The organism is Pontibacter sp. LHS1, assembly GCF_058932855.1.
Genome location: NZ_JBZYWF010000010.1, coordinates 57672 through 157716, shown reverse-complemented (window position 1 = coordinate 157716; position 100045 = coordinate 57672). Strand labels below are relative to the sequence as shown.

Below are 100045 nucleotides of genomic sequence, written 5' to 3'. Positions count from 1 at the left end.
TTTTATTCAAAAGAGCCCGTACTTTAACAAGTGCGGGCTCTTTGTTTTTATAATACAATTTAAGATATTGCGTGAAATTCTGAAATACGCTGAATTGCTTGATATATAGTGATTTGGTGCTAGGCCTGAATTTAAACTTTTAGCCATTTTACAATTTTCATGCATTTCTTATTCAGGCACCTACTTACAGCTGCCGTCCTGTTGCTTATTGCCTCCTCTTGTGAGGTAGAGACAACCGCCATCACGGAAGCTGATTCTCCTATTCTGGAGCCGCCAGTTACCACTTATACTATAAAGAAAGGGGAGCACGCCACCAACAGCCAGTTCAGGTTTGTTCAAACCTCTGTCATCCGTTTTGAAGCGGCTTTTGACAGCTCAGCCATTTACACCACGACTATACCCAACAACCAAGCTGACATTAATAAACTGTATGGCCTCTCTGATTGCGATACAGATCATCACACTAACAGTGCACGTTTTGGCTGGCGCTGGTACAACAACCGTCTGGAGATACATGCCTATACCTATAGCAACAAGAAGCGTAACACAGCCTATATTGCTTCAGTACAACCCGGCCAGACGAACAGGTATGAATTAGAAATGGGAGAGAAGGAGTACACCTTTAAAGTAAACGACACACAAATTAAATTACCGCGTTACTGCGCTACAGCAAGCAGCCACTACCAGTTGTACCCATACTTCGGAGGAGATGAAGCTGCACCACATGATGTCACGATTAAGATCAGGGAATTGTAGGTATACCTAATGCCTCAACCTTTTTAAAACACAAAGCCCCGGACCAAAAGGCCCGGGGCTTTGTTATTATCAGACTATGGGAGTTGATTACATCATGCCGCCCATTCCGCCCATGCCACCTGGCATGCCGGCTGGCGCTCCACCTTCTTCAGAAGGCTCTTCAGATACTACGCATTCTGTAGTAAGCAGCAGACCAGCGATAGAAGCAGCGTTCTCAAGCGCAAGACGAGTTACTTTAGTTGGGTCGATGATACCGGCCGCAAACATGTTCTCGTACTTGTCGTCGCGGGCGTTGTAGCCGTAGTCAGCTTTGCCTTCACGCACAGCCTGTACCACTACAGAACCTTCGCCACCAGCGTTCGCTACGATCGTGCGAAGCGGAGCCTCCAGTGCAGTCTTGATGATGCTTACACCTGTCTGCTCATCTGCGTTATATACGTCTACGTTGTTCAGGGCATCCAGCGCACGGATCAGGGCAACGCCACCACCTGCTACGATACCTTCTTCAACGGCAGCTCTGGTCGCGTGCAATGCATCGTCTACGCGGTCTTTCTTCTCTTTCATCTCTACTTCAGTAGAAGCACCGATGTAAAGGATGGCAACACCACCAGAAAGCTTGGCAAGACGCTCCTGCAGTTTCTCCTTGTCGTAGTCAGATGTAGTAGTTTCCATCTGCGCTTTGATCTGGTTTACGCGAGCAACGATATCGTCTTTCTGACCTGCACCGTTTACAAGTGTGGTGTTGTCTTTATCAATGATTACCTTCTCGGCAGTGCCCAGGTAGTCAAGTGTCGCGTTTTCCAGTTTATAACCGCGCTCTTCAGAGATTACGGTACCGCCTGTCAGAATTGCGATATCTTCCAACATGGCTTTTCTGCGGTCACCGAAGCCTGGAGCCTTTACAGCGGCGATCTTCAGGGAACCACGCAGTTTGTTAACTACAAGCGTTGCAAGAGCTTCGCCATCCACATCTTCAGAAATGATCACAAGGCCTTTACCAGTCTGAACTACCTGCTCCAATACTGGAAGCAGCTCCTTCATGGTAGAAACTTTCTTGTCGTAGATCAGGATGTAAGGGTTGTCGAACTCCGCTTCCATCTTCTCCGGGTTGGTCACGAAATAAGGTGACAGGTAACCACGGTCAAACTGCATACCTTCTACAGTCTTCACCTCAGTTTCTGTACCTTTTGCCTCTTCTACAGTGATCACACCGTCTTTACCAACCTTGTCCATCGCATCGGCGATCATCTTACCGATCTCGGCGTCGTTGTTGGCAGAGATAGTACCCACCTGAGCGATCTCAGAAGAGTTTTCGATTTTCTTAGACTGAGAACGCAAGTTGGCAACTACAGCATGCACCGCCTTGTCGATACCACGCTTCAGGTCCATTGGGTTGGCACCAGCCGCTACGTTTTTGATACCGGCCGTGTAGATAGCCTGAGCCAGTACAGTAGCAGTAGTAGTACCGTCACCAGCCTGGTCAGCTGTTTTAGAGGCAACCTCTTTTACCAGCTGTGCGCCCATGTTCTCGATCGCGTCTTTCAGCTCAATTTCTTTCGCTACTGAAACTCCGTCTTTTGTGATCGTAGGGGCACCAAATTTCTTATCGATGATTACGTTGCGACCTTTAGGGCCCAAGGTAACTTTTACAGCATTTGCCAGTTTGTCAACGCCAGTCTTGATCTTGTGGCGAGCGTCAGCATCAAATGTGATGTTCTTAGCCATAGTTATATTGCTTTGGTTTTGGTTAAATGGAATAGATTAAAGGATAGCCAGGATATCTGACTCACGCATGATCAGGTAATCGTTGCCGTCAACAGAAATCTCTGTACCTGCATACTTGCCATACAACACCTGGTCGCCAACGGCAACCTGTGGCTTCATCAGAGCGCCTTGCTCAGATACTTTGCCCTCGCCTACAGCTACGATCTCGCCGCGCTGTGGCTTCTCTTTAGCAGTGTCCGGGATGATGATACCAGACTTCGTTTTTTCCTCTGCTGCAGCAGGAGCTACAATCACTCTGTCTGCTAATGGTTTAATGCTGATTGACATAGTTTGTTATGTTTTTAGTTTTTGTGGTTAATGATTTAACGTTGAAACCATACTGTCCCTATCATTTCCTGTGCCAAGGCCGTTTTCCTGCCAATTTGGGTCATTTTTGCAGTTCAAAATAGTTCCCTGCCTGACAAATTTGTCAGTTACTGTCAGTCAACAGCTATTTGTCAGCCTGCCTTGGTAGGGGATAGGGCAAAATAAAAAAGCCGGCTTTTAAAGCCGGCTTTCAATTTGTCAGTTCTTTATTACTGAGCAGTGTCTACCATTTCAGGTATCTCACCCGTTCCCGGGATTGACATGTCTTCTTCACCTTCAGCACCTGGCAGGGCTGGAACTGCCGGAGTACCCATCTGGCGGGCACGCTCCTCGTTCACGCTGCGGATAGTAGATTCAGGATTAGTATCGATCATCATGTGCGTACCAAGTGTCAGTACAACCAGTGCGATCGCGAAGCCCCAGGTCAGTTTCTCCAACAGGTCGCCTGTGCGCTTTACGCCCATCAGCTGGCTGGCACCGCCGCCGCCGAACTGGCTTGAAAGTCCACCTCCTTTAGGATTCTGGGCTAGTACTACTAAAATAAGAAGTACGCAAATGAAAAGAATGATACTGATTAGGGCGATATACATTTTATGTTATGTTTTGTAATTTCTCGATCTGTTCGGCAAAGTAAGACTTTTTTTCCGGATATTTCAAAATAAGCTGTTCATAAATTTTAACAGCCTTTTTAGGCTTTCCTTGTTTTACAAAGATGTTGGCCAGGCTTTCAGAAGCCATGCCCTTCTTTATTTTAGAGCTCTTGAGCGACAAATCCTCCTGTGGTTCAGGCTTTAGCTTCAGGTTGGCCATGGTCTTGAGCTTCGGGTTCAGCTTGAGGAACTGGTCAATAATGTCTAGCTGTTTGCTGAGCACGTGGGCAGTAGGCTGTATCGCTTTTTCGAGCTCGTGTGTTTTGCTATACTCTAAAATCAGCTCCGGGTGGAAACTTTGAGGTCGGGAACGTGTATAGTCATCCTTCAGCTGCAGGACCTCGCCCATGCGGCTCGAGCCCATCCAATAGCCCAGCGCATCCTCCGCGTACAGGCGGTCTATCTCGTCAAAAGAATAGTTGATCTCGGCATCTTCGGCACTTGCCAGCGCAGGTTCATCTGCTTCTTCAGCAAATATGTCACTGTCAGATTCTGTAGTTTCCGCTATTGATGTCTCGGTAATGAGCGAATCAGCCTGGTATGTTTCTGCCTGGGGAACAGGTATAGCCTCTTCCTCCGTTTCATTTTCAGTTTCAACATGCTGATCTTCCGCATCGGAAGCCACCAGGTCTGTCTGCTGCTTTTCTTCCAGTTCATGCAGCACTTCAGCAGCTTCTGTCAGGTAGGCATGCTCGGTTTCCTGCTCTGCTGCTTCAAGGCTTTCTTCTTCCCGCTGGCTCAGCAGGTCGGTGGAAGAGGAGCTGATGCTGTTAAAGGTGAACAGCAAGGCCAGCTCAGAGTCTATTTCTGCATCGGGCGATTCTGTTTCTGGTTCAGCTTCTTCATATAGGCTTTCCCCGACAGGAGCAGGGGCGTATACTTCTTCCAGCGTTTCTTCAGGATATGAAGCTTCTGGCTCAGGTACAGCTTCTGATGTTTCAGCATCTTCTGTTGCGGCCTGTTCAGCTACAGCCACTGCTGTGTCGTTTTCCTGATCAGTTACTGTATCAGAAGTTATCATCTCCGCTTCATCTGCCAGTGCTGTTTCTGCTGTCTCTTCGGCATAAGCTGGCTCCAGGACAGGAGAGGTATAAATGATGCGCTTCAGGAGCTGGCGGTCTGTTGCATAGGCGGAGGCCCGGCGCAGACGCTGCGTGGAGAGCATGCTGCCTTTGTCATAAGCTGACTTTGCCAGCAGCAGATGGGCCGTCTGGCAATAGGGGAAGGTAGCCGCCACCTGCTCCAGCTCGCTTTGCTGCTGGTCAGAAATGTCAGATACCTGCTTGATCAGTTTAAGAAAGGCAGATTTGTTCATGTAAAGGTGATGATGCTATGTTATGACTACCAGTTGGCAACCGTCTTGTTAAACACATCAGCCACAAGTCGATCGGTCATGCGGTCGATGGCCGCAGGCGGTATGCTTGTGATGTCCACGTTTTGAGGAAAGTCCTCTGTGATTGTGAACTGCTGATCAAAGTCCTGCTCCGGATCCTTTGCGTTTGTAAAGCGAACCTGGATGCCCATGGTGAGGCGGTTCAGCGTTGCCTGGTCAATGTTGCCGTCCCGTTGCACCGCGGCTGGAGTCAGTGTAAAACTAACAATCTGTCCTTCCAATTGCAAGTCGCCGTCGCGCTGTAGTACGGTTAGGTTGGTGTTACGCTGATAATAGTTTCGGAAACTGTTGGTCACCACCTGTGTCAGGTTAGAAGGACCTTCGCCGGCACTGTTCTCAAAGTTCTGAATCGAGATGGTCCGGATGTCAGGCGATATGGAGGTGCCCGTAAATGAGTACACCCCGCAGGCGGTGCAGAAGAGTGCCAAAAGAAGGCTCAGGCATAAAATAAGGCCCTTAGTTCTCGATATCATATTGCTTTAGTTTTCGGTAGAGGGTTCTTTCGGAAATGCCCAGGTCATTGGCCGCGTATTTCCGTTTGTTGTTGTGCTTTTTGAGCGCTTTCAGGATCATTTCCTTTTCCATCGACTCCAGCGAAAGGCCTTCGTCCTCGGTTTCATGGGAGATGTCTTCCACTCTTTCGTCGTACTCTTCCTCGTGGCGAGGCTGCTGCACGGGCAGGTAATAGGGTTCTGGCTGCTCTGTGCCCTTGTAAGGACGCACATGGTTTGCCTTGTCTATGTTTTCAAACAGGTGGCTGTGCTCTTTGAGCAGTTCGTTATCACCAGGCTGACGCGTCATCAGCTCAAATACCAGTTTTTTAAGCTCCGATACATCGCGCCGCATGTCAAAAAGTACTTTGTACAGCAGGTCACGCTCCGAGAAGGATTGGTCAGCACCAGGCTCCTTTGCCAGAAGTGCGGGTACCTGGCTGCCTCCCTGTTCACGGGGCAGGTAGTGCCGCAATTTGTTGGCATCCAGTTCACGGTCGTACTCCAGCACCGAGATCTGCTCTACAATATTCTTCAGCTGACGGATGTTGCCCGGAAAGCGAAAGCTCAAAAGCTCCTCCACCGCATCCTGCGTCAAGGTTATGGGCTTGACACGATAGCGCTCAGCGAAATCTGATGCAAACTTTCTGAATAACAGGTAAATATCCTCGCCACGTTCACGTAAAGGTGGAACTGTGATCGGCACCGTGTTCAGGCGGTAATACAAGTCTTCCCGGAAGCGGCCTCTCTCCACGGCATTGATCAGGTTCACGTTGGTAGCGGCGACCACCCGCACATCCGTCTTCTGCACTTTGGAAGAACCTACCTTGATAAACTCCCCGTTCTCGAGTACTCGCAGCAGGCGGGCCTGTGTACCCAATGGCATTTCACCGATTTCGTCGAGGAAGATCGTGCCGCCGTCTGTTACTTCAAAGTAGCCCTTGCGGGTGTCAGTAGCGCCTGTGAACGAACCTTTCTCGTGACCGAAAAGCTCCGAATCTATCGTGCCTTCAGGTATAGCGCCGCAGTTGATGGCGATAAACTGCCCATGTTTGCGCGGGCTCAGGTGGTGTATGATCTTGGAGAACGACTCTTTGCCGCTGCCGCTCTCACCCGTGATCAGCACAGTCATATCGGTTGGGGCCACCTGGGCCGCCACCTGTATGGCGTAGTTAAGCAAGGGTGAGTTGCCGATGATGCCAAAGCGCTGTTTTATACTCTGTATATCGATGTTGCGCATGTATTTTTTGATTTGAAGATTAGACGAGCTGGAAAAATTCCAAACCTAATCTACCGCTTCGCCGAAGAGGGTGCCTACGGAGCAGTCGTTGACGAACACATTCACATAATCGCCCTTCTTGTAATGCTTCTTGTCGAAGATCACGACTTTGTTCTGGTCATTGCGGCCGCTCAGCTGTTGATCTGACTTTTTGGAAAAGCCCTCCACCAGCACACGGTGCATGCGGCCTACATCACGCTTGTTGCGGTTCAGGGAACATTCGCGCTGCTTTTCGATGATCTCAGCCAGACGACGCTTCTTCACTTCCAGCGGAATATCGTCTTCCAGTTTGCGGGCAGCCAGTGTGCCTGGACGCTCGGAGTAGAAGAACATGTAAGAGTAGTCGTACTGCACGTAGTCCATCAGCGACAGTGTATCCTGATGCTCCTCCTCAGTTTCGGTGCAGAAGCCCGCGATCATGTCGGAGGAGATGCCGCAGTCTTCGCCCAGTATAGCACGGATGGCATCTACGCGGTTCATGTACCAGGCACGGTCGTAAGTACGGTTCATCAGTTCCAGCACACGGGAGTTGCCGCTCTGCGCAGGTAGGTGTATGTATTTGCAGATGTTGTCGTACTTTTTCATGGTATACAACACCTCGTCTGTAATGTCTTTCGGGTGGGAGGTAGAGAAGCGCACACGCAACTGCGGACTGAGCTTCGCCACCATCTCCAGCAGCTGCGCAAAGTTTACATGCTCGGTGCCGTCTTCTGAAGCCCATTTATAAGAGTCCACATTCTGTCCCAGCAGCGTCACTTCCTTGTAGCCCTGTGCAACAAGTGCCTCGGCTTCCCGCACAATGGAGTGCGCATCGCGTGAGCGTTCACGTCCGCGGGTAAATGGCACCACGCAGAAAGAGCACATGTTGTCGCAGCCGCGCATGATGGAGATGAAAGCACTTACCCCGTTGCTGTTCAGGCGTATCGGGTTGATGTCGGCATAGGTTTCCTCACGGGAGAGCAGTACGTTAACTGCTTTCTGGCCTCCATCCACTTCGTTGATCAGATTTGGCAGGTCGCGGTAAGCATCTGGGCCTACTACCAGGTCCACGATTTTCTCTTCTTCCAGCAGCGATTTTTTCAGACGCTCGGCCATGCAGCCCAGGATACCGATCACCATTTCAGGCTTCTTCTTCTTGAAGTAGTTGATCTGGCCTAAACGGTTGCGCACGGTTGTTTCCGCTTTTTCACGGATAGAGCAGGTGTTAAGGAACACCACGTCCGCCTGCTCGATCTGAGCCGTGGTGTCGAAGCCCTGCTCAAACATGATTGACGACACAATCTCACTGTCTGAGAAGTTCATCTGGCAGCCGTAGCTCTCGATATACAGTTTGCGGGTCTTACCGGTATTGGTTTCAGCCGTCACTTTGGTATCACAAGAAGCTGCTGCGGTAGCCTGCTCAGGTGTGCGGTTATCTATAAAATCTAAATCAACGATTGGGTCCATGCTTCAAAAAATCTCTTAGGAGCTGCAAATATACTATAATCCGCTGTAAAACGTGACAGAATGGCAGAGGATTTCTTTAAATCTAATGTGCTTATTCGAGCCCTAAGGCTTTCCGTATACCTTGTGCTTTGAGCAGACACTCTTCATACTCCTGCTCAGGCATAGAGTCATAGGTGATGGCGCTGCCCACCATGAACGACAAATAGCCTGTTGCGGCATTGTATTGCAGACTCCTGATCACGACATTGAAGTCAAAATCCTGATCAGGCTTCAGGTAGCCGAAAGCGCCTGAGTAGAGTCCACGTTTGGTTACTTCAAGCTCTTCGATCAGCTCCATGGCCCGGATCTTGGGAGCGCCCGTCATACTCCCCATCGGAAATGCCCCTTTCAGCGCATCGGCAATGCTGCATTCAGGCCGCAATTCACCTGATATGGTCGAGATCATTTGCGAAACCTGCCGGAAGCCGTAAATGCCGAACATTTCTTCGACCTGAATGGTGCCCGTAGCGCAGGAGCGGCGCAGGTCGTTGCGCACCAGGTCCACAATCATCATGTTCTCGGCCAGTTCTTTTTCGTCATGCCGCAGTTGCTGCTGCAACTGTTGATCCTCCTCAGGGGTGGTGCCGCGACGGATTGTGCCTTTGATGGGTTGTGAGATCAGTTTGTGGCCTTCTTTCCTAAGAAAACGCTCCGGAGAGGCACATAGCAGGTATAGATCGCCATACTTCAGGAAGCCCGAAAACGGAGTAGGGGAAAGGGCGTTGAGCTGCAGGTATAGCGGTAAGGGTGATAGCTTCACTTCCTCAGCATAAAACTCCATGCAATAGTTAAGCTCGTATACCTCGCCGTCCCGGATATAGTCCCGCACCCGCTCTACATTACGAATGTAGTCTTCCTTCTGCACTCGTTGCCGCAGTTGAATCGGGGGGTTAGAGAAGTCCTCAGGTATAGAGGCTGCAAGAATTTGCTGTAAAATACTATGTATATTATCGACTTTGCTGCTGATGATTATGCTGCTTTTGCTAAAGTAAAGGTATAGCTCTGGCTCAAAAAAGAATATGTCCGGAAACCCTACAGCATCCGCATTCTGGCTGCTTAGTTTCTCTACCTGATTTTTGAGGTCATAGCCCAGGTAGCCGCACCAGAGCGTTTGCTTACCCTTAAGTTTATCCTGCAGCTCCTCGAACGCATTTTCCCGCTCCCACTTAATTGGTTCCCCGTTTGAGACCGCAATCAAATCATCAAAGCCATGGTAGGGGTAGGGGATGTCGTTGGAGGTATAGCTGGCCACTAAGCTAAACTGCTGCGACCAGGCGAGAGCTTTTCTGTGAAAGGTGTCAAGCGAGTAAGATATACCTGCTAGTTGAATCGTTTGAGTATAAGCCATGGTACTATAGCTTTTTAAGCGTTTGGAGAGCCAGCTTGGCTTTGCCGTCAATGCTATTCTTGTAATCATGCCCTTTGTAGGCCAGGGCCCGGTTGAACCATTGTCTGGCCTGTTCCGGTTTTTGTTCGTCCTGATAAATGTAGCCCAGTTGCAGGGCCGAATAAGGAGCAAAATAAAGCGTAGTTTGCCGGCTCGCCTCAATGGCCCGTTCATAGTGCTGTTTGGCCTGCGGCAACTTTTCCAAGCCGTGGTAGATACGAGCTTTGCGATAATAATACTCAGCTCGTTCAGTAGGCACTGTCTCCTTCTTCAGCGGCATTTGGTTGAGTACGCCAAGGGCTTCCTGGTAATAGCCTCCATCGGATTGCAGACGGGCCAGCATCAGGTAGCGGTTGGGCCTTACCTGCTCTTTGGCAAAGCGGGCGGCGTAAGCATCTTCTTCCATGTCGGTTCGCCCCTGAAGCCCAATCTGTGCCAAATGTTTCTCTGCCTGCTGTGGCTGACCGCCCAGCCAGTGGGCCAGGTATAGCTTGTAATTCGCTGCCTTCAGGAAGTTTTCTCCTTTATGCTGTTCCAGAAACAATTGGTTTGATTTGATGGAGCTGTTGAAATCGCTTTTGTACAGGTGTAGGTCTGCCGCCATGTGATGCAGGTATGGGAAGGAAATGTAGCCTGCCTGGTGTGGCCTTCGCAGGTATACCTGCAAAGCAAGCTCACTCTTTTTGGTCTTTTTGAGCACATGCATCGCTGCGAAAGTAAAAAGAAGATTGTCTGGATGTTGGCGGCTTAGCTGAAGCATTGAGTTACCGGCCGCTTCATCTGCCTCAGGGTCAATTAGATGTAGCAGCAGGATCTGCAAGAGCTGCGCCTCTTCCCGAAAAGGATTGTCTTTGGTGGCGGCTGCCTTCAGGTTTGCCATGCCTGTTTCGATACTGCCCTGCATCCCGATAATGTTAAGTAATACACGGTAAGAATCAGGCACGGAGCCGATCAGGACCTGCAGGGCGCCCAGTGTTTTGCGGTTTGGCAGAAAATCGGGGTATTGCCGGACGTTGGCGCTGTATTGCAGGTAGGCCTGGCGTAAATCCCAGGCGGCGCCCAGTTTATTGCCTTGAAGCAGTTTGCTCAGGGCGATCTGCAGGCGCACTTCGGCCATGGCGTAGCCAACCCAAACAGAATTCTCCTGCAGGTTGCCTAGCTGCTGCAGGCGCTTTTCCTGACGGGCCAGTATACCTGCATATACCTCCGGATTTTGCTGAATGGCCCATGTTAGAAAGTCCTGCTGGTTGGCGATCAGGATGGCGGCGGCATTGTCAGAATTAAGCTGGAGCTCCTGCAGGATCAGGCGTCGGCCTTCCGGTAGGCGGAGGCTGATGGATGCCTCATAGGCCTGCCGCACAGTAGGGCCGTAGACAGACGCCGCCTGAGCAGGGAGGGAAAAGAGCAGGTATAGCAACAAAAAAAAAGGATGGGCAAACGCCATCCTTTTTCTATATGTATGCAAGCGCATAACGCTCAGCATGCTGTCATTTAGTAGATTCGCTGCTCAACACCAGCCATAATACGGCCGCAGTGCTCGCAAACGATTACCTTCTTCTGAGCTGCGATATCAGCCTGGCGCTGAGGAGGCACTGTGTTAAAGCAGCCACCGCAGGCATCACGCTTCACCATTACCACGGCAAGGCCGTTGCGCACGTTCTTACGGATACGGGTATAGGCGCTAAGCAGACGGTCTTCGATCTGCTGTGCAGCATTGTCACGGTCTTTCTCCAGGTTCTTTTCCTCTTCTTCGCTCTCGGCAACGATCTGGTCAAGCTCGTGCTTCTTGTTATCAAGGTCTTTGCGACGCTCTTCCAGACGGTTTTTCGTGCCTTCGATCTCGTTGATCTTTTGCTCGATCTGGTAGTGTGCCTCTTTGATTTTCTTCTCTGCGATCTGGATTTCCAGTTTCTGCAGCTCGATCTCTTTCGTGATGGCGTCGTACTCGCGGTTGTTGCGGACGTTTGTCTGCTGATCTTCGTACTTGCGGATCAGACCTTCGGCGTCTTTGATAGACTGCTTGCGTTGGGCAATGCTGTCGTTGAGTGCGGCCACTTCATCGTCAAACTTACGAACCCTTACCTCATAGCCCTCAATTTCATCTTCCAGGTCCTGAACCTCTTCAGGGAGGTCGCCTCTTACGCGTCTAATTTCATCAAGCTGCGAATCGATACTCTGAAGCTTTAGCAGTGCTTCTAATTTGCTGGCTACCGTACTTTCCATGTAGTTAATAGGTGTATCTGATAGGGTTTGTGTTTACTTCCGATAAATAGACTGCAAAATTAGTAAAGTTTTTGGAAATTGTATCATAAAAAATCTCCTTTGTAAATACCTCACTTTCATAGTGTCCGATGTCGGCTATGAGCAGGCGACCCTCTGCGTCGAAGAATTCGTGGTATTTCACGTCGGCCGTCACGTAGGCGTCGGCACCCCGGCGCAGGGCGTCTTTTATCAGGAAACTGCCTGAGCCACCGCAAACCGCTACCCGTTTGATTTTTTTGTTACCCACCGGGGTATAGCGAACGCCCGGCAGCTGCATGTGGCTTTTCAGGTAATCCAGAAAATCCTGCTCCGCCATAGGCGTTTCCAGCTCTCCGATCATCCCGATGCCAACTTCCTGGTTGCTGTTTTCCAACAGGGTCAGAAAATGCGCCACTTCTTCGTAGGGGTGCGCTTCCAACAGGGCCTGCATGACACGCTGCTGTTTGAAGGCTGGAAAAACCACCTCCACCCGGTTTTCCTGTACCTGCTCCGGTTTGCCTTTCTCACCAATAGTTGGATCTGCTTGCTCAGAAGGAAGGAAGCGGCCGGTGCCCTGAACCTGAAAACTGCAGTCGCTGTACTCGCCGATCTGTCCGGCGCCGGCTTTATGTATAGCGGCCAACACTTCATCAGTATTTTCAACGGGCACAAAAAAGACCAGCTGCATCAGGGTATGGGGCTTGGAACTGAGCATGCGCATGTTCTGCAACTTCAGCTTTTCCGCGATCTTGGCATTAACGCCGTTGTGCACACTGTCCAGGTTGGTGTGGCAGGCATAGATGGCGATGTTGTTCTGAATCGCTTTGATAATGGTGCGCTCCACATAGCTGCGTCCGGTCAGACTCTTGAGGCCTTTGAAGATGACCGGGTGGTGTGCCACGATCAGGTTGCAGCCTTTGGCAACAGCCTCGTCTATGACCGCCTCGGTGCAGTCCAGTGTCAGCAGCACGCCTTTTACTTCGTCGCTGGCGCTGCCGGTCTGCAAGCCGGAGTTGTCGTAGCTTTCCTGGTAAGGGATAGGGGCGTACTGCTCTAGTACCTTTATAATATCGCCAATGGTGTTTTTATCTTTCATAGTTTAGTCTGCTTTTAAAACACCAAATTACTAAGTTCGGCACAGCCCTGAAAATTTAAAGCACCTGGAGTTGCAGATAGCCTGTTTCGGGCTGCAGCTTGAGTTCTTTGCCATTGAAGTAAAAAGCGGAGTAGGTATAGTCAGTATAGCACTTGCCACGGTTCACGGTATAGGCGATGTCCAGCGTATCGGTATTGAGACTGTTGAGACGCAGCAGCATGCGCACCCTCGATTTGGTATACATGACCGGGTAGGTCTCAAAAATCAGGTTGTTAACCTTTTCATCTGTACCTGTAAACAGGTAGTTAAAGGGCTCACCATCAAGTATCAGTTGAATAGAATCCGGATGAATGCCGGCGTCCGGGTTATTGAATGGGCTCCTGCCTGATGCGTCCACCAGGTAAAACGAAACAGGGGCTGGCGGATCGGAGCGCATCGTGGCACAGGGCGTGCAGGCGGCGGAGCCGAGCAGCAGAAAAAGTGCAAAAAGGGTAAGGGTACGGCTTGTTTTCATGTGAAGAAAATGAGGTCGGATATAGTAAGTATTAAATATAGTGCATTCAGGGTATACAAATCAAGTGCAGACTACAGGCTTTGATCATATTTCTATACCTTTGCAAGGTATAGCTGCCCCATATGACTGTTCTACGCTACCTGTTATGGCCATTTTCAATCCTCTACGGCGTCATTATGCTGCTGCGGAATCTGCTCTATGACAAGGGGTGGATTGCCTCGGTGCGATTTGATCTGCCAGTCATATCCGTAGGCAACCTGACGGTGGGCGGTACCGGTAAAACCCCGCACGTGGAATACCTGCTGCGCCTGGTGTCGGACAAAAGAACAGCTGTGCTGAGCAGGGGCTACCGACGTAAAACCAAAGGCTTTGTATTGGCCGATGATCAAGCTACTCCGCAAAGTCTGGGGGACGAGCCCTTTCAGTATTATCGCGATTTTCCGGACGTGACGGTTGCTGTATGTGAGAGCAGACCCGTAGGTATAGCGCAGCTGCTGCAACTTAAGCCTGCTCCTGAGGTCGTGCTACTGGATGATGCCCTGCAGCACCGCCCCGTCAGTCCGTCATTCAACCTGATGTTAACCGACTATGGCCGTCTATTTTATAAAGACCATGTGCTGCCAACCGGACTGCTGCGTGAGCCCCGGCAGGGTGCCAGACGTGCCGATGCTATCATCGTGACAAAATGCCCTGCATCGCTTACAGCGGAGGAGATGGCACATATTAGAAAGCGCATCCGCAGGTATAGCCGGCCTGATGCACCCGTGTTCTTCAGCGCATTTCGCTATGGCAACCCGGTAGGTATAGGCAATGCTACACAGCTGTCGAATCGTGTTGTGCTGCTCACAGGTATAGCCAATGCCAAACCACTGCTGCACTATTTAGCTGAGAAAGACTTTGAAGTTGTGCAGCACCTGGAGTATCCGGATCACTATAGTTATACCTTGGCAGATATGGAAAAGCTAAAAGGGATACTGGAAGGAAGTAGTAGTAAAACTTTGATTATCATTACAACACGTAAAGATGCCGTGAAGCTGACAGATGGCACAGTAGCAGCTGCGACACGGGAACTGCCCATCTACTATCTGCCGATCGAAGTATACTTTCTGCAGCAGGCTGCAGAGTCATTTGATGATCTGGTAAGGCAGCATATAAGCTCTTTCAGAGCGTCTGTACCCGTCGGTGGGGATAAAAATTAAACGAAAACACCTTATACTTAATAGCAGTACGTATATGGGTTGCACGAAAATCACTAATTTTGGCTTGTGAAAAGTAAGCTCTTAGCAGTAATATGGCTCCTGGTGGGTCTGGCGGGTGCCCCGCAGGCACAGTCCCAGATCGTTGACGACACAACAAAAGTGCTCTACAGCCCCAGAACAACACTTCAGTTGTTTGAAAACGATGTTTTGGAAGGTCGGTATCTGCTGCAGCGCATTGATACCAGCATTAACAACATGCATAATGAGCGCTTCTGGTACCATGACACAGCGCATTATCAGCACCTGGGCAATGTGGGCACCGCATCCAAGCCTATTCTCTTTAGAACCCCAAACAAGATTGGCGCACGACTTGGCAAAAACGTTTTTGACCGTTATGCATACGATCCGCACCGCGTCAATTACTACAACACGCGTTCGCCTTACTCTCACATTTTCTATGTGCAGGGGCAGCGGGGAGAACAGGTCTTTGAGGCGACCCATACCCGCAACATCACACCCGGCTGGAATGCAGGAGTAGCTTATCAGATCATTTCCGGCAACCGGCAGATAGGTGTATCCAACCTGCGTCGCGATGGCTATCTGAGTAGCCAGGCGGTGAAGGCCTTTACGCATTACCACTCCGAAAACGAGAAGTATGACCTCTTTGCCAATTTTACGCACCTCAATCACGAGCAGATCGAATTTGGTGGTATTCTACCTGGAGAGGCCAACCGATTTCTGTTTCAGCAGGCGCTCACCTACCTGAACCAGGCTTCCACGCGGGAGTTCCGCAGCAACTATCACCTAATGCACATCTACAAACTGGCAGGTGAGGATTTGAAGCTCTTCCACAGTTTTGACTGGGGTCGCCAACGCGACATTTTCCAGGATGATGCTATTCAGCGTCAGAACAACGGTGAGCCTGTGTTTTACCCAAGAGTTCTCACACCGCTCACCCGAACCGATGACCGCACTGCTTACCGCGAAATGGAAAACATCGCTGGTGTAACCGGAAACAACAAACTGTCCTTCTACAAGGCCTACGCCAAGTTCCGTAATTCCAAGCTCGACTACAGGGTGCTCAGCATAGCACAGCAGGACAGCTCGGAGCGTTACAATGAAAGCGCTGAAAGCCTGAATCAGCTGTTTGTGGGGGGCGAATTGCGCCTGATGTACGGTCAGGCATTACTGTCTTTTGACGGAGAGTTCCAGATGACAAACGACTACAGAGTTGGGGCTACTGCTAAACTGGGGCCATTGCAGGGGCGTGTCAGCCGTGTGCTACGTTCTCCTTCGCTTGTAGAGCAGCGTATGATCAGCAACCACTTTGAGTGGATCAACAACTTCAGCAATTCTGTGACTGATCGCCTGGAGGCAACATTTGCCAGCAAACTGGGTGAGCGTCAGTTTGTTCGTCTAACCGGTCACTTTAACCACATCAAGCGCCACATTTACTTCGATACGGTTGCTGTACCTAGGCAGTATGCTGATAATCAACAAGTGTTTGGAGTTGAACTTCAGCATCACATTCGTTTCGGCAAGATTCATTTCGAAAACTTTATAGCCTATACGAATACGAATGAAGCACCTGTCATCCGCATACCGGAATGGTTGTTTGACTCTAAGCTGTACTTTGAGGGTGCACTGTTCAGAAACGCACTTGTAGGTCAGTTTGGTGTGCAGGTGTATTCTCCAACTGCCTACATGGCCGACGCTTACATGCCTGTGACACAGCAGTTCCATTTGCAAAACAGCTTCACCATACAGCCTTACCCCGTAACTGATGTGTTTATTACAGCTGATATCAAGAACCTGAACGTGTTCCTTAAAATGGCAAACATCGCTTCCGATCTGACAGCGCCTGGTTATTTCACTACGCCTTACTATCCGGGCATGCGGACCAGCTTTGTTTTCGGCATTAAGTGGATGTTCTTCGATTAATTTATCTTACCTCGTATGTCTTCCCAATTTACCAAAACGATACTGCGCCTTCAACTCCCGACCGACCCGCGTTGGGTGAACATTGCAGAGAAAAACATAGAAGAAATATTAGTAGATCACGCCTACTGCGAGCAGAAAGCGGCAACCTCGGGTATATCTCTTATTGTGAAGTACCCTGACAAGACTCGGCTTGTGGAAGAGATGACGGACCTGGTAGCAGAGGAGTGGAGTCACTTTGAGCGCGTGCTGGCAGAGCTGAAAAAACGTGGCTGGGGCCTGGGACGCAACCGGCCTGACGAGTATGTAGTGGAATTGACCAAACACATCCGGAAAGGAGGCCAGCGGGAGCGACAGCTGATGGACCACTTACTGGTGAATGCTCTGATCGAAGCCCGCAGCTGCGAACGCTTCAAATTACTCTGGAAAAACATACAGGATGAAGAGCTCCAGAAGTTCTACTACGAACTCATGGTATCAGAAGCGGGTCACTACGTAAGCTTTGTGAAGCTTGCCAAAGAGTACATGCCAGCCGACGTAGTAGACGCCCGTTTGAACGAATTACTCGAAATAGAAGCCGAGATCATCCGAAATCTGGAACCCCGACCAGACAGAATGCATTAGATTGCTATTGATATGCATTTATCTTTGTTTGACCACCAAATCACATCTCTTTACTTAATTTATTTTAATTTATTATAGTTTAGTTCATACTTATTGATTGAGCAGGAGTATACTTTATCTATGTATAACCTCTCAAATTGATTAATTATGAAACAAGCTTACTGTATTTTGTTTGCTCTGCTTATTGTATACCTAAGTGGAGGACAAGCCTTAGCTCAAAGTAAAAGCCGGGTTGGAAAGGCTGCAGAGATTTCCCAACTCTACAAAAGCAAAGCAAACATAAAACAATCTCAGCGATCCATTTCTCCTGAGGTACGCCATCAGCTACCTGGCAATAAATCCATTTCTCTATCTATCCGCAAGAGTAAAACCGAAAAGAGCGGTGAGGTTTATTACGGAGAAGTTTCTAATGCTCGCAATAGTAAATTCTTCCTGAAAGTGTCAGGCAATCGGGTGACAGGTGACGTTATGATGCCTGACCAGAAGCGCTATTATCGATTTACGACAGAGTCGAACGGTGATGTATACCTGCAGGAAGAGGATATTGACAAGGTGCTTTGTGTTGACTACATGCAGCATCATGAAGCTGAGTCAGGACGTAGCGAAAACACATTAGGCGCGACTACACTCAATGTACCAGCTCTGGAAAGTCTGCCCGGAGCCACAGCCGTTGTGCTACTTGATTATGATGGCCACTATTTAAACGGTACACTTTGGAACGAGATGTTCAATGGCGGCAATCCCATTGATGCACAGCCTATGAACTACAGCGAGTCAGAGATAGAAGCTATGTGGGCGCTTATTAGTGCAGACTTCAGCGCATTTGATGTTAATATCACAACCAGTGAGGAGGTTTTCAATCGGGCCCCTGTCAATAAACGTGGCAGAGTCATTTTCACGCCGACAGATTATTTTTCCCCTGGTGATGGTGGTCGTGCTTACATCGGCTCTTTTACCTTTGGCGGTGATATTTGGGGAGAAACACCCAGTTTCGTTTGGAATACAGGTGTGGTGAACGGTGGCAATACGGCGTCACATGAGATCGGGCACATGCTACACTTGGGTCACGATGGAAGAACTTCGCCCGCAGAAGAATACTACTACGGAAACGGAAGTTGGGCACCTATTATGGGAGCAGCCTTCATTCCGTTTGCTCAATGGAGTAATGGGGATTATCCGTTTGCCAATAACAAGGAAGATGATTTGGCTATAATTGCCACTCGTAATGGTTTCGGGTATCGAACTGATGATCATGGCGACCATCATAACGGGGCTACTGCTTTAGTGACAGATGAGGTGGGTGTGGTCTCTCCGGGTTCAAATAAGGGAAATATCAGCAGGTCCAATGATGTAGATGTATTTTCATTTGAAACCTCAGGTGGCATAGTTAGTCTGCGAGTACAGCCAACTGATGAGTACTCCAACCTGAATCCTCTGCTCACACTACGGAGTGAGAGCGGACAGGTGATCCAGGTGCATGATGTGGGGCAACCTTATGTAACAATAGAGGAGGAGTTACAGTCTGGCAGGTATTTTCTGTCGATTGAGGGGGGCACTTCTGTTTATGGCGCCTACTCAAACTACGGTTCTCTCGGCGAATATGCTATCAGTGGTGTCATACCAGTTGTTTCTCCGGTTGTAACAGTTAATTTAGTATCTCCGGCAAGTGGCACTTATTTTAAAGCTAACGCATCTGTGGATCTCGTTGTAGCACTAGACATCCCTGACAATACCTCAATCCAAAAGGTTGTCTACTACCACGGAAATAAGATACTGGGCTCTACCAGCAAAGCTCCTTATACCTTCCATTGGAAAGGTATAGGAAAAGGAGCTTATGAAGTATACGCTGTGGCAGTCAATCATCAAGGAGAAACATATGCCTCGGATCCTATCAGTATAACAGTTGTAAACGGTTACGGCGGTGGGAACAGGAACAGCTGTGAGCTTCCTGATTGGCGACCGGATTTTACGTATGTTGCTGGAGCACTCGCCTCCTTGAATGGAAATGCTTACGAAGCGCAGCGCACCTCAACAGGAAGCAATCCATCGCATAACAAACATGCAAAAGGTGACTGGAAATACAGAGGCCCATGCCGTGGAGCAATTGCTGCAAACAAGCCATCTTCTAAAGCTACAGCGGCTTTTTCATCGGACGATATTCTGATCTATCCAAACCCGGCCACAAATAGAGGCGTTTTGCAGGTTGAGCTGCCTGAAGTACTGACCACGGCACAGGTCACGCTCCAGGAAGTAGGTACTGGAGCCAGGTTAATGGAGAGCAATTACCGCCACGTATCTAAAATACCGATTCAACTCAATAAGCTTCCTCATGGTTACTATGTGCTCAGAATTGTATCAGACAATCAGGTATGGACCAGAAAAGTTATCATTAATCCCTAGACTGGCATTTTAAGTTAGCTCTAGAGTAATTGGAGACCCTACATTTGCAGGTTGGAATATGCCTGCACGTGTAGGGTCTTATGTTCTTGACTATTTCAGGTCTTCTGCTTTTTCTTTTTAGCTGCCGGGAACAGGATATTGTTCAGGATAAGTCTATACCCAGGTGAGTTAGGGTGCAGGGCCAGATCGGTGGGGTCTTCGCCCACCAGGTGCTGGTAGTCTTCTGGGTCATGGCCGCCATAGAAGGTCCAGGTGCCACGGGCAAAGGTGCCGTGCATGTAGCGGATCTCACCCACTTCCTTGTTTTCACCCATCACCACTACCTCAGGTTTCACCAGACTTTTGCGGAAGGCCGTGGTCTGTCCCATAAACCCTTTGATGGTTTTGGCGTGGTTTTGCGTCAGCATGGTAGGGATAGGATCCCACTTGGCTGAAAAGGTGAAGAGTTGAAAGAAGTCGTTAGGCTCTGTCAGGCCGCGCTCCTGTGGCTGCATGTCTATGTTGGAGTACTCGTATTCAAGCGGATTGCGTACCAGCGAGAAATCTTTGAACGCAAAGGTTTTACTAAAATCCAGCTTGCTCTGCGCATTGGGATCAGCACCGTCGCCGTCGTACATCGACTCAATAAAGTCCACGCCTTCTGCCGCCAGCGCTATGTCGTAAGTATCGGTGGCAGAGCACATGGCAAACAAAAAGCCGCCTCCTGCACAGAAATCACGGATGGTGCGGACTACCACGCCTTTCAGTTCAGATACCTTTTTAAAGCCAAGCGATTTGGCAGAAGCCTCTGCTTCGCGCTGCTGTTCCTGATACCAGGGGTAGTGGCGGTAGCTAGAGTAAAACTTGCCGTACTGGCCTGTAAAGTCCTCGTGGTGAAGGTGTAACCAGTCATACTTGGGGAGGTCACCGCGCATGATCTCTTCGTCGTATATTTTATCGTAAGGTATTTCGGCATAAGTCAGCACAAGCGTTACGGCATCGTCCCATGGCATTTTAGACTTAGGGGTATACACGGCTATCTTGGGTACCTTCTCCAGCTTCATGACATCCATGTTGGCCTCCGGATCGCTGATCTGGGTGAGGATGGTATTGTATTGTGCATCTGAAATAACCTGGTAGCTGATCCCGCGCACGACAAGCTCGTTTTCAAGCTGCGGGGCATGCTGAAAAGCAAAACTACCACCCCGGTAATTGAGGAGCCAGTCTACCGACACGCTTTTGGAGAGCACCCAATAAGCCGCTCCATAGGACTTCAGATGGTCTTTTTGGGTGTCATCCATCGGGATGAGCACCGTCGAGCTGAATGCATGGAAGGGGAGTACCAGGTATGCGATGAGCAGTATAAGATGGCGGAATGACTTCATGGGCTTAACATATGGTAACAAATGTATTGAAATTGGTTCTTTTTTCAGATATTGGAGGTAAATTAGAAACCAGAGGTTCTTCCTTATACTTAACGCAGGGGGGAACGTTTCGCATATAAGACCTAAGCTATGGACCTGTTCGAAAATATACGGGAAAGTATTCGAGCCATCAAAAGTAACCTGCTACGCACTGTTCTCACCGGCCTGATCATTTCCATCGGCATTATGTCACTGGTAGGTATACTCACAGCTGTAGATGGCATGAAGAACTCCCTTAACCAGACTTTTTCGAGCCTTGGCGCCAACTCTTTTGATATCCGAAAGAAATACAACAGTGGCAGGGGAAACAATGGACAGGGCAGGACTGACAAGGTATATCCGGATATCACCTACGACCAGGCTGTGAAGTATAAGGAGCTGATGGAGGCGAAGTCGCAGGTGAGCCTATCCGCCAATATTTCGGGCGCTACGGTAGTAAAAAGTGTCACGGACAAGACGAATCCGAATATAAACGTAATAGCCGGAGATGAATTTTATCTGTCTGGCCAGAACCTGAACCTGGAAAGGGGGCGGGCTTTCTCCAGCTATGAGCTGGAACTTGGGTCCAACGTTGCCATTATCGGTAAAGAAATATCTGATAAGCTTTTCCCAAAGACAGACCCGATTAACCAGTACATCTCCTTTTTAGGGCGCCGCTTTAAAGTAGTAGGAGAACTGGAGAAGCGTGGAAGCAGCATGGGCGGCAGCGGAGGCGACCGCATGATCCTGATTCCGCTTGAAACGGGGCGCCAGATTCCGCAGCAGGGCAATGGTACCCTGACTTACAACATCAAAACCTCCATTTCTAAGCCTGAGGAACTTACCTATGTCATGGGCGAAGCAACAGGCGTGATGCGCAATGTTCGCCAGGATAAGCTGGGGCAGGAGGAATCCTTTGAGATTAGAAGAAGTGACTCGCTGATTCAGAGCCTGAACGAAATCACGGGTTATCTGAAAGTGGGTGGCTTCATCATCGGCTTTATTACCTTGCTGGGTGCCTCCGTCGGGCTGATGAACATCATGATGGTATCTGTGAATGAGCGTACGCGTGAAATTGGCGTTCGCAAGGCCTTGGGCGCCACTGCCAAGCAAATACAGCAGCAGTTCCTGATCGAAGCGATCGTGATCTGTATCCTGGGAGGGATGGTCGGCATTTTCCTGGGTATACTGATGGGTAATGGCATTGCCTCCCTGATCGGGGAAGGTGGCTTCATTGTGCCATGGATCTGGGTGTTTGTTGGATTAACGATCTGTGTACTCGTTGGTGTGATTTCGGGGTACTATCCTGCTCACCGTGCTTCCAGACTCGATCCAATCGAATCACTTCGCTACGAATAGTGTATGGTAAAGTCATTTAATGTATTGGGCCGTATTTTAGACGAAAAGCGTTTAGTCCCAATCATGAATAACACGAAATGGCGGGAGTTGATTGCGGCCATGACTAATCTTCCTCAGATTGAGCCGTATGTGCGCATTAAATATCTGCATGAAGATTCTGCGCCGGTGCATTATGCCCCGATCTGGTGGGAGCAATTGGAGCAGACGGGCCTGGCAAATATTGAATGGCTGGAGATAAAAGCGATGAAAGAAACCAGCACCGGGCTCTTAGCGCCAACGCTGCAGGCAGACTATACAGATCTGTTTCAGGAGGTGTTAGACAAGTATGGTATACCACATGTAGTAGAGGGGGAGGTGTTCAGGATAATGGGTTACCAGCAGCTTCAATAAGATTTTAAAATAAAGAAGGCGAGCTTAATAGCTCGCCTTCTTTATTTACTATACCTGTTGTCAGGTTACTTCTTTTTAGCTGCAGTCTCTTTTGTCTTGGCTGTCTCTTTCTCCTGATCATATTCGCTGTTCAGTCCAGCCAATACCTCTTGTGTTATGTCCAGAGAGTTGTCGCCGTACAAGATGGCGCTTTGGCCTCTGGAGTAGGTCAACACCATTTTATAGCCTCTTTCCTGGCTGAGCTTCTGAAGGTATGCCTCAACGCGGTCGTAGATTTTTTTCATCTCTTCAGCTTCTTCAGTAGCCAATTGGTTGCCCGTGGTCTGGCTCTGCTGCTGCAACTGCTGCTGACGCTGTGCGAGTTTCTGCTCTGTAGAAGCACGCTGCTCAACCGTCATGTTGCCGCCCGTGCGCTGGTAGTTCTGCACATCTTTCTCAAAGGCAGCTGCTTTAGCCTGAAAATCTTTCTCAGCTTTCTGCGTTTTGGACTGGAAACGTGTACGAGCATCTTTGAAATACTCATAATTACTCAGCAGAGAGTCTGAGTTGATGTACACAATATCTGCTACGGCAGCGGTAGCCAGGGTGTCAGAGCTGTTAGCTGATGTAGTAGAAGTAACGGTTGCCTGTGGCTTTTGATCTGTGTTACAAGCAGTTACTAGGGCGCCCAAAGCAACTCCCAAAACGATTCTAGATAGGTTCACAATTAGATAATTAAGCTGTTATTGATTGTTTCAGACTGAAAATATAGGGCTAATTTTTAAAAATTCAGAATTTTTAATGTTTCAGCACCTCTATATAAGTTTCTTCGGCCTCCATTAAGCCCTGCTCGTTGATGCCTGTCAGTCGTACATGCTTTGTTTCGTTCACCAATACGGGGTCGTATTTGGCTGCTACTCGCACATAATTCTCAGTCCAGCCTTCCATCATACCGTCTTTCACATCGTCTTCGAACAGCACCGTAAACTCCCGGCCTATGTTCTGCTCATAGAAGAACCGTTTTTTCTTTTCAGAAAGGATGCGCAGCATGTCAGCTCTGCGGTTACGGTCCTTGATGCTTACCTTGCCTGGCATATCAGGAGCCATCGTGTTTTCACGTTCGGAGTAAGGGAACACGTGCAGGTAGCTCACATCAAGGCCATTGATGAAGTTATAGGTCTCCAGGAAGTTTTCTTCTGTTTCACCCGGGAAGCCTACGATCACATCCACCCCAATACAGCAATGCGGCATCAGCGATTTAATTGTGGCAACACGGTCAGCATACAGCTCACGCAGGTAGCGGCGGCGCATCAGCTTCAGTATCTTGTTAGAGCCTGATTGCAGCGGCACATGGAAGTGCGGCATAAAGCGCTTGCTCTTGCTTACAAACTCGATGATCTCGTCTTTTAGCAGATTCGGCTCGATAGAAGAGATGCGGAAGCGATCTATACCTTCTACTTTGTCAAGTTCCTGCACCAGTCCGAAAAACGTCTCTACACGCTCCCCGTCCTGCAAGCCGAAGTCACCGGTATTTACACCTGTGAGCACGATCTCTTTCACACCCGACTCGGCTATTTCATTGGCAGAGCGCACTACATTGGCGATGCTGTCGGAGCGACTGTTGCCTCGTGCCAGTGGTATGGTGCAGAAGGTGCAGGAGTAGTCGCAGCCGTCCTGCACTTTGAGGAAGGTGCGGGTGCGGTCGCCGAAAGAGTATGAGTTATGGAAAGTATTGGCTTCGCTGATGGCACTGGCGTATACCTGAGGCTGCTCTTTCTTTTCGAAGGTCTCCAGGATGTCTACCAGCTGAAACTTCTCAGCGGCACCCAACACGGCGTCAACACCAGGTATTTCGCTGATCTCTTTTGGCTTAAGCTGCGCATAGCAGCCGACAATGGTTATAAATGCGTTAGGAGAGTACTTTTGTGCCTCCTTCACGATCTTACGGCACTTCTTATCTGCATTGTCGGTGACAGAGCAGGTATTGATCACGTATATGTCAGGCGTATCAGTAAACTCCACCTTCTCAAAACCGCGCTCCTGGAAAATTCTTCCGATCGTGCTGGTTTCAGAGTAGTTCAGCTTACAGCCCAGTGTATAAAATGCTACCTTTTTCATAATCAGGGTGCAAAGATACGAATTTAAATTTTGAATGAGTCAGTAGGGGCCTATGTAACCAGTGTGGTTAATCAGCATTATAGCTGGCCAACCTATTTTTTTATACGCAACACCTTCGTTTAAACCCAGCGCGTTTTCTACTTTCTGACAAAGTCTTCGAAGGAGTATTGCATATAGGCTTTCCCCAGCTCGATCTGCACGGGTGTTACACCCTTGCCCTTAATGATAGGCTTTTTGGCCACATTATCGTAGGACAGCACTTTGCCGGGTGTGATAAAAGTGAAACCGTCCCTGAAAACATAAAACGCAAAAGGATAGTCACTTGGAGCCAGCATGTTGCGTCCCCACTTGAAATCCTGGTGTGGCAGGTCCAGCTGGTAAAGCAGGGTAGTGGCAATGTCTGTCTGACTGCCAATCGTGGAAACGGTGCGCCCTTTTTCCGCCAATGCGCCTCCTGTCAGAATGAAAGGTATGCGAAACTTGGTGCTTCTATAGTTCGGATCATCATAAGGCAGCGGATGGCCATGGTCGGCTACCAGCACAACAAGGGTCGAGTCCCACCAGGGTTGCTGTCGCGCCTGCTCAATAAACTGCCCCAGCGCCCAATCGGTGTAGTAAACCGAATTCTTGAATTTGTCGCTGATTTTGTCTCCTTTAAACTTAGCAGGTATAGGAATCTCAAAAGGCTCGTGACTGCTCAAGGTATAGACGGTGCTAAAGAAAGGCTCCTGCTCTTGTGCAAGGTCCTTCAGCACACGCTCAAACAACACGTGGTCGTGCGCCCCCCACTTGGAGTTGTAGCTCTCGGCCGGGAAGTCATGCTTGTCGATCAGTCGGTCATATTTACCGTTTTGCAGGTATGAGCGGATGTTAGCAAACTCCAGCTCTCCCCCATAATAAAAGGAAGTGCCATAGCCAGCCTGTTTGAACACCTGACTCAGGTGCGGCAGTTTCTCTGTCTTTTTGGGGTTCTTAATTATTGAAGTGGTAGTCTGTACCGGATAGCCACTCAGAAGTGCCACCATGCCTTTCTCGCTGCGGTCGCCACTTGAATAAAGCTTCGTGAAGCTGACACCTTCCGACGCCAGCTTATCCAGATTGGGCGTGACACCCGGCTCACCACCCAGACTCCCGACATACTTAGCCGTGTAACTCTCCAGAATGATAAAAAGCACGTTCGGCCGCTCTATCCTTAGGATTTTCTCTGAAGAATCTGCCGTGGCGGCATAAAGCTCTGCCACTTTGGCTTCGGCCTCTTCATGTTCCATGTACTGGTAAGGGTTGCGTGTCTCCTCGTTATACTTCAGCATGGTGTCCATCAGGTTCCAGGGCATGTTGAGACCGGCGTGGTTAGCATAAGGGTTATCCGAGAAATACACCACACTCTGGTTGATCGGAATCTGCTGCCAGCCACCCCGCATTGGCAGTATCAGAACAGCGGCAAAAAGCAGCGCTATACCTGCATACTTCAGCTTCGAGAAGTTGAGGTGGTAGTTTTTATAATCAAAGGTATAGCGGAAGAGTAGCGCAAAGACCAAACTGGTTGCCAGCGCAATGATGCTCAGCAGCAGAATAGGTGCCGCAGCCGCAGAAGCAGCCATCTCGCCAGGTGTGTTCAGGTATAGCATCGGCGTGGAGTCGAGCCGGAAACCCCAGTAGGTATAGAGCTCCAGGTCCACCGCCATCAACACCGACAGCAGCACGAGTAGGGTATAGGTATAGTAGCGGATAAACTTTCGCACCCGCAGTCCCGGGAAAAGGGCAGTAGCCAGAATAGCCAGAAAGGGGATAGCACTTATATAGGAGCTGAAAGAAAGGTCCAGGCGAAGTCCCTTCGTAAAGATGGTCAGAAGATCTGTCTGCGATAATTCCTCCGTGCGGTTATCGTGGTAAAGCAGAAAGGTGGCTCTGGCTGCAACAAAGTACAGCACCCAAAACAGAAAGTAGAGTGGCTGATATAAAAGGCTTCGTATCACGGCTGCAAATATACAACTTATGTATCCTCACTTAAACGTCAGGTGTTCTATTAAAATTCAGCCCACTGAGATTATACCGCTATTTATTTATATAGTAGAATCACAATTATGGTGCTATGATGAATACACCCTATTAAAATCAGGGGGTGTAGTAAGTTTTTATATTAAATATCAGGAGTACCCCCTAAAAAATAATACCCTATTTGATACAAGATATCTGTTTACTACATACCTTTGATGAAAATTTATACCCTAACCTCTTTAACCCATGGCAATTCTTCGTTTTAAAGCGCTTGAACTGGTAAGTCAGCGCAAACCGGCAGAGGTCGTGCTGCCATCCAGCAAAATTTCAGAGTACTTTGGTGAAAACGTGTTTGGCTTTTCGGCCCTACGTGCCACTATGTCTACTGAGAATTTCAAAAGACTTTGCGCTACAATTGATGCAGGCGAAAAGGTAGACCGAAATCTGGCTGATGCCGTGGCTGCCGCCATGAAGACTTGGGCGATGAGCAAGGGCGCTACGCACTACACGCACTGGTTCCAGCCACTGACTGGTGCTACAGCCGAGAAACATGACTCTTTCTTTGATTTGACCGGAGAAGGCGACCCGATCGAAAGCTTTAAAGGCAGCGCCCTGGTACAGCAGGAGCCGGATGCTTCTTCTTTCCCAAGCGGCGGTATCCGTAATACCTTCGAGGCCCGTGGCTACAGCGCCTGGGATCCGTCGTCGCCAGCGTTCCTGATCGAGAATGCCGGCACCCGCACGCTTTGTATCCCGACTATTTTCGTTTCCTATACCGGTGAGGCGCTCGACTACAAGACGCCTTTGCTGAAATCCCTGCACCTGCTCAACCAGGCAGCTGTTCCGGTTTGCCAGTATTTCGACAAGGATGTGGTGAAAGTGAATACTACTTTAGGTATAGAGCAGGAGTATTTCCTCGTGGACCGCGCTCTCTATGAGGCACGTCCTGACCTGGTCATGACAGGCCGTACCCTTTTCGGACATGCGCCTGCGAAGGGCCAGCAGCTGGAAGATCACTACTTTGGTTCTATTCCTAGCCGTGTGCACTCTTTCATGGTAGACTTCGAGAAGTCGGCCCTGAAGCTGGGTATACCTTTGCGCACCCGCCACAACGAGGTGGCACCAAACCAGTTTGAGTGCGCCCCTACCTTTGAAGATGCCAACCTGGCCGTAGATCACAACCAGCTGCTGATGGACATCATGGACCGTGTGGCAGAGCGCCATGGCTTTAAAGTATTACTTCACGAAAAACCTTATAAAGGCGTAAACGGCAGTGGTAAGCACAACAACTGGGCCATGAGCACCAACACTGGTGTGAACCTGCTCTCGCCTGGTAAAAAGCCGAAGGAAAACCTGCAGTTCCTGACTTTCTTTATTAACACGGTGATGGCAGTGCACAAGCACGCTGACCTGCTGCGTGCCAGCATCGCCTCTGCCAGCAACGACCACCGTTTGGGTGCCAACGAAGCACCGCCGGCTATCATGTCGGTATTTGTGGGCCAGCAACTGACGGCGGTACTGGAAGAGTTGGAGCGCACTGCGAAAGTGCCGATGGAGAAAGGCGATAACATGTACCTGAAGCTAGGTATAGACAAGATACCGGAAATTCTTCGCGATAACACGGACCGTAACCGTACCTCTCCATTCGCCTTCACGGGCAATAAGTTCGAGTTCCGTGCCGTAGGCTCTTCAGCCAACAGCTCTTCTTCCATGACGGTGCTGAACACCATTGTGTCTGATCAGTTGATCGATTTCCGTGTAGCCGTGGACGATTTGATCGATAATAAAGGCATGAAGAAGGAGCTGGCCATTATTCAGGTGCTTCGTGAGTATGTGGCTGCTTCCAAAGCGATCCGTTTCGAAGGGAACGGCTACTCCAAAGAGTGGGAGGAAGAGGCTGCTAAGCGTGGGCTGTCTAACATTAAATCTACACCACGTGCACTGGATGTATATCACCGCGAGGAAGTGCAAGACCTGTTTACCCGTCATGGCATCTTTACCAGAGTGGAGATTGCCGCAAGACACGAAATCTTGTTGGAAGATTATATCAAGAAGATTCAGATCGAATCGCGTGTAATGGGCGACCTTGCCTTCAACCACGTGATTCCGACAGCTGTTGCTTACCAGAACAAGCTGATTCAGAATATCCGCGGTTTGAAAGACCTCGGCCTGGAAGATGAGTACACAGAATCCACTCTGGATTCTATTAAGCGTATATCACGTCATATCAAGACAATCCAGACCAATGCGGTGGACATGATCCAGCAGCGGAAGGTTGCCAACAAAATAGAGGATGTGCGTGAGAAGGCGATTTTCTATAACGAAAAAGTAATGCCTTATTTTGAAGCGATTCGCACCAGTGTAGATAAACTGGAACTGATGGTAGACGATGAGGATTGGCCACTGGTAAAATACCGCGAGCTGATGTTCAGACGCTAGTCCATGAACCCTATAATAAAAAAGAGCACCTGACTAAGGTGCTCTTTTTTATTTAACGTCTGTTTCTGATCCAGCTGATGACTTCCCCTGTTACTTTGGCCAGAATGATCGGCAATAGTACAATAACCAGTGCAGTGGCGATCACAGGCCGCAGCCCCATCCGCATAATCAGTTTTCGGACCACTTTGCTGCGGAGTTCGCCTAACATATACCTGCCAGCCTTGGTCATCGGTTTCCCTTTGAGCACCTCCAGCACGCCGCGCCAGTTACCGTGCTCGATCTGCCGCTTCAGAAAGCCCAGCACGGTGTCTTTGGTGATCAGGTAGACCTCGCTCAGCTGTTCCTGTCGCAATCTGCCCCAATGTAGGAGGGAGCGGAGCTTCTCATCTGCATTTTTTGGTATATAGGCGTTCATGTGTATCATTTCTGTCAAGCTGGTTTAATTTATTATGTACTGGCAACATGCGGCTGCATCATCTTTAACGTTTATCCGGATGTTTTCTATTCAAGATACAGATAATTTCTATTTGTTCCATACCTGAACAAGGTTTGCGGGTTCACACTACATTCAAATACCACTACAAAACTTGCCCCACTTAGCTCTCTTTAAAATAATGATGCTAAATTTACGTCTTATGCCTGTTGAACAAAGCAGGCCCGATTTAAGTTAAGAGAACGTAGCTTTAGGGAAGGCCCACTTATATATGAACAAGAACTATTGCCCCAGCCTGACGGAGTATAAACGCAGAGAAACCATTGAGGTAAACATTGGCGAAGTGCTAATGGGTGCCCACCACCCGATCAGGGTGCAATCCATGACCACCGTGGACACCATGGACACGCTGGGCTCTGTTGAGCAGTGTATCCGGATGATCGAGGCGGGATGCGAGTATATCCGCATCACAGCACCAAGCATCAAGGAAGCCGAGAACCTGCGTCACATCAAGGCTGAACTTCGCCGACGCGGGTATAACACGCCTTTGGTAGCCGATATTCACTTTACACCAAACGCCGCTGAAGTGGCCGCCCGTATTGTCGAGAAAGTGCGCATCAACCCGGGTAACTATGCTGATAAGAAGAAGTTCGAGGTAATTGAGTACAACGATGAAACGTACCAGGCTGAGCTGGATCGTATCCGCGAACGTTTTGTGCCGCTGGTACGCATCTGCAAAGAGCATGGCACGGCTATGCGCATTGGCACCAACCACGGTTCCCTGTCTGACCGCATTCTGAGCCGCTATGGTGACACGCCGCTGGGCATGGTGGAAAGTGCGCTGGAGTTTTTGCGGATCTGTGAGGACGAGCAGTACTATAACATCGTCATCTCCATGAAGGCATCGAATACTCAGGTGATGGTGCAGGCCTACCGACTGCTCGTTCAGAAACTCGAAGAGGAGGGGCTGAAGCCATACCCACTGCACCTAGGTGTAACAGAGGCCGGAGAGGCGGAGGATGGCCGTATCAAATCGGCCGTAGGTATAGGCACTTTGCTCGAAGACGGTCTGGGAGATACGGTGCGTGTTTCCCTGACAGAAGCGCCGGAGGCTGAGGCACCAGTAGCCAAAGCCCTTATTGACCGCTATACCCACCGGGCAGAAAAATCTCAGTCCATCAAGCCGCTCTGCAACATCCCGATCGATCCGTTCCAGTACCACCGTCGTGAAACTGCAGAGGTAGAGAATGTGGGCGGACAAAATGTGCCCCGTGTTATCGCTGACTTAAGCCGCTTGCGTGAAATACAGTATGCCGACCTGAAAAGCGTAGGCCACCTGTATTCTATGCTATTGGATAAGTTCAACATGAATGATCTGGGTGCAGACTATATCTACACAGGTGACAACCCGATCAACTTCATGTTGCCAAACGGTCTGAAGGAGATCATTAATTATGTTCCCTGGCAGTTAGTTGAGGACCAGGAGCATCGGCATCCTCTTCTCACTGTGAAGCAATACCTGGAGGCGGTTCAGCTGCATCCGAAGTTGAACTATATAGAAGCTACCATTAGTGAGCTAAGCTCTGAACTGCTTGAGCGGCTAAAGACAGACAATACTGTTGTCCTGATGCTGCACACCTCTAACGAGCATGCTATGCCGGAGCTTCGCAAGTGCTTTTTCCGATTGATGAATAATGGCGTTCATACACCCGCCATCATTAAGCGCACTTATGGCGACCTGACCCCAGATCAGGTACAGCTGTATGCTTCGACTGATGTAGGCGGATTGTTAATCGACGGCCTTGGGGACGGCATTATGCTGGGCACTGAACTGTTGCCTGAGCAGGAAAAGTTCGAATGGCTGCAGACCATCGAGAAGCTAAATAACCTGAGCTTTGGCATATTGCAGGCTGCCCGTACCCGCATGAGCAAAACCGAATACATCAGCTGCCCAAGCTGTGGCCGTACTCTGTTCGACCTGCAGGAGACCACTGCCATGATTCGCAAACGCACGGACCACCTGAAAGGGGTGAAAATTGGTATTATGGGCTGCATCGTGAACGGTCCCGGTGAAATGGCTGACGCTGACTATGGCTATGTAGGAGTAGGGAAAGATAAGATCGCCCTATATCGCGGCCAAACAGTTGTCAAAAAGTCGGTACCAGCAGACAGAGCGGTGGATGAACTGATCGAGTTGATACGGGAAGATGAGAAATGGATTGAACCCCTCGTGCTTGAAGAGTAGAGAAAGCAACTGAATCCATCTTGCAATTATTCAGCTGCAGTAGTTGTTATACCTTAGCCGGATGTGTCTATACCTGTAGCCACATCCATTATATAAAATACAGAAGCCGCACAATGAAAGGATTATTTGATTTTACGGAAGTAGCTACTTACTTCTTCCGCAAAAAAGACCCGAAACGTAAGACTAATTTTAACCTCCGGGCCATGCACACCATTAACAAGATCTCAATTCTGATGTTTTTGGCTGCCATGGTGTATTTTGTGATCAAACACTGGTAACCGTACAGCATTGAACATCGAGGACTTCAGAGAATACTGCCTGGACAAGCCCGGTGCTACCGAGGAGATGCCTTTTGATGAAGACACGCTTGTATTTAAGGTATGCGGCAAAATGTTTGCCCTGTGCAGTCTGTCTGATTATGCAAACGGCATAATCCTGAAATGTGATCCTGAGCAGGCCATCTTATTGCGTGAACAGTATGCCCAAGTTTTACCTGGGTATCACATGAATAAAAAGCATTGGAATACTGTGCTGCCTGAGGCAGGCTTAACACCCGATCTTATTAAATCTTTGATCAATCAGTCCTACAGTCTGGTGGTTTCAAAATTACCGAGGAATAAAAGCCTTCCTGAGCAATAAATTTCAAAAAAAATCGTTTGGCTTTAATATTTTTTTAATCCCATTATTTGCCAATCAATTGGAAAATCCCGCATAAACCTGCATTGGATTGTAACATAAGATATACTTTAATGCCTGTTTTTGAGTGTTTGGTTATAAAACGCATTCAAAACATTTTAAATGTACATTTTAGAGTACAGCTATTGCTGCGAACATTGTAACACATATAAAAGATTATATGTATATTAAGAACAATTTCGCAACTAATCACCCTGTCTCACTATGCAATCTCAACGCGGTGTAAGCATATTCGCTTACAGAAACGAATGGCAGAAAGCCAGCCTTAACATCATCCTAACAAACAGTTTACTGCTGAACAGCTACGAAGAGTTTTTTAAAAAATTCGATGTGACAGGGCAGCAGTACAATATCCTGCGGATATTGCGTGAACACTATCCTAAACCTGTGTCAACGTCTGTTTTGCGCAACCATATGCTAGACAAGATGTCGGATACCTCCCGACTCGTCGGCCGACTCAAAACCAAAGGTCTGGTGGACGTGGAGCGCAATATATCAGACAAGCGGCTGGTCAACATTGTTATCTCAGACAAAGGCTTCAACCTGTTGGATCAGATCAGCAACGATCTTTACAAGCTTGACAACCTGATACAGGGATTGACAGAAGAGGAAGCTACGACACTTGCTGGTTTACTCGAAAAAGTACGGGATTCAATTAACTCTTCGGAGGAGCGCCTCAAAGGTGCACTCACGCTCAACGAAGCTGTGTAAGTGAATCGAGCTGCATGACAACAAGGATAGCCTGATGGCTATCCTTTTATTTTTTCAGCCATGTGCAGGCGTGCAGGAATAGTTTCTGCTGCATCGACAAATGGTGATAATATTATGTCAGCCTCTGAGGCATGCAGACGTTCAGCGTCTGGCTGGCGGTGTGCTGTGACGGCTATGACCCCTTTATAACCGCCAGACCGCAACTGTTTGACAAGCGCCATATTGGCATTGACATCTGATAGGCTGCTGATCACATACTTTGCCGTGTTCAGGGGAAGCCTGTCAGGTAACTCCGGATCCTCTACATCTCCGTATAACGCTGTCAATCCCTGCTTCTGCCAGTAACGCACCTGCTGCGGATCAAAATCAATGCATAGCAGGTGAATGTTATCCTTTAAAAGCGTAATCGCTATGTTACCACCATACCGCCCCAATCCGAACAAGATCACATCTACTTGTTGTGGCATGTTTTGCTCGGCTTCACTTTCACGGTAGGGTGTCTTACGTTCGAATATGCATAAAACTGGTGCCAGCACATCATAGAGCCTGTGCGAATAGATGATCATGTAGGTAGACAGCCCGATCGTGATCAGTCCGACTAATGTGATCAGGCCGACGGTGCTTTCCTGGATATGGCCCATCGTCAGACCAAGTGCGGCAAAGATAAGCGAGAACTCACTGATCTGGGCGACTGTCAGACCTGCCAGGAAACTGGTGCGCTTTCGGTAGCCCATCAGGCCCATGATGGCTACAACGATAAGCGGATTGCCAACCAGCACAAAAATTGAGAAGAGGATTGAGGGCCCTATCTGCTCGCCCAGCAAACCCAGGTTTAATTGCGCCCCCAGATTGATGAAGAAGAACAACAGCAGAAAATCCCGCAGGCTGACCAATCGGCCACTGATCATTTCGCGGTATGGGGTAGAGGCAAGCGAGACCCCGGCCAGGAACGCACCCACCTCCCGGCTAAAGTTGAGGTAATCGCAGGCGGATGCTACGATCACTGCCCATGCGATGGAGAAAAGCACCAGCAATTCCTGAGATCGCGCCAGGTAATGAACCAGTGAGGGAATGACAAAGCGCATCAGCAAACCTATGACGGCGACAATGGCACTGCCCGTTATCACTACCTGTATGATACCCAGTACAGGATGGGCACCGGTCTTCGCATTCATGGCTGAGAGCATAATCATAAGCAGTACCACCACAATATCCTGCACAATCAGGAAGCCTATCGCGATCTGCCCATGCAGGGAGTCAATCTCTTTCTTGTCTGAAAGTAACTTCACAATAATGATGGTGCTCGAAAAGGTCAGGGCAATCGCAATGTAGAGTGCTGTGATGGCATCATAGCCCAACGCTATTCCTATCAGATACCCGAAAACAGAAGTGAATATGACTTGCCCCAGGCCGGTCATCAGGGCAATCATACCTGTGGAGCGTATGAGGGAGAGATCCAGCTTTAGACCAACGACAAACAGAAGTAAAGCAATGCCCAGTTCGGCCAGCAGGTGCACCATTTCCGATGATGACACCAGGTTGAAAAAAGAAGGGCCAACCAGTATACCCAGCGCAATGAACATAACTATGAGCGGTTGCCTGAGCATGAGTCCGATGGCACCCAGCACAGCGGCGATGGCCAGTATGACTGACAGCTCAAAAAACGGATTGCTCAAGACGTCCTGCATAAGGCTAAACTTTATAGGGAAGTACCAACAATGGCATATGGGCTCTGGCGGCTAGTTCTTCACTCAAGTTTTTGGAGAACAAGGCCTCCCATATACTTTGCTTTTCAGGCATCAGCACGACTAAACTGGAATTGGTAGCTGCAATGTGGGCTCCCATACCTGTTGGCGCTTCAGCGTCAGCCAGCAAGCTGGTGGTATGTGGCCTTTGCAACACATACTGCCAGGAGGAGTATTGCCCTTGCAGTTCAGATACATCCCGCACCTGTTGCCCATCTTTCGTAAGTATCAGAAAATGCAGCATGGCATCATAGGTCTGCGCAATGCGATCGATCATCTCTATTCCTGCCCGCTCTGGAAGTTGCATTTGCTCTAGTAAGATCGTTATATTTTCGAATCCGTTAAACACGACATAGCTGGGTATAACCAGTAGCGGCACAGGACTTAAACGCATCAGTTCCAGTGTGTTGCTGCCGATCAGGATTTGTTTCAACTGACTGCTGCCGCGACTTCCCATGACTACCAGGTCTATATCTTCGCTTGCGATTACCTGTATCATCGCGTCAGCAAACGGTGTTGGGACAACCAAGGTCTTATACCTCACTTCGGCGTGACGCAAATCAAGAATATCAAAAAGATGCTGTGCCTCGTCCAGGAGTCTAACCTGCGTCTTCCGCTCTTCTTCCAGGTAAACGCTTTGGAAGAGTGATTCAGGAGAAGTTGCCGGAACAGGCGGTCTTGCCATGGCGTGTACAAATACTACTTCTGCAGTCAGGGCTTTGGCTAATTGCATGGCAACCAGCGTAGCATTGTAACCATCGGTCGAGAAGTCGGTAGGAGCAAGTATACGCAGCATAGCAAAGGGGTTTACTTGTCTATACGGTATACAATCAGCTTTTTGTTAGGTATAGAAAACCAAAAGCCGCCAGATTTGGGGTCTGAGCGGCTTTTGGAAAAGTTAGTGGTAAGATGGAAATCCTTATACCACCACGTTGATGATTTTGTTAGGGACGATAATAATTTTCTTTGGTGTTTTTCCTTCCATGAATTTAGTAATCGTTTCGTCAGCCAATACTGCCTTTTCCATCTCTTCGCGTGGTGTGTCAGTAGCGAAGGCGATCTTGCCGCGCGTCTTCCCATTTACCGATACAGGATACTCAAAGGTATTCTCCACCAAATACTTTTCATCCCAGGCCGGGAACGAAGCGAAAGAGATGCTCTCGCTATGGCCCAGCTTCTCCCAAAGCTCCTCGGCAATGTGCGGCGCATAAGGTGCCAGCGCAATTGTCAGCGGCTCCAGAATGGCCCGCTTGTTTGTCTTTAGGGCTGTGAGTTCGTTCACACAGATCATGAAGGTCGATACGGAGGTGTTGAAAGAGAAGCGCTCAATGTCTTCCTCTACCTTCTTTACCGTCTTGTGCAGCGACTTCAGTTCAGCGGCCGTTGGCTCGTCGTCAGAGACAGCAAAGTTGCCCTCGTTGTCGTGGAAGAGCTTCCAGAAGCGCTTCAGGAATTTGGAAACACCGTCCATGCCATTAGTATTCCAGGGCTTGAACTGCTCCAGTGGACCCAGGAACATCTCGTACATGCGCAGGGTATCAGCTCCGTTACGCTCTACAATGATGTCCGGATTCACGACATTGTACTTCGACTTCGACATCTTTTCAATCTCGACGCCGCAGATGTACTTGCCATCTTCCAGCACAAATTCGGCGTTGGCGTTCTCTGGTCGCCATGCTTTGAAAGCCTCCAGATCCAGCTCATCATTCTCTACAATGTTCACATCCACATGCAATGGCGTTGTTTCGTAATCCTTGCGCAATCCATAAGACACGTAGGTGTTGCTGTCCTTGACGCGGTACACGAAGTTCGAGCGACCCTGAATCATTCCCTGGTTGATCAGCTTTTTGAACGGCTCCTGTTCTACTACCAATCCCAGGTCGCACAGGAACTTGTTCCAGAAGCGGGAGTAGAGGAGGTGACCTGTGGCGTGCTCGGCTCCACCCATGTACAGGTCTACGTTGCGCCAGTATTCTACTTTGGCTTTGTCTGCAAAGGCCTGCTCGTTTTGCGGATCCATGTAGCGGTACCAGTACCAGCTGGAGCCAGCCCAACCCGGCATGGTGCTTAGTTCGTATTCGTATTGATCCTGATATTTCCAATCCACAGCGCGGCCAAGCGGCGGCTCACCTGTCTCAGTAGGCAGGTAGGCGTCAATCTTTGGTAACTCCAGTGGCAATTCGTTTTCTTCCAGCAAGTGCGGAATACCATCTTTGAAGTATACCGGCACCGGCTCGCCCCAGTAACGCTGACGGCTGAACACGGCGTCGCGCATGCGGAATTGTGTGCGGCCTTTGCCCACACCCAGTTCTTCAGCTTTGGCTATACCTGTATTTATGGCCTCTTTCACCTCCAGCCCGTTCAGGAAACCGGAGTTGATGATCTTGCCTTCTTTACCGGCATAGGCTTCTTCTTCCAGATTGCCTCCGGCTACCACTTCTTTGATCGGCAGGTTAAAGTGCCTGGCAAAAGCATAGTCGCGGGAGTCGTGACCCGGAACAGCCATGACAGCGCCTGTACCATAACTGGCCAATACGTAATCCGCAATCCAGATCGGCACACGCTCTTCAGAGATTGGATTAATGGCGTAGGCTCCGGTAAATACACCGCTCACCGTCTTTACGTCTGTCATACGCTCACGCTCTGAGCGGTTTTTGGCCACGTTCACATAAGATTCTACTTCAGCGCGCTGCGCCTCCGTCGTGATTTCGTTTACCAGTTCATGCTCTGGCGCCAATACCACGAAGGTTGCTCCGTAAATCGTATCGATACGGGTCGTGAACACTTTGATTTTTTCAGAAGCACCACCTTCTACGGCAAAGTCCAGTTCAGCACCCACGGATTTGCCGATCCAGTTACGCTGCATTTCCTTTACCGGCTCGGGCCAGTCGATGGTATCGAGGCCTTGCAACAGGCGCTCGGCATAGGCAGTGATGCGCATCATCCACTGGCGCATTTTTTTACGCTCCACAGGGTAACCTCCACGCTCAGATACACCGCCCACTACTTCATCGTTGGCCAGTACTGTACCCAAGGCAGGGCACCAGTTCACCACCGCATCAGCCACGTAGGTGAGTCTATACCTGAGTAGCATCTCCGCCTTCTCCTGCTCGTTCATAGCTTTCCATTCCTCGGCCGTGAAAGCAGGGGTGTCTTCGTCGCAGGCAGCTTTGATCTTGGAATTGCCACTTTCTTCAAACTCGGCAATCAGCTTGTCAATGGACTCGGCTTTGTCGGATGTATAATCATAGTAGCTGTTGAACAGCTGCATGAAGATCCACTGCGTCCATTTGTAATAGCTCGGGTCGGAGGTGCGCACTTCGCGCTCCCACTCGTAAGAGAAGCCAATGTTTTTGAGCTGCTCGATATAACGGCCAATATTCTGCTCGGTCGTGATAGCAGGGTGTTGCCCTGTCTGAATAGCGTACTGTTCGGCTGGCAGACCAAAGGCGTCGAAGCCCATCGGGTGCAGCACGTTGAATCCTTTGGATCGTTTGTAACGGCTCACGATATCAGAGGCGATGTAACCGAGTGGGTGCCCCACGTGCAGACCCGCACCAGAAGGGTAGGGGAACATATCCAGCACATAGTACTTCGGTTTATCGGTGTTTTCAGTGGCTTTAAATGTCTGGTTCTCTTCCCAGTAGCGCTGCCACTTCTTCTCAATCTGATTGAAATTATACTCTGACATAGTTTATCGTGAATTCGCTTGATCTAAACAAGCTGCTAAGATACTTTAAATGGTTGAATTGTTGAATTGTTGATGGATGATTGTTGACAGTTAATTGATGTTTTCCAGTATTCTCCCGAAAGTTGAAATGTCAATTGAATCCTTCTGTTTATAGGGTTGGTATAGCGCTTATCTTTCTGAACTTTTTGGGACGTACTTCAAACTATTCTATTCGTTATAATCATACAGCATCTTGAACACTATACCCAATAAACAATCAGCAACCAACAATTAACAATCAATAACTACCTTTGCACTTTGAAGCGAAAAAGAATAAAATGGAAAAATACGATCTGCTGGATGTGCCGCACATTATATACGTGATGGACCCAATGTGTTCGTGGTGCTATGGATTTGCTCCGGTGCTGCACCAGCTCAAAAAGGAAAAGGAAGGCAAGCTGAATTTTAAGCTGGTACTGGGCGGTTTGCGTCCGGGTACGACTGAGCCGATGGGTGACGAGATGAAAGCCGCTGTGCAGCAACACTGGCAGGAAGTGGAGAAAGCTACAGGACAGGCTTTTGACTTTGGATTCTTTGACCGGGTGAGTTTCGTATATGATACGGAACCTGCATGCCGCGCTGTCGTAACCATGCGCTACCTGCAGCCTGAAAAGGAGTTGGAGATGGCCGAAGAAGTGCAGCGCGCCTTTTATGCCCGCAACAACGACGTGACCAAAGCCGAAGTGCTGGCTGAGATTGCACTGGGGCTAGGTATAGCGGAAGACGCATTTCTGGAGAAGTTTCAGTCTGATGAAATGAAAGAGAAGACGCAGCAGGATTTCCTGATCGCACGCCACCTGCAGGCCAATGCTTTCCCGAGCGTATACCTGCTCGTTGGCCACAACCTAAGTCTTTTGAGCCGTGGATATCGCCTATACGATGCCCTGAAAGCCAAATTGGAAGAAGCACTAAAAGGGGCACAGCTTTAAAATGAAAACCGCCGTCTGCCACCTTACCAAAAGGCAACTCCCCTTAAACCAATTGGTGCTGGGAGCCACCATCCGGCGTCCTATTTTTAAGCTGATTCAAGCCGACTACCCCGACTTTACAGATGCATCCTATGTGGCGATCGGGAATCTGAATAAATACCGGAAAAAATATCTGGAGCAATTGCTCGAGAAAGAACTAGGGGAGATCTCGGAGCTTGAAAAGGAGGTGCTCGACAGCATTCAGGAAAACGAGCTTCTCTCTACGAACATTGAGGAAGAGTTGCAGGAAAACCTGCCACTTGGTGACCGAATGGCCGACAGGATTGCTACATTCGGTGGTAGCTGGACCTTCATCATGGCTTTCTTTGGCTTTATTTTGCTCTGGATGATGGTGAACGTATACCTGCTCTCCACTCGTCCTTTCGATCCCTACCCGTTCATTTTGCTTAACCTGATCCTGTCCTGCCTCGCTGCCATACAGGCACCCATCATTATGATGAGCCAGAACCGCAAAGAGGCAAAGGATAGACAGCGATCAGAGTATGACTACAAAGTGAACCTGAAGGCAGAGCTGGAAATTCGCCTGCTGCATGAAAAGATCGACCACCTGATCGTGCACCAGAACCAGCGCCTGCTGGAAATACAGCAGATCCAGGTCGACCTGATGGAGGACATTCTCAATCGCTCCAGAAAGTAAAATTAAGTTAAGGTATTGCTGATCACCTTGGCTAAAGGATCAATCCCATTCCACAGTCCATGACTTTCGATAGGTATAAAGCGGGCAAAGAGCTCTTCGCTGTACCACTTTTCAGCACGGGTGCGTTTGACCACTTCCTTATGCAGCGATCCCTGGTAAGCATAGGCCTTCATGGCTTCCATTGACTCCCATACACTGAAAGTAGCCTGTCGGATCAGGGGCAATTCGCCAAGTCCGATCGAGCATACCAGGCCTTTGGCCTCTTCGAGCGCCTTGCTCACCTTAGGGGTAAAACGCCAGAACTGAGGCAAAGACAACCAGTTAATGGAGGCCCGCGTGAGCACCGCTACCGGACCGTCATATTGCTTTTCAACTAGCTGCGGGGTAAATGGTTGCAGGCCATCCCAGAGCCCATGCGCCTGCATAGGCAGTAGCTTCACTGTCCAGATCTCAGATGCATGCAACCTGTACTCCAGCATCAATTCAGATCGCTCCAGAAACTCGTCGGCGGCTTCTTCGCTCTCCCAGGTGCACATCAGGCCATACCTTCTGAAGTTCGGTTTGATGCTGAAGCCTTTGCCTTGGCCGCTGCCGAGCAATTTGTGAAACAGTAAGCCAGGTACCTGATTTAATTCGGCGCCTTTGGTGCCCATTTGGGCCAAACCCCAACGGATATGGCCTTTCCGAAAACCGAAAAGCGTCAGGGTGGTTAGTCGATCAGACTGGGTGGTAATGTGTCGCAAGGGATTCGGTATTAAATGGTAAGTATAAATGCAATTTACAAAACGAATAAACCAAAAACACCTGCCGCACAGAAATGTTTGGCAGGTGTCTCAAGATATTTATTGAGTTATACCTACAGGTTCATTTTATCATGGTCGCCCGTTTTGTAAGTTTCGCCTGTAATGGCCGCTTTTGCCATACTGTAAAGGTGTACCATGGCGCTGTTCGGCGCATCCCAGTACTCGGCTTTGTCGATGGTTACTTTGATCAGGCCAATGTTCGGATCGTCCTTGCCCTCCGGGAACCACGCCTTCATGGCAGGTGTCCAAAGCTCGTCTATCTTTGCTTTGTCTTTCGTGAGTGTGGCTTTGCCCGAGACCGACACATACAGATTATCCGATGGCTTGGCATAGCTCAGGTTCACATGCGAGTCGTTCTTGATCTCGTGTGACTTACCGGACTCGTAGCCCGTGAAGAACCAGATAGCCCCGTCGTCCTTGATCTGCTGGTTACGCATCGGGCGGCTACGGATGCTGCCGTCCTCGTCCACCGTCGACATCATGGCGGTGTCGACGTCCTTTATTTTGTCTATTAGTGTCTGAAGTTTTTCAGTTCTGTCGTTGTTCATAGTTTTTAGGTTGTATGTGTTTAAGTGGTACGGGCTAATGTGCTAAAGTGTTTATGCCCGTTTTGGCTATACCTTTACAACCGAATCAGGTATAAGATGTTTATATTGCAACTGAACAAAACCCCGAACCTTTGAACTATCTGGCCCATATTTTCCTCTCAGGCGACGACGAAGAGCTTTTGCTGGGCAACTTTATTGCCGATGCCGTGAAAGGGAAACAGCTGGAGCTATACCCAACGGGCATTGCCCGTGGCATCAAACTGCACCGCCTGATCGATACCTATACCGATACTCACCCTGTTGTGAGCGAGACCAAAGCCCGCCTGCGGCCCCACTTTCGCAAGTATGCCCCGGTGGTAGCTGACTTATATTTTGACCATTTTCTTGCCAGTCGTTTTGATGAATTCTCCAATGAATCTTTGGGGCCGTACACCTCCCGCGTCTATACCCTGATCAACCAGCACCTTCAGAATCTGCCGGAGCGGGTGCAGTATTTTTTCCCATACATGATGCGGCAGAACTGGCTTCTCTCTTATGCTGAGGTGTCAGGTATAGCGCAGGCACTTGGGGGATTGAGCCGGAGAACTTCTTTTGAGTCAGGTATGGAGCGGGCGGGAGAGGAGTTACTCCAAAACTATACCTTGTATGGGGAGGACTTCTCGTTATTTTTTCCGGAACTGATCGCCTATGTGGAGGAGGTGCTGCCGGAGTTGAGAAAGGTAGTATAGCCCTCACTCGGTACAAACAAAAAAGGAGCCGCTATACCTGCGACTCCTTTTTTTGTGATAAAGTTAATGGCTCTTAGTGGTGATGCACACCGCCTTCTCCGTGTACGTGACCGTGGTCGAGCTCTTCGGATGTTGCTTCACGAACTTTTTCAACCTTGCCTTTGAAGTATAGCTCTTTGCCAGCCAGCGGGTGGTTAAAGTCCATTACCACTACGTCGTCTTTCAGTTCAGCTACACGTCCTTGCAGTTGGTTGCCTTCGCTGTCCGCCATTGGGATGAAGTTGCCAACTTCCAGCATGTTCTCCGGAATGCCGCCTTCTACTTCAAACACGCTCATCGGCAACTCAACCACCGCGTTCTGGTCAAACTCACCATAACCGGCATTCGAGTCCAGTTTAAAGTCAAACTCGTCACCAGCGCTCTTGCCGTCAAGGTTCTCTTCGAACTGGTCTGGCAGGCCGCTCATGCCGTATATGAATACCATTGGATTTTCGTTATTGGCAGTTTCAACGAGGGTTTGCTCACCGCTTTCGTTCTGAATACGGAGCTCGTAAGAGAGCGTCACCACTCTGTTTTTCTCAATTTTCATAATTGTGTGTTTTGGTTTGGTATCAGAAAGGTAAAAAGATTAACCGGAGAAGCATAACCCACCCGTGTTTATTTGAACGACTTCCTGAAGATGAATAAAATAAATCCTTACATATACCTACGCTAAGGCAGGCTCTCAGTTAGCTCCCAGGCGCTTTTATAGGCTCCGATGCTTTCTACATAAGCGATCAATTCCGCAAAAAACGGATTAGTCGAAAGTGTGGCGCTGTCACCCACGATGATAAGTTTACGTCGGGCACGTGTCATGGCCACGTTCATGCGTCTTTCATCCGCCAAAAAACCGATCTCGCCGCGCTCGTTGCTGCGTACCAGGCTCATGCAGATGATGTCTCGCTCCTGCCCCTGAAAGCTATCCACGGTACCGATGCTCAGTTGACGCTTCTGATGCAGTTCATGCAGTCGCGGCGTGTGCTCCACTTTGTCCTGCAGGTAATTGATCTGGGCCCGGTAAGGCGCAATTACCCCGATCTTAAGCGGTGCTACTTCCTCCTCCTCGTTATAGTCTTTCAGGAGGTTGGAGAGGTGATTGATCAGAAGATCTCCCTCTTCCGGATTGGCAGAGCTTTGTGTATCCGGCATCTCGGCTTCGTTATACCCGCAGCCAGCCGTGTCGATAAATTCCACCGCCATATCCGGTGAGAAGATTGTGTTGTATCCGTGCAGCTCGGCACTGTGCACGCTTTCGTGTGCTATCAGCTCGCCGCCATAAAATTGCTGGTTCGAGAACTGCATAATGTGGTGGTGCATGCGGTACTGCGTTTTCAGCATCACCGATACCTCCGGCTGACGATTGATGCACTTTTCAAACAGTGTCACGCTCAAGCCACCTTTATCTGCATCCAGCGATTTGATGGTAGGAGGCAATTGGCAGTGGTCACCGGCCAGCACCACGCGGTTCGTCCGGCTGATCGGAATCCAGCAAGCTGGCTCTAGCGCCTGCGCCGCTTCGTCGATGAAAACCGTATCATACGTCAGGTGGCGAATGGCTTTGTTGGCCGCGCCTACCAAGGTACAGGTAATCACCTGCACATTATCGAGCAAGTCATCCGTGATGTAATGCTCCACGTTGTCTGCCTCGTCGAGCAAGCGGTGACTTTCGGATTTATAAAACTGACGCTGTGCTCGCTCCTGGTGTCCAAACTTGCGCTTGAACTGGTAGGCCATGCGCTTGTACTCCTCGGCTGTCTTTCGCAGATTCTTGAGGTCTTTGTAAGCCCGGTGCGCCATTACCTGCGCATCCAAAGTATGCTCCAGCAGCACATCCGAAACCCGCGATGGATTACCAATGCGGATCACGTTCACGCCTTCGTTCGCCAACTTCTCAGTTAGGAGGTCAACGGCCGTATTGGAAGGAGCCGTCACCAGCAGGCGCTTCTGCGATTTCAAGGTATGGAGGATGGCCTGAACCAGTGTGGTGGTTTTGCCTGTGCCCGGAGGTCCGTGGATGATCGCCACATCCTTAGCCTGCGCAATTTTCTGCACGGCTTCGTTCTGCGACTCGTTCAGCACCTGAATCTCCTCCAGTTTCTCGTCTGAGAAAGTGGCGGGTTTTATACCCAGCATGATGTCGCGGAGCTCGGCCAGACGCGTACCTTTCGCTTCCTGCACCTTCTTCATGGCAATTTCCATCTCGCGGTAGCTGATCTCGTCGAAAGTCAACTCAACCCCCATGCGCCCGGTCCCTACCCAGTCAGGAAGGTCTTCCTTGTTGGTGGCCAGAATCACTTTGTTGCGCTTAACACCCAGTACCACGCCGCTCAAACTGGCTTTTTCACCGCTGTTCGTAAAAAGAGAGGCTGTCTTGCCGGGCTGGAAAAGGTGCAGTTGGTCACGGTCGGAGGTACGCTCCAACTCAATGACTACCTTGTTGCCAAACCCGATCTCTTCCTTGGAGATCACGACAGGATACCAGCAAAGACCCATTTCCTTGCGCTCCGTAATCGTGCTCTTCATTGCCTTCAGCTTGTATTGCTGCCGGTCTTCTTCCTGTTCTATTTTCAGCAGGTCCTTTACCTGCCGTAGTTCTTCAAAAATATCGATCATGCTTATCTAAAAAAGAAAGGCTGGGTACAAAGCGCCAGCCTTTTCCAATGCTTTTGTTCTATTGTCTATACCTGTAGAGGCATCATTTTATAACAAAAAGCGTGCGTTAAATAATTCCGCTGCATCAGGTTGTTTCTTATACCTGTGGCAGCTATACGGCCTTAGGCCTTCTTCCGTTTTTTAGGAGCCTTTTTAGTGCTCAGCCTGATCTGCAGGAACACGGCGTAAAGGAACATAATGAAGGCGGCGCCACCGAGAATGGCGATCACACGGTCTTTGCCGTAGCGCACCTCGTCGGTTGCTTTCAGTTGCTCTTTCAGGTCCAGAATGGCACGCTCACGTTTTTTGGCCTGACTCTCGAGGGTGCTGATCTGTCCTTTGAGGTCCGAGATCTGGTTGTTAATCAGGCGCTCGTCCTGTTGGATCATCTTTCCGGCACGCTGACTCTCTACGGTGCTCTCGGCGATCTTGCGCACGCTTGCCTCTTTCACAGCCGCGATCAGCTCAGAATCTTTGCGGATGATCTCTTTGAGTGTATCGATAATGTTGAGGAGGTCTTTTTTCGATTGCTTGCCCCAGAAGTTGCTGTTTTGTCCGCTGTAATACTGGTACTCCAGAATCAGCTGTTCACGCTCGCCCATCAGACGGCTGAGCTTGTCTTCTTGCGGTGGTGCTTGTTCCTGTGCCTGCGCGCCCACAAACCAAAGGCAGCAAATGCAAATAGCCAGTAGTTTCTTCATCATCATAAAAAGGAATGCTTTACTCTATCACGCAAATATGGCCATCCTTATTGGATTCGGCACAAATTATTTTTGATCCGGCCTGTAAAAATAAAGGATCAGCACGGGCAAAAGCAAGAGGTCAGCCACCACGGCAAAGACCAGCGTGAGACTCACAAAAACACCCACATAAAAGGTGGCATCGAATGTAGAAAGCACCAGCGTCATGAATCCGGCCACCAGTATGCAGGAGGTGATGATGATGGCCTTGCCGGCCGAGATCATCGTCGTTTTGATGGCATAAGGCAGTGACTTGCCTTTGCGCAGCTCCACTTTTAGCTTGCCCAGGAAGTGGATCGTGTCGTCCACGGCTATACCGAAGGCTATGGTGAAAATGATAGAAACCGACACCGTCATATTAATGCCCAGGAAGCCCATAATGCCGCCTATCATCAGCAAAGGGATGATGTTGGGCACCAGCGAGATTACGACCATTCTGAGTGATCGGAAGATAAAACCTACCAGCACAGCCACCACCAGAAAAGCGATCAGCAGGCCCTGCAGCATATTGCTGACCACGTAGTCGTTATTTTTGTCAAGCATGACGGCACTGCCGGTGATGCGTGTTTGCAATAGCTCAGGGTTGATGTGCTGATCTATGAAAGCCCGCAGCGAGTCATTAAGTTCGGCAGCCCGCACACTTCCCACATCGGTCATTTTGCCTGCCAATCGCCCTTCCTGCTGGTCGGCTGTCACTACAGCTCGCAATTCGCTCCGTTTGCTGAAAGCCGCCAGCCGCCGCTGGACCTGTTGCATCTCTCGTCCGTTGGCGGGCAAGGTATAGTAGTCCGGTAAACCGCCGTTCTGTGCCCGGTGTATAGAACGGACAACTGTGGCAGGAGAGGTAATGAAGTTGAGGCCGTAGGTCTGGTAAAGGTAGGTCTCCAGTTGGTCGATCTCCTGCAGCACCTCGAGGTCGTACATACTTTTGTCAGAACCTGCGATCAGGTGCAGCTCAAAGGGGCGCACGCCTGAGAATTTTTCTTCGAAATACTGGAAGTCCTTGATGATCGGGTCGTCATCGCCGAGGTCTTCAAGTAAGGTCGTATCAACCTTGATCATACTGATACCGATCAGGGAGACTAATACAATTCCCATGCTCGCATATAAGATCGGGTATGGCCTGCGCAGCACAAAGGTATAGACACGCCGCAATAGCATCGGCCATGACAGATCCGTACGTCGGGCACGCCGTGGGTTGGGCTTTTTGTTCAGGAGTAGAATAGCCGGCAGCATGGTAAAAGCCAGCACAAAGGCAAGCGCAATACCAATGGCCGTATATACACCGAACTCCCGGATTGGAACGATGGATGTGGTCAGCAAGGTTAGAAAGCCGACAGAGGTGGTAAGCGAAGTCAGCAAGGTGGCCATACCTACTTCCCGTATTGTGACCCGCAGCGCCTGTAGTTTAGTGGTTCCCTGCCCAATCTCGGTGATGTAGCGCGACATGATGTGTATCACATCTGACATGCCTACCACGAACATGATGGTCGGCAATAGCACGGTCATCACATCGATGGGTTTGTTGAACAGCCCCATCACCCCAAGGCTCCAGAGAACAGATAGGAGCACGACCACCAAAGGCACCAGCACACCCCAAACCGTTCGGAAGGCGATCCAAAGAAACAGAATGACCAAAAGGATAGAGGCCGACATAAAGATCGCCAGCTCAATCTTCATCTTCTCGATAAAAACCGACTGCGCCAGCACCTTTCCCGCCACATGGTGCTCCTGCAAACCCAATCGTTCGATCTCGCCATATAGAGCCGCGATCAGCGAATCGCCGGGTTCCTTGCCAAGGTCGTCCGAGGTTTGTACGAAAAGCGAAACAGCCGTGGCATCTTCTGAAAACAGCGTGCCTACCAACTCCCGACTTTGGTAGATAAGGGTAGAGTCCTGGGGATAGCGCTCGGGTTCGTCGGGGTGCAGGTAAGGGATCTCAAAGTAGCCGAACTGCTCGATGATCGGACTCTTGACTGTGGTGGGAGAGAGCACCGACTCCACATGCGGCTGTTGCTGCATAAAGCGGGTCAGGGTATCGACCTTCTGCAGAAACTGCTGGTCGAACAAGCTGCCGCCGTTGTCGAGGCCGATAAGTAAGTAGTCGTTATCGTTGCCGAACTTATCGCGGTAGCTGAAGTAGTAGGCCAGATCCGGGTCACCCTTTGGAAAGAAGTTATCGAAGTTGTAATCGAAGCGCAAACGGGAGGCGTAGAAAACGCTCAGTGCCGTCAGGATCGCGATGACGGTCAGGACAAGTAAACTGCTGGTTTTGTGGCTCAAGGGATTAAAAAATGATGCTTATCATTTTGGTGATTTGGTAGAACGTGTATATTTACTCACTCAACAACAAAGGGTTGATTTCTGTTTAAACATTCGATAAACCAAGAGATATGAAGAAGATAGTTTTAGCGCTCGCACTGGCAGGATTTGTAAGTGCCGGCGTAGCCTCCCCAGCCCTCGCCTGCGAAGGCGGCAAGTGCAAAGTGGAGCATACGGACAAAGATGGCAAAACGAAGAAAGCCAAAAAAGGCGAAAAAGCAGAGTCCTGCCATATGACAGCTGCCTCTTCTACGGCAAAAGATGATAAAGCCACTGCCGCTGCGCCTATGTCATGCTGCGCCAAAAAAGATGCGCCTAAAGCTGAAGCTGCGAAGGAAACAAAGAACCAGCGCTAGGCTCGTTTGATATTTAGAAAAGGGGGACTTGCTGAGAACTCAGTAAGTCCCCCTTTTCTATTTTGGGTATAGCCCGTGATCGATTCGACGATCATGTCTTTTCGACCATCGGGAGAAATCTGGATCATAAGTATCCTTCTACACTAATCCAGATCTCTCACTAGCGTTCGAGATGACATTTGAATTTACTTCACCAATCCCACCCTGAACTTCCTGCCCTTTATTTTACCCGTAGTTAGCGCCTCCACAATCTCTTGTGCCCGATCGGCAGGTATAGCCACATAGCTGGCTTTGTCCTGCACCTCGATGCGACCGATCTGGTCGGCTTTCAATCCGACGGCGGCAATAAGTGCGCCCACAATATCGCGAGGACTCAGCTTGTCTTTTCTACCGGCGTTGATGTGAAGTGTTGCAAAAGCTTCTGTGGATTCTGGTTCAGATTTCTCAACGTGTGCAGCGAGTTCAGCGGTGTTCAGCCATTCATCCATGCGCACCAGTCCCCAATCGCGCAGTGTCTTTTCGTCACGCGTGGTGGCGAAGGTATAGACCTCACCGCTTCGCCCGGCGCGACCGGTACGTCCGCTTCGGTGCAGGTAGGCGGCTTCGTCGTCGGGCAGTTCGTAGTGGATGATGTTTTTGAGCGCGGCAATATCGAGTCCGCGGGCTGCGAGATCGGTAGCGACCAATACCTGCGTGGTGCCGTTGCGGAAAAGCGTCATGGCCTTGTCGCGGTCCTGCTGCTCCATGCCGCCATGCAAGGAGCGAGCCCCGAAGCCGTGCCTGGCCAGCATAGCCGCCACATCGTCGGAGGCACCGCGGGTATTGCAGAACACCACTGTACCAGCGGGGTTGATGCTTTGCAGGAGGTGGAGCAAAGCCTGCTGCTTATCAGGCTGTGCGACTTTTATACCTGTAAGCCGCACCTGATCAGGTATAGCGTTGGGCGATACCTGCACAAACTGCGGATTTTTAAGCGAATCCGTTATCAGCTGCTTTACTTCATCGGGCATGGTAGCCGAAAAAAGCACCGCTTGTCGCTTCTTAGGTATAGTTTCCAGTATCTGATCAATTTCATCGGCAAAACCCATTTCGAGGAGTTTGTCTGCCTCGTCGAGCACCAGCATGCGCACCTGGCTAAAGTCTACAGTTTGGCGATAAAGGTGATCGGTCAGGCGGCCGGGAGTACCAACGAGCACCTGCGGTGGGAATGCCAGCGATGCCCGTTCCTGCGAAAAAGAGTGTCCGCCGTAAAAAGCGCTGATCTTGAGGTTATCGATCTTCTGGGCTAGCTGCTTTAGTTCGTGGCGCACCTGCACGGCCAGTTCGCGGGTAGGAACCAGCACCAGTGCCTGTACAACCTGCTTGTCTGTATCGATCTGCTGCAAAAGCGGCAAACCGAAAGCTGCTGTTTTTCCACTACCCGTCTCGGCCTGTCCGGCAACATCCTGTCCTTTCAGGAGCGGAGGTATAGCGGCAAGCTGTATAGGAGTAGGAGTGTGAAATTCTAACTCAGCAAGGCGCTCTAACAGCGCAGGGGAGAGTCCCAGTTGATCAAAAGAAACCATAGGAATGCGTACGTGAAGCGCAAAGGTACGGATTCCAATATATCCCATCTCCTATTTTTTCAGTAAGAAGAGTATGGCAAACGATTACAAGCGGATAAGGAAGCTGACGTATTGGTTACTTTTTCTAGTGCTACTGGTCTATGTTCTGGTAGAGGCACGAGAGTTTCTATACCCTTTGGTTATGGCCTTGCTGTTTGCTTACTTGCTATACCCAGTCGTAAAGCGACTGGAAAAATGGGGTGTTCCCCGACTGTTGGCCAACTTTGCAACCATTATTACAGCCATGGCCCTTTTTGCCGGGCTGATGGTGCTACTCTACAAGCAGCTTTCGGTATTCCTGACCGATTTTCCTGAATTGAAAGAAAAGGCCCTGCTCAACATCGATCAGTTGCAGGCACACATTGACCGAAAGTTTGGCGACGACAGTCAGTCGAACGAGCGCTGGCTTCGGTTGCAGGTGAACAATGCGCTTGATCTGAGCGGTTCAGCCATCGCTGAGATATTGCTGGCTACTACTAGTACTATTACCAAATTTGCCTTGATGCCGGTGTATATTTTCCTGATGCTTTACTACCGCAATAAGTTCGAGAACTTTTTGTTTAAAGCACTGCCTTCGCATCGGCACGGCAAAGTCAAAGTGATGATCGATGAGATATCAGATGTAACGAAGCATTATATGGGAGGAGTGGTGATCGTTATCCTGATCCTCTGCGTTATCAACTCGACTGGCCTGCTTATCATCGGCGTGGAATATGCCATTTTGCTGGGCATAGTGTCTGCCTTCATCAACTTCATTCCTTATTTTGGCACGCTGATCGGTGGCGCCATTCCGCTGCTTTATACTTTGGTCGTACAGGGGGATCCGCAGAAAACCCTTGCCGTACTTCTCTTCTTTCTGGCTGTGCAGTTCACTGAGAACAATATTCTGACACCCAATATCACGGGTAGTCGTGTGAACATCAATCCGCTGTTTACGATCCTGAGTATTATTATCGGAGGGATGCTATGGGGGCTACCGGGTATGTTTGTGGCGGTGCCAATTGTAGGTATGTTCAAAATATACTTTGATCACACCCCCGAGCTGCAAGCCTTTTCGTTTTTGCTGGGAACAGATGGCACAGAAGAACATTCGCTTACGATAGACAAAATTCTCCGTTTCCTGCATCTCAGGAAGTAAATACTGACTGCTTTAGTGCTCTTCTTTTATGTTTAAAATAAGTAAAACAAAGAAGGCTTCAGGAGGTTACTTTTGCAAGTACTCCTGTATTAATCTTTGAAAAGATTCAGGCATAATTTATGCTACTGCACATGCAACTCTTTTCAGGTATAGGGCGTCTTCTCTATAGTTCTGTTATCCAACTTCGTTTTAATTTAGCCAAGGTTTGTATACCTCCATCATCACCGGATTTTTTAAACGCCGCATTGCACAGCCTGTGCTCAACCTGCTCCGTCAGGGCATGACGCCGCATAAGCTGGCTGTTACGGTTGCGATTGGTTCGGTGGTGGGTATTCTTCCGGCCCTGGGCGTTACGACAGTGATGGGTACTGCCCTGGCTGCCCGATTCAGGTTAAATATCGCTGCCACAGTGCTTGTAAGTTATCTCGTGCACCCGCTGCAGCTCTTGCTCATTATCCCTTTTATTAAGATGGGTATCTTCATGTTTGGGCTTGACGACCTCAAGCTTACGCTGGATGAAATGATAGCGATGTTCAAAATGGACTGGCTGGCTGCGCTGAATAAACTTTGGATAGCCAACTTAGCGGCTGTTTCGGCCTGGGCTATACTAGCTATACCTGTGGGGGCTTTGCTCTATCTGATGTTGCTTCCCTTACTTAAGCGGGTTATGCCCAAACCTTCCACCACAGTTTTTGAGGTTCCTGAAGTTGTAGAAGCTGTAGCAGAGCATCAAGTCTAGTTATTTGCGGACGAGCGACGGTGGATAGCCAAAGTGTTTTCGGAATGCAGTCGAAAAATGGTTCGCATGACTGTACCCGAGCAGTTCAGCCACTTCTGTCACGTTTTTCTCACCTGAAGCCAGTAATTCCAGCCCATGCACAAGCCTGAGCTCTTGCGCATAAGTAAATACCCCTTTCCCAAACCGCTCCCGAAACACCTTCTTCATCTTGTATTCATTTGTGCCGAATATTTTGGCCAGCTGCTGCAAACTGGCTAACTCCAGATAGTGCTGCTCGAGGTACAGGCGAATCTCTTCCGCCAGGACTGCGTCCTTTGACAATAGTCTGGCTTCTTTCTCTTTCGTGCTGTTCAAGTTCTCGAATTGCAAAGCCAATAGCTCCAGTACCTTTCCCTCCAGATAAAGTTTTTGCATTGCTCCCTCAAAAGGACATTCCAAAATGCCTTTGATCGTCTGCAACATGTGGCTGTTAATGGTGCCATGATGTGCCGATGCCAGGATAGGAGATTGCCGTTCAATGCTGTTAAGCAATAGATCAGAAAGCCGGAATCCTTCTGTGCAAATGCTTTTAAAATAATCCGTTGACAGGCGTACATGTAGGTTATGCAGCAAGGTGCCTGCCGGGAAAAGGTGTGTGCCGGTAGAGTCGCAGGTATAGAGTAAATTATGTTCCATCGGCTTCAGGCGGAGAGGCTGTGGCAAGGTCTCAAAATCTGAGTAGATGCCGCCGCTCAGCATGAAGTTCATGTTAATACCTGCCTCCAGTTGATCTGTCTGCAATTCTAGTTCCTGGTCCAGTTTCCAGCAAAGCTGCGCAATATTGAAATGTTCAAATTGAAGAAACCGCTGAAGGAATTTACCCAGCAGAGGATCATGTGCATATTGAGGTGCAGCAACGGCAGGTGTATGCTGGCTGGCTGCAAGCAGATTTTGGTACAGCAGCAGATCATTTAAATTTCTATCAGTAATCTTTATCCGCATAGTCCGGAAAACTCTAACGACTCTTCAATCATAGCATTATATTCCTTTTTTCGTAGATGTTGCTCCCTATTGCGTAGCTGGCAGTTTGCGTGAGTACAATACTTTTGTAATACGAATATATCCATAATATTTATTGTATTACTATGAAAGAATTATCAAGAGAGTTAAAAAGTACATTGGGAGGCTATGATGTAACCATTATAAAGAGTGCCGCTGATACGGATGGTGCGTATCTGTTAGTTCAGGTGGAGATGCAACCTAAAGGTGGGAACGATTTGCATTACCACACCACTTTTGAGGAGGAGTTTGAAGTACTGGAGGGAACGCTAAGTATTCAGTTGGGTAAGCAGCGTCTCCAACTTCAGCCAGGTGACAAAGCGGTGGCGCCAAAGCATATCCTGCATCGCTTTTATAATGAAGATACCTGCCGGAAATGTGTATTCCTTGTCACAGTGAAGCCTGCCCGACAGTTTGAAGCAACTTTACGCATAGCCTATGGCTTGGTGCAGGATGGACTCACAAGGGCAAATGGTATTCCGAAGAGTTTCTGGCATACAGCACTTTTATTTCATATGGGTGAATCCTATATGGCAGGTTTGCCACACGGATTCCAAATATGGTTAGCAGCCTTGCTGGCCAAAGAAGCCCGTCGACGGGGGAAACACAAAGACCTTGAAAAGTATTATATGCCACAAACTAAAGAGCAGGTAGTGCAGTAGGGAAGGCGGCTGAAGTAACAATCTCAATCGACTATGAGCACAAAAGCCAGCTCCGTAATGAAACTGGCTTTTGTGGTTAAGGTATAGCTAGGATCAGGCTGACTCCAGTATCTGGAACAGTTCGTCTAGTTTAGGCGTGAGGATGATCTCAGTACGGCGGTTTTTCTGACGGGCCTCTTTTGTTTTTGCATTGTCGAGTGGTACGTACAGGCTGCGGCCAGAAGGTGTAACGCGGTCAGGCTGTACACCGGCCTGGGTCAGGATGCGGGTGATTTCAGTGGCACGAAGTACACTCAGGTCCCAGTTGTCCTGCATACCTACAGTACCACGAGCGATCGGCACATCATCGGTGTGTCCTTCCACCACCACGTTCACGTCCTGCTGCTCTTTCAAAACAGCGGCGAGTTTTTTCAGTGCCTCTACACCTTTCGGATCTACCTTGGTAGACCCGGAGTTAAAGAGCAGTTGCTCAGCCAGCGACACGTATACCTTACCATTGCGGATGTTCACAGTCAGGTCTTTGTCATTGAAGCCAAGCAGGGCATTGCTTACTTTAGAGCGCAGGGCATTTACAGCCTTGTCTTTCTCGTCCAGGATGCGCTGCAGTTCGGCCAGTCGCTGCTCACGGGCTTTCAGGTCAGCATTCAGTTTGTCTATCTGTGACTTGTTCATGTTCAGCGTTTCACCCAGTGCCTTACCCTCTTTCAGGGCCTGCTGCAGGCTCTGCTGATACTCTGCCTTTTGGCGTTCCAGTTCGGCACGTTCCTGCTCCAGTTGGGCTTTCTCAGTTTCCAGTGCAGTTTTCTGTTGCTCCAGGGTACTTTTTTGCTGCTCCAGATCTGATTTATCCAGCTCCAGGGCATTTTTGCGGGCCATCAGGTCCTCGTATTTCTTTTTGGAAACAACGCAGGATGAAAGCGAAAGACTTCCGACCAAAAGGAGGGCGGAGACTTTGTAAAGGTTCTTTTTCATGTCAATCAATTAAGGTTGGATGGTGCTTCGGTATTGTTCCTTGATTATTTAGCAGCTTCGGTCTCGATGCGGAACATGCCCTTCGGGTCTGGCATGCGTGCCATTAACTCTGACAGGTAGGTATAGTCTAGCGACATCATGTTCAGGTCACGGCCGCGGTGCAGGTAATCCCAGGCTTCGGCATATTTCTTTTTATGGAAATATACCTGCGAAAGGTTTGCCAGGGCAAATGCGTTATTCTGGTCAGCCTTCAACGAGCGATCAAGAAAGGCCGCTGCCTGCTTCAGGTTTTTCTTCTTTTTGTCGGAAATATACTGTTGCAGATAGACTGATCCCATATCAGACAGCAACAGCGAATTGTTAGGCTGGTACTTGAGCGCACGATCAAACATTCCAATCGCATCGCGTGTATTTCCCCGGCTGTTTTCTACCAGACCGAAAGCCCAGTAAGTATTATAATTATCGGGGTTCAGGAGCCAGGCCAGGTTAAAGCGATAAACGGCCGTATCTAACTGCCCTTCATTCAGGAACTCCCAGCCACGGTCCATAAAGAAATTACTGGCCTCTGTGCGGCTCTCGAAGTTCTTATCGCAACTGGTAAGGAATTTTTCATCGGCCTTCTGCTGGGCATCCGTCTTGGCTACCTGACCAAACATAGGGAGCACTTTCGGGTGCAAAGCAGGTTGTTGCTCCTGCGCAAAGGCCATGGAGGCGCTCAATAAAATAGTGGCCGCAGCCAGGAAAATTCTTTTCATGTGATGGTATCAACTAGGTGAGGTAAATCCTTCTTGGTTTAAAAATACGCCACCTGTCTTGAAATAACAAATGCTGCCCTTTCATTTACTCGTATTTGCCGGCAGGATCCTGCTGCTTTTCCAATAGGGCCGCAATGAAAGTGGCATCTGCCATGGCTTTGTCCTTACTGATACTCTTGTGCAGATAATCCCATGCCTTGCCGTACTCCTGCAGGTAGTAGTGACTGATTGCAAGTTTATAATAGGCGTCTGCCGCGTCAGGGGAGTAACGTACGGCACTTTCCAGCAACTTCCGGCTCTGCATCAGGTCCTCGGGATTGCTTTCTGCATAAAAGCGGCCCAGGTGGCTGGTGGCCAGGTCGGTCAGCAAGCGTGGATTGTGCTGGTCTTTCTCCAGTGCATGGTATAGCACAAAGAGTGCCTTGTCATATACTTTCTGCTGTCCGTAAACGAGACCGTAAGCCCAGTATACCTCGTTGTTAGTGCTATCCATCAGCCAGGCTTTATTCAGTAGCAGACTGGCTGAATCTATTTTTTCTTCATTGAAATTGCGCTTAGCCTGAAACACATAATAGGCCGATGCTGCTTTGCGGTTCTTGAAGCGCTTCGCATCCATTTCCAGAGTTTTCTTCTGCTTCTGCTTATCCTCAGGTGTCAGGGTTCTTTTTGCAGGAATGACATCGGTCAGGGTGAGTGCAGGCTTGGGTGATTGCCTGTTTTCTGTAATGGCATTTTGGGAGGTACAGGCAGCCATTGTGCCTGTTATAAATAGTCCGAAAGCGATCAGGTGGCTTCGCATGCGTAGTAGGGGTTGGTTCTGGCTTCAAACGATACATACCCCGAAATAGTGCCTCTCCAACGGCATCGCTGCTGATATTGGTCTTATTATCCAGTTCGACAGCGGTATAGACCAATTCCATACCTGCACCTGGCCTGTGGAATGTGATTATTCAGGAATAGCTTAAAATATTATACGCAACTTGTCGTATATTTTGCGACAGATTGCGTATATTTGAGAAAAGGAAACGACCATGGGCAAAGCACTTAAAATAAACAGCGGCATCAACTACAGCCTGATCGATGACCGGGATGTTTTCATGCTGATCACGACCGTGCGTGAAGGTATAAAGTACGCCACCTTCCAGAACATTGCTAACAAAATTCCCTTTAGCATAGGGGAGTGGTCTGAGTTCCTGCACTTGTCTGAGCGCACCTTTCAGCGCTACAAAAAAGAACAGCGCAAGTTCGATCCGCTGCACTCCGAGAAAATCCTGGAGATCACCTTAGTGTATAACAAAGGGATGGAAGTATTCGGAGAGAAAGAAGACTTTGATGCCTGGCTGGAAGCCAAAAATGTAGCTTTGGGAGGTATACGCCCGAAAGAACTGCTTGACAGCACATTTGGCATTGGTCTGCTTCGCGATGAACTGACCCGTATTGAGCATGGTGTGCTGGCATGATCGTATACCGCCTCAGCAGAAAACTGTATTGCAATGACTTGTCTGGCAAAGGCGCTGAACTGGCAGGAGGCCGCTGGAACAGCAAAGGTACGGCTGTGCTTTACACCAGTGAATCCATTGCCCTATGTACGGTGGAGATAGCCGTGCATATGCCATTGGGTATTGTACCCAAAAACTACCACCTCGTTACAATTGAACTACCTGACGATGCGCCTTTAGGTGAGGTGCACGAAAAAGATCTTGCCGCTTCCTGGAAATCATTCCCGCACAGCAATGCCACCCAGAAGATAGGAGATCGTTACGTAGCGGACGGTACGAACCTTATTCTAAAGGTACCCTCCGCCACTGTGCAAGGCACCTTTAATTACCTTGTTAACCCACGTCACCCTGATTTCCATAAAGTTCGCATCATCAAAACAGAGCCTTTTGCATTTGACAAGCGCCTTTTTATCAAATAATCAGCTTTTAGTGCAAGTCATAGGTCTTACCCATCTCAGCGATCGTGCAGCTCCAGCCAAGTGTGTCTGTTATTTTTAGCCGAAGTGCCTCCAGCGCCTGGGCTTCCCCGTGGTTGAGGTATACCTGTAAGGGAGCGTCTTTCAGATGGCCAATCCACCAAATCAAGTCGTCCTGGTCGCCGTGCGCTGAAAGGGAGGAGATCTGCTGGATCTCGGCATGCACCGGATAGTAATTACCCTGCATTTTGATTTCAGTGGCCCCGCTCAGTAACAGGCTGCCACGGGTACCTGGTGCCTGGTAACCTACTAATAGTACTGTGTTTTTAGCATCATCCAGCAGTCGCTGCAGGTAGTAAAGCACCCGTCCGCCGGTTACCATACCACTGCCGGCAATGACAATCTTCGGCCCTGGCTTATCGAGTACCCGCAGCGTTTGCTCAAAGTCACGGATTACGTGCACATTGTGCATCATGGTGCGGCACTCGGCATCACTCAGACTGTGCCAATCACGGTGGTGCAGGTATAGCTCCGTCACATCAATCCCCATCGGCGTGTCAAGGTAGATCGGTATAGGCGGTATGCTGCGGTCTTCCCGTAGTGTGTTCAATATAAGCAGCAGTTCCTGTGCCCGCTCCACAGCAAAACTTGGGATTACCAACACACCACCTTTTTCAATGGTATGGTTCACGTATGCCTGCAGCTCATCGTAAGCAGAAGCCTGTTCGTGCAGCCTGTCGCCATAGGTTGATTCCAGCACGAGATAATCCGTCTCCCGGATAAAAGTGGGAGGGTCCATCAGAAGCGGCTGACGTCTACCGATATCACCCGAAAAAACGATTTTGCGTCCTTTGCACTTGAGTTCTATAAAGGCAGAACCCAGTATGTGACCGCTTTTCCGAAAACAGAACTTGAAGTCTTCGTTGATGATCACCCACTCATTGTCGTCGTGTGTTTCGAAGAGCGGCATTGTAATATCTACATCAGCGGAGGTATACAGCGGCTTGGCTGGGGTATGCTTTGAATAGCCTCTGCGGTTGGCTTCGGCAGCGTCCTCTTCCTGTATCCTGGCACTGTCGCGGAGTATTATTTCTGTTACGTCACGGGTGGGAGTAGTGGCATAAATAGGGCCATTATAACCGTTCTTTGTCAGTACAGGCAGATAGCCGCAATGGTCCAGGTGACCGTGTGTCAGAATGATGGCATCCAACTCTTCTACATTCAACTGCAGGTCCTGCCAGTTGAGCAGGCGCAATTGTTTGAGCCCCTGAAACAGACCACAGTCAATTAACACCTGGTGCTTATCTGTTTTGAGCAGCATTTTAGAGCCGGTAACCGTACCTGCGCCGCCCAGGAAGGTCAGTGTAAAAGGAGGGGTTTCGTGTAGCATCTGTTTTGTCTTTGCGATGAGGCAAGGTATACAATCCTTAGCTGCTGAATAATGACAAATGTCTCTTTTTAATAATATATGTATAGCAACTTTACAGGTGTAGATAGACGACTAAACATTAAAATAAAGCTCTTCATCTGTTTGCTACGCATGTTTTAGCGTATCTTCGCCCCATGAAACAGATTCCCGTATTGCTGGTTTGCCTGCTCTGGCATGGACTGGCATTCGCACAAGTAGACACGGTGCAGCGTGTCATCCATGACAGGTATAACAGCCCGGCGCAACAGGAAAAACCTTACGTCATTCTGATCTCGGCCGACGGTTTCAGGTATGATTACGCAGATAAGTTTGACGCTAAATTCCTGAAGGCGAAGCGGTCAGAAGGAGTGGAGGCTGCCTCCATGCTTCCGGCTTTTCCTTCCAAAACTTTCCCAAACCACTATTCTATTGTGACAGGGCTATACCCGGCCAGCCACGGACTGATCAACAATTACTTTTACGACCCGCAGCGCAAGGAGCATTACAGCATGCGCGACCGCAGCAAAGTGGAAGATGGCAGCTGGTATGGAGGTACCCCACTTTGGGTACTGGCCGAACAGCAGCAAATGGTAGCGGCCAGTTTTTTCTGGGTAGGCTCTGAGGCGCCGGTACAAGGTATACTGCCTACGTATCATTACCAGTACAGTGAGGTGATGCCCATTGAGCGCCGCATTCAAACGGTGGTAGACTGGCTCAGTTTGCCAGCTGAGAAGCGTCCGCATCTCATCACGTTTTACCTGCCGGAGGTAGACCATGCCGGGCACCGCTATGGTCCTGATGCGCCACAAACAAAACAGGCTGTTCTGGAACTGGACAAACACATGCAGATGCTGACTGAGGCCGTGGCCAAAACAGGGCTGCCGGTGAATTACGTATTCGTGTCAGACCATGGTATGCTCAAAGTGGATACCCAAAATACGCTGCCTATGCCAGCGGCTATTGATACGGCTAAGTTTTTGGTGTCAGGTGGCGGCATGGTCGTGGAGTTGCATGCCAAGGATAAGAAAGCCGTGAAGCCAACTTACCGGAAGTTGAAGAAAGAGGCAAAGGAGTATCTGGTATATAAGAAATCAAACATGCCAAAACACCTGCACTACGGAGCAAAGGACGACAGGTATGGCCGTGTGGGCGATATCCTGCTGCTGTCCGATGCACCAAAGGTATTTCACTTTTCGTCACGACCGCCTTCACCTGGCCAGCATGGTTATGATGCCACCCAAGTGAAAGAAATGCACGCTACCTTTTATGCCTGGGGGCCCGCTTTTAAGCAAGGCGTTAAAGTAAATACTTTCGAAAACGTGGATGTATACCCGCTTATTTCTGAAATACTGGGTTTGCCATACAAGCATAAAATTGATGGCAGCAGACATTTGGTTGAGAAAGTACTGCAATGAATATAAGTCATGTCAGACTTAAAAAGTAAAGCCTGCTCCAGTTCTCTGGGGCAGGCTTTACTTTAAATATAGCGACTTAATTACCTGCAGGCAGATAAATCTGCAGGCCAAGACTAATGGAAAGACCAGTAGCTGATCCTCCAAAATCTACGTTAGCATTGCTGCGGATCAGGTTAAGCATACCTTCTAGCGCCACGTTTCTTGCTACAAAGTATGCATAGCCACCGCTAACACCATATACGCGGGAAAAAACTGAATCGCCTTCACTATCTTCTTCAGAACTACCAGCTAAACCTACAATGGCTTCACCAAAAAATCTGCCGGTAGGAGAGGCTCCCTCAGGGAAATAGTAGCGTACAAATGGCGTCACACCGTATCGGAACGATTCGCCACCACTGTAGATAGACAAACCTAGCTGCGCCTGAGCACCAATCACTGCATTATCACTGATAAAATAGCCTGCTCTAGGAGTTAAATCCAGGCTGAAGGTTTTGGACTTGAAGTTATGACCAACATTTGCAACACTGGCGCCAACAATCCAATTTCCCTGTTGTATAGCATCACTAGCTACCGGGGCTGATGTTTGAGGCCGGGGAAGGTCTTCAACATCCTGCGCAAAAACATTAGTTGACAAAAAAATAATTAAAGCTGATAGTAAATAAATTCGTTTCATAGTAGTCATGTTTATAGTGTTAAATTGTACTTAATTAACTAGTAGTGTGTTATAAATATAAACGGAGGAGATGGCCTTTTGTTTGTTTGTCAGCTTTTTAGCCATTTTACAGCTGTTTAAAGCGAGATGACACCAACAATAAAATTGTACTAAAGTTCATCTATTCATTAGCGAATGAAGCAATATTTTGAGTGAAGGTGTTTTGGCACAGTGTAGAAACAGCCATGTCAGCTACTGCACAAAGCGGTAGCTGACATGGCTGTTTCTAATAGAAGGAAAATTGCAAGTTTAGATTCGCCTGATATTGCTGATGATCACGCCGCTTTGCGGGTAGGTCGGCATACGGTCAATCTTGTAATGTAAGTTCTGATGGGGCACCTCGTAAGTAATGTGATTCACCAGAAAGCCAAGTGCCTGTTTCATCACCCCAATCGTGATCCATTCGCCGGCGCAGCGATGCCCGAGTTCAAACTCGCCGCCTCCCTGCGGAATAAAATCAAAAGGACTGCCTTGCCAGTTAGCGAAGCGCTCCGGTATAAAAAGCTCAGGCTTTTCCCAAAGTCGGGGATCATGGAGCATACCGTAAACGTCGAGCAGTACCAGCTTTCCTTTTTTGAAATGATGGCCTCCCCAATCAAACTCGTTCCGGACACGGGCACCCAGAAATGGTGCAAAAGGGTAGAATCGTCGTACCTCCTGCACAAACATTTCCCGGAACCGGCCGTCTGGCTGTCGGAGCCGCTCCAAATACTCCGGGTGCTTGTGCAAAGCCAGGGCGGAGAAGGCTACATAATAGGCAATGGCTACAATCGGGCGCAGCAGATTGATCAGTTCAACGGCTGCCATCTTTTTGCTCAGCAGTTTACCGGCTGTGTCGTGGTGCCAGGCTACTGTGAAGAGCGGAGAGTTTTCATCGGGGTGCAGTTTCTCTTTCCGTACCTGCTCTATGATGCTCTCGATCCATTTCTCAGCTCTGCTTCGGGCTTTGCGGCCGCGGTAATGCCGCATATCAGCCGCTCCGAAGGCATCCACCATGGCTGTAAAATCCTGTGCCCGCTGCCGCACTTCAACTGGCTTGAGCGGCACTCCTGCCCAGGCGCAGGCGCCCAGGCACATGATCTCCTGCACGTCCTCAAACAGCACAACTTCCGGCATAGTCACCCACTTGGTGATATAGGCTCGCCAGGCCCTGTCACACTGTGCCAGCAGGTGGTTTATACTTGCCTTCGACATCAGGGACATGAACATAGCTTTGCGATGACGATGTGCGGCATCGTCCATCGTCTGCACGCCGTCTTCGCCTAGCAAGGTTTTCTGTACTGGTTTGGGTATAGCGCCCTTCCGCTGAAACTTGCTTGTATCATAGAAAACCTGAGCAGCCTCCGGCCCATGTATACAGATCACTCCTTCACCCAGGAGCCTGGTCTTAAAGATATCAGTGTTAAACTGCTGCATGCGCTTATGCAGAAAAGGAAAGCCTTCCTGCAATAATTTGATGGAACTGTCGAGCGTCTTCTCTTCCGGAATGTTTGTCATAGCTTTATTTATTTCAGAACATACAATAGTACTAAGGGATACGACGCGACTGCTCACTGGTTCACAAGCAGGCTATGATGAAGCCCAGCTATACCTGTACCTAATCAGCAGCAGACCTTGCGTGATGACGGTAGCTAATTTGCTGATTGGTTCGAATACAAAACTAAAGCATCAGCACGTCGTAGCTAAATAATATAACATTCGTCTAAGTTTAAATTATATAAATATATGCATAGCTACGTCATTCTATATCGTTTCCAGAAAGAAGACTTGAACCGGAATTTTAAGGAGAAAGTGCTGGCAGCCTTTCCGAGGCACCAGGATGTAACCGATGCGGGTTTCGAATACATCGGGGTGGCAGGAGGTGAGGAGCCCGCTGTTGTTGATACGCTCAATGGGATCCTCAACGAAATGGGCATAGGCGACCATGGCTTTTTTGGCCAGAACGACTATGTGGCGCTGTACTTTAGCCGGGACAAGGATGATGATGAAGTGAAGCGGCAATTGCTGATCGGAACGCAGGATATGGTAGACAAAGACGCTGAAACCATGTCGGCGGATGCGCATCGCAATGCGATCCTGAACCTGCTGAAAGTAGATTACGCGAAGGCACAGCCAAATAAATAGGTTTAGCAAAAAAAGAGGGGCAGCCGTAATTTGCGGCTGCCCCTTGTATGTTTTATTGGGTGGTGTAGTCGCTCAGCAGGCCTTCGTAAATCCAGTTGGCAAGGGCCTGTCGGTTATCCGGAATCACAAAGCGACGCTGATCTTTCACATTGCGGATGTTTCCGAGTTCGATAAATACGGTGGGTGGATGGCTGTACTTAATCACATACAGGCTGCTCCGCTGCGTCACATTGCCGGAGTAGTCGCGGTTGGGCTGGTAACGTCTGTACTTGTTCGTGAAAGTCTGGTGGATGTTCTTGGCTAGCAGCTCCCCATCCTTGCTGTTTTCGTGGTGGTAGAAGAACACATCGATGTTCTGGCTTTCACTGCGGCTGTCGACGTGTATGGCCAGCATGCGCTGGTAGGCACCCTTGTGTTTCAGGTATAAGCTGTTTACCGCCTCGGTACGCTGACGCAGTCGCGCACTGTGGTTGAGCGGAATCGGTTTGTTTGGGTAAACCACTTCATTCCGGTCCATTTTCAGAATTCCCTCGTCACGTATTCCGTTCACCGGGTCCTGTACGATCATGTACACGGTAGCGCCATGCTCCATCAGCACACGAGCCAGGCGTATGGTAACGTCGTAGGCATATTCATCTTCTGCGAGATCGTGATTGCCATACTTGCCCACCGCACCCGGGTCAGGACCGCCATGCCCGGAGCTTAGGTAATACACAGCTCCCTGTAGTTTACTTGACTTTACTTCCACTCGCGAATACTTCTCCCCGAACAAAGGCATTTCGAGCACCCGTGCGGCTACCTTGGCAGGGCCGGCAGATACGTCGCTTCGTGTTTTACTGTCCACAGCGGCGACGCGTGTGTTGTCGCTAGCAACAGTAGCATTATCGGCTGAGGCTGCGCCCTCAGGCAAGGTATACTCTTTTCCGGCAATCAAGCCGTTATCCTTGCCAAATCGCTCCTTATTCATTTCCACGAATTTTTGGAGATGTTCGGAAGGGTTTAGACCGTGGCGGCGCAATAAGGTATAGATTCCGTCACCGGGCATCGCTACTACCTGCAGGTTAGAGCTCTGACCGAAAACGGCTAATGATGATAACAATAATAGAAGGGTGATAATAGAAGTACGCAATGCAATCAAATTTATCGGCATGTGTTAAGAATCCGATATTACTAAAAATGTATGAAGTATAAAAGACCCGTTACAAGTTCAACGCATAATATCGGAGGCTCTATATACGGGACTTTGTATTTTTTAATTCACTATTTTTGAGTGATTGCAAAACGCGCACCCGCAAATCTTTATTTCACACGGTAACTCTTAAGTTCATAGCGCCGCATCAACTTGTCCGAATCGGCATAGTACCAGTCTGTTCGGATCATGCCAATTTCAGGAGTTACGTATTCTTTAACCCAGGTCGTGCTTAAAGAAGAAGAGGCTTTCTGGGAGGTCTGCCTTTCGAAACTGAACTCAATTGCCTGGTTCGCATGCGGTGAATCCGGTACAGGTACAAGGCCTGATGTTCTTCTGTGGAAGATCCACAAGGTATAGTTCGGGTACTCGTACCCATAAGCGATGCCAGACATAGCAGGGCTAGGGTAAGTGATGTACTGTTCCCTGGCGTCCTTTCTATAATATACATAGCCATCCTTGTCATTCCGGACAATCGAGCCATTACTTAAAATATACCAGGTGGTTTTATTGATCAGGGTGTCTTTGACCACTTGGCGTCTGAACGAACTTGTTGACAGCACATCGCCATCTGTATTGTAATCTATCAGGTCGTATACCCATTCATTGCCTACCTGCAATGGCATAATGGCTTCAATGGGCTCTATATCTTCTTCTTTCTCACAGGAAAAGAAGCATAGGGATAGGCACAAAAGAGTGATGACTTTGAATAAGGGCTGCTGTTTCATAGAATTATGGGCTTTCTTATAATTGTAAGATGCTAATAATCAGTGAACCGTTGCAAGCTTTGCTAAAAATAATATTATTAAAATCATATGTAATTTCTCTACCACGACTTAATGCCCCTGCGAGGGCTTCGCTGGCCTATCTACAGCTCCTTCGCTTTCCTGCTGACAGAATTTTTATTCTGGATGGTAGCGCAAGCCAAGGGGAAACTTCAGAGAGCAGAACAGACACTGAGATTATCTTTCTACCTCTGTCAGAATTCGCCTTAGGTCCGTGAGAATACTGCCTACATCCCGTTGCATCTCAGGCGATTTAATGTCCTTAAGGTAATCAAGGCAACGGTCCTGCTCCAGGCGAGCCTGTCGCATCAGTTTTTTTAGCTGGACGATGTTTTCTTCCGAAGAATCAATCACACTTTTTCCAAATGCGGGGATGCATTTGGCGGTTGCCTCCATGGCGAGTTGCAACTGCTCCTTGCCTGCAAATGCCGATCGGAAGGGCTTAACTCTCTGCAGATCGGCCAGACTTCTGCGGATACCTCTGATCTGGATGGTAATGCTTTCGAGGTTATTTATGTGAACAGCCAGGCGATTGAGGGCCATACGTTTGTGTGTGAGCAAGAGGTTGTACTTCAGGCTTTGCTCAGCCAGGTCAAGTGTTTTCCGGCTTTCAGCTGCTTCCTTGATAAGCGCATCAACCTCGTTTCGCCCAAACTGTTTGCGCTTGCTGGATGTATCGATCAGTCTGCTTAGGCTTACCAAAGTATCGGCTGACAGGTTGCTATACCTGATCACACTTCGCTCCACATCGGGAATAGCGTTCTGCGGCACGATCAGGGCATTGATGATAACAGCTATACCTGAGCCCAGCACCGTCTCCACTATCCGTTCGAAAGCGTAGCCTTCTTCTGTATGTCCGAAAGCCAGCACCAACAGCGAGCTGATGGCTACCTGCGAAATGATCTGCGGGTTCATGCGCAGGGCCTTGGAAATGCCCATACCCAACAGAATAACCAGAAAAATGGAGATGGCATTAATGCTCAGCCAATGCCCAAGTAACATGCTCAGTAAAACGCCGCCAATAATACCCACTATACGCTGCGTCGCTTTATTCACCGAGTCGAGCACCGTCACCTGCACCGTGATGATAGCGGCAATGGGCGCAAAATAGGGATACTCCGATTGCAGCAGGGTAGAGGCGATGAACCAGGAAAGCGAAGCGGCAAAGGCGGTCTTCACAATCTGCAGGGTCAACCCCAACTTCTCCAGTATATTAATGACTCTGACCATTCCAGTCTATATATGCACCACTAGAATTAAGCTAAACTAGTTATTAATCTGCACGTGACAGCTACTGATGTGCAAGAAGAAGCCATCATCCTATTATTTTGCTGCTTGCTTTTTCCGTTGCGGGAGGCTCAGATTGATGGGAACGTCGTAAGCAACATCCACAGCTCTTCCATTTTGGTAGCCCGGCACCCATTCGGGCATGCGCGAGATGATGCGAACTATCTCCTGGTCCAGGTCCCATCTTACACCTTGTTTCACTTGAATGTTTCCTACCTTACCGCCATTATCCACTACAAAAGTTATAATTATTTTTCCCTCCACTTTGTCACGCAGTGCTGTGACCGGATAGCTGAAGTTTCGGATGATAAATGCAAGCATCTGTCTATCACCTCCGGGGAATACGGGAACGCTTTCAGTATAAGTATAGGCATCGTTGAAGTTGGTAACAGAGACTCTTGCAGGAAAATCAGGGCTGGGCGTTGACACATACGGTTCGTGTAGGCTGTACAAGTCTGCCTCTATACTGAAGCAACCCCTACCATTGGTTGGGGGCTTGATGGACGTGATATAAATGGCATTGGCACCTTTTTCGACCGCCTGTTCTTTTGCCAGTGCCAGTAAATCATGTATATCGCAAGGGGTATTACGGCCTTTTGTGAAATTTATTTCACCCAATTTCTCTCCAGTGGCTGGCAGACTTTCCTGATTGTAAATTATCTCCACCTCATGGAGCGCCGTGGGCAGATTTGCAAGGCTGCCACTTTGTTGTGCCAGCGTCTGATAGCCTGTCAATAGAAAGACAAGACAGATAAGCGGGACCGCGCTTTTCAATTGAACGTGAGAATTTAGGGTGTGAGAATGATATTAAGTATTCTTTGAGTCAGTAGGGGTTACCGCGCACAAATTCCCCGGTACGGACAATACTGGCAGATCTCCAGCTCCTTCGTTTTACGGATCAACTCATTCGGGTCGAGCAGTTCCTGCACGAAGCGGGTGATCAGCTTTTCGGAAGAAGTGATGAAGTCCTCTCCGGTCGCCTGCTCAAATGGGAAGTCGGCAGTCAGTACGCCGGCGTCGAGGTTGCGGAACGAGAGTATACCTGACTTCGGCACAATGCGGGCCGGGTCTATGTGGCTGGCATTGCGGAGCAGTAGCTCAGGTTTTTGTTCCAGGTTACGTTGCAGGATGTACTCGTAAAGCCACAACTGCCGGGCCTTGTCATACTTAGGCGACGTGATAAAATGCAGTTCCACGTCATCCGCCTTCACGCTCACCTGGTTGCGTTCTACTTTGCCTGTCTTATAGTCGATCACGCGGAGTTCTGCGCCTTTCAGGTCGATGCGGTCGGCTTTGCCGGCCACTTTCACAGGTATAAGCTCGTCACCCACCTGCACCTGCAGCGTTGTTTCCAATTGCTCTTCCAGGCGCAGTACGTAGAGCGGCAGTTCGTCGTCAGATTTCAGCAGACTCTCCAGATACTTTTCGAGCACCTGCACGGCCACTTTAAAAAGCAGGAAGTTCATGCCGCGCTCTGGTGTGGCTCCGCGTGTCACTTTCTTGAATTCGGCTTCCACCTTAGCTGGCAGATCTTGGAGCATCTGTTCTACATGCGGCTTCTCAATTGGCTTGCCATTCTGCTCAAAAGGCCGGAAAAAGTCTTCGAGCACCTGGTGCACAATGGTACCAAACTGGTCAGCGCCCAGCTGTTCTTCCACTTCGTCAATTTCCCTGATCCTGGCGATGCGGCTGAAATAGTACTGCAGCGAACAGTTGATGTACATGTTCAGGTGCGATGGGTAGAGGCCACGCTTCAGCTCCTGCCGCAGCTGCTCCAGTGTCTGGGCGTCCTTATGAATAACAATGTCCTCGTCGTACTTTTTCTGGTCGCGCAGCTCCACCGTGGCGGTCAGGTCGCGGAATTTTATCTTGGGATTGCGCAGTGCCAGGTCGTTTTGCAGCTGTAGTATGAAGCGGCTTTTTTCACCGGAACCATAGGTGTCGGACGGCAGTACGTAAAGCAGGTTCACGTTTTTGGCACGCTGCAACAGACGGTAAAAGTTATAGGCCATGGCGCCTTCGGTTTCGGCGTAGGTAGGCAGACCGAACTGCTTGAGCACATCAAAAGGCATCAGTGACTCGTGCCGTTTCGGAGCGGGCAGGGTGTTCTCGTTCACCGACAGAATGATCAGGTTCTCAAAGTCGAGCGCACGGGTTTCGAGCATACCCATGATCTGCAGATCCGAAATGGGCTCACCACTGAAAGGCAGGCGTTGGCGGGCGATCAACTCATTGAGGAACTTACGGAAACTGCGCACCGATATCTTCTGTTCCCGACAGTCGAAAATGGTGTCAAGGCGCTTGACGATGGTATAGAAAATATAGAGGTATTCGGTCTCGATGGTGCTGGGTTGGTGACTGTACATTTTGTGCAGCAGATCGATCAGCTTGTAAAGCGAGGCAATGATGTCATCGCAGTCACGCCAGGATGTGAACAGCACTTCAAACAACGGCTCGTGCTTGCCCATCTTCAGCAGGTCGTTTGCTGTGATTAGCACGCGGTTATCCTGCACGATCTGGTCCAGCACACGCTGCACAAAACCGTGTAGTTCCTGCTTGTCGGGTTGCTCGTTCAGGTATAGCTCATACCTGCGAATGAAAGGGTGGGAGAGCAGTTTGGTCACCGTGAGGTGGTGGTACTGGTATACCTTGTAGCCCGACTCCTGCAGCTGCGTTACACCAGTCAGGTGCACATCAAAGAGCAGGTCTATCAGGTTGTAGAGCGGCGTGCCTTTGAAACTGAGACCCATGGTCACATTATAGTTCGGCACCTCGTTGGGTATAGAGTGCAGCACAGGGAGCAGGAGCGTCTCGTCGGGCATGACCACCGCCACCTGCGCATGTTTGTCGCGTGTGCGAATCTCTTGTATCAGCTGCCCTGCCAGTTTGCCCTGCATGCTGGCGTTAGCTACCCCGATCACATTAATCTCTTTCTCGTCGGTAAGCAGCAGGTTTTGTTGCCAGCGCCATTCCGGCAGGTTCCAGGTGCTCTTATACCTGCGCAGGAAGCTGCCCGCCCGGTTTGGCGTGCCCTCCTCCATATAAAAGTCGTCGGAGTCGAACAGCACCTCAGCCTTATTGTGCTTGAGCAGCGTGCGGATGATCTTCTCCTCGGAATTCGTAAGGGCATTGAGACCGATAAAAAGGTACTGTGCGCAGTCAGGTGACTTGGCCAACTGCTCAATGTTATCAGATACTTTCTTGAAAGCCATACCTGAATAAGCCTGCTTACGCTCCTCCAGGTGGTCTTTCAGGTTGTGGTAGGTCTTCTCAATGTTGTCCCAGAGGCTGAAGTATTTCCTGACAGCTGGCGTGAGCTCTTTGCCCAGGTGTGCCGGATCCCAGCGCTCCAGTGCTTTGGCTTCGCTTACGTAGTCGAAAAGCTTCCCAGTGTCGACCAGGTTCTGGTCGATGCGGCTAAAGTCGTCGAGCAAGGTGCCACCCCAGGTGATGAACTGGTCAAAGTCAAGGTTGGGATCCTGTTCGCGCATCAGATCATAAAGCTCGAGCTGCAGGTTGATCGGCTCCAGCACATCCACTCCAGACAGTTTGGTGATGAAATCCTCCATACCCGACACCTCAGGTGACCAGATCGGCTCAGGGGCAGCCTGCGCCAGTGCGTTCTTGAAAAAGAAACTTGCACGGCGTGACGGCAGCACGATGCACAGTTCGCTGATGTTCTCTTTGTACTTCTCGTAAACGTATTTAGCCGCTAGCTCAAGAAAGGTCTGCACAGGTTGAGTGAGTTCTGATTGATAATAGTTGATTGTTAAAAGGTTAAGTTGTTTATCGTGCACGACTCGGACAGGTCACGACCAGTCCCTACATGATATACAACTTTCTACTTTCTAAACTTTCTAACTTAAAACGTTTCCCTTTTCATCCATAGGCAGGAAGGGGTTATAGGCGATCTCCCAGAGGTTGTCGTCCGGGTCAGCAACGTAGCTGCTGTAGCCTCCCCAGAATACTTTTTCCGGTTGCTTAAGTACGCGAACACCTTTGCCTGCCAGTTCAGCTACCAGGTCGTCCACCTCTTTTTCGGAGCGCACATTGTAAGCCAGCGAAAAACTTTTAAATCCCTTGCCATCAGCCTCCAGACCGGCATCATCTGCTAGCGACTCTTGCGGGAACAGGGCTAGCTGCAGGCCATTCAGCTGAAAGAAAATGATGCTTTCTGTGCTGCTCCCCAGCGGCTGCCAGCCAAAGATGTTCTGGTAAAACTCCCTTGAGCGCTGCAGGTTCCTGACGCCTAGCGTAATGAGTGTAATTCTCTGTTCCATAAATTCCCTCTTATCTTTTAATATCTCTTTCAAAGCTAAAGCTATACCTTACCTGGCATCTTCATAGGCGGCTTTTAACCAGCCGATCAGTTCTGCGTCGACTTCTTCTGCATTCTGAAGTCGCACACGATGCGAGCACATGGCATTGAAGCTTCCTGACTTTTCCAGCCTACCTTCCGGCTCCCGGTCTTTCAGGTTGATGCCGACGTCCAGCCTGGTTTTGGTGGAAGGCTGGATCAGTGCAAACTGTTTTTTGCTGCGCACGCTTACATAGGCGTTTTTAGGAGCCAGTTCTACGTCATCACCGAACTGCTTCAGCTGGCTAACAAGCGTTTCGTACATGGGCAGGAGCTGCTCTTTCCCTTTGTACTGCTGCTCAACCAGGTCTTCCGGGTTCTCAGCTGAACCGGCATCTGCACCTCTTGCTTTGAGTGCTACCATGTTGGCAAACCCATGGGTAAATCCATGATCGTTTTTCAGATACTTCACAATCTCTCCGTGCTTCTGCAAACCGGTGCTTTGTACGATCTGTATCCATTCTTCTAGTTTCTTACCTGTGTTCTTCTCCAGGTTGACGATCATGGTTTGTGCTGCTTTGTCCATTTGAATAGTTAATGATTATTGGCTGAAGATTTATGATGCGTACTTATTCATTAAACATTGCTCATTATACATTCTCAAAGCGCCAGGCCCATCTGCAGACTCTTGCCGCCGTAGGACCATTCGTACAACTCTTCCGTATCGAAGTAGTAGAGCAGGCATTTTACTTTTTCGTAACCCAGTTGCTTGAAGCGCACAGCATAGTGGTCCAGCTTGTTGCGGTGCTCTTCCTGTGGAGGTGGCAGTTTGAACTCCAGCAGCACTACCTGGTCACCATCAAATACCACCCTGTCAGGTTTGTAAAGGTAGGCGCGGGCATCGAGCAGTTCTTTCTCGTGCTCCACGATCACCTTTTCCGAAAAGTAATGGCTGATCTTTGGGTGATTCACCACTTCGAGCAGGCGCTCTTTCAGGGTGTTCTTTTCCCGGTCGCTGATGATGCCCTGGTATACCATCTGCCGCAGCACATCGTCGAGCTGCGCAGCGGTCAGAATACGGGAGAGGGCATAATGCAGCTTCTTGTTCTGGATGCGCTGCTCGGTTTGCGTCTCGAAGTCGAACACGTTGTTGGCGTGTTGCTTGAGCTGAAGTCGCTGAGCCCAGTCGTTTGTTTGCAGGTAATCCAGGGTATAGGCCGGACCGATCTCACGGCTGCCGCTATCCTGTTTTCGATCCTGGCCAGCGTATACCTGGTAACACAGTTTTCCTGGCTCCCATAGACCCTCCGCCACCAGGTAGCGGTAAAGCAGGTGACTCACATTTTTAGCTGTTCCTTCCAGTGCCTTCTGTGCCTTTCGCTCTTCGAGCAGGTCTTTTCCGTTGCCGATCAGGTATAGCCTGTCTTTGGGGCGGGTAAGGGCCACATACAGCATGTTCAGGTTTTCGATAAAAGTCTTCTCTATCTCAGTATTGTATTGCTCGGCCAGCTCGGTATGCTCCAGGCGTGAACTGATGTTCACAGCCACACTGCGCAGTTTGCCCATCACCTTGTTCTCATCTGACAATCGGCTCCACATCAAAGCTCTTGTCTGTGGTTCCGTGCTCCAATCTGCGAACGGGATGATCACGATCGGGTAGGCGAGGCCTTTGGCTTTGTGGATACTGGTGATCGTGATGGCGTTGCGGTCCTTCGGCGTGTTAATGCTCAGCTTCTCTTTCTGCACATCCCAGTAAGCCAGGAAATTGTTCAGGTTATTGCTGTTCTTGAGGCTATACTCCAGCACCAGGTCCAGGAAGCGGAACAAGTACTCACACTCGTTGTTGTGACCCAGCAGTTTGAAAATGCGTATCAGCTGTTCGGTGAGTTCGTAGATCGACAGGTTGCCTGTTTCGCGCTCCTTTACATCAAAATCGAGTTCACGCAGGTAATCGAAGAAAAGCTGCGGATCCTGTTGGTTAGCGATATGTGCTATCTTTTGAGCTAGTCCCGTAGTGGGCACTTTGCCACTGGTTACAGTATGGATCAGGTATAGCGCTTCGGATTTTGCCAGCGTGTCGTTCGGTCGGTTAAATACCCGGAACATGGCGATGATCACGTTGATCACTTCGGCAAACTGGAGCGAAAGCGAATCCTGCGAAATGATATCGTATTGCTTCTCCTTCAGAAAATTCGCAATCAGTTTACTCTTGGCATTGGTACGGCAGAGTATCGCCATATCCTTCAGGGTATAGCCATCCGCCAGGCCCTGTCGCACGAGCTCGAGCACCATGTTCAGGGTACTGGCATCGTAACTCAGTTCCTGCTCGTGGGTATAGTCTTCGTAGAGCTCTTCAGTGCGGCCACAGTTGCTCAGATCGTATTTGTAGTTCAGGTCGTCGGGGTAGGTGAACATGATCTGTACCTTGCCACCAGTCTTACCTGATGCAGGCGCCTCCTGCACAAACTTATCGTCATAGATCGAAGTGAAGGTGCCATATACCTTATGTTGCTCGCTGAAGAAGGTAAAGAGCTTGTTATTGAACTCGATGATCTCGCGTCGGCTCCGGAAGTTCTGCTGCAGGACATCAGGGGCGAGGTTCTCGCGTACCGATTCGTAGCGCTCCCGGATCATGTGGCCATGGCGCCGGTTTTCGTATAGCAGGTGCGTGTTGTTTTTGTAAAGGTGCAGGATCTGTTCCATTTCACCGCCACGCCAGCGGTAGATCGCCTGCTTGGCATCACCCACCACCATGCTAAAATGACCAGAAGCAAGCGCATTGTCGACAAGCGGCAGCAGGTTGTTCCACTGCAGCACCGAAGTATCCTGAAACTCGTCAATCAGGATGTGATTATACTTCTCACCGAGACGCTCGTAGATAAAAGGCACCGGCTCCTGTAGCACAATGTCGATAATACGCTTGTTGAACTCTGAAATATGCACCGTGTTACGGTCAAGCTTGATCTCCTGCAGGCATTTTTCCAGCTCGTTCAGCACCGACACCTTATATAAGTGCGGTACCACTGCCGAGATCAGGGTGAAGGTGCCCGCATACTGTTCTTTGATGGACTCAATATTATAGTAGAGGTCCGTGAGCAGCTGGCGTATCCCGTCAATTTGATTCTTTGTGGCCGTTGAAGCCTTGCCAGCATACCACTTGTCTTCCTCCACCGTCTGGCGGGCGTAGTTGTTGCCGTATGTCAGATCAGCTTCGCGGTTAAATTTACTGAAATAACCATACAGACCGCGATTGCCCTGGTAAAAGTCAGCAGGGGAGAGGCCCGCCTGCTCAATGGCAAGTAGTGCCTTGCCGGCGTCTTCCTGCAAAGCGTCCAGTATACCTTCCTGCAAGGTTTTGAGCTGATTTCTGATCTCTCTGAAGTCCTCCAAAGTAAGTCCCTGCAGGTCTGTCACCGCTTCGTATACCTGTTCGTTCAGCAGGTTTTTGGCAAAATCAGCCAGGTCGTCGGCCAGGGTGTTCCAGCTGCGACCTTCACGGGCTTTCTCCAGGGCGTACTGCTCGAGCGTTTCCGAGAGCAGGTCGTCTTTTCGGTTGCTAACTTTATCCAGGAGCAGCTGCACGGCGGTACTCACCAGCGTCTGCGAGTCCAGGTCGACTTCAAAATTATAAGGTATGTTAAGCTCCTTCGTAAAAGCCTGCACGATCTTGTTGACGAAGCTGTCGATTGTGCTGACAGAGAAATCGCTGTAATTGTAGAGAATCTGTGTAAACAAGAGCCCGGCACGCTGGCGTAGTTGCTCTTTGTCAAAGTGTTCATCCGGGAAGCGCTTCTGCAATTCCTCTGTGATCTTATCGAGCAGGTCCTCGCTCTTCTGCAGTTCGCCTTCACTCAGATTCGGGTTGTTGAAATTACGCAAGGCCCCCAGGATGCGCTCCTTCATTTCAGCGGCCGCATCGTTTGTAAAAGTGATTGCCAGGATAGACCGGTAATAATCCGGGTCAGAGGTATGCAGCGCCAGCTTCAGGTATTCTTTGGTCAGGGTATAGGTTTTGCCGGAACCTGCTGAGGAAGAGAGTATCTTAAAATTTGGCGACATAGCGGAAGGCTTTTTAAGGGATTCTAAAGATACACCTACGACATGGCTTATGCCAGTGCACAACCTTAAAATTATAGCCTGTTTACAGCAAATGTTTGGAGCTCAGGGTATAAAATACAAAAAGCTCCCCCGCTTGCGCGAAGGAGCCTGTTGCCTTTCTATGTTAGAGTAAAAGGCTATGCGTATACGACCTGGCCTTTCTTTTCTTCTTTTTCTTTGGCAGGGGCATGCTCACCTACGCATACATTGCGCATGATGCGTGCCATGGAGATAGAGTAATCCGTAATAATGCAGTGTTGCTGTTCGGTGCTCATCAGCGCCTTGCCGCCACCCAGCGTTAATTTGTTCAGTTCAATCACTTCATCAAAATTCTGACGCAGCATCTTGAGAGCCTTGAAAGATGGCTCATTGTAATACATTGGTATCACCTGGCATACCGCATAGCTTCCCTTTGCGCGTTCCTTTGCTATCATGCTACACAGGTTAGAAGCATTCATCTTATCAAGATCAGAGATGATCACAAAGAACACCTTTGCCTCACTTTTGTCTGATTTAATAATCGCATTGCTTTGCAGCAGATTGCGTGATACTTTGGCACCCTTCATGAAATCTTCGTCCTTCAGGATCTTGTTATGGATCTTGAAAGCCAGTGCACCTGATGCGATTAGATGAAAGTCCTTGCTTTTAGCTGTGATTTTGGAGAAGTGTAACATAATTAGAAAGGATTAAAGGGTTAAAGATCTAAGGTATTTTTATGATACAGATTATATTCTGCACAGTTATTTCTAAAAGTATTGCTTTCAATTGAATGGGTAAGGTGGTGGCAGTAAAGCCTATGGCAAATCGATCACAAAGGCAATCGAATTTTAATAGGATTAGGTTTAGGCTGTTAAAATTAAACTTGATTTGATCCTGTAATACACTAAACTACGTGCAATATTTTGGATATACCAATGAAAAAATTCTAATAATAGCTAACAGCTTGATTTTAAGGGTGAATGTAATCTATTTACGGGTAAATGAATTAAGTGTTTCTTATTTCAATAATTATTTGGAATATTTTTACGCAAAATAAAAAAGATTTTGAAATAAATATAATCGTTCACCATTTTCTCAGAACAATTTTATAACCAAATAATACACACGCACTTATGTTGACTTATTTGATAATATGTTTGAACGCATGACGATGATGTCATTTATTATGCGTACCTTTGCAGCCGATTTGGGATCAGTCTGATTTAAGTAAAACTGGCTACACCGCCTTTAAAGCAAAACCTGGTTGATTTTTTTTCTTGTCGTACTTCTTTTTCGTAAAGAAGGGTTTATGGACAGGCTGTCTCCAGATGAAGTGTAAAAAGTTATTATTATCAGAATGAACAAAATCAGATTTGACGAGCTTCCGCTTTCGCCGGAAGTCCAGCGTGCTATCGCTGACATGGGCTTCGAAGAAGCATCTCCCATCCAAACAGAAGCAATCCCTGTAGTATTAGAAGGACGCGACATTATTGGCCAGGCCCAGACGGGTACGGGCAAGACGGCCGCCTTCGGTATACCTACCATTGAGAGCATCGACGAGAACGATCGCAGTGTGCAGGCGCTTATCCTGTGCCCGACGCGTGAACTGGCTATTCAGGTAGCAGGAGAGATCCAGAAACTTATTAAGTATAAGCCAGGCATCAGCATCGTGCCTATCTATGGTGGTCAGGCTTATGACCGTCAGCTGCGTGCCCTTAAGCAGGGTGTGCAGATTGTGATCGGTACGCCGGGCCGTGTGATGGACCACATCGAGCGCGGCACCCTTAAATTGGATAAGATCAAAAAGATCATCCTGGATGAAGCCGACGAAATGCTCGACATGGGCTTCCGTGACGATATTGAATTCGTGCTGAGCAAAATGCCGGAAGAGCGCCAGACAATCTTCTTCTCGGCTACTATGTCCAAGCCAATCATGGACCTGACCAAGCGTTACCAGAAAGATCCGGTGATCGTAAAGGTGGTGCATAAGGAACTGACGGTAACCAACATTGACCAGGTATACTTCGAGGTGCGTAACTCTATGAAGCAGGAAGTTCTTTCCCGCATCCTGGACATGCACAATATGAAGTCGGTTATCATCTTCTGCAATACCAAGCGTATGGTAGACGAACTGGTAACTAACCTGCAGGCACGTGGCTATTTCGCTGATGCGCTTCACGGTGACCTGAACCAGAACCAGCGTTCTAACGTGATGGGCAAGTTCCGTAACGGCACACTGGAGATACTGGTAGCAACTGATGTGGCTGCCCGTGGTCTTGACGTAGACAATGTAGAGGCTGTATTCAACTACGACCTGCCGCAGGACGAAGAGTCTTATGTACACCGTATTGGCCGTACAGGGCGTGCCGGTAAGTCAGGCAAGGCTTTCTCTTTCGTGGCAGGCCGTTCTGACATGTACAAGCTGAAAGACATCATGCGATATACCAAAGCGAATGTGCAGCTGCAGCAGGTACCAACTTACGAAGACGTAAACGAGATCCGTACCAACCTGTTCCTTGACAAAGTGCGTGAAGTGCTGGAGAAGGGCAACCTGACCAAGCATGTCAACACCATCGAGAAACTGGTGAACGAAGACTATACCTCCCTTGAAGTGGCAGCCGCTCTGCTCAAAATGAGCCTGAAGGAAGCAAAAACGAAAGAGGCTGGCAAAGAAGCCGAAAAAGGACTTGGTGGACCGAAAGCCGGTTTTGACCGTCTGTTCATCACGATCGGTAAAAAAGACCGTGTACACCCGAAAGACCTGATCGACCTGCTGAGCCAGAACGCCGATATTCCTGCTTCTAAAGTAGGCGACATCGACCTGTATGACAAGTTCAGCTTTGTAGAGGTGCCTAGCGAATATACTGCTGACATCCTTCAGAAAGTTGGCCGCATCGAGGTAGATGGTCGTATGGTGATCGTAGAGAAATCACAGAAGAAAGAAGGCGGTGCCGCCGGTGGTGGCAGAGAAGATTTCGGCTTCAGCGATCGCGGTGCAGACCGTGGTGGTGATCGTGGTGGCAAGCGCTTCGGCGGTGGTGACCGTGGTGGCTTCGGCGGAGATCGTGGAGGCGACAGAGGTGGTCGTCGTGAAGGCGGATACGGAGGCGGTGGAAGCCGTTTCGGTGGACGTGGCGACCGCGACTCTTTCAGAGGCGGTGACCGTCGCAGCAGCGGTGGCGATCGTGGCGGATTCCGCAAAAAAAGATTCTAATTGACCGAACCTGCCTGCGGGTAGTTCGTATAAAAGGATATACAAAGCTTGAAGTGTAAAAAGCTTCAAATTGTTAGAAAAGGCTGACTTGAAACGTCAGCCTTTTTGTTTTCAAAATATTTTTTCTGAATCCGTAACCTTGGCCTTAACCTTCCGTTAAAGAAGGTATCATAAAAAGGTTGGAAGATTATTCTACTGTTTTACGCAGTTAGAACTGATAAGCCTGACATCAGACGGATGTCAGGCTTATTACTTTTATACCTGTCTATTATGCAGCTGAAGCAAAGCGCACAAAAAAAGGAGCCCCAAAAGCTCCTTTCTGTTTTATCTGTCATTTACAAAAGATCAGGCACTGTCACGCAGCGAACGGATGTGGTCATGTGCATTTTTCACGTCGCGGTATTGTTGCTCCACGATCGGCTTCAACTCACCTGGCAAGTTTTTCTCCATGGCTTCTTCATAGGCCTTCACGGCATAGTCTTCACCACGCTCACACTCCTCCAATATACGCTTTCTGTCCTTTGAAGAAAGAGCCGCTTTGATATCGATCCAGGCGCGGTGCAGTGTGCCTTCAATCGAGCTGGACTCGTCGTCTGTCTTACCCATTTTGTGCAGTTGGTCCTGCAGTTCAGTGATCATGCTGTCGCGCTGCACGGCATACTTGCGGAACAGTTCTTTCAGGTCCTGGTCCTCTACGTCTTCGGCAGCAGTTTTATAACCCTTTACACCGTCTTTGCATCTTTCGATGAGATGGTGTACGGTTGAGTAAACTTCTTTATTAATTTCCATAGTGATATTTTTATTAGGTTTTGTATGCTGATGTACTGCATTCCCTAATTTTTTGTTTCCAAAATGGATATATCGCTATGCTAGGATATGGGAGTGGCCATAGCTATACCTGCCAGGTACCCCGTTGTCCAGGCAGCCTGGAAGTTAAAGCCACCGGTTATGCCATCCATATCAAGCACTTCGCCGGCAAAGTGTAGGCCCGGATGGAGACGGCTCTCCATCGTTTTCATATTGATCTGGCTGAGGTCCACACCGCCACAAGTCACAAACTCTTCCTTGAAAGTGGTTTTGCCATCGACCTCCACCGGCATCCGGAGCAATGCCTCTACCAGTTTGTTTGTATTCTTAGCGGGCAGTTCGGCCCACTTTACTTCGTCATTTATACCTGCTATACCTGTCAGCGCTTTCCAGAGTCGCTGCGGAAGCCCGAAGAGGGGATTGGTCGTCACCACTTTTTTGGGGTGTGCCTGTCTGAACTGTTGCAGCTGCTCCCGCAGACTCTCTTCGGTCTGGTCGTGTACCCAGCTCACCAAAGCCGTAAAGCGGTAGTTCATGCCATGGAACAAGCGGGCACCCCAGGCGGATAGCTTCAGCACCGCCGGCCCACTGTAGCCCCAGTGCGTGATCAGCAGCGGTCCTTCATACTCCAGTTTCTGACCAGCGATGCGCACCCTGGCTTGTGGCACGGCTATACCCTGCAGTTCTTTAAGCGGCGAACCCGGCACATTAAACGTGAACAGGGAAGGAACCGGCTCCTGAATGGGATGACCAAGTGCCCGCAGCCAGTCATAGTTCTGACTCTTCGGATTGCCACCTGAGCTAACCAGCACCCGGTCAGCCCGGATTTCCTGCTTATTACTCAGGTATAAGGTATAACCTCCTTTATCAGGCTCAGGCACAATGCGCCCCACGGCTATACCTGTTTTCACTACCACACCAGCCTTAGCAGCTTCGCGCTGCAGGCAGTCAATGATGGTCTGGGAGTTATCAGTCACCGGAAACATGCGACCGTCGGCTTCAGCCTTTAACTTAACGCCCCGGCTCTCAAACCAGGCTACTGTTTCAGTTGCCCCGAAAGACTTGAAAGCTTCCTTCAACTGTTTGGAGCCACGGGGATAATGCTGCGCAAATACGGAAGGTATAAAACAGTGATGTGTCACATTGCAGCGCCCGCCACCCGATACCTTCACCTTCGACAGCAGCTTATTACTCTTTTCCAGGATGGTAACCTGTGCCTCTGGATTGGCCTGTGCACACGCTATTGCCCCAAAGTATCCGGCCGCTCCGCCACCTATGACTATAACTTTTATCAAAATGACTAACTATTGATTGTTTATTGTTGATTGTTTGCACTTTGAGGAATAACAAGTAGTATTGAGCAATCAGCAATTCTCTCACAAAGATACTAAAAGAATGTCATGGGATCCGGGTGGGAGAAGACGTAGGCCAGGTCGTCTTTCAGCTTCTGGCTGCTGATCAGCTTAAAGCTGGTTTCTTCCATGTTTCTGAACCTCGGGGCTTCAAGATCAAGTGCCTTTGCGGCGGCAACATAAAAATCCCTGCGACTGGGGTGCTCGTCGGCACAGGCATTGTATACCTGGCCCCATTTTTCCTCTGCGATGATGCGCTCCAGAATGTTCAGGCAGTCTTCCAGGTGTATCATGTTCACGGGTGCATCACCGTTTGGCAGCTCATGCTTGCCCGCCAGGAAGCGCCCCGGCTGCCGGTCACTGCCCACCAGTCCACCAAATCGAACCACTGTGCATACCCAGTTTTCACTGTTCCGGAACATCCGTTCAGACTGGAGCAGCGTGTTATCCGGGTCAATTTCATCTGTAAAGCTGGTGTCTTCTTCGGTCACGATGCGGTTCAGGTCAGGGTATACAGAAGTAGAGGACACAAAAAGCACCCGATTGACAGGCGATTGCAGCAGGGCTTTACGCAGTGCCGTCATCTGTTGCAGGTAGCTCTCGCCGCCATCTGACCGAAGTTTGGGTGGGATGTTGAGTACCAGCACATCCGCCTGCAGAAAATCTGAAAGGGCCTCCTGGTTTAAGTCCGGGTCGGTCAGATTGATCAGAAAGGGGTTTATACCTGCCTGTTTCAGGACATCCAGCTTCTGCTCAGACGTCGTAGAGCCGTTTACCCGCAGGCCAGCACGTATAAGGGCTTCAGCCAGCGGGAGACCAAGCCAGCCACAGCCCATAATACTTATGTCAACTTTCTTTTGCATCGCCTTAGAGTTTTGGTCTTAACATTCCGTAAGCTCACTTGTTATCGCTTGCGACAAAGGTAAGCCTAAATTTATACTTACATGCAGTACGACGTCCTCCTGATCGGTTCCGGATTTGGTTCACTCACAGCCGCTGCCTTGCTTGCCCACCGTGGGCTGAAAGTAGCCGTGCTGGAACAAGCCAAATACCCCGGTGGCTGCGCTTCATCCTATAAGCGCAAAGGCTACTGGTTCGAGACGGGGGCGACCACACTGGTGGGTTTGGACGAGCACATGCCCCTGCGCCATCTGCTCGACGTGACAGGTATAGAACTCCCGCTATGGCAGCTTGATACCCCCATGCAGGTATACCTGCCGGATGGGCAAACCCTGACCCGCTATGCACAACTTGACGATTGGATAGATGAAGCGGAGCGGGTGTTTGGGCCAGAGGGCCAGCGTCCTTTCTGGGAACACTGCTATCGGGTCAGTCAGCAGGTATGGCGGACTTCGCTGGAGCAACAGTCATTTCCGTTTTCGAACCTGCGGGACCTCTGGCAGGCTGTACGGCATGTGCGGCCACATCAGCTGTCCTTGTTGCCAGGCGCATTCCGGACAATGGAAGACCTGCTGAAAAAGTATGGACTAGACAAGAACAGGCTCTTCGTTGACTTTGTAAACGAGCAACTGCTGATCACCGCGCAAAACCGCCTGGAGCAGGTAAACGAACTTTTCGGCGCAACCGCCCTGTGCTATACCTTGTTTGGCAACTACTATGTGGAAGGGGGTATGATTGGATTGGCTCGTGTGCTTGAGCAGTATCTACACGGCAAGGGCAGCACCATTCTGTACCGGCGTCACGTGAACAAAATTACCCCTAAGTCTGATGGGTATGAAGTCAGCTGCATGGCAGGGACTTACCATGCCCGCTTTGTTATCAGTGGCATTCCGCTGAATGATACTTTTGAGCTGTTTCAGGATGAAAAGGCAAAACAGAAACTGAAGCCCTACCTGCTGCCATCCGAAAAACTGAACGGTGCTTTTACCATGGCCATTGCCCTCCGTCAGGGGCCCGCCATACCTGTGCTGCACCACCAGGTGCATGTGCCGGGAGGTTTGCCGGTTATCGGCAGCAAGAGCTTTTTTGTGAGTTACAGTCACCCGGCAGACAAAATCCGGACCCAGGAGGGGGAGCGGGTCGTGGCGATCAGCACCCATGTGCCCAACCCGGCTGCACTTCGGATCAACGACAAGCGAATGCTGCAGGAAGCGATCATTGCCAGACTGGAAGCCTTGGATTTGCTTGACCGTACAGACATCCTGCACCTGGACTCGGCTACACCGGGAGCGTGGATCTTCTGGACGCAAAGAGCCTACGGCATGGTAGGCGGCTACCCCCAGTACCGCGACATCAAACCCTGGCAAATGAAAGACGCCCGCCTCGACCACAAAGGCGCCTATGTCTGCGGTGACTCTGTCTACCCGGGGCAGGGGATAGTGGGTGTGTGCCTGAGCGGAATCATTGCAGCCAACAAGCTGCTACAGGACCATTACTGAAAATATGTTGTGACTCGTGTTATTAGAGCTACCTAAAAGAATTCCCGGCTGTTCAAGTCGGGGATTCTTCATTTTATGTGGTTTCGACCATGATGGTTTTCAGCCCGGCAATTTCACCGCCCGGTGTACGGCCAAGTATGAACACCAGTTTCTGGTATTCGCCGACACGGTATACCTTGACATCTTGTAAGAGCTCCTGCAGCTTCTTTTCCAGGTTCTGGAAACGCTTGGCCTGTTGCAAGCCTTCTTCGCCTGTTTCCGGCCTGGCATGTGTCATGTTGCGCAGGAAATAGCCAAGCTCCAATTCTTCAAATGGGTAATGCGCGGGCATGCCCGACAGCTTCAGCACCGTCTCTTCGTCCAGCTTTTCGCCTTTGAAGTCTTCCGCCTGGTAGAATTCGAAGGGGGCATCGGTTTCACTCATCATTAGCAGCCCGTCTATCGCTTCCTTCAGTTCTTTTTCAATAGTTTTTAGATCCATAGTATTATATGCTTCAGCAAAAGAATGGTTCTTTTACTCTTATTTTCGCCTTAGGTTCTTATCTTTAGCTAGTCAGCCCTGACATTTATACGTTAGCTTTTTAAAACAAACAAAATAAGACGATGAAGGCAGAACCTATGCTGAAAGAAGGCGCCCTGAAAGGCAAAACCATAGTGATAACCGGAGGCGGCACTGGCCTTGGCCGCTCCATGACAAAATACTTTCTGGAGCTCGGCGCCAACGCCGTGATCTGTAGCCGCAAGCAGGATGTGCTTGACAAGGCCGCCGAAGAACTGATGCAAGAAACCGGCGGACAGGTACTGCCAATCGCCTGTGACGTGCGCAAATACAACGAAATTGAAGCCATGCTCCAGGCTGCGCTCGATAAGTTCGGCAGAGTGGATGTGCTGATCAACAATGCGGCCGGCAACTTCGTGAGTCCAACTGAGCGCCTCAGCCACAAAGCTTTTGATGTGATCACCGACATCGTGCTCAAGGGGAGCTACAATTGTACGCTGGCCTTGGGCAAACATTGGATCGAGCAGAAGCAGGAGGGGACCATCCTCAATATCGTGACCACCTACGCCTGGACCGGCTCTGGCTATGTAGTGCCTTCTGCCTGCGCCAAAGCCGGGGTGCTGGCCATGACACGTTCCCTGGCGTCAGAGTGGGCCAAGTATGGCATTCGTTCTAATGCCATCGCTCCCGGACCTTTCCCAACCGAGGGGGCCTGGACAAGGCTGTTCCCGAAACAACTTGCCGACAAGCTCGATCCGGTGAAACGTATACCTGTTGGCCGCTTTGGCGAACACCAGGAACTGGCCAACCTGGCCGCCTACCTGGTATCAGACTACGCTGCCTTTGTAAACGGCGAAGTGGTGACCATAGACGGAGGAGAGTGGCTGTACGGAGCCGGGGAATTTAACTCCTTTGATCAGATACCGCAGGAAATGTGGGACGCGATGGAGAAGCAAATGAGAGGGAAGGGGTAATTTATTGAGTTAATTGTTATTTACTGATTGCCGGAGGCACGATTGGATAGGGCATAAATCAATCCCGCCTAACTGAGGTTTTTATTTGTCATTTCGACACTTGTGAGAAATCTGAAGTAACAGCCTCCCAAACAAAAAATCCCTGGACTGCTCTGTTAAGACTGGCCCAGGGATTTTTGTTTGATCGCAATACCTTAAATTTTCTGCAGCAAACCTTTAATGGCGTTGACGGTTTCATCAGGCTCTACGCCGAGGCCTTCTGCCTGGTGGATGATCTCACCGTTTTCATTTAGCACCGAGATAATATTGGAGTGAGAGATTTCCCCATCCAGTTCTGTCTTGTATTTCATGTTCAACAGGGCGGCCAGTTCCCGGATATTATCCTGCTCGCTGGTCAGCAGCGTCCAGCGCCTGGTGTCAAGGTTGTTGGATCTGGCGAAGTCCAGGAGGCGTTCCGGTGTATCACGGGCTGGGTCCATAGTCAGGAGCACGATCCCGATGTCTTCCCGCTTGTACTGTTCCAGGCCCATCTCGATGCGCTTCAGGTCCGCGATGATGCGCGGGCAGGCATAGCTGCAATGGGTATAGATCATAGCTACCAGCTGCACTTTCCCTTGCAATTCCTGCAGCTGCAGCTCCTCGCCATTTTGGTTTAGCCACTCGGATTCAAGTTGGTAGAGCGACATATCTGTCAAAGCTGCCGTAGGTATACCGAGTGTGCCGGTACCGTCCGGAAGTTCATTAGCAGCGACTGGTTTGGCACAGCAGCTGTCTTCTTCCTGCGGCACTTCCTGCTGACAGGCCGTGAAGCCAAGAGTGATCAACGTGAACAGGTATAAGGTATAGCGTTTCATAATAATCAGGTTATTTTTTTGCTGTGGTTTGTGCGGGTACGTCCTGCACGCATCTGAAGCCCAGGTTAGCTACGGTGTAGTTGGCTTTCAGGCTGGAGCGGAAGGCGTAGCGCATAAAGGCCACATAATTTTTCACATCACTCGCTCCGGTCGAACCGGCTCCGCAGAACAGCTGCCTGTCCAGGCTGGCGTTTTGTCTGGACTCCCCCACAATCAGGGCAGAATTGAAATCAGAGGTCCATTCCCATACCAGCCCGATCATCCCGTACAGTCCATAATAGTTTTTAAAGGCATCCTGCACAGGTGGCAGGTACCTCGGATTAGGCTGACTGTACCAGTCGAGGCTGCGCTGATAAAAGCTGGGCTCGCTGGAGGCATCTTTTTTCGTTTCGCTGGCCAGTGCGGCAAACTCCCATTCGTTCACGGTAGGCAGGCGCTTGCCCTGGCACTCACAGTAGGCTTTGGCGGCAAACCAAGACACGTTGATCACGGGACTGTCTTTGAGCTTATCGGCAGCAGAGCCCACGCCCAGCGGGCTGGCCCAGTGCTTTAGGTACCCGGCATCTGCAAAAAGCGCTTTTACCTCAGACTTCCGCCATTTAGGGTTTTCGGCTACAAAGGTCTCGTACTGGGCATTGGTTACCGGGTACTTATCCATGATAAAGCCCTGCACCGTCACTGCCTGGTTGTTGCTGCCGTAAAGCGGCACAAAAGTGCCTCCTTTGACATGAACCATGTCGGCAGGAGTGCCCTTTTGTGCTTGTGCTATACTACAGGCTCCGAGCATCAGCAGGACTGTCAGAAGTCGTCGCATGATTGAAAGGTATTAGTAATCAGTGTTTGTACTTGTCTTTGGCCTTCTTCACCTGCTCTGGTGTGATCTCACCACCTTTGTTGCCCCAGTTGTTCATCACAAAGGTCATCACGTTGGCGATCTCCTCATCTGATAGTTTTAGCTTCGGCATGGTGCTGTTGTATACTTCTCCGTTCACTTTGATCTGTCCTTCCAGACCGTGGGCTACCACCCCGATAGAACGATCCACGTCGGCATTCAGGTAATCAGACTTGGCAAGCGGAGGGAAGGCGCCTTTGATGCCCTGGCCTTCTGCCTGGTGACAGGCCTGGCAGTTCTGCGCGTAAAGAGTTTTGCCAAGCTCCATGCGCATCTCCTTGTTAGAGGCAAAAGCCGCTTTCGGTGTATTTGTCTTCGGCATCTCCTGCACAGTAGAGCCCTCTGGCAGATAGATCTTCTGCTCTGTTTGTCCTGAGAAGATGGCCAGGTTATCCGGACCTTCTACTTTCAGCATACCCAGCGCACCTTTATTGAAGGTTCTGAAGATAGAGTGGTCAACGAGCACATAATTGCCCGGTACGTCTACCTTAAACTCTGTGATGGCGGAGCCACCGGCAGGTACAAGCGTGGTTTGCACGTTCTTGTTCAGGTTGGTGCCACCTTCAGGGTATACCGTGTCGAATATCTCACCGATCACATGGAAAGAAGAAACCAGGTTAGGACCGCCGTTACCCACGAAGAGACGCACTTTGTCACCCACTTTGGCAGTGATAGCATTGTCACCGGTCATAGAGCCTACAGAGCCGTTAAACACCACGTAAGAAGGTTTCTCGTCCAGGGCCTTCTCCATATCAAATGGCTGCAGACCAGGCGCTCCGAAGGCTCCTTTGGTGTAGAAGTCACCCTGCATCACGTAGTACTCCTTGTCAACCGGCTCCATACCTTCTTCAGGCTCCACCATGATCAGACCATACATACCGTTGGCGATATGCATACCTACCGGTGCCGTAGCGCAGTGGTACACGTAAAGACCTGGGTTCAGGGCTTTGAAATTGAAGACCGTTTCCTGTCCGGGAGCTGTGAAAGTAGCGGCTGCACCACCACCTGGGCCGGTCACGGCGTGCAGGTCTATGTTGTGGGGGTTCTTACTGTCGGGGTGGTTCATGAGGTGAAACTCCACCTCATCGTTCTGGCGAACGCGGATAAATTTACCTGGTACCGAACCACCAAATGTCCAGAAGGTATAGTCTACGCCATCGGCTAGCTTCTTCACTACTTCTGTTACCTCCAGGCGCACCACCACTTTGGCCGGGTGCTTACGGGTAATAGGAGCCGGCACAAGCGGGGCATCCGTGAGCTCCGCTTCGATCACGGGCATCTCAGCAGGAGCAGCCGTTTCATTCAAGGAGTTGAGTATCTCGGCATTTGTGGTCTTGGTGCCACAGGAAGAGGCGATGCCGAGGCAGAAAATGGCCACCATGGCCAGCCGTATTGCTTTTGGTAAATGTGACCGTTTCATAAGAATTGCTGTTAGAGTGTCTTTATGATTACAAAAGAACACCCCAAACTCTTCTATTCTTATGACAGTGGTCAGTCGCAGAAGTGACTTATATCATCTCAGTATAGAGTTATTGAAATATGTTATAACACCTTTCTTTAGTAACTGCCATTTAATGGATTCACTTCCATTCCGTATGGAAATACTCCCCGGCAGGTTTGTCCTTGCGCTGGTAGGTATGCGCCCCAAAATAGTCCCGCTGTGCCTGTATCAGGTTGGCCGCTGAGTCCGCTGTGCTATACCCCAGGAAGTAGTTCAGGGCAGCGGAGAGTACCGGCAGCGGTATACCGTACTGCAGACCAAGCGCTACCACTGAGGCGAAGCCCTGCCGTGCACGTCGGATGCGATCGACAATAGGAGGGGCCAGGAGCAGACGCTGTTCCTGTTGGTAAGTCTCCACCAGTTCCTCCATCAGTTCGGAGCGAATGATGCACCCATTGGTCCAGATGCGGGCTATTTCGCTGAAGTTGAGTTCCCAATTCAACTGCTCTGACACTTCACGCATCAGGTTAAAGCCGATCTCGTGATTGATGATGCGGGTTGCCTGATACGCTTGTTTCAGACTGGAAACAAAGCTTTTTTCATCGATTGTGACATTCGGGTTTTGTTTCTGGTAATGTGCAGCCGCTTTTACTCTTTCATTTTTCATGGCGGATAGAGCCCGGGCCATCACGGCGGCAGAGAGAGTGTCGTAGGGCACGCCGAACTCCAGGGCCACAGCGGCTGACCAGCCCCCGGTGCCTTTCTGCTCTGCCTGGTCCAGTATCTTGTCGAGTAGCAGTTCGTCGCCTTCTTTCTTTTGCAGAATGTCAATGGTGATCTCCAGCAGGTAACTGCCCAGTCCGCTCTGCTGCCATTCCGATAATATGGCGGCAATATCAGCGGGTGCTATACCTAGCATATGGCGCAAAAGTGAATAAACCTCTGCCAGCGCCTGCATCTCGGCATACTCTATGCCGTTGTGCACCATCTTCACAAAGTGCCCCGCTCCGTCAGGGCCAATGTAGGTGGTGCATGGTTTGCCATTGCGATCCCTGGCCGCAATCAACTCCAGGTACCTGGCCACCTGTTCGTAACCTTCGCGCGGACCACCGGGCATGATAGAGGGTCCCTTGCGGGCGCCTTCCTCACCACCCGATATGCCGGTACCCACAAAGTGCAGCCCCTTCTCAGTGAGCAGTGCAGTTCTCCTTTCCGTATCCTTATAATAGGAGTTGCCGCCGTCTACCACCACATCACCGGGCTCGAGCAGTGGGATGAGTGCTTCCAGCTGCGCGTCAATAGCGCCTGCATAGATCATCAGCAGTACTTTGCGCGGTTTCTCCAGTGACTGCACAAACTCTTCCAGCTGATCAAAGCCCTTGATATTGGTGAAAGAAGGATTCTCGGCAATCACCTGCTCGGCTATACCTTCTTCTTTACCCGGCAGGTGGCGGTTGTACATCGCGACGCGCACGCCATGACCTGCCAGATTTAGCGCCAGGCTTTTGCCCATCACGCCAAGCCCAATCACACCAAATTCTGAATGTGGGTTCATATGTTCTAGTTTAGAGATTACTTCCTGAACGATCTGCTCAGGACTTAAGGAAACATCAACGTGTATACCGTAGGCCGGCTTCTCCAGCGCTTGCAGCTGCGACTCCAGCATGACCGGGGGCATGAAATGCGCATGCCTTGCCTGCAGCCGCTTCAGGATTGTTTCGCGGGAGCCATCCAGGTAAATCCAGCTGATGTCCGGAACAGTTTGCAGCGTCTTCCGGTATTCTTCTTTCAGGGCGGAGCAGGCCAGCACGGCACCTCCATTCGCTTCCCATGCGGGCATCAGGCTCGCTAACTCCACAAGCCAGGGTGCCCGGTCGCCATCGCTCAGGGGTATACCTTGCCGCATTTTGTCAACACTTTGCCGGGGGTGGTAATCATCCGCATCATAAAAAGGGAGCCGGAGCCTGGCAGCAAGTTTCTGCCCGACCGTGGTCTTGCCACTTCCCGAAATTCCCATCACGATGTATATCATATTTGCTGGTTTTAAAGGTGCGCTGCCCGGTGCTGTCAGAACTTCTATACACTGTTGGGTTTTGTACGGAATTAGAGAGAGTAGTTTGCAAATATCCGGTTGCTTATAACATTAAAGTGATTGCCAGGGTAAACACCCTCTATGAATGTCTTCGTCACCGGGGCGACGGGCTACATTGGCCACAGCCTGGTAAAAGAATTGGTTTCCCGAAAGTATGAAGTTTCTGCTTTGGTCCGGTCCAAAGAAAAGGCGGCTGACCTGGCATCAATTGGCGTACAATTATATGTAGGCGACTTGCAGGATGTGGAGGTCATCGAGCAGGCTATGGCAGGTGCAGATGCCGTCTTTCACCTGGCGGCCTATGCTAAACTCTGGCCCGACGACGAGCGCATTTACCGGCAGGTAAATGTGGAGGGAACAGATCATGTGCTGGCAACTGCACACAAACAGCAGGTAAAGAAAGTGGTATTTACATCAACAGCCAGTGTGTTCGGTCCTTCGGAGTCGACAGGAAAACCGGTTGATGAAACTACCCGGCGAAGCAAGCCTTTCACGAACTGGTATGAAAGCACGAAGGCAGAAGCGGAACAGCTGGCCCTGGCATACACGTCCAAAGGGCTTCAAGTGGTGGTCGTGAACCCCACACGGGTATATGGACCAGGGCCTGAGACGGAGAGTAACGGCATCGCTGTGCTGATGCGGCTATACCTGGCGGGCAAGTGGCGCTTTATACCTGGTGACGGCAGCAGTGTCGGCAACTACTGTTTTATTGATGATGTTGTGCGGGGACATATCCTGGCCATGGAGCAGGGCAGGAGCGGGGAGCGCTACCTGCTGGGTGGGGAGGACGCTACGTACGTACAACTTTTCGATCTCATAAAACAGGTAACAGGTATAAACAAGCGGCTCATAAAGATACCCTCGGGTTTATTGCTTTTGGCGAGCAAAGGTATGGAGACCTGGGCCAGATTGACAGGCACAAAGCCCCTGATCACACCCGACTGGGCAAAGAAGTATCTGCTCAACTGGAGCGTGTCGAGCCGGAAAGCTGATAAAGAATTGGGCTATACCATTACACCACTAAAAGAAGGACTATCCAGAACACTACAAGCACTCTAACAGAAATGAAACTTGAAAAGACTTATACCTTAATTACCGGTGCCAGCGCAGGCATCGGACTGGCCATGGCGACGGAATGTGCCCGGCGCGGTCAGCACATGATCCTGGTTGCCCTGCAGGATTCGGGGCTCGTGGAAGCCGCCGCCAACTTGCGGGAGCAGTTCGGGGTGGAGGTTAAAACCATCGAACTGAACCTGATCGCCCCGAACGCCATTCAATACCTCTATGACTGGTGCCACGGGCAGGGTCTCCGCATCAATGTGCTGATCAACAATGCTGGAGTAGGCAACTACAGCTATTTCCAGGAGTCTTCGCTGGAGGACTACCAGCAGATGATACAGCTCAATGTTGGGGCCGTGGTGTCGCTGACGCACCTGTTTATACCTAAACTCAGAGAGCACGAAATGGCTTACATCTTAAACGTTGGCAGTTTTGCTTCGCTTATGCCGCTTCCTTACAAGAGCGTCTATGCAGCTACCAAAAGCTTTGTCCTCACCTTTTCGCGCTCGCTGCAAATGGAGCTGAAGCCTTACAATATTTATGTAAGCTGTCTCTGCCCCGGACCTACCAGCACCAAAACCATGCGCAAGCGCAATCAGCACATCAAGAAGGGCAAGGGTATCCTGACTAAAACACCCGAGGAAGTAGCGCGACGGGCGATCGATGGTATGTACAGGAAAGAGGGCTTGATTATACCTGGCTGGAAAAACAGGTTTATGATCCGGCTGGGTCGCATCCTGCCGTTTTCAGTCAAGAGCTACATTCTGAAAAGGATCTTCAGGCAAGGGGTGGAAGAGGATTTAGTAGACGCTACACCGCCTGCCACCCAGCCCAGTAAGAAAGGAAGTGTGACACTGTAGACGGCCTCTCACAATACTGGTAGACTTATTGCCCTATATCAATCAGGAGCCATACCATAGGGGTCAGACACCTTCTGGTGGGGCGCAGAAAGTAGGGTAGAGGTTGTTTTCATAAAGAGGGTGGGGTCGGTAAGGTAAGAGAGGAGCGGATTCGTCATAACCTGCCAATGAATGTTTTACTCTGCTTTTAAAACATTTACAGGTTCAACATGCGCTGCTCGAATGGTTTGGGATAGGACAGTCAGTAGCCCGACAATGGCAACCAAACCAAAACCTATGCTCACATTTGTAAAACTTAAATCAACAAGTCTACTGCCTAAATCTTGTCTAATTAAATCTCCGCCAAACAAGCCTGCCGGAACACCAATAAGTCCGGAAATCAGGATAAGAATGCCAAAATTACGGGTAACTGCCCACACCAGTTCTTTGTTGCTTGCGCCCAATACTTTTCTTATACCCAATTCTTTAGTGCGTGTTTCTACGGAGTAACTGGCTATGCCTAAAATGCCCAAGCCAGCGATTATCATGACAATAAGGGCTAAGCCTCCAATAGAACCTAATCTATCTCCAATTCTTAGATAACCATCTTTTAAATTCTGAAGATTTGCTGTTTTTTCAGGAAAATGGTTTTCCCATATGGATTGAATAGCTTTTGTTGCTTCCAATTCTGTATTTGGATTTATCTTTATGGTCAAGGTGGCTATTTCATTTGGCAAATACCTATATAGTAGAGGAGCTGTTTCGCCAATAATTTCATTGGGCATGATGCCAATGACTTGTACATAGGCAGAGTCCAGTAAGAGCGTTTGCCCTACTAAAGTCTCCGATTTAGGTTCCAGTAATTTTGCCGCAGCTTCATTCACCAACACATACTGCTCAGTATTTTGGGGTATATCTTTAGGGAAATTTTGTCCCGATTTTAAGCTGATGCCTTCTGTTTCAATTGTTTTTGGGTCAATACTTACGTAATACATTTCCAAAATTTTATCATTTAATGTTACAGAAGATTTGCCCTTTTTCATCGGCTTATAGTACCAGTTTGTCGCCAAAGTCGTTTCTACCTGGCTTAACTGGCTTATTTCGTTTTGCAGGTTTCCATATTTTTCACCTTTCAAATCAAGTGTCAGGACATTAGGCGACACGGTTGAGTTTATGATTGCATGATTTTTTATTTCATAATCGGCTACTATGACAACCACTATCATCAGCATAATGGTCACTGAAAATTGTACGACAATCAAAGCTTTGTAAACAGCAATACTCCGGAACAACTTAACATTCTTCATTTTACGCAAAACCTGTATAGGCTGAAACGCTGACAACAGCCATGACGGAAGTGCCCCAGCGACTAAGCCTGTGATAACTGCGTAGGTCAACAAGCCTAAAATTAAGGTTGTGTCATAGGAAAACGCCGTATCCATTTCGGGTATATAGTGCGTTAAAATTTCAACGCACGGCATTGTAAACAACAAAGCAAACAGGGCAACAAGGGTAGATTCCATTAAGAACTGACCGATAATTTGTCCTCTTGTGGCGCCTAGCGTTTTGCGAATTCCTACTTCCCGCGCTCGAGAGAAGGCACGCGCCAATGTCAAACTGATGTAGTTGAAAGCAGATAAAAGAGTTAAGGCTAGAATTAAAAACAGCTGTATTTTTATGCCCGTCCAATCGGTGCCCGCATTGGAGTCATTCTTAATGTCAATGTTTCGAGGAGTAATAGCCTCTATGGGTTGTGCCAGAAATTGAAGATGGCTCTTATCCAATTGCCGACTATAGTTTTGGAGCGCTGTATTGAGCTGTGGTAAATTATCTTCTGATTTTAAACGTGCGTAAATTGCTGAACTCTTGAAGTCTCCCCAATTTTGTGAACTAGTAGTGATGGCTCCTTTTTTTTCAAGCATTTCGACAGCATTGATAGAAAGCATTGCCTCAATGGGTAGATGTGTTTCTAAAGGTGGGTCTTGGATAATTCCTCCAACAGTATAAGAACCTAACTTTTCAAATTGAACAGTTTGCCCTAAAGCATTGGCGTTGCCAAATATCTTTTCTGCTGTTTTTTCAGTTAAAAAAAGGGAAGTGGGATTATTGGCAAGGCTTTGTGCATTGCCTGACAGCAGTTTAAAGCCAAAAACATCAAAAAAAGAGGGCTCTGAAAATTTTATGTCAATAGGCACATCACCTCCGTCGGTTTGCAAGTTATGTTTTCCTGCCAGACGCACTTTCACCGTTTTTTCAACAAAGGAGGTACTTTCCAATTGAGGCGCCAACGGCAAAGGAGCTGTTGCCCATTTGGTTTGTTCCACTTCATTTGTTTCTTGCGTGAGTATCCGAACTATCTGATTTAATTCTGGATGGAAATGGTCTGTATCGTAAGTGGCTTTCAGGCCTGTAAAAAGAACAACACCAACCGCCATACTCAGTGACAAGCTCAGTACATTGACTAATGAAAAAAGTTTGTTTTTCCAGAGTATCCGTATCGCGATTTTTAGATTGTTCTTTATCATGACTTAAAGTCTTGATTTTTAATGAAAAATAGGCCAATTACTGAAGGGGGATCCCTGTAAACTCCATTGCCAAAGTTAGTGCCAAAATACAACTGCTTGATCTTCATTATTTTGCATAACTGTTTGTTTAAATTTCAGGTAACTTTTTATCAAATCTTGTTCGATTTCGGACACTTAACTGTATCAATTTGATACAGTTAAGTGTCCGAAATATTTGGCACCCAAATGAGACTGCGGCACTTAATTTATCTCAGTAAGCGTTTGCCGCGGAGAAGCTTATCGGTAGGATTGTCAAAGGGTGTTAGTTTTCTGGGAACATTTGTCGGGTTACAAGGAAGGGAATTGTTGGTAACTACCTCGAAAGCGTGAACATACGGTTATTGGTACTATGTGCGAAGGGGGAATTCGCCTTTTTTGGCATCTTTATCCATCCTTTACGACCGTCTATCACCTCTTGCATCGTCTAATATTTTCTTCAGCTAATATACACTAATTCTACAGACAGATGTATATATCCTTGCTGTACTGGAAGGAGAGCTGAATGAGCGTCCTGCCCTCGTGCTCCAACTGGCTGGCTTCGACTTCCGCCACTTCACCCAACTTTACGGCACCCGCCAGGACAACACCTACCACTTCTGCTACGACTATGGCTACCTGCTGCTCGAGGACGAGAAGGTGCTGGTCATGAACTGGTAGCCTTACATGGAGCAAAGCAAGGTATAGTTCAACCTACACTCAGGTATAGCCAAATAAAAAGCCCCGCCTGATTAACCAGACGGGGCTTTGAAAAAGGAGAGAGTGCTTGCTTAGTTCACTACCTCAGCAGCTTCTTTTTCTTTCTTTCTAGCTGCTTTTCTAGCAGCTTTCTCGGCTTTGCGCTGCTCCCTTTTAGAGAGTTGCGGAGCCTCTGCCGGTGTTTCCGTTTTGCGACGGGCATCTACCTGTGGCAAACCGGATGTGTTGTCGTTTACCAGCGTCATCTCCTTCACCAGGTGACCGGCACCGGCAAATTTGTCTACAATAAACAGCATGTAGCGTACATCCACCGATATGTTGCGTACCTGGTCCGGGTTGTAGGTCAGGTCGCTCATAGTGCCTTCCCAGTTGCGGTCGAAGTTCGTGCCGATCAGCTGTCCGTTGGCATTAATCACCGGCGAGCCGGAGTTACCACCTGTTGTGTGGTTAGAGGCGATAAAGGCAACCGGCAGTTGGCCGTTTACACCATAAGGGCCGTAGTCTTTCTTGTCGTACAGTTCCTGCAGTCGTGCAGGTATAGCGTAGTCTTCAGCTGCACCGGAGGCCGCTTTTTCGATGATACCTTCCAGGGTAGTGAAGTACTTATACTTCACGCCGTCCACTGGCTCGTAAGGCTCTACTTTGCCATAGGCTACCCGCAGTGTAGAGTTGGCGTCCGGGTAGAACTTTCGGTCCTGCTGCATGGCTCGCAAGCCGGTCATATAAGTTCTGTAAAGTAGGTTCAGGTTGTCGTTTACCTTGGTGTAGGTCGGCAGCACGTTGGTACGGTAATAGTCATTGATGCTGCTGGCCAGTTGGAAGCCCGGATCGTTCTTCAACGGATTGGCTTTGCCCGCTCTGATATCAGCAATCGCTTTGCGAACACCAGCTTCTGAAGTGAAGAGCGACTTACTGTATACCTCATCGGCATATTTGCTGAAGTCTCCTTTATACTTCTGGCGTACCACCGCAAAGGCAGAAGGATGCAGTTTCTGATCCAGATTCTCGTAGTACATACTCAGCAGAGCGGCAAATACCTTCTTGTCGGTAGGGGCGTTGTAGTTCTTAAAGTAGCCCGCTGCACCTTTCTCCAGACGGTCGAGCTGCGCATTGATCTCCTGCTGCGGCGCCTTGGCTTCGATCAGCTCGTTCAGCTTAATGAAGTCATTGGCATAGCGCACCAGCTCCACACCCCAGGCAGCTTCCATGATGTAGTCGCGGGCGATCGTGATGCCCTCCAGCTGCTTGTAGTTCTTTTCAAATTCTGCGATCAGGTTGCCATACGTCTGCTTGCGGCTGGCATCAGCATTGGCCCAGGCCGTGAACTGCTTCTCGAGCTCCTGCTTGCGGGCAATGGTGTTGGCCTTGCGCAGACCACGGTTCTCACCAATCCATTTTTTCCAGGCATTGGCTACGCTGGCATATTTGGCGGCATACTGTATACGCACGGCGTCCGAGGCTTTCATGTCTTTGTCCAGCACGGCCAGCTTCGTTTCGCGGATCTTGATCTTGTGCGGGTTAGAAGTTTCGTAGATCTCCTCGATAGCATGGGAAGTCAGGTACTCGTTCGTACGACCCGGGAAACCAAACACCATCGTGAAGTCATTCTCCTGCACACCGCTCAGCGAAATAGGCAGGTGGTGCTTTGGCTTGTAAGGCTTGTTGTTTGGAGAATACTCGGCTGGATTGTTATTTTCGTCAGCGTAAATGCGGAAGATGGCAAAGTCGCCTGTATGGCGTGGCCACATCCAGTTGTCGGTGTCGCCACCAAACTTACCGATAGACGATGGGGGAGCACCTACCAGGCGGATGTCACGGAAGGTCTCGGTCACATACATGTAGTACTCGTTGCCATAGAAGAACGGACGGATGATGGCATCGTAGTGTGTGCCGGCAATGGCCTGCTGGCGCACCTTGGCAATATTTTGTTGCACCATTTTCTCGCGTTCAGCCTCTGTTACGTTGGCCGGTATACCAGCCAGAATCTGCTGCGTCACGTCTTCCATACGCACGATAAAGGTGGCAAACAGACCCGGGTTCGGAAGCTCCTGCTCACGGTTCATGGCCCAGAAGCCTTCGGTCAGGTAGTCTTTTTCTACGGAGCTGTGGCTCTGAATCTGGCCGTAGCCGCAGTGGTGGTTGGTCAACAGAAGTCCCTCAGAAGAGATCATCTCCCCGGTACAAAAGCCACCAAACGATACAATGGCATCTTTTAGGCTCGACTGGTTGATGCTGTAAATGTCTTCGGCAGAGAGCTTCATGCCCTTTTTCTGCATTTCTGCTTCGTTGAGCTGCTTGAGGAGCATAGGCAGCCACATGCCTTCATCAGGCTTGGCCGTGCTTATACCCAAACTCAGACAGGCTGCAGCAAAAAATGCTATAATGCGCTTACTGATCATGGTTTTTTATAAGAGTTGGTTTTGAACCCCCAAGATAAGGAAGAAATATGAGTTTAGGAGTTTGGGAGTTGGAGAGTTGGGAGTTCGTGAGGGAAACTGATAGGGACAGGTGGCGACCCAATATCTTTTACGTGAGAATTTTAGTGTCATTTCGAACAAGCCTGAGACGTGAGTAGTAGGGGCGAGCGTAGCTCAGAGAAATCTGGATTAGTACGAATACACTGAAATAACCCAGATCTTTCTATTATGCCGAGATGACAATGCAGGTTATTCAAATACCTGTGCACGATTCGGACAGGTCGCGACCTGTCCCTACAGCATTACAGCTTTCAAATCCTCAACTCCCAAACTCTTAAACTTTAAAGCGTTCCCATCGTCGGCTCAAAATTCCTGTTGCTTTCCCAGGTTTTGAAATTGGTGATCTCTTTCTGAAACGAATCGATGAACCAGGCCATCAGGCTGATGTCGTCGAGGAAACCGATCACAGGTATAAAGTCGGGAATCACGTCGAGTGGCGTGACGAGGTATAGCAGCACGGCCACACCTGCGAGCAGCGACTTGTTTGAAACCTTCCGGTATGAGCCGTTGATGTAGGCTTTCACCAGTCGGATGAATGTCTGCATCACTTCCTTCACCTGATCAAAGCCGCTTTTATTGCTCTCCACATCCACCAGCTTGCCATAGGCCGTGGTGAGCAGCATGCCCAGCTTCACCGGCTTCGACACCAGTGCACCGGCCTTTCCCATAAAACCCTTGAAAATAGTGTGCTGCGATAGTTTTAGTCCTTTATTAATAAGATCCTGAATCATGTTTATGTCATTTGTTTGGCACTTATACGGCATCAGGCAGCTAATTGGTATAAACAGTGGCAACAGGCAAAACAGGGCAACTTTCTGAAGAAAAAATATTCTTGTCAACTTGCTTGTCAGTCTTGTTTTTTCTCCTTTAAATTGGTGTACCTTTAGCATCAAATTATCCCATACACCTACAGGCATGTCGCATTGTATATGAAAGCGCCACTTATCGTGCTGGTGTCGTTGCTGGTAGCTTCGGCCGCAGTTTATTTCGGTTCTTTTCTGCTTCCTGACTCCTACGAGGTCAGACGTACCATTGTGGTCAATGCCAGGCCAGAGCAGGTCTTTCCATACCTGAACAACCCAACAGAATGGGAAAAGTGGAATGCCTGGAACAAAGCCTATGACCCCACCATGATTCGCCTTTATGGTGGCCCCCTCACCGGCAAAGGGGCTTACCAGGAGTGGAACGGCGACAAAGTAGGTATGGTGAAAGTACACTTTACAGACAGCACACCACCATCCGAGCTTTACTACAAACAACTCACGAAAGGAGAGGAGTTTGAGACCATCGGCATCTTCAGCCTTGAGCCGCTCGAAGATGGTACGCGGATCGTATGGCAGCAGCGGACAAGAGTAGCAGACGACCCCTACAATAAGTATAGAGGCTTCTTCAGGAAACTAAAAATCGAACAGGAAGCAGAGCAAAGCCTGCTATCACTTAAAGCTTTGTTCGACCCCATAGCAAAAGCAGAAAGTAAAGCACAGTTAGCGAACAGAAAAGGCCGCAGCTAGGTATAGCAGCGGCCTTTTGCCTTTATTCAGGTATAGCTAGAGCAGCTCGTTTGCCAGGTTCGCCAACTCAGACCGCTCCCCCTTCAGCAGCGTAATATGCGCGTACAGTGGGTGGTTACGGGCCCGGTCGATCAGGTAGGAGAGACCATTACTCTGTGAGTCCAGGTAAGGTGTGTCGATCTGATACACATCGCCTGTAAACACGATCTTGGTGTTCTCACCTGCCCGTGATATGATCGTTTTCACTTCATGCGGTGTCAGGTTTTGCGCCTCGTCCACAATGAAGTAGATATTCGAAAGGCTGCGCCCCCTGATGTAGGCCAGCGGTGTGATCACCAGCTTCTCCAGCTCCACCAGATCCTTGATCTTCTGGTACTCTTTGCTGTTCTCAGCGTACTGGTTCTGGATATACTTCAGGTTGTCCCAGAGCGGCTCCATGTAGGGGTTGAGCTTCGATTTGATATCGCCGGGCAGGTAGCCAATGTCTTTGTTGCTGAGCGGCACAATAGGCCGCGCCAGGTAGATCTGCTTGTAGTCGCGACGCTGCTCCAGGGCACTGGCCAGGGCCAGCAGGGTCTTGCCCGTACCTGCCACACCCTGTATACTCACCAGCTTGATGCGCGGATTTAACAGGGCATGCATGGCGAAAGTCTGCTCGGCATTGCGTGGCTTCACGCCATAAGCAGTCTGCTTGTCTACACGCTCAAACTGATCCTCAGCCGGATTGTAATAGGAGAGGATCGAGTTCTTAAAGCTTTTCAGTACATAAAAGTGATTGTCAGGGGGTGTCTCTTTGATCACTTTGCCACTCTCAGAACTGCCTTTTTCATACAAGTCATTGATCACACCCGGATCGATCTCTTCAAGGGTGTCGCTGCCCGTGTACAAGCCGGCCACATCCTGAATTTTGCCGGTTTCATAGTCTTCCGCAGTCAAATTAAGGGAGCGAGCCTTGAGGCGCAGGTTGATGTCTTTGGTTACGAGCACCACCTTGCTCTTCGGGTAATCCTGTTGCATGTGCAGGGCTGAGTTCAGGATGTGGTGGTCGTTTTTGTCTCCAAAAATCTTGGTGGCATCCAGTTTGGCACTGCCATTCATCATCACCTTGAACTTGCCTTTTGTCTTGCCATTGAGCGGAATCCACTCCTGCAGCATGTGCTCTGAAGAGAGCTTGTCAACGAAGCGGATAAACTCCCGTGCCTCAAAGTTCTTGATGTCGTTGCCTTTTTTGAAGTTGTCAAGCTCCTCGAGCACCGTGATGGGTATAGCCACATCATGCTCCTGGAAGTTCTGAACCGCGCTGTGGTCGTAGAGAATGACGGAGGTGTCGAGTACGAAAATTTTCTTCTCTTTTGTATCAGATGGTTTCTTGTTAGCCGGGGCTTTTACCTTGCTGGCCGTGCGGGAAATTTTTTCGGTGTTGTCCTGGGTTGTCTTCGTCTGTTTGGGCATAAGGGAAGGGCTAAAGGGCTGAACATACTCTTTTTACGCAATAACATAGCGCTTAGTCTATCTTTGAAAGGAGCATTTTCAGGTCACGCACATGCCTTGTTACCAGGAATAGAATTTCCTGTTTTTTAGTCTTCTGATACATAACTGTTTACAATAAAAACATGTATAACTAAATGATTAGTTATGTTAGAAAAATTATTTATATTTGATTAAAGATTCAGGA

General features: G+C 49.4%; 85 protein-coding genes. 30 read left to right on the top strand and 55 right to left on the bottom strand.

Annotated elements, in window-relative coordinates:
* The first annotated feature begins 159 nt into the window (after positions 1–159).
* The gene (locus AC5FXQ_RS17590; RefSeq protein ID WP_493603727.1) at positions 160–756 is read left to right on the top strand and encodes a hypothetical protein; all 597 of its coding nucleotides are present in this window, start codon (positions 160–162) and stop codon (positions 754–756) included.
* Positions 757–843: 87 nt separating this feature from the next.
* On the opposite strand, the gene groL is transcribed toward AC5FXQ_RS17590, so the two are convergent.
* From groL to AC5FXQ_RS17530, 12 genes are all read right to left on the bottom strand, one after another.
* Positions 844–2481, bottom strand: coding sequence for a chaperonin GroEL (groL, locus tag AC5FXQ_RS17585; protein WP_493603726.1), 1638 nt, complete (start codon positions 2479–2481; stop codon positions 844–846).
* Positions 2482–2517: 36 nt separating this feature from the next.
* Entirely contained in the window at positions 2518–2808 is a 291-nt protein-coding gene (groES, locus tag AC5FXQ_RS17580; RefSeq protein WP_007659288.1) for a co-chaperone GroES, read from the bottom strand.
* Positions 2809–3056: 248 nt separating this feature from the next.
* Positions 3057–3437, bottom strand: a complete 381-nt coding sequence (gene secG, locus AC5FXQ_RS17575; protein WP_493603725.1) for a preprotein translocase subunit SecG — start codon at positions 3435–3437, stop codon at positions 3057–3059.
* Between the two features lies 1 nt (position 3438).
* Positions 3439–4812 (bottom strand): DUF8458 domain-containing protein, encoded by a 1374-nt coding sequence (locus AC5FXQ_RS17570; protein WP_493603724.1) that lies wholly within the window; start codon positions 4810–4812, stop codon positions 3439–3441.
* A gap of 26 nt (positions 4813–4838) precedes the next feature.
* Positions 4839–5363 (bottom strand): LptE family protein, encoded by a 525-nt coding sequence (locus AC5FXQ_RS17565; protein WP_493603723.1) that lies wholly within the window; start codon positions 5361–5363, stop codon positions 4839–4841.
* Entirely contained in the window at positions 5347–6621 is a 1275-nt protein-coding gene (locus AC5FXQ_RS17560) for a sigma-54 interaction domain-containing protein (RefSeq protein WP_493603722.1), read from the bottom strand. The genes AC5FXQ_RS17565 and AC5FXQ_RS17560 overlap by 17 nt, the downstream gene beginning before the upstream one ends.
* A gap of 45 nt (positions 6622–6666) precedes the next feature.
* Positions 6667–8106 (bottom strand): tRNA (N6-isopentenyl adenosine(37)-C2)-methylthiotransferase MiaB, encoded by a 1440-nt coding sequence (miaB, locus tag AC5FXQ_RS17555; RefSeq protein WP_493603721.1) that lies wholly within the window; start codon positions 8104–8106, stop codon positions 6667–6669.
* 91 nt (positions 8107–8197) lie between these two features.
* Positions 8198–9493 (bottom strand): anthranilate synthase component I family protein, encoded by a 1296-nt coding sequence (locus AC5FXQ_RS17550; RefSeq protein WP_493603720.1) that lies wholly within the window; start codon positions 9491–9493, stop codon positions 8198–8200.
* Between the two features lie 4 nt (positions 9494–9497).
* Positions 9498–10976 carry a tetratricopeptide repeat protein gene (locus AC5FXQ_RS17545; RefSeq protein ID WP_493603719.1) on the bottom strand — a complete coding sequence of 493 codons (1479 nt, stop codon included), beginning with the start codon at positions 10974–10976 and terminating at the stop codon, positions 9498–9500.
* 47 nt (positions 10977–11023) lie between these two features.
* Positions 11024–11755 carry a zinc ribbon domain-containing protein gene (locus AC5FXQ_RS17540; RefSeq protein WP_493603718.1) on the bottom strand — a complete coding sequence of 244 codons (732 nt, stop codon included), beginning with the start codon at positions 11753–11755 and terminating at the stop codon, positions 11024–11026.
* Between the two features lie 4 nt (positions 11756–11759).
* The gene (locus AC5FXQ_RS17535; RefSeq protein ID WP_493603717.1) at positions 11760–12869 is read right to left on the bottom strand and encodes a Nif3-like dinuclear metal center hexameric protein; all 1110 of its coding nucleotides are present in this window, start codon (positions 12867–12869) and stop codon (positions 11760–11762) included.
* A 55-nt stretch (positions 12870–12924) separates the two neighbouring features.
* Positions 12925–13383 (bottom strand): hypothetical protein, encoded by a 459-nt coding sequence (locus AC5FXQ_RS17530; RefSeq protein ID WP_493603716.1) that lies wholly within the window; start codon positions 13381–13383, stop codon positions 12925–12927.
* Positions 13384–13505: 122 nt separating this feature from the next.
* Here AC5FXQ_RS17530 and lpxK point away from each other — a divergent pair, with 122 nt between their 5' ends.
* The 4 genes from lpxK (at position 13506) to AC5FXQ_RS17510 (ending at position 19544) form a co-directional block, all read left to right on the top strand.
* Positions 13506–14582, top strand: coding sequence for a tetraacyldisaccharide 4'-kinase (gene lpxK / locus AC5FXQ_RS17525; protein ID WP_493603715.1), 1077 nt, complete (start codon positions 13506–13508; stop codon positions 14580–14582).
* Between the two features lie 66 nt (positions 14583–14648).
* Positions 14649–16523, top strand: a complete 1875-nt coding sequence (locus tag AC5FXQ_RS17520; RefSeq protein WP_493603714.1) for a putative porin — start codon at positions 14649–14651, stop codon at positions 16521–16523.
* Positions 16524–16538: 15 nt separating this feature from the next.
* Positions 16539–17144: a MiaE family protein gene (locus AC5FXQ_RS17515; RefSeq protein ID WP_493603713.1), complete on the top strand. Its 606-nt coding sequence runs from the start codon at positions 16539–16541 to the stop codon at positions 17142–17144.
* Between the two features lie 468 nt (positions 17145–17612).
* Positions 17613–19544 carry a T9SS type A sorting domain-containing protein gene (locus AC5FXQ_RS17510; protein WP_493603712.1) on the top strand — a complete coding sequence of 644 codons (1932 nt, stop codon included), beginning with the start codon at positions 17613–17615 and terminating at the stop codon, positions 19542–19544.
* Positions 19545–19639: 95 nt separating this feature from the next.
* On the opposite strand, the gene AC5FXQ_RS17505 is transcribed toward AC5FXQ_RS17510, so the two are convergent.
* Positions 19640–20908, bottom strand: a complete 1269-nt coding sequence (locus AC5FXQ_RS17505) for an asparagine synthetase B (RefSeq protein ID WP_493603711.1) — start codon at positions 20906–20908, stop codon at positions 19640–19642.
* Positions 20909–21037: 129 nt separating this feature from the next.
* Between AC5FXQ_RS17505 and AC5FXQ_RS17500 the strand changes: the two genes are divergently transcribed.
* Both AC5FXQ_RS17500 and AC5FXQ_RS17495 read left to right on the top strand, forming a co-directional pair.
* Positions 21038–22285 carry an ABC transporter permease gene (locus tag AC5FXQ_RS17500; RefSeq protein WP_493603710.1) on the top strand — a complete coding sequence of 416 codons (1248 nt, stop codon included), beginning with the start codon at positions 21038–21040 and terminating at the stop codon, positions 22283–22285.
* Between the two features lie 3 nt (positions 22286–22288).
* Positions 22289–22675, top strand: coding sequence for a DUF6678 family protein (locus tag AC5FXQ_RS17495; RefSeq protein ID WP_493603709.1), 387 nt, complete (start codon positions 22289–22291; stop codon positions 22673–22675).
* Between the two features lie 65 nt (positions 22676–22740).
* Here the strand turns inward: AC5FXQ_RS17495 and AC5FXQ_RS17490 are convergent, their stop codons facing one another.
* The 3 genes from AC5FXQ_RS17490 to AC5FXQ_RS17480 all read right to left on the bottom strand — a co-directional run bounded on the left by AC5FXQ_RS17490 (position 22741) and on the right by AC5FXQ_RS17480 (position 26748).
* Positions 22741–23379: an OmpH/Skp family outer membrane protein gene (locus AC5FXQ_RS17490; protein ID WP_493603708.1), complete on the bottom strand. Its 639-nt coding sequence runs from the start codon at positions 23377–23379 to the stop codon at positions 22741–22743.
* Positions 23380–23452: 73 nt separating this feature from the next.
* Positions 23453–24772 carry a tRNA (N(6)-L-threonylcarbamoyladenosine(37)-C(2))-methylthiotransferase MtaB gene (mtaB, locus tag AC5FXQ_RS17485; protein WP_493603707.1) on the bottom strand — a complete coding sequence of 440 codons (1320 nt, stop codon included), beginning with the start codon at positions 24770–24772 and terminating at the stop codon, positions 23453–23455.
* A 137-nt stretch (positions 24773–24909) separates the two neighbouring features.
* Positions 24910–26748, bottom strand: coding sequence for an LTA synthase family protein (locus AC5FXQ_RS17480; protein ID WP_493603706.1), 1839 nt, complete (start codon positions 26746–26748; stop codon positions 24910–24912).
* A 268-nt stretch (positions 26749–27016) separates the two neighbouring features.
* On the opposite strand from AC5FXQ_RS17480, the gene AC5FXQ_RS17475 reads away from it, so the two are divergent.
* On the top strand, positions 27017–29209 hold the full coding sequence (locus AC5FXQ_RS17475) for a glutamine synthetase III family protein (RefSeq protein ID WP_493603705.1): 2193 nt from the start codon (positions 27017–27019) through the stop codon (positions 29207–29209).
* A 52-nt stretch (positions 29210–29261) separates the two neighbouring features.
* On the opposite strand, the gene AC5FXQ_RS17470 is transcribed toward AC5FXQ_RS17475, so the two are convergent.
* On the bottom strand, positions 29262–29624 hold the full coding sequence (locus tag AC5FXQ_RS17470; RefSeq protein WP_493603704.1) for a hypothetical protein: 363 nt from the start codon (positions 29622–29624) through the stop codon (positions 29262–29264).
* 289 nt (positions 29625–29913) lie between these two features.
* On the opposite strand from AC5FXQ_RS17470, the gene ispG reads away from it, so the two are divergent.
* The 4 genes from ispG (at position 29914) to AC5FXQ_RS17450 (ending at position 33294) form a co-directional block, all read left to right on the top strand.
* Positions 29914–31887, top strand: coding sequence for a (E)-4-hydroxy-3-methylbut-2-enyl-diphosphate synthase (ispG, locus tag AC5FXQ_RS17465; RefSeq protein ID WP_493603703.1), 1974 nt, complete (start codon positions 29914–29916; stop codon positions 31885–31887).
* 113 nt (positions 31888–32000) lie between these two features.
* Positions 32001–32165 carry a DUF6728 family protein gene (locus AC5FXQ_RS17460; protein ID WP_007658564.1) on the top strand — a complete coding sequence of 55 codons (165 nt, stop codon included), beginning with the start codon at positions 32001–32003 and terminating at the stop codon, positions 32163–32165.
* Between the two features lie 10 nt (positions 32166–32175).
* Positions 32176–32526: an MmcQ/YjbR family DNA-binding protein gene (locus AC5FXQ_RS17455; protein WP_493603702.1), complete on the top strand. Its 351-nt coding sequence runs from the start codon at positions 32176–32178 to the stop codon at positions 32524–32526.
* Positions 32527–32787: 261 nt separating this feature from the next.
* Positions 32788–33294, top strand: coding sequence for a MarR family winged helix-turn-helix transcriptional regulator (locus AC5FXQ_RS17450; protein ID WP_493603701.1), 507 nt, complete (start codon positions 32788–32790; stop codon positions 33292–33294).
* Positions 33295–33332: 38 nt separating this feature from the next.
* On the opposite strand, the gene AC5FXQ_RS17445 is transcribed toward AC5FXQ_RS17450, so the two are convergent.
* The 3 genes from AC5FXQ_RS17445 to leuS all read right to left on the bottom strand — a co-directional run bounded on the left by AC5FXQ_RS17445 (position 33333) and on the right by leuS (position 38730).
* Positions 33333–34982, bottom strand: a complete 1650-nt coding sequence (locus tag AC5FXQ_RS17445) for a cation:proton antiporter (RefSeq protein WP_493603700.1) — start codon at positions 34980–34982, stop codon at positions 33333–33335.
* A 4-nt stretch (positions 34983–34986) separates the two neighbouring features.
* Entirely contained in the window at positions 34987–35835 is an 849-nt protein-coding gene (locus tag AC5FXQ_RS17440) for a universal stress protein (RefSeq protein ID WP_493603699.1), read from the bottom strand.
* A gap of 123 nt (positions 35836–35958) precedes the next feature.
* Entirely contained in the window at positions 35959–38730 is a 2772-nt protein-coding gene (gene leuS / locus AC5FXQ_RS17435) for a leucine--tRNA ligase (RefSeq protein ID WP_493603698.1), read from the bottom strand.
* Positions 38731–39047: 317 nt separating this feature from the next.
* Here leuS and AC5FXQ_RS17430 point away from each other — a divergent pair, with 317 nt between their 5' ends.
* Both AC5FXQ_RS17430 and AC5FXQ_RS17425 read left to right on the top strand, forming a co-directional pair.
* Complete coding sequence (locus AC5FXQ_RS17430) at positions 39048–39698, top strand: DsbA family protein (protein ID WP_493603697.1); 651 nt, start codon at positions 39048–39050, stop codon at positions 39696–39698.
* Between the two features lies 1 nt (position 39699).
* A complete protein-coding gene (locus AC5FXQ_RS17425) occupies positions 39700–40395 on the top strand; it encodes a DUF1003 domain-containing protein (RefSeq protein ID WP_493603696.1) in 696 nt (231 codons plus the stop codon).
* Positions 40396–40397: 2 nt separating this feature from the next.
* On the opposite strand, the gene AC5FXQ_RS17420 is transcribed toward AC5FXQ_RS17425, so the two are convergent.
* On the bottom strand, positions 40398–41138 hold the full coding sequence (locus tag AC5FXQ_RS17420) for a spheroidene monooxygenase (RefSeq protein WP_493603695.1): 741 nt from the start codon (positions 41136–41138) through the stop codon (positions 40398–40400).
* A 113-nt stretch (positions 41139–41251) separates the two neighbouring features.
* Positions 41252–41746: a pyridoxamine 5'-phosphate oxidase family protein gene (locus AC5FXQ_RS17415; protein ID WP_493603694.1), complete on the bottom strand. Its 495-nt coding sequence runs from the start codon at positions 41744–41746 to the stop codon at positions 41252–41254.
* A gap of 131 nt (positions 41747–41877) precedes the next feature.
* On the opposite strand from AC5FXQ_RS17415, the gene AC5FXQ_RS17410 reads away from it, so the two are divergent.
* Entirely contained in the window at positions 41878–42474 is a 597-nt protein-coding gene (locus tag AC5FXQ_RS17410) for an acyl carrier protein phosphodiesterase (RefSeq protein WP_493603693.1), read from the top strand.
* Between the two features lie 73 nt (positions 42475–42547).
* Here AC5FXQ_RS17410 and AC5FXQ_RS17405 read toward each other — a convergent pair whose 3' ends face one another.
* The 4 genes from AC5FXQ_RS17405 to AC5FXQ_RS17390 form a co-directional block, all read right to left on the bottom strand.
* Positions 42548–43063, bottom strand: coding sequence for an FKBP-type peptidyl-prolyl cis-trans isomerase (locus tag AC5FXQ_RS17405; RefSeq protein WP_493603692.1), 516 nt, complete (start codon positions 43061–43063; stop codon positions 42548–42550).
* Positions 43064–43185: 122 nt separating this feature from the next.
* Positions 43186–45126, bottom strand: coding sequence for an AAA domain-containing protein (locus AC5FXQ_RS17400; protein WP_493603691.1), 1941 nt, complete (start codon positions 45124–45126; stop codon positions 43186–43188).
* Positions 45127–45287: 161 nt separating this feature from the next.
* Positions 45288–45872 carry a coiled-coil domain-containing protein gene (locus AC5FXQ_RS17395; RefSeq protein WP_493603690.1) on the bottom strand — a complete coding sequence of 195 codons (585 nt, stop codon included), beginning with the start codon at positions 45870–45872 and terminating at the stop codon, positions 45288–45290.
* A 60-nt stretch (positions 45873–45932) separates the two neighbouring features.
* Positions 45933–48188: an efflux RND transporter permease subunit gene (locus tag AC5FXQ_RS17390; protein ID WP_493603689.1), complete on the bottom strand. Its 2256-nt coding sequence runs from the start codon at positions 48186–48188 to the stop codon at positions 45933–45935.
* A 110-nt stretch (positions 48189–48298) separates the two neighbouring features.
* On the opposite strand from AC5FXQ_RS17390, the gene AC5FXQ_RS17385 reads away from it, so the two are divergent.
* The gene (locus AC5FXQ_RS17385) at positions 48299–48583 is read left to right on the top strand and encodes a hypothetical protein (RefSeq protein ID WP_493603688.1); all 285 of its coding nucleotides are present in this window, start codon (positions 48299–48301) and stop codon (positions 48581–48583) included.
* Between the two features lie 185 nt (positions 48584–48768).
* On the opposite strand, the gene AC5FXQ_RS17380 is transcribed toward AC5FXQ_RS17385, so the two are convergent.
* Positions 48769–50196 carry a DEAD/DEAH box helicase gene (locus tag AC5FXQ_RS17380; protein ID WP_493603687.1) on the bottom strand — a complete coding sequence of 476 codons (1428 nt, stop codon included), beginning with the start codon at positions 50194–50196 and terminating at the stop codon, positions 48769–48771.
* A gap of 25 nt (positions 50197–50221) precedes the next feature.
* Here AC5FXQ_RS17380 and AC5FXQ_RS17375 point away from each other — a divergent pair, with 25 nt between their 5' ends.
* Both AC5FXQ_RS17375 and AC5FXQ_RS17370 read left to right on the top strand, forming a co-directional pair.
* A complete protein-coding gene (locus tag AC5FXQ_RS17375) occupies positions 50222–51325 on the top strand; it encodes an AI-2E family transporter (RefSeq protein WP_493603686.1) in 1104 nt (367 codons plus the stop codon).
* Between the two features lie 205 nt (positions 51326–51530).
* Positions 51531–52064, top strand: a complete 534-nt coding sequence (locus AC5FXQ_RS17370) for a DUF2062 domain-containing protein (RefSeq protein ID WP_493603685.1) — start codon at positions 51531–51533, stop codon at positions 52062–52064.
* On the opposite strand, the gene AC5FXQ_RS17365 is transcribed toward AC5FXQ_RS17370, so the two are convergent.
* On the bottom strand, positions 52065–53045 hold the full coding sequence (locus tag AC5FXQ_RS17365) for a helix-turn-helix transcriptional regulator (protein WP_493603684.1): 981 nt from the start codon (positions 53043–53045) through the stop codon (positions 52065–52067).
* 143 nt (positions 53046–53188) lie between these two features.
* On the opposite strand from AC5FXQ_RS17365, the gene AC5FXQ_RS17360 reads away from it, so the two are divergent.
* Complete coding sequence (locus tag AC5FXQ_RS17360; RefSeq protein WP_493603683.1) at positions 53189–53764, top strand: cupin domain-containing protein; 576 nt, start codon at positions 53189–53191, stop codon at positions 53762–53764.
* A 93-nt stretch (positions 53765–53857) separates the two neighbouring features.
* Here the strand turns inward: AC5FXQ_RS17360 and AC5FXQ_RS17355 are convergent, their stop codons facing one another.
* From AC5FXQ_RS17355 to AC5FXQ_RS17345, 3 genes are all read right to left on the bottom strand, one after another.
* Positions 53858–54736: an OmpA/MotB family protein gene (locus tag AC5FXQ_RS17355; RefSeq protein ID WP_493603682.1), complete on the bottom strand. Its 879-nt coding sequence runs from the start codon at positions 54734–54736 to the stop codon at positions 53858–53860.
* 44 nt (positions 54737–54780) lie between these two features.
* The gene (locus AC5FXQ_RS17350) at positions 54781–55491 is read right to left on the bottom strand and encodes a tetratricopeptide repeat protein (protein ID WP_493603681.1); all 711 of its coding nucleotides are present in this window, start codon (positions 55489–55491) and stop codon (positions 54781–54783) included.
* Between the two features lie 85 nt (positions 55492–55576).
* On the bottom strand, positions 55577–56290 hold the full coding sequence (locus tag AC5FXQ_RS17345) for a tetratricopeptide repeat protein (RefSeq protein ID WP_493603680.1): 714 nt from the start codon (positions 56288–56290) through the stop codon (positions 55577–55579).
* A 232-nt stretch (positions 56291–56522) separates the two neighbouring features.
* Between AC5FXQ_RS17345 and AC5FXQ_RS17340 the strand changes: the two genes are divergently transcribed.
* Together AC5FXQ_RS17340 and AC5FXQ_RS17335 are read left to right on the top strand one after the other, a co-directional pair.
* Complete coding sequence (locus tag AC5FXQ_RS17340) at positions 56523–56951, top strand: Xre family toxin-antitoxin system antitoxin (RefSeq protein WP_007659447.1); 429 nt, start codon at positions 56523–56525, stop codon at positions 56949–56951.
* Entirely contained in the window at positions 56948–57409 is a 462-nt protein-coding gene (locus AC5FXQ_RS17335) for an RES family NAD+ phosphorylase (RefSeq protein WP_493603679.1), read from the top strand. The genes AC5FXQ_RS17340 and AC5FXQ_RS17335 overlap by 4 nt, the downstream gene beginning before the upstream one ends.
* A 7-nt stretch (positions 57410–57416) precedes the next feature.
* Here the strand turns inward: AC5FXQ_RS17335 and AC5FXQ_RS17330 are convergent, their stop codons facing one another.
* Positions 57417–58796, bottom strand: a complete 1380-nt coding sequence (locus AC5FXQ_RS17330; protein ID WP_493603678.1) for an MBL fold metallo-hydrolase RNA specificity domain-containing protein — start codon at positions 58794–58796, stop codon at positions 57417–57419.
* Positions 58797–58969: 173 nt separating this feature from the next.
* Between AC5FXQ_RS17330 and AC5FXQ_RS17325 the strand changes: the two genes are divergently transcribed.
* Positions 58970–60229, top strand: a complete 1260-nt coding sequence (locus tag AC5FXQ_RS17325) for an alkaline phosphatase family protein (protein WP_493603677.1) — start codon at positions 58970–58972, stop codon at positions 60227–60229.
* A 76-nt stretch (positions 60230–60305) separates the two neighbouring features.
* Here AC5FXQ_RS17325 and AC5FXQ_RS17320 read toward each other — a convergent pair whose 3' ends face one another.
* Positions 60306–60902 (bottom strand): hypothetical protein, encoded by a 597-nt coding sequence (locus AC5FXQ_RS17320; protein ID WP_493603676.1) that lies wholly within the window; start codon positions 60900–60902, stop codon positions 60306–60308.
* Between the two features lie 288 nt (positions 60903–61190).
* Entirely contained in the window at positions 61191–62438 is a 1248-nt protein-coding gene (gene cypC / locus AC5FXQ_RS17315) for a CYP152 family fatty-acid peroxygenase CypC (protein ID WP_493603675.1), read from the bottom strand.
* Between the two features lie 228 nt (positions 62439–62666).
* Here cypC and AC5FXQ_RS17310 point away from each other — a divergent pair, with 228 nt between their 5' ends.
* Entirely contained in the window at positions 62667–63065 is a 399-nt protein-coding gene (locus AC5FXQ_RS17310) for a hypothetical protein (protein WP_493603674.1), read from the top strand.
* Between the two features lie 52 nt (positions 63066–63117).
* Here AC5FXQ_RS17310 and AC5FXQ_RS17305 read toward each other — a convergent pair whose 3' ends face one another.
* The 9 genes from AC5FXQ_RS17305 to AC5FXQ_RS17265 form a co-directional block, all read right to left on the bottom strand.
* Positions 63118–64215, bottom strand: a complete 1098-nt coding sequence (locus AC5FXQ_RS17305) for an N-acetylmuramoyl-L-alanine amidase family protein (RefSeq protein ID WP_493603673.1) — start codon at positions 64213–64215, stop codon at positions 63118–63120.
* Between the two features lie 149 nt (positions 64216–64364).
* The gene (locus AC5FXQ_RS17300) at positions 64365–64880 is read right to left on the bottom strand and encodes a hypothetical protein (RefSeq protein WP_493603672.1); all 516 of its coding nucleotides are present in this window, start codon (positions 64878–64880) and stop codon (positions 64365–64367) included.
* Positions 64881–65216: 336 nt separating this feature from the next.
* The gene (locus AC5FXQ_RS17295) at positions 65217–66269 is read right to left on the bottom strand and encodes an FUSC family protein (RefSeq protein WP_493603671.1); all 1053 of its coding nucleotides are present in this window, start codon (positions 66267–66269) and stop codon (positions 65217–65219) included.
* Between the two features lie 93 nt (positions 66270–66362).
* Positions 66363–67100 (bottom strand): TonB family protein, encoded by a 738-nt coding sequence (locus AC5FXQ_RS17290; RefSeq protein WP_493603670.1) that lies wholly within the window; start codon positions 67098–67100, stop codon positions 66363–66365.
* A gap of 59 nt (positions 67101–67159) precedes the next feature.
* Positions 67160–70060 carry a PD-(D/E)XK nuclease family protein gene (locus AC5FXQ_RS17285; RefSeq protein WP_493603669.1) on the bottom strand — a complete coding sequence of 967 codons (2901 nt, stop codon included), beginning with the start codon at positions 70058–70060 and terminating at the stop codon, positions 67160–67162.
* A gap of 123 nt (positions 70061–70183) precedes the next feature.
* Positions 70184–70606 carry a VOC family protein gene (locus AC5FXQ_RS17280; protein ID WP_493603668.1) on the bottom strand — a complete coding sequence of 141 codons (423 nt, stop codon included), beginning with the start codon at positions 70604–70606 and terminating at the stop codon, positions 70184–70186.
* Positions 70607–70654: 48 nt separating this feature from the next.
* Positions 70655–71209, bottom strand: a complete 555-nt coding sequence (locus tag AC5FXQ_RS17275) for a DUF4287 domain-containing protein (RefSeq protein WP_493603667.1) — start codon at positions 71207–71209, stop codon at positions 70655–70657.
* A gap of 74 nt (positions 71210–71283) precedes the next feature.
* Complete coding sequence (locus tag AC5FXQ_RS17270; RefSeq protein WP_493603666.1) at positions 71284–74682, bottom strand: UvrD-helicase domain-containing protein; 3399 nt, start codon at positions 74680–74682, stop codon at positions 71284–71286.
* Between the two features lie 176 nt (positions 74683–74858).
* Positions 74859–75395: a hypothetical protein gene (locus tag AC5FXQ_RS17265; protein ID WP_493603665.1), complete on the bottom strand. Its 537-nt coding sequence runs from the start codon at positions 75393–75395 to the stop codon at positions 74859–74861.
* Positions 75396–76057: 662 nt separating this feature from the next.
* Here AC5FXQ_RS17265 and AC5FXQ_RS17260 point away from each other — a divergent pair.
* Positions 76058–77914, top strand: coding sequence for a DEAD/DEAH box helicase (locus AC5FXQ_RS17260; RefSeq protein ID WP_493603664.1), 1857 nt, complete (start codon positions 76058–76060; stop codon positions 77912–77914).
* Positions 77915–78259: 345 nt separating this feature from the next.
* On the opposite strand, the gene AC5FXQ_RS17255 is transcribed toward AC5FXQ_RS17260, so the two are convergent.
* The 3 genes from AC5FXQ_RS17255 to AC5FXQ_RS17245 all read right to left on the bottom strand — a co-directional run bounded on the left by AC5FXQ_RS17255 (position 78260) and on the right by AC5FXQ_RS17245 (position 80936).
* On the bottom strand, positions 78260–78703 hold the full coding sequence (locus tag AC5FXQ_RS17255; protein ID WP_493603663.1) for a ferritin-like domain-containing protein: 444 nt from the start codon (positions 78701–78703) through the stop codon (positions 78260–78262).
* An 80-nt stretch (positions 78704–78783) separates the two neighbouring features.
* On the bottom strand, positions 78784–80016 hold the full coding sequence (locus AC5FXQ_RS17250) for a BaiN/RdsA family NAD(P)/FAD-dependent oxidoreductase (RefSeq protein ID WP_493603662.1): 1233 nt from the start codon (positions 80014–80016) through the stop codon (positions 78784–78786).
* Positions 80017–80108: 92 nt separating this feature from the next.
* Complete coding sequence (locus tag AC5FXQ_RS17245; RefSeq protein ID WP_493603661.1) at positions 80109–80936, bottom strand: SDR family oxidoreductase; 828 nt, start codon at positions 80934–80936, stop codon at positions 80109–80111.
* Positions 80937–81017: 81 nt separating this feature from the next.
* On the opposite strand from AC5FXQ_RS17245, the gene AC5FXQ_RS17240 reads away from it, so the two are divergent.
* Positions 81018–82472: a phytoene desaturase family protein gene (locus AC5FXQ_RS17240; protein WP_493603660.1), complete on the top strand. Its 1455-nt coding sequence runs from the start codon at positions 81018–81020 to the stop codon at positions 82470–82472.
* 73 nt (positions 82473–82545) lie between these two features.
* Here AC5FXQ_RS17240 and AC5FXQ_RS17235 read toward each other — a convergent pair whose 3' ends face one another.
* Positions 82546–82953, bottom strand: coding sequence for a nuclease A inhibitor family protein (locus tag AC5FXQ_RS17235; protein WP_493603659.1), 408 nt, complete (start codon positions 82951–82953; stop codon positions 82546–82548).
* 122 nt (positions 82954–83075) lie between these two features.
* On the opposite strand from AC5FXQ_RS17235, the gene AC5FXQ_RS17230 reads away from it, so the two are divergent.
* Positions 83076–83945: an SDR family oxidoreductase gene (locus AC5FXQ_RS17230; RefSeq protein ID WP_493603658.1), complete on the top strand. Its 870-nt coding sequence runs from the start codon at positions 83076–83078 to the stop codon at positions 83943–83945.
* 194 nt (positions 83946–84139) lie between these two features.
* Here AC5FXQ_RS17230 and AC5FXQ_RS17225 read toward each other — a convergent pair whose 3' ends face one another.
* The 4 genes from AC5FXQ_RS17225 to gnd all read right to left on the bottom strand — a co-directional run bounded on the left by AC5FXQ_RS17225 (position 84140) and on the right by gnd (position 89164).
* The gene (locus tag AC5FXQ_RS17225) at positions 84140–84799 is read right to left on the bottom strand and encodes an SCO family protein (protein ID WP_493603657.1); all 660 of its coding nucleotides are present in this window, start codon (positions 84797–84799) and stop codon (positions 84140–84142) included.
* Between the two features lie 10 nt (positions 84800–84809).
* Positions 84810–85613 (bottom strand): formylglycine-generating enzyme family protein, encoded by an 804-nt coding sequence (locus AC5FXQ_RS17220; protein ID WP_493603656.1) that lies wholly within the window; start codon positions 85611–85613, stop codon positions 84810–84812.
* A gap of 19 nt (positions 85614–85632) precedes the next feature.
* Positions 85633–87111, bottom strand: coding sequence for a copper-containing nitrite reductase (gene nirK, locus AC5FXQ_RS17215; RefSeq protein ID WP_493603655.1), 1479 nt, complete (start codon positions 87109–87111; stop codon positions 85633–85635).
* Between the two features lie 160 nt (positions 87112–87271).
* Positions 87272–89164: a decarboxylating NADP(+)-dependent phosphogluconate dehydrogenase gene (gnd, locus tag AC5FXQ_RS17210; RefSeq protein WP_493603654.1), complete on the bottom strand. Its 1893-nt coding sequence runs from the start codon at positions 89162–89164 to the stop codon at positions 87272–87274.
* Between the two features lie 141 nt (positions 89165–89305).
* Here gnd and AC5FXQ_RS17205 point away from each other — a divergent pair, with 141 nt between their 5' ends.
* Positions 89306–90283 (top strand): SDR family oxidoreductase, encoded by a 978-nt coding sequence (locus AC5FXQ_RS17205; protein WP_493603653.1) that lies wholly within the window; start codon positions 89306–89308, stop codon positions 90281–90283.
* A 5-nt stretch (positions 90284–90288) separates the two neighbouring features.
* A complete protein-coding gene (locus AC5FXQ_RS17200; protein ID WP_493603652.1) occupies positions 90289–91143 on the top strand; it encodes an SDR family NAD(P)-dependent oxidoreductase in 855 nt (284 codons plus the stop codon).
* Between the two features lie 176 nt (positions 91144–91319).
* Here AC5FXQ_RS17200 and AC5FXQ_RS17195 read toward each other — a convergent pair whose 3' ends face one another.
* Entirely contained in the window at positions 91320–93647 is a 2328-nt protein-coding gene (locus AC5FXQ_RS17195) for an ABC transporter permease (protein ID WP_493603651.1), read from the bottom strand.
* A 558-nt stretch (positions 93648–94205) separates the two neighbouring features.
* On the opposite strand from AC5FXQ_RS17195, the gene AC5FXQ_RS17190 reads away from it, so the two are divergent.
* Positions 94206–94343, top strand: a complete 138-nt coding sequence (locus AC5FXQ_RS17190) for a hypothetical protein (protein WP_493603650.1) — start codon at positions 94206–94208, stop codon at positions 94341–94343.
* 110 nt (positions 94344–94453) lie between these two features.
* On the opposite strand, the gene AC5FXQ_RS17185 is transcribed toward AC5FXQ_RS17190, so the two are convergent.
* On the bottom strand, positions 94454–96781 hold the full coding sequence (locus AC5FXQ_RS17185; RefSeq protein ID WP_493603649.1) for a S46 family peptidase: 2328 nt from the start codon (positions 96779–96781) through the stop codon (positions 94454–94456).
* A 359-nt stretch (positions 96782–97140) separates the two neighbouring features.
* Positions 97141–97590, bottom strand: a complete 450-nt coding sequence (locus AC5FXQ_RS17180) for a YkvA family protein (protein ID WP_493603648.1) — start codon at positions 97588–97590, stop codon at positions 97141–97143.
* Between the two features lie 198 nt (positions 97591–97788).
* On the opposite strand from AC5FXQ_RS17180, the gene AC5FXQ_RS17175 reads away from it, so the two are divergent.
* Complete coding sequence (locus AC5FXQ_RS17175; protein WP_493603647.1) at positions 97789–98370, top strand: SRPBCC family protein; 582 nt, start codon at positions 97789–97791, stop codon at positions 98368–98370.
* A 36-nt stretch (positions 98371–98406) separates the two neighbouring features.
* Here AC5FXQ_RS17175 and AC5FXQ_RS17170 read toward each other — a convergent pair whose 3' ends face one another.
* Entirely contained in the window at positions 98407–99822 is a 1416-nt protein-coding gene (locus AC5FXQ_RS17170) for a PhoH family protein (RefSeq protein ID WP_493603646.1), read from the bottom strand.
* Between the last annotated feature and the right edge of the window lie 223 nt (positions 99823–100045).

Bases quoted from the DNA above. Each gene is read 5' to 3' on its own strand.
- AC5FXQ_RS17590 (WP_493603727.1), top strand. From the start codon at position 160: ATGCATTTCTTATTCAGGCACCTACTTACAGCTGCCGTCCTGTTGCTT.
- AC5FXQ_RS17300 (WP_493603672.1), bottom strand. From the start codon at position 64,880: ATGCCATTGCAGGTAGGCAATGAATGGGTATACGACCTGATAGATTAC.
- AC5FXQ_RS17225 (WP_493603657.1), bottom strand. From the start codon at position 84,799: ATGAAACGCTATACCTTATACCTGTTCACGTTGATCACTCTTGGCTTC.
- AC5FXQ_RS17395 (WP_493603690.1), bottom strand. From the start codon at position 45,872: ATGATGATGAAGAAACTACTGGCTATTTGCATTTGCTGCCTTTGGTTT.
- AC5FXQ_RS17180 (WP_493603648.1), bottom strand. From the start codon at position 97,590: ATGATTCAGGATCTTATTAATAAAGGACTAAAACTATCGCAGCACACT.
- AC5FXQ_RS17345 (WP_493603680.1), bottom strand. From the start codon at position 56,290: ATGCGAAGCCACCTGATCGCTTTCGGACTATTTATAACAGGCACAATG.
- AC5FXQ_RS17305 (WP_493603673.1), bottom strand. From the start codon at position 64,215: ATGCCGATAAATTTGATTGCATTGCGTACTTCTATTATCACCCTTCTA.
- AC5FXQ_RS17500 (WP_493603710.1), top strand. From the start codon at position 21,038: ATGGACCTGTTCGAAAATATACGGGAAAGTATTCGAGCCATCAAAAGT.
- AC5FXQ_RS17545 (WP_493603719.1), bottom strand. From the start codon at position 10,976: ATGGCGTTTGCCCATCCTTTTTTTTTGTTGCTATACCTGCTCTTTTCC.
- groES (WP_007659288.1), bottom strand. From the start codon at position 2,808: ATGTCAATCAGCATTAAACCATTAGCAGACAGAGTGATTGTAGCTCCT.
- AC5FXQ_RS17560 (WP_493603722.1), bottom strand. From the start codon at position 6,621: ATGCGCAACATCGATATACAGAGTATAAAACAGCGCTTTGGCATCATC.
- AC5FXQ_RS17325 (WP_493603677.1), top strand. From the start codon at position 58,970: ATGAAACAGATTCCCGTATTGCTGGTTTGCCTGCTCTGGCATGGACTG.
- mtaB (WP_493603707.1), bottom strand. From the start codon at position 24,772: ATGAAAAAGGTAGCATTTTATACACTGGGCTGTAAGCTGAACTACTCT.
- AC5FXQ_RS17385 (WP_493603688.1), top strand. From the start codon at position 48,299: ATGAAGAAGATAGTTTTAGCGCTCGCACTGGCAGGATTTGTAAGTGCC.
- AC5FXQ_RS17470 (WP_493603704.1), bottom strand. From the start codon at position 29,624: ATGAACGCCTATATACCAAAAAATGCAGATGAGAAGCTCCGCTCCCTC.
- AC5FXQ_RS17380 (WP_493603687.1), bottom strand. From the start codon at position 50,196: ATGGGATATATTGGAATCCGTACCTTTGCGCTTCACGTACGCATTCCT.
- AC5FXQ_RS17495 (WP_493603709.1), top strand. From the start codon at position 22,289: ATGGTAAAGTCATTTAATGTATTGGGCCGTATTTTAGACGAAAAGCGT.
- groL (WP_493603726.1), bottom strand. From the start codon at position 2,481: ATGGCTAAGAACATCACATTTGATGCTGACGCTCGCCACAAGATCAAG.
- AC5FXQ_RS17235 (WP_493603659.1), bottom strand. From the start codon at position 82,953: ATGGATCTAAAAACTATTGAAAAAGAACTGAAGGAAGCGATAGACGGG.
- AC5FXQ_RS17265 (WP_493603665.1), bottom strand. From the start codon at position 75,395: ATGTTACACTTCTCCAAAATCACAGCTAAAAGCAAGGACTTTCATCTA.
- AC5FXQ_RS17245 (WP_493603661.1), bottom strand. From the start codon at position 80,936: ATGCAAAAGAAAGTTGACATAAGTATTATGGGCTGTGGCTGGCTTGGT.
- cypC (WP_493603675.1), bottom strand. From the start codon at position 62,438: ATGACAAACATTCCGGAAGAGAAGACGCTCGACAGTTCCATCAAATTA.
- lpxK (WP_493603715.1), top strand. From the start codon at position 13,506: ATGACTGTTCTACGCTACCTGTTATGGCCATTTTCAATCCTCTACGGC.
- AC5FXQ_RS17365 (WP_493603684.1), bottom strand. From the start codon at position 53,045: ATGCGGATAAAGATTACTGATAGAAATTTAAATGATCTGCTGCTGTAC.
- AC5FXQ_RS17195 (WP_493603651.1), bottom strand. From the start codon at position 93,647: ATGATAAAGAACAATCTAAAAATCGCGATACGGATACTCTGGAAAAAC.
- AC5FXQ_RS17510 (WP_493603712.1), top strand. From the start codon at position 17,613: ATGATGCCTGACCAGAAGCGCTATTATCGATTTACGACAGAGTCGAAC.
- AC5FXQ_RS17275 (WP_493603667.1), bottom strand. From the start codon at position 71,209: ATGGACAAAGCAGCACAAACCATGATCGTCAACCTGGAGAAGAACACA.
- AC5FXQ_RS17445 (WP_493603700.1), bottom strand. From the start codon at position 34,982: ATGCAGGACGTCTTGAGCAATCCGTTTTTTGAGCTGTCAGTCATACTG.
- AC5FXQ_RS17360 (WP_493603683.1), top strand. From the start codon at position 53,189: ATGAAAGAATTATCAAGAGAGTTAAAAAGTACATTGGGAGGCTATGAT.
- AC5FXQ_RS17475 (WP_493603705.1), top strand. From the start codon at position 27,017: ATGGCAATTCTTCGTTTTAAAGCGCTTGAACTGGTAAGTCAGCGCAAA.
- AC5FXQ_RS17400 (WP_493603691.1), bottom strand. From the start codon at position 45,126: ATGATCGATATTTTTGAAGAACTACGGCAGGTAAAGGACCTGCTGAAA.
- AC5FXQ_RS17280 (WP_493603668.1), bottom strand. From the start codon at position 70,606: ATGGAACAGAGAATTACACTCATTACGCTAGGCGTCAGGAACCTGCAG.
- AC5FXQ_RS17565 (WP_493603723.1), bottom strand. From the start codon at position 5,363: ATGATATCGAGAACTAAGGGCCTTATTTTATGCCTGAGCCTTCTTTTG.
- AC5FXQ_RS17425 (WP_493603696.1), top strand. From the start codon at position 39,700: ATGAAAACCGCCGTCTGCCACCTTACCAAAAGGCAACTCCCCTTAAAC.
- AC5FXQ_RS17200 (WP_493603652.1), top strand. From the start codon at position 90,289: ATGAAACTTGAAAAGACTTATACCTTAATTACCGGTGCCAGCGCAGGC.
- AC5FXQ_RS17505 (WP_493603711.1), bottom strand. From the start codon at position 20,908: ATGAAGTCATTCCGCCATCTTATACTGCTCATCGCATACCTGGTACTC.
- AC5FXQ_RS17335 (WP_493603679.1), top strand. From the start codon at position 56,948: ATGATCGTATACCGCCTCAGCAGAAAACTGTATTGCAATGACTTGTCT.
- gnd (WP_493603654.1), bottom strand. From the start codon at position 89,164: ATGATATACATCGTGATGGGAATTTCGGGAAGTGGCAAGACCACGGTC.
- AC5FXQ_RS17375 (WP_493603686.1), top strand. From the start codon at position 50,222: ATGGCAAACGATTACAAGCGGATAAGGAAGCTGACGTATTGGTTACTT.
- AC5FXQ_RS17405 (WP_493603692.1), bottom strand. From the start codon at position 43,063: ATGAAAATTGAGAAAAACAGAGTGGTGACGCTCTCTTACGAGCTCCGT.
- AC5FXQ_RS17355 (WP_493603682.1), bottom strand. From the start codon at position 54,736: ATGAAAAAGAACCTTTACAAAGTCTCCGCCCTCCTTTTGGTCGGAAGT.
- ispG (WP_493603703.1), top strand. From the start codon at position 29,914: ATGAACAAGAACTATTGCCCCAGCCTGACGGAGTATAAACGCAGAGAA.
- AC5FXQ_RS17540 (WP_493603718.1), bottom strand. From the start codon at position 11,755: ATGGAAAGTACGGTAGCCAGCAAATTAGAAGCACTGCTAAAGCTTCAG.
- AC5FXQ_RS17440 (WP_493603699.1), bottom strand. From the start codon at position 35,835: ATGCTGCGTATACTTGCTCCTACCGACTTCTCGACCGATGGTTACAAT.
- AC5FXQ_RS17185 (WP_493603649.1), bottom strand. From the start codon at position 96,781: ATGATCAGTAAGCGCATTATAGCATTTTTTGCTGCAGCCTGTCTGAGT.
- AC5FXQ_RS17550 (WP_493603720.1), bottom strand. From the start codon at position 9,493: ATGGCTTATACTCAAACGATTCAACTAGCAGGTATATCTTACTCGCTT.
- nirK (WP_493603655.1), bottom strand. From the start codon at position 87,111: ATGAAACGGTCACATTTACCAAAAGCAATACGGCTGGCCATGGTGGCC.
- AC5FXQ_RS17175 (WP_493603647.1), top strand. From the start codon at position 97,789: ATGAAAGCGCCACTTATCGTGCTGGTGTCGTTGCTGGTAGCTTCGGCC.
- secG (WP_493603725.1), bottom strand. From the start codon at position 3,437: ATGTATATCGCCCTAATCAGTATCATTCTTTTCATTTGCGTACTTCTT.
- AC5FXQ_RS17570 (WP_493603724.1), bottom strand. From the start codon at position 4,812: ATGAACAAATCTGCCTTTCTTAAACTGATCAAGCAGGTATCTGACATT.
- AC5FXQ_RS17295 (WP_493603671.1), bottom strand. From the start codon at position 66,269: ATGGTCAGAGTCATTAATATACTGGAGAAGTTGGGGTTGACCCTGCAG.
- AC5FXQ_RS17310 (WP_493603674.1), top strand. From the start codon at position 62,667: ATGCATAGCTACGTCATTCTATATCGTTTCCAGAAAGAAGACTTGAAC.
- miaB (WP_493603721.1), bottom strand. From the start codon at position 8,106: ATGGACCCAATCGTTGATTTAGATTTTATAGATAACCGCACACCTGAG.
- AC5FXQ_RS17430 (WP_493603697.1), top strand. From the start codon at position 39,048: ATGGAAAAATACGATCTGCTGGATGTGCCGCACATTATATACGTGATG.
- AC5FXQ_RS17240 (WP_493603660.1), top strand. From the start codon at position 81,018: ATGCAGTACGACGTCCTCCTGATCGGTTCCGGATTTGGTTCACTCACA.
- AC5FXQ_RS17230 (WP_493603658.1), top strand. From the start codon at position 83,076: ATGAAGGCAGAACCTATGCTGAAAGAAGGCGCCCTGAAAGGCAAAACC.
- AC5FXQ_RS17460 (WP_007658564.1), top strand. From the start codon at position 32,001: ATGAAAGGATTATTTGATTTTACGGAAGTAGCTACTTACTTCTTCCGC.
- AC5FXQ_RS17515 (WP_493603713.1), top strand. From the start codon at position 16,539: ATGTCTTCCCAATTTACCAAAACGATACTGCGCCTTCAACTCCCGACC.
- AC5FXQ_RS17260 (WP_493603664.1), top strand. From the start codon at position 76,058: ATGAACAAAATCAGATTTGACGAGCTTCCGCTTTCGCCGGAAGTCCAG.
- AC5FXQ_RS17450 (WP_493603701.1), top strand. From the start codon at position 32,788: ATGCAATCTCAACGCGGTGTAAGCATATTCGCTTACAGAAACGAATGG.
- leuS (WP_493603698.1), bottom strand. From the start codon at position 38,730: ATGTCAGAGTATAATTTCAATCAGATTGAGAAGAAGTGGCAGCGCTAC.
- AC5FXQ_RS17330 (WP_493603678.1), bottom strand. From the start codon at position 58,796: ATGCTACACGAAACCCCTCCTTTTACACTGACCTTCCTGGGCGGCGCA.
- AC5FXQ_RS17270 (WP_493603666.1), bottom strand. From the start codon at position 74,682: ATGTCGCCAAATTTTAAGATACTCTCTTCCTCAGCAGGTTCCGGCAAA.
- AC5FXQ_RS17350 (WP_493603681.1), bottom strand. From the start codon at position 55,491: ATGAAAAGAATTTTCCTGGCTGCGGCCACTATTTTATTGAGCGCCTCC.
- AC5FXQ_RS17530 (WP_493603716.1), bottom strand. From the start codon at position 13,383: ATGAAAACAAGCCGTACCCTTACCCTTTTTGCACTTTTTCTGCTGCTC.
- AC5FXQ_RS17220 (WP_493603656.1), bottom strand. From the start codon at position 85,613: ATGCGACGACTTCTGACAGTCCTGCTGATGCTCGGAGCCTGTAGTATA.
- AC5FXQ_RS17535 (WP_493603717.1), bottom strand. From the start codon at position 12,869: ATGAAAGATAAAAACACCATTGGCGATATTATAAAGGTACTAGAGCAG.
- AC5FXQ_RS17340 (WP_007659447.1), top strand. From the start codon at position 56,523: ATGGGCAAAGCACTTAAAATAAACAGCGGCATCAACTACAGCCTGATC.
- AC5FXQ_RS17255 (WP_493603663.1), bottom strand. From the start codon at position 78,703: ATGGAAATTAATAAAGAAGTTTACTCAACCGTACACCATCTCATCGAA.
- AC5FXQ_RS17170 (WP_493603646.1), bottom strand. From the start codon at position 99,822: ATGCCCAAACAGACGAAGACAACCCAGGACAACACCGAAAAAATTTCC.
- AC5FXQ_RS17205 (WP_493603653.1), top strand. From the start codon at position 89,306: ATGAATGTCTTCGTCACCGGGGCGACGGGCTACATTGGCCACAGCCTG.
- AC5FXQ_RS17415 (WP_493603694.1), bottom strand. From the start codon at position 41,746: ATGAACAACGACAGAACTGAAAAACTTCAGACACTAATAGACAAAATA.
- AC5FXQ_RS17320 (WP_493603676.1), bottom strand. From the start codon at position 60,902: ATGAAACGAATTTATTTACTATCAGCTTTAATTATTTTTTTGTCAACT.